Source organism: Promicromonospora sp. Marseille-Q5078 (assembly GCF_050315395.1).
In the GTDB taxonomy this organism is placed as follows: Bacteria; Actinomycetota; Actinomycetes; order Actinomycetales; family Cellulomonadaceae; genus Isoptericola.
Genome location: NZ_JBNPQG010000001.1, coordinates 3,735,343 through 3,849,726, shown reverse-complemented (window position 1 = coordinate 3,849,726; position 114,384 = coordinate 3,735,343). Strand labels below are relative to the sequence as shown.

Genomic DNA, 114,384 nt, shown 5'->3' with positions numbered 1-114,384 from the left:
AGATCAAGCTCACCGTGGTGGGCTCGGCGACCGGCATCGACGCCGCGGCCTACCGCGCCGCCGCGGAGGCCGCGAAGGCCGGCTGCCCGGTCTCCAAGGCGCTCGCGGGCGTCGGGGAGATCTCGCTCGACGTCACCTTCGAGGGCTGACGCCCCCACCTGGTTGACGCCGAGGGCCGCCGTCCACCCGGACGGCGGCCCTCGGCGTGCGCCTGGCGAGTTCGCGCCATGGCGCGGATCCGCCGTCCCCGGTCGTTGACCGGGTCGACGCGGCACCGGGAGCGTTCGGAGCACCCCTTCACACGAGGAGCTCCGATGAAACCGTCGTACCGCCGCGTGCCGGCCTCCGGGACCGTGCGCGCGAGGCGCGCCGCCGTCGTCCTGGCGGCCGCGGCACTCGCCGTCTCCGGCCTCACCCCGTCCGCCGCCACCGCGGCGGGGGACGAGGACGCGCTCGTCTCCCCGCAGGAGGCCGCGCAGAGCGTCCTCGAGGACCACGCCCCCGACGACCCGTACGCGACGGGCGACCCCGACGAGGGCTTCGTGCCGGTCGTCGAGGGCGACGACGCCGCGGCGCTCGACGCCAAGCTGGGCGACGCCGACCAGCAGCTCCTCAGCGAGGCGCAGGCGTCCGACGACGCCACCGTGACGGTGCTCCTCGCGGTGGACCCGGACCGGGCACCCGCCGTCGAGGACGCGGTCGAGGGCGCCGGCGGCGTCGTGGGGCGGTCCGACCGCGACCTCGGCTACGTGCGCGCCACCGTGCCGACGGACGACGTGCCGACCCTCGCCGGCCGCGGCGACGTCCTCGCGGTGGACCTCGACCGCGAGCTCCGCGTCCCCGACCCCACGCCGCTCGAGTCGGGCGACGACGGCGCCACCGCAGCGTCGGCCGCGACCGACGCCGACACCCCCGACGCGCCGTCCGCGGACACCCCCGCCGACAACCCGTACCTGCCGGTCGCCGAGACCGGCGCGGTCCGCTTCACGAACGCGCACCGGACGTGGGACGGCCGCGGCACCGTGATCGGCGTGCTGGACACGGGCGTCGACCTGTCGCACCCCGCGCTCCGGACCACCACCGACGGCAAGCCCAAGATTCTCGACTGGTTCACCGCGACCGACCCGATCGTCGACGGTGACGGGACGTGGAAGCAGCTGACGACCAAGGTCACGGGCCCCTCGTTCCGGTACGGCGGCATCCAGTACACGGCCCCCGAGGGCGCGTACACGATCGCAGCGATCAACGAGACGGCGTCGGCGGCGTCCGACGCGCGGGGCGACCTCAACCGCGACGGCGACACGTCCGACCGGTTCGCCCTGCTGTACGACCCCGCGACGCACGAGATCCGGGTGGACTCCGACGCGGACGGCGACCTCGTCGAGGAGACGGCGATGCTGCCGTACGGCGTCGACCGGCAGGTGGGGCAGCTCGGCACCGACGACCCGTCCACGGACGTCGTCGAGAGCATGCCGTTCACCGTCGACTACCGGGAGGACGTCGACCTGACCCCGCTGGGCGGCGTCAACGTCGGGAAGGTGGGCGACTTCGTCAACCTCGGCGTCGTCGCCGGTGAGCACGGCACGCACGTGGCCGGCATCGCGGCCGGCAACGGCCTGCTGGGCGGCGACATGCGGGGCGCCGCGCCGGGCGCGCAGATCGTCTCGGCCCGCGCCTGCACGTGGTCCGGCGGGTGCACGTCCGTCGCGCTCACCGAGGGCATGATCGACCTCGTCGTGGAGCACGACGTGGACGTCGTCAACGTCTCGATCGGCGGTCTCGTGCCGCTCAACGACGGCTCGAGCGCCATCGCCCGCCTGTACGACGAGCTGGTCGACACGTACGACGTCGACATCGTCGCCGCGGCCGGCAACGACGGCCCGGGGCTGAACACCGTCTCGCCGCCCTCCACGGGCGACGGCGTCATCAGCGTCGCGGCGTCCGTCAGCGACGACACCTGGTTCGCGGACTACGGGTCCCGCGTGCCCACGGATCTGGGCCTGTTCCCCTTCTCGGCGCGCGGCCCGTCGGAGGACGGCTCCCTCAAGCCGACGGTGAGCGCGCCCGGCGCCGCCGTCTCCACCGTCCCGACGTGGCTCGCGGGGGAGTCGGTGCCCGAGACCGGCTACGACCTGCCCGCGGGGTACGGGATGCTGAACGGCACCTCGATGGCGTCGCCGCAGGTGGCGGGCGACGTGGCGCTGCTGCGCTCCGCCGCGAGGGCGACCCGCCTCGACGTCAGCTCCGCGGGGCTGCGCAGCGCTGTCGTGGACAGCGCCGACCTCATCGACGGCGTCCAGGTGGCCGCCCAGGGCGCGGGCGTCGTCGACGTGCCGGGTGCGTGGCGCCGCATCGTCGTCGACGGCGTGCTCAAGCCGCAGCACGCCGACTACGAGGTCGCGGCGCCGGTGTGCACCGCGCTCTCCGGGGCGCTGGCGACGCCGGGCGTCGGCGCGGGCGTCCACGACCGCTGCCTGGCCGACGACGGCGGCCTCGCCCCCGGCGAGCGCACGACCTACGACGTCGAGGTCACGCGCACCTCGGGCGCGTCGAGGGCGCGCCTGCACCGGCTGACGCTGGTCGGCGACGACGGCACGTTCGACGTCCCCGCCCTGGTGCGCCTCGCCCGCGGTGACGCGACGACGCTCCGGGTGCAGGCCCACCCCCGCACCGCCGGGCTGCACTCCGCGCTGCTGCGGGTCGACGACCCGCTGACGCCCGGCGTCGACCACGTGGTGCCGCTGACGGTGGTCGCGGCCGACGTCGCCGCCGCCCCGGCGCGCGCCGTGACGGCGAAGGGACGGGTGCCGCGCGGCGGCGCCGAGTCCGTCTTCGTGGCCGTGCCCGAGGGCGTGCAGAACCTGCAGGTCTCGCTCGCCGGGGCCGACGGCGCGCCCGCGTCCGGCGTCCGGGTGCGGGCGTTCGACCCGGTGGGGATGCCGGTCGACGCGCCCACCGCCTGCTACACGGCGACCGACGCGTGCGACCCGGCGAACCACTCCTACGAGCGGCCGCGGGCCGGCGTCTGGGAGCTGGTCGTGGAGGGCTCGCGCGTGGCGTCGTCGCCCCAGCCGGGCTACCGCGTGCGGGCCGTCCTCGAGGGCGTCACGTTCGAGCCGGCCGAGGTCACTCTCGACGCGCTCGACGTGCAGACGCCGCAGCAGGTGGACCTCACGGCGACCAACGCCTGGGGCACCGTCGAGGCGCGGCCGGCGGCCGGTGCCCTCGGACGGACGGTGACCCTGCGCGGCGCGGTCGCCGACGGCGGCACGGTGCAGAACCGCGTCGACGTCCCGCGCGACGCGACGCTGCTCGACCTCACCGTCACCCCGCTCGCGGACGGCGCCGACGTCGACGTGCTGCTCGGGCACATCGCCACGGGCCGCGTCGTCGCCCGCGCGCAGGAGATCGGCCCGGGGGTGGAGCGGATCACGGTGCGCGACCCCGAGCCCGGCTCGTACGCGGTCGTCGTCTCCGGGACCTCCGTGCCCGCCGCCGGGGTGGAGTTCGACTACGTGGAGAAGCTGTTCTCCCCGTCGCTCGGCAGCCTGACGGTCGCCGACGGCGGCACCCACGAGCTGGCCCCCGGGGACACGCTCGACCTGGATGTCGACGTGACCGCCGTGGCGCACCCCTTCGGCTCGCGGGCCCTCGTGGGCTCGGTGCCGCTGGTCGACGCCGCGGGCGGGTTCGTCGGCAGCGCCGAGGTGCGGGTCGCGACCGTGCGGACCCCGCAGGCCGAGGTGCTCGGCACGGACCGTCCGTTCGTCGGCGCGGACATGAACTCGCACGGCGTCGTGGCCGGTGACGCGCAGATCTCGGCGGTGACCACCCCGGTCCTGTGGACGGCGGACGGCGGTCGCACGACCCTCGACGTCGGCCCGGACGGTCGGATGGGCTCCGCCTACGGCATCAACGAGGCGGGCGACGCCGCCGGTCAGGTGCTGCTCAGGGCCGGGGGTGTGACGGCGGTCCTGTGGCGGGCGGACGGCGCGCGCGTCGGCCTCGGGGTGCCGGAGGCCCGCGACTACGGCCAGACCTACGCGTACGACCTCAACGACGCGACGGACGCCCACGGCGTCCAGGTCGTCGGCACGTCCCTGCAGGACGTCGTGGAGGACGGGGCGACCCGCCGCCACTCCGACCCGTGGGTCTGGACCGACGGCGAGGGGTTCCGGATGCTGCCGCACCTCGGCGACGACCCGAGCGCGACGAAGGCGCTCGCGATCAACGACGCCGGGTACGTCGTCGGCACCTCGTTGGGCGACGACGGCATCCCGCACGCCGTGCGCTGGACGCCCGACGGCGAGGTCCAGGACCTCGGCGTGCTGCCGCGGATGTGGGACGCCGTCGCGCAGGGCATCAACGCGGCGGGCGACGTCGTCGGCCGGTCGGGCCACGACGCGTTCGTGTGGACCGCCGACGGCGGGATGCGCCGGCTGCCCGACCTCGGGTTCGACGGCACCGCGTACAAGATCACCGACGAGGGGCTGGTGCTGGGCAGCGCCCAGCCGACGCCGGACGACGTGACGCCGGTGGTGTGGGACGCGGACGGGAAGCTGTTCGACGTCGGGCGGATGGTCGACCAGCAGGTGATCTATCCGACCGACCCGTTCGCGATCAACGGCTCGACGGTGCTCGTGTACGGGTACATGGGATCCGGCGGCGGCGTCGCGCTCCTGGACCTGCCCGCGCTCCCCTGACAGGAGCGGCCCACGACCGGGCGAGGTCGTCCTCCCTGGAGGGCGACCTCGCCGTGTCCTGAACTACCTCGCGAGGATTCGAACTACCTCGCGGGGATCCGAACTACCTCGCGGGAGGTCAGCGGGCGGCCAGCGCGCGGCCGGCGGCGACGGCGTCCTGCTCGGCCTGCTTGGCCATGACGGCGGCGACGTCGGTGAACTCGTCGAGGGCGGGGTTGACGCCGACCAGCGTGAACTCGCGCTCGACGACGGTGAGGTCCGCCCGCCACAGGTCCTCGAGGATGCGGCGCAGGTAGTCGGTGTTGTGGTCCCAGCCGGCGCGCGGGCTGCCCTCGCCGTAGGAGCCGCCGCGCGTGGTGACGAGCACGGTGGGCTTGCCCTCGAGCACGGGGACCCCGGCGCCCGCCCCGGTGGTGACGAGGTCGATCCAGGCCTTGGCGTGCTGCGAGACGCCGTAGTTGTACAGCGGCATGGCGAGGACGAGGGCGTCCGCGGCGCGGACCTCGTCGGCCAGGGCGGCGGCGAGGTCGAGGGCGGCGCGCTGCTCGGCGGTGCGCTCCTGCTCGGCGACGAAGCCGGCCGTGGTCGCCTGCGCCCAGGCGTCGGCGGGCAGCGGGTCCTGGCCCAGGTGCCGGGTGACGACGGCCGTGCCGGGTCGGGCGGCGGTGAGCTCGGCGACTACCGTGTCCGCGAGGGCGGAGCTGGCCGAGCGGTCGCCCTGGATGCTGGCGTCGAGGCGAAGAAGCGTCATGGGGTGGTCCCTCCGTTGCGCGGCCGCCGCGCGTCGGACGGCCTGTCTTGAATGTTCAAGTTGAACCTACGCCGAGATGCCTTGAATGTTCAAGTCGGCCTACGATGGGGTATGCCGTCCGCACAGACCGAGGCCCCTGCGTGGCTCACCGAGGACCAGCAGCAGAGCTGGATGGCCGTGGCCGGGATGCTCATGACCCTGCCGGCCGCGCTCGACGCCCAGCTCCGCGCCGACTCCCGGCTCAACCTGTTCGAGTACCACGTGCTCGTCGCCCTCGCCGACGCCCCCGGGCGCACGGTGGGCATGTCCGACCTGGCCGCCCTGGCGAACGGGTCGCTGTCCCGCCTGTCGCACGCCGTCGGCCGCCTCGAGCGGGACGGTCTCGTCGAGCGCAGCGCCTGCTCGGACGGGCGGCGGCGCATGGAGGCGCGCCTCACGGACGCCGGGCTGGCGAGGCTCGAGGCCGCGGCGCCCGGTCACGTCGCCGAGGTGCGCCGCCTGGTGATCGACGTGCTGGGGCCCGATCAGCTCGAGTCGTTCGGCGCGGTGGCGCGGTCCGTGATGGCCGCGATCGACCCGACGACGGCCTGCGCGGAGGCGGGGCGGGGCTCAGCCCAGCAGGGGCGGTGAGCCGGCGCCGGCGCCGGCGATGACGCCCTCGACCGTCTCGCGCAGCACGTCGCGCTGGTCGTGCGTGGGCGCCCAGTGCAGCAGCTCGCGGGCGTGCGACGCGTCGAGGACGACGTCGGCGCGCGCCATGTCGTACCAGCCCACGTCGATCGGGGCGAGGCGCAGGCGGGAGGCGATCGACAGGCCCGTCCGGGCCATGTCGGGGGAGACGGCCACCGAGCGGCCGCCCGCGAGAATCTCGGCGAGGTCGTCGGAGGTGAGCCAGCCGTCGGGGGCGAGGTTGAAGGCCCCCGGGTGCCGGCCGACGACGACGGCGCGGTAGGCCTCGGCGGCGTCGTCGGTGTGCATCACCTGCAGGCGCAGCCCCTCGAGCGCGGGCACGGCGGGCAGCAGCGCGCCCTCGGGCGCCCGCTTGGCGGCGAGGCGCAGGGCGCGGGTACCGAGCGGCCCGAGGAAGTAGCGCCCGAGCTCGGCGCCGGCCTCGCGCTGCAGCATGAGCGCCGGGCGCACGCGGGTCACGACGAGCCGCGGGTGCGCCTCGGCGAGGTCGTCGAGCATGCGCTCGACGGCGGCCTTCTGCACCGCGTACGAGGAGGTGGGCACGCCGCGCCGGGGCCAGCCCTCCCGCACGGGGGTGCCGTCCGCGGGGCCGGGGGAGTAGACGCCGGAGGTGGACCCGAGCACGAGGTGCGGCACGCCGCCGCGCACCACGGCGTCGGCGACGGCGCGTGAGCCGTCGAGGTTGAGGCGGCGGGCCTGCGCGGAGTTGCGCGCGGACGGCGGCGCCCACGCGAGGTGGATGACGGCGTCCGCGCCGAGGAACGCCTTGTCGAGCCCGCGGACGACGGCGTCGGCGGTGTCGGTGAGGTCGACGCGGACCCACTCGGCGGCGTCGTGGGGGAAGGACACGGTGCTGCTGCCGTCGGCGCGCGGCACGCGCCGGGCGACCCCGACGACCGAGGTGACGGCGGGCTCGCGCACCAACGCACGCAGCACGGCCGTCCCGACGTTCCCGCTGGCTCCCACGACGACGACGCGCACGGTCCGACCGTAGCCGGGCCGGCGCCGGGGCGCGCGTGCAGCACGAGCCGTGTATTGGGCACACGCTGTGTATAGCCAACACGATGTGTATGCCCTACGCTCGTGTATGGCATACACGACCGACCAGAGGGGAACGGCCATGAACGACCCGATGATCGCGGTGCGGGGGCTGCACAAGTCCTACGGGCGCACCGACGTCCTGCGCGGCGTCGACCTCGCCGTCCGGCGCGGGGAGATCTTCGCGCTGCTCGGCCCGAACGGCGCCGGCAAGACCACCACCGTCAACATCCTCACCACGCTCGTCCGCCCCGACGGCGGTACCGCGACGATCGCGGGTGCCGACGTCGTCAAGGACCCCGCCGCCGTGCGGCGCAGCATCGCGCTGACCGGCCAGTACGCGTCGGTCGACGAGTTCCAGACCGGCGAGGAGAACCTCGTCATGATGGCCGACCTCGCGCACCTGCCGCGGCGGACCGTGCGTCGCCGCGCCCAGGAGCTCCTGGAGCGCTTCGACCTCACCGACGCCGCCCGCCGGCGGGTCGGCACCTACTCCGGGGGCATGCGCCGCCGGCTCGACCTGGCCATCAGCCTGGTGTCCGACCCGGACGTGCTGGTGCTCGACGAGCCCACCACCGGCCTCGACCCGGCGTCCCGCTCCCAGCTGTGGGAGGTGGTGCGCGGGCTGGCGGCCGACGGCACCACGATCCTCCTCACCACCCAGTACCTCGAAGAGGCCGACCGGTTGGCCGACACGATCGCCGTCCTCGCCGAGGGCCGGATCGCCGCGCGGGGCACGGCCGAGGAGCTCAAGGCGCTCGTCGCGGGCGACCACGTGCGCGTCGCCTTCGACGACGCGTCCGCCCTCGCCGCGGCGCGGGGGCTCGGCGTGGCCGGACTCGAGGAGGCGGAGGAGGACGCGAAGGCGCTCGCCCTGACCTTCCCGAGCTCCGAGCCCGTCCGCGCGATCCGCGACGTGCTGGACCGGGCGGAGTCCCGCGGCCTCGCCGTCGCCGGCGTGAGCGTGGTCAAGCCGACGCTCGACGACGTCTTCCTCGCGCTGACCGGAGGCCGCCCCGCCGGCGCCACCACCGACACCACGACCGACGGCGCGGCCGCGAGCCCCGCCACCGAGGAGGCCCTGCGATGACCACCACCCTGGCCCCGGCCGCGCCGACCGCGCCCCCGTCCCGCACCCGGTCCGCCCACCGCGCGCCCCTGCGCGACGTCGCCACCATGACGCGCCGCGAGGCGCGCCGCACGCTGCGCTCCGTCGACGGGCTCATCACCGCGTTCGCGCTGCCGGTCCTGATCATGACGGTGTTCGTCGTCATCTTCGGCGGTGCGATCTCCGGTGGCACGGGCGGCGACTACATCGACTACGTGGTGCCGGGCGTGCTCATCATGTGCCTCGGCATGAACTCCGCCACGGCGGCCGTCGGCGTGGCCCAGGACATGACGACCGGCACGATCGACCGCTTCAAGACCCTGCCGATCTTCGGGCCCTCCGCGCTGTGGGGCCACGTCATCGCGAGCGTCGTGCGCAACCTCGCCTCCGCGGCGGTGGTGCTGCTCGTGGCCCTCGCGTACGGGTTCGGTCCCGGCGCCGCGCTCGGCGACTGGCTGGGCTTCGTCGCGTTCGCCGTGCTCGCCGTGCTGGCGTTCACCTGGCTCAGCGTCGCGTTCGGGCTGGTGCTCAGCGTCGAGGCGTCGATGTCGGTGAACATGATCTTCCTGTTCGTGCCGTACCTGAGCTCCGGCTTCGTCCCGGTCGAGACCATGCCCGACTGGCTGCACGGCTTCGCCGAGCACCAGCCGTTCACGCCGATCATCGAGTCCGTCCGCGGCCTGCTCATGGGCGCGCCCGACGGCGGCACGATCCTCACGGCGTGCCTCTGGCTGGTCGGCTTCCTCGCGGCGAGCATCGTCGCGGGCGGCGTCCTGTACCGCCGTCGGACGGCCCGCTGAGCGGTGGCGCACCGGTCGAGCCGGTCGAGCCTGTCGAGACCCGCGAGCGGTCCCGACAGGCTCGACCGGCGCGCGAGGTCGGGGATGATGAACCCATGACGGACACGCCGGAGACGGACCTGCCCGAGACGGACCCGCAAGGGGCGGACGTGCCCGAGCTCCCGCCGCGGCTCGCGCTCGCGTGGGGCGTGGCCGAGCGTCCGGAGCGGGTGGCGCGCCGCGAGCTGAGCATCGAGCGCATCGTCGAGGCCGCCGTCGAGATCGCGGACGCCGAGGGCCTGGCCGGGGTCTCCATGGCCCGCGTGGCCAAGAGCCTCGGCTTCACCACGATGTCGCTGTACCGGTACGTCACCAGCAAGGACGACCTGCTGCTGCTCATGCAGGAGGTCGCGCTCGACCTGGAGTTCCCGCCGGCGCACGACCCGGCCGACTGGCGCGCCGAGCTGCGCGAGTGGGCCCTGTTCACGTTCGAGCTCTTCCGCCGGCACCCGTGGGTGCTCGACGTCCCCGTCACGGGCGCGCCGATCACCCCCGCGAGCCTGCGCGCGCTCGACGCCGGGCTGCGCGCCCTGCGCTCCACGTCCCTCGACGACGGCGAGAAGATCGCGACCATCCTGCTGCTCAACGGCTACGTCCGGAACACGGCGGGGCTGGACCGCGACCTGCAGCGGGCCAACACCGCCGGCACGGACGCAGCCGCCGAGGTGGGGCCGGGGCTCGCCGACGCGCTGCGGGTGCTCGTCGACGAGGTCCGCTTCCCGCACCTGCGCCCGCTCGTGGAACGCGGCGCCTACGCCGCTGCCGGGACGAGCGGGTTCGACGACGAGGACGACGTCGGTTGGGGGCTCGAGCGCACCCTGGACGGCGTCGCGGCCTACGTCGTCGCGCGTGAGGCGGCGGGCGGGGCCGATGCCGGGACACGGCCCGGGAGCGCGCCCGAGGACGAGGGGGTCGCCGAGGCGCTCGCCCTCGCACAGCGCTACACGTCCGACGCGAAGGTCAAGAAGGCCGCCGCGAGGCGCAAGGACGTGGAGCGCCGGCTGCGCGAGGAGCAGAAGAAGGTCCGGGAGCAGGAGAAGGCGCTCCGCGAGGCGCGCAAGGCGGAGGCCGAGGCGGTGCGCGCCGCCCGGGAGCGGGCCGAGCGCGCCAGGTGAGGTCGTCGGGACCCGCTGGTTGAGCCTGTCGAAGCCGCTCGTTGGTTGAGCTTGTCGAAACCACCGGCAGGGTCTCGACAGGCTCGACCACCGGCAGGGTCTCGACAGGCTCGACCAGCGGGTGGGTCTCGACAGGCTCGAGCGGGCTCGGGTCGGGGCCGACGGCGTGGACGCGTCGGCGCCCGGCGGGCACCGATGGCAGAATCGGCGCGTGCCAGCCCAGACCCGGAACTCCCCGACCCCGGACGGCGGCGCGGACGTCGCGCCCACCCGCGACGAGGTGGAGAGCGCGGCCCGGCGGGCGGCCGACGAGGCCCGCGAGGCCGTCGTGTCCGCGCTGCGGACGGTCGTCGCCGGCGACGTCGACGCGAGCCTCCGCCGTCGCGCGGAGTACTCCACGGACGCGTCGAACTACCGCGTCGTGCCGGACGTCGTCGCCTTCCCGCGCAGCACGCGCGACGTGGTGCGTGGCCTCGAGGTGCTGCGCGAGCTGTCGGTCCCGGTGACCGCCCGCGGCGCCGGGACGTCGGTCGCGGGCAACGCGGTGGGCACGGGCGTGGTGCTCGACTTCTCCCGGCACCTGGACCACGTGGTCTCGGTGGACCCGGAGGCGGGCACGGCGGTCGTCGAGCCCGGCACGATCATGTCGTCGCTGCAGCGTGCGGGCGCGGCCCACGGCCTGCGGTTCGGCCCCGACCCGTCCACGCAGAACCGCGCGACCCTCGGCGGGATGATCGGCAACAACGCGTGCGGGCCGCACGCCGTCGCCTACGGCCGCACGGCCGACAACGTGCTGGAGCTCGACGTCGTCGACGGGCGCGGGCGGCGCTTCACCGCGGGGCGGGGCGACGCGACGTTCGCCCAGGTGCCGGGGCTGGCGGAGCTGGTGCGCGAGAACCTCGCGCTCATCCGCACGCAGTTCGGCCGGTTCGGCCGGCAGGTCTCGGGGTACTCCCTGGAGCACCTGCTGCCGGAGAACGGCTCCGATCTCGCCAAGGCGCTGGTCGGCACGGAGGGCACGCTGGTCACGGTGCTCGGCGCCACCCTGCGGATGGTGCCGGTGCCGACGGCGCCGACGCTGGTGGTGCTCGGGTACCCCGACATGCCGTCGGCCGCCGACGACGTGCCGCACCTGCTGGGCCATCACCCGCTGGCGGTCGAGGGCCTCGACGCGCGCCTGGTCGATGTCGTGCGCCGCGCCAAGGGCGAGTCGTCCGTGCCGGCCCTGCCCGAGGGCGCGGGCTGGCTCATGATCGAGGTCGGCGGCGCGAGCCAGGAGGAGGCGAGCGCGCGGGCCGCGGCCGTCGTCACGTCGTCGTCCGCCCTGTCGTCGCTGGTGCTGCCCGCCGGCCCGGACGCCACCAAGATGTGGCAGATCCGCGCCGACGGCGCCGGGCTCGCGGGCCGTACCCCCGCGGGGGAGCAGGCGTGGCCGGGCTGGGAGGACTCCGCCGTCCCGCCCGAGCGTTTGGGCGCGTACCTGCGGGACCTCGAGGACCTCATGAAGCGGTACGGCGTCGACGGCCTGCCGTACGGGCACTTCGGCGACGGGTGCGTGCACCTGCGCATCGACATCCCGCTGGAGACCTCCGGGTCCGTGCTGCGCACGTTCATGAACGACGCGGCGCGCCTGGTGGCGTACCACGGCGGCTCGCTCTCGGGCGAGCACGGCGACGGCCGCGCGCGCTCCGAGCTGCTGCCCCTGATGTACTCGCCGGAGGCGATCCGGCTCATGGAGCGGTTCAAGGCGCTCTTCGACCCGGACGACCTGCTCAACCCGGGCGTCGTGGTCCGCCCCGCGGCGGTCGACGCCGACCTCCGGCGGCCGGCGGCCCGCGCGGTCCCGACGGACACCGCGCCGGGGGAGCGCGGGTTCGCGGGTCTCGGCCCGCTGCGGGGGATCTCGAAGAAGACCGGCCACGCCGGCTTCTCCTTCTCCCACGACCACCACGACCTCACGACGGCGGTGCACCGCTGCGTCGGCGTGGGCAAGTGCCGGGCCGACAACCATGCCTCGGGCGGGTTCATGTGCCCCAGCTACCAGGCGACGAAGGACGAGAAGGACGTCACCCGCGGGCGGGCGCGCGTGCTGCAGGAGGCCGTCAACGGCACGCTGGTCGGGGGGCTCACCGCGCCGGAGGTGCGCGAGTCGCTCGACCTGTGCCTGAGCTGCAAGGCGTGCTCGTCCGACTGTCCGGCCGGCGTCGACATGGCGCAGTACAAGTCCGAGGTGCTGCACCGTACGTACAAGGGCAGGCTGCGCCCCGTCGACCACTACGCCCTCGGCTGGCTGCCGCGGTGGGCACGCCTCGCCGGCGGGATGCCGCGGTTCGTCAACGGGCTGCTGGGCGTGCCGTGGATCGCGAAGGCCGTGCTGTGGGCGGGCGGCATGGACACGCGCCGGAAGGTCCCCCAGTTCGCCGAGATCCCGTTCCGCACCTGGTGGAAGCGCGGCTGGGCGTCGCACGGCGTGCCCGGCCTGGGCGCCGGCCAGAAGCCCGGCGACCGGCCGGAGCCGGGGGCGCGGCCCAAGGTCGTGCTCTGGGCGGACTCGTTCAGCGACGCCCTCGCCCCCTCCGTGCCCCAGGCCGCCGTGAAGGTGCTCACCGACGCCGGGTACGACGTCGTCGTGCCCGATCAGCAGGCCTGCTGCGGCCTCACATGGATCTCGACCGGCCAGCTCGACGGCGCCCGGCGGCGGCTGTCGTCGCTGCTGTCCGTGCTCGGGCCGTACGCGGTGAACGGCATCCCGATCCTCGGGCTGGAGCCGTCGTGCACGGCGGTGCTGCGCTCCGACCTGCTCGACCTCTTCCCCGACGACCCGCGCGCGCAGGCGGTCGCGGACGCCACCCGCACGCTCGCGGAGCTGCTCACCTCGCCCGACACCGCGCCCGGAGCGGACTGGCAGGTGCCCGACCTGTCGGACGTCACCGCGGTCGTGCAGCCGCACTGCCACCAGCACTCCGTGATGGGCTTCTCCGCCGACGAGGCGCTGCTGCGCGCCGCGGGCGCCGAGATCACCGTGCTCGCCGGCTGCTGCGGGCTCGCCGGCAACTTCGGCATGCAGAAGGGGCACTACGACGTGTCCGTCGCGGTGGCCGAGAATGCGCTGCTGCCCGCCCTGCGCGATCGCGCCGAGGGCGCCGAGTTCATCGCCGACGGCTTCTCCTGCCGCACGCAGGCGGTGCAGCTCGAGGGCGTGGAGGGCAAGGCGCTCGTGGAGGTCATCGCCGAGCGCCTCTGACCCGTCGTCCGTCGGTCGAGCCTGTCGAGACCATGCCGAGGTGTCGACAGGCTCGCCTCTGACCCGTCGGTCGAGCCTGTCGAGACCACGCCGAGGTGTCGACAGGCTCGCCTCTGACCCGTCGGTCGAGCCTGTCGAGACCACGCCGAGGTGTCGACAGGCTCAATCAGCAGCGGTGGGGCGCCGCACGATGGCGAGGACGCCGGAGCGCGCGGGCTCGGGCAGCTCGGGGACCAGCACCACGAGCGACTCGACCAGCAGCCGCTCGAGCTCGGCGCGCGTGACGCCGCTGCCGCCGAGCCAGGCGGCGGCGACGTTCTCGACGAGGGCCACCCAGCCTTGCGCGAGCAGTTGCAGGCGCCCGCTGGGCCTGAAGCCGATGACGCCCGCGGTCGTCGTCATGCGCCCGACGAGCGCCGAGCGCACGCGCCGCAGCGCGTCCTCGGTGACCTCGTCGTCGGCGAGCGTGCCGCGCCAGATGTCCTCCCAGACGCGCCGGTGCGCGGTGACCGACCCCAGGAACAGGGACATCGCGTGCGCCGGCCGCTCGGCGAGGGGACGATCGTCGGGTGCCAGCAGGGTCTGCTCCAGGTCGGACACGGCCTCGAGCGCGACCGCACGCCGCAGCGCCGCGGTGGACCCGAAGTAGTGGAAGACCAGCGCCTTGGACGCCCCCGCGCGGGCGGCGGCCGACGCGGGGGTCAGCGCGTCCAGGCCGCCGTCCTCGGCCTCGGCGATCGCCGAGTCCAGCAGCTGGCGGCGCCGGTCGGAGGGCTCGTGCCGCGTCCGGGCACGCGGGGAGGCGGGGGTCATGGCCTCAGTTGTACGGCGTTATTGACCAGCAGTCAACACCGGTCGTACAGTTGTTGATCGCAGGTCAACAGTGAGTCCGGGGGGCGGGGAGCAGGGTGCAGATCACGCTGAGCGAGGTGCGGGTCGAGGGGCGTCGGGAGCCGATGCTGGAGGCCACCGACCTCGCCTGGTCGACGGGGGAGTGCCTGCTCGTCGCGGGCGAGCCCGGGCACGGGCACACCGCCCTCGCGCTCGTCGCGACCGGGCGGTTCGCCCCGTCGGACGGCACTGTGCGGCTCGACGGTGCCGCCGTCCCGCCCTCCGCGCTGCGCGCCCGCACCGCGGTCGTCGACGTGCCCGGCATCAGCGAGCCCGACGACGCGCTCACCCTGTCCGACGTCGTCGCCGAGGGGCTCGCGCTCGCCGGACGGCGGTCGCTGCCGCGCGACGTCACGCGCTGGCTCGAGGAGCACGCGCTCGCCGACGACCGCGGGCGGCGGGTGGACCAGCTGCCGGGCGTCGTGCGCACCGCCGTGCTCGCGGCGCTCGCCGCCGAGAACCCTGACGTGCGGTTCGTCGTGCTGACGCTGCCGGACCGGCACGGGGGCGAGCCGTCCGGCTGGTGGGAGACGGCGCGCACGCTCGCCGCGTCCGGGCTCGGCGTCATGGTGCAGTGCACGCGGTCGTCCGCGCGCGAGCTCGGCGCCGACCTGCCCCCCGCGCGCGGGCAGAGCATGCACGAGCCGCCGCAGGTCGTGCTGCGCGAGGTGCCGGTCCTCACGGAAGAGCCTGCCCCGGCGGTCGAGCCTGCCCCAGCGGTCGAGCCTGCCCCGGCGGTCGAGCCTGTCGAGACCCCGGACGAGGTTTCGACGGGCTCAACCAGCGAGGGCGAGGTGTCGACGGGCTCAACCAGCGAGGGCGAGGTGTCGACGGGCTCGACCAGCGGGGTCGAGGTGTCGACGGGCTCGACCAGCGAGGTCGAGGACGAGCTGGAGCCGTCCCCCGACCCGGACCCGCGCGCGGAGGAGGACGTCGACCCCGCCCCGCAGCCCACCGACACCCACGAGACGCAGGAGGAGGCCCGATGACCGCGGTGCGGCTCGCCCTGTCCGAGCTGCGCCGGCTCGCCGCCGGGCGGCTCCCGAAGCTCGCCGTCCTCGCGATGGCGCTGATCCCGACGCTGTACGCGGGCCTGTACCTGTTCGCCAACCACGACCCGTACGGGCAGCTCGAGCAGGTGCCGGCCGCCGTCGTCGTGCAGGACGAGGGCACCACGACGACCGACGCCGAGACGGGCGAGAAGACGGAGCGACAGTTCGGCCGGGACGTCGCGGACCAGCTGCTCGACGACGGCGGGTTCGGCTGGGTGGAGACCACGCAGGTCGACGCCGAGGCGGGCGTGCGGTCCGGCCGCTACGACGCCGCGCTCGTCATCGGGCCCACGTTCTCCGCCGACCTCGCGTCGGCGGGCGAGTTCGAGCCGGAGCAGGCGAGCCTCACGCTCATCACCAACGACGCGAACAACTACCTCGCGGGCACCATCTCGGACCAGATCGTGGGGAAGGTGCGCGACTCCGTCGCGGAGGAGGTCGGCACGGAGGCCGCGGACACGTTCCTGCGGGGCTTCGCGTCGATCCACACCAACCTCGCGGACGCGGTCGACGGCGCGAAGCAGCTCCTGGACGGCGCGACGACGCTCGACGACGGCCTCGCCGACGCGGACGACGGCGCGCACACCCTCGCCGACGGCGCGGCGCAGGCGGCCGACGGCGCCGCGACCCTGGACGGCAAGGTCGGGACGCTCGCGGACGCCGTGGGGCAGCTCGACGACGGCGCGGGGCAGCTCGCGACCGGCCTCGGGCAGCTGCAGGACAACACCGCGGACCTGCCCGCGCAGGCCAAGAAGCTGTCCGACGGCGCGGCCCAGGTGGCCGACGGCAACGCGCAGGTGGCGCAGTACGGCCAGGAGGCGGCTGACGCCGCCGGGCAGGTGCTGCCGACCCTCGACGCCGCGCGCTCCGACGCCGCGGACGCCCTCGACCAGGGGCGGACGGACCTCGACCAGCAGCTGTCCGACCTGTGTGCCGCGGTCCCGGACGACGGCTCCGAGGGCGCCGACCTCGCGGCGCAGTGCGCGCAGCTGCGGTCGGACGTCCTGGACCGCCTCGACACGACGCGTGAGGACGTCGACGGCGCCCTCGACGCGCAGCGTACGGACGTCAAGGACGCGGTGACGAAGGTCGAGGGCGCGTCCGGGAAGCTCGACGAGCTCGCCGACGGCTCCCGGCAGGTGGCCGACGGCGCCGCCACCCTGTCGGGCGCGACCCCGCAGCTCACCGCGGGGATCGCGTCCGCGGCGGACGGCGCGGACCGGCTCGCGGACGGCACCGGACAGCTCGCCGACGCCACCCCCGCGCTGGTCGACGGCGTGCACCGGCTGGCCGACGGCACCGGGCAGGTGTCCGACGGCGCCGCCGACCTCGCCGCCGGCACGACGAATCTCGCGGACGGCTCCGGGGAGCTGAAGGACGGCGTCGCCGACCTGCGCGACGGGCTCGCGCAGGGCCTCGGGCAGGTGCCCGACCTCGACGACCAGACGCGCGAGGACACGGCGTCGACCATCGGCAACCCGCTGGAGGTGCGCAACGACGCCCTGTCGTCGGCGGGCACGTACGGCGGCGGGCTCGCACCGTTCTTCCTGTCGCTGGCCACGTGGATCGGCGCGTACGTGCTGTTCCTGCTGGTGCGGCCGCTGTCCACCCGGGCGCTCGCCGCGGGCCGGTCGGCGCTCGCGACGGCGCTGGGCGGCTGGGCGACGCCCGCCGCGATCGGCGTGCTGCAGGTGGCGGCGATGTTCGCGGTGACCAAGTTCGCGCTGGACATCCAGCCGTCGTACGGGCTCTTCACCGCGCTGTTCCTGGTGCTGGTCTCCGCCACCTTCGTCGCGGTGCTGCAGGCGCTCAACGTGTGGCTGGGCGCGGCGGGGCAGTTCCTGGGGCTGGTGCTCATGCTGGTGCAGCTGGTCACCGCGGGCGGCACGTTCCCGTGGCAGACCATCCCGCAGCCGCTCAAGGCGATGCACCAGTTCATGCCGATGACGTACGCCGTCGAGGGGCTGCGCCAGCTCCTGTACGGCGGCAACCTCGCGACCGTCACGCGCGACGTCACCGTGCTGCTCGGCGTCCTCGTCGTCGCGCTGGGCCTGACGACGCTGGCCGCCCGCCGCCAGCGCGTGTGGACGGTGACCAAGCTGCAGCCCGAGCTCGTCCTCTGACCCTGCCCACCGAGGTAGTCCACGATTCGCCGAGGTAGTTCGAGGGGCAGGCCGCACGGGTTGCGGCCTGCCCCTCGAACTACCTCGGCGAATCGTGAACTACCTCGGCGGGGAGGTCAGCCCAGGCTGAGCGCGTGCTTGATCGTGTAGAAGACGTCCGTCTGGTCGGTCAGGCCGACGACGTTCGCCGCCTGCGGCCCGTAGCCCGCGATGCGGACCTGGGTGCCGGTGTGCTCCTGCGAGCCGCCCTCCTCGGCGGTGCCGTAGGCGACGGTCATCGGCTGGCCCTCGGTGGTGGTCAGCGTGCGGGTCAGGCCCGGGGTCGTGGAGCCGGCGGAGATGATCTGGCTGGAGTGCCCGTGGTCGGCGGAGACGAGGACGAGCGTGTGGCCGTCCTTCTTCGCGAAGTCGAGGGCGACCTTGACGGCGTCGTCGAACGCGACGGTCTCGCCGATCTGCGCGCAGGGGTTGGCGGCGTGGTCCTGCTTGTCGATGCTGGCGCCCTCGACCTGGAGGAAGAAGCCGTCCTTCTTCCGGCCGGAGCCGGCGTCGAGCAGGTCGATGGCCTTGGTGGTCATCGTGTCGAGCGACGGCACGTCGTCGGTGTGCTCCGGGTTCGTGCCGCAGGTGACGGGGTCCTCGGCGCCGCCCGTGTGGGTCGCGGCGGGGCCGGCCCACTCGGTGGGCAGGTTGCCCGGCGCGAACAGCCCGAGCAGCGGGGCGTCCTGGTCGGCGGACGTCACCTTGGCGAGCTTCGTGGCGTTCGTGACGACGTTGAACCCGCGGTCCTTCGCCTGCCGCAGGAGCGTCTTGCCCCGGTACCCGCCGGCGGTCGCCTTGTCCTGGAAGTACTGCGCGCCGCCGCCGAGGACGACGTCGGGGCGCGTGGCCAGCGCCTGCTCGGTGATCGAGCCGGCGCCACCGTTCTCGAGCGCGTTCTCGGGGCAGTCCGTCATGCGCGTGGGCGAGTAGCAGCCGCGCGCCGTGACGTGCGACATCTGCACGGCCGGGGTGGCGTCCTGGATCTCGGCCGTGGTGACGTTGCCGGTGCGCAGCCCGTCGGCCTTGGCGAGCTCGAGCAGGGACTGCTGCGGGGTGCCCTCGACGTCCACCGAGATCGCCCCGTTGTACGTCTTGGTGCCGGTGGCCCAACCCGATCCCGACGCCGCGGAGTCCGTCACGTAGTCGGGCCTGCCGTTGGCCTTGTCGAGCGCGTAGGTCGTGTACTGGCCGGTCAGGGGCAGGGCGTCGATGCCCGGGAGCTCCCCGGCGGCGCCGTACTGGTAGTTGCGGGCGACGGTGATCTCCGAGTCGCCCATGCCGTCGCCGATGAGCAGGATGACGTTCTGGGCCTTGCCGGACTTGATCTGCTTGCGGACCTGGGCGCTCTGGTCGCCGTCGAGGCGGCGCGCGTCGCCGTGCCCGGTGAGGTCGTGGGTGAGCGCGTAGCTGCTCGCGCCGCCGAGCAGGAGCGTGCCGACGAGCGCGGTGGCGAGGGTGGTGCGGCGTGCGGTCTTGCGCACGGGAGGCCTCCTTGGTGGACGTGCCGTCATGGCGGTGAACACCGCCGGGTGCAGGCAAGCGCGCCCAGGTGGCCGGACGGTGGCCTCCGGCTGTTGTCCAGGGAAACAGTGCGTACCGGCTCGACCGCCGGTGGAGGATGGGGTCCGTGGAGTTCCAGGACGTGGTGCGACGACGGCGGATGGTGCGGCGGTTCACGGACGAGCCCGTGGCGCCCGAGACGGTGGAGCGGCTGGTGCGGAACGCCGTGCGGGCCCCCAGCGCGGGCTTCTCGCAGGGCTGGTCGTTCCTCGTGCTCACGGAGCCGGAGGACCGCGACCGGTTCTGGGCCGCGGCGACCCCGGCGACGTCGGAGCGGGACATGTCCGCCTGGCTCACGGGCATGCGCACCGCGCCGGTGCTCGTCGTCGCGCTGTGCTCGAAGGACGCGTACCTCGGCCGCTACGCCGAGGCGGACAAGGGCTGGACGGACCGCGCCGAGGCGCGCTGGCCCGTGCCGTACTGGCACGTCGACGCGGGGATGGCGTCGCTGCTCATGCTGCAGACGGCGGTCGACGAGGGCCTCGGCGCGTGCTTCTTCGGCATCGGGGCAGGGGAGGTGCCCGTGTTCCGGGAGGCGTTCGGCGTCCCCGACGAGTGGGTTCAGACCGGCGTCGTCGCCGTCGGCCACCCGGCCGACCCTTCGGCAGGCTCAGGGGGGCCTGCGGAGGCGAAGGGCTCGCCGACGCGGCGCCGGCGCAAGCCGCTGGAGGACGTCGTGCACCGCGGGCGGTGGTGAGCGGGGTCCCCGCTCACGGCGTGACGGAGCGCAGTGCCGCCGCGAGCCCGTCCACGGCCTCGCCGACGCGCGCGTCGGCGAGGTTGCCGTACCCGACGACCAGCGCCTCCGCCGGGGCGCCCGCGCCCGGGGCGGCGGTGACGCGGTAGCGCCGCACGTCGGCCACCGCGACGTCGCGCGCGGCGGCCGCGCGCACCACCGCCGCGGCAGGGACGCCGTCGGGCAGGCCGACGACGACGTGCAGCCCGGCGGCGAGCCCGCTCACGGGCAGCCCGGGCAGGGCGGTGGCGAGCGCGTCGAGGAGCGCCGCCCGGCGGGTCCGGAACCGGCCGCGCGCCGCGCGCAGGTGGCGCTCGTAGGCGCCGTCCGTCAGGAACCGGCCGAGCGCGAGCTGGTCGATCGTCGACGGCGCTGGCCCGCCCGCGTGCCGGCCCAGCCGCTCGCGCCAGCGCGGGGGCAGCACCGCCCAGCCCAGCCCGAACGCGGGCGACACCGTCTTGCTGAGCGACCCGAGCAGCGCCACGCGGCCCGGGTCGTGGCCCTGGAGCGCGGCGACCGGGCGGCGGTCGTACCGGAACTCGGCGTCGTAGTCGTCCTCGATCACGAGGCCGTCCACCGCCCGCGCCCACGACACGAGCGCGTCCCGGCGCTCCGGCGCGAGGGCCGCGCCCGTCGGGAACTGGTGCGCGGGCGTCACCAGGGCGTCGCGGGCGCCCGTCCGCACGCCCGCCGCGACCAGCGCGTCGACGATGACGCCGCCCGCGTCCACCGGGACCGGGACGGGCACCAGCCCGGCGTCGCGCGCGACGTCGCGCAGCCGCCCCCAGCTCGGGTCCTCGACCAGCAGCGCGCGGTGGCCCGCGGACCGCAGCGCACGGGCGAGGCGCGCCATGCCGTCGGCGGCGCCGTGCGTCACGACGACGTCGTCGCTGCTCGCACAGGTCGAGCGCGCCCGCGCCAGGTAGTCGACGACGGCGGCGCGGGTCGCCGGGTGGCCGGCGGGGTCGGGGGCGGCGAGGTCGGAGTCCGGGGCGTCGGCGAGCGCGTCGCGCAGCGCCCGGAGCCAGGCCGAGCGCGGCACGTGCCGCAGGTCGGGCACCCCGGGGGCGAGGTCGAGGCGCGCGCGGCCGGCCGGCTCGGCGGTCGCCCCCGACGCCCCGGGCGCGGGACGCTTCGGGACGGCGTGGGCGGCCGCGCCCGCGGCGATGCGCGTCCCGGAGCCCACCCGCGCCTCGCAGAACCCCTCCGCGACGAGCTGCGCGTAGACCTCCGTCACGACCCACCGGGACACCCCGAGGGTGTCGGCCAGGGCCCGGCTCGGGGGCAGCGCCGCCCCCGCGGGGACGCGGCCGCCGTGCACGGCGTCGCGCACGGCGCGCTCGAGCCGCGCGACCAACGGTGCGTCGTCGTCGCCGAGGTCGAGGACCGTGTCCCACGCCAGGCGCGGATTGGTCTGGGGGATCGCCATGGAATTGGACGGTACACCCGGACCGATCGGCTCCTAGGTTCGGAGGTGCCCGCCGGCGGGACCACCGCCGGCACGCAGACGACAGGAGCACCCATGCGTTACCGCACGATCGGCGACGGCACCACGTCCTTCGAGGTCAGCAGCCTGTGCCTCGGCACCACGTGGTTCGGCACCCGGACCGACGAGGCGACGGCCCGCGCGGTCCTCGACCGCTTCGTCGAGGCCGGCGGCACGTTCCTCGACACCGCCAACAACTACAACGGCTGGGGCGGCGGGCACGGCCGCGACAGCGAGGACGTCATCGGACGCTGGCTCGCGGACCGCGGCAACCGCGACGAGCTGCGCATCGCCACCAAGGTGGGCGCGGCCAAGAAGGACCCGGACCTGCCGCTCCAGCAGGTGCCGCCGACGAACTACCAGGGCCTCGGCGCGGAGACCGTCGCCTGGGAGGCGCGCGAGAGCCTGCGCCACCTCGGCATCGACCACATCGACGCCTACTACGGGCACGTCGACGACTACGACACCCCCCTCGCCGAGACCGTCGGCGCGTTCGGCAAGCTCCAGGCGGAGGGGCTGGTCGGGATCGGCGGCATCTCGAACGTCGCGCTGCACCGCGTGGTCGAGGCGCGCGAGGAGGCCCGCCGGCAGGGCGTGGCGCCGTACGGCCTGGTGCAGCAGCAGCTCACCTACCCGTACCCGCGGCCCGACGTCGGCCGCCACAACTGGGCGTCGTACGAGCTGCTGGACTACGCGGGCGCGTCCGCGGCGACCCAGCATCCGCTCGCCGTCGTCGCCTACTCGCCGCTCATGCAGGGGGCGCTGGTGCGCGACGACAAGCCCCTGTGGGACGGGTTCGACCACCCGACGACGCACGAGCGCCTGCGCGTGCTGCGGGAGGTCGCGGCCGAGATCGGCGCCACCCCGAACCAGGTGGTGCTGGCTTGGCTGCTGGGCGGCGACGTGCCGGTCGTCCCCGTCATCGGGGCGAGCAGCGTCGCGCAGCTCGACGAGCTGCTCGGCGCGGCCGAGCTCGACCTCGACGAGGACGTCCGCGCCCGCCTCGACGCGGTGTGAGGGCTACTCCAGCCACTCCGTGACGAACCGGTCGTTCGCGTGCACGTGCAGCGCCTCGTACACCTCCGGCCCGATCACGGAGAACGTGTGGGGCGTGCCGGCGGGGGCGACGAGGATCTGGCCGCCCACGGCGACCACCTCGTCGTCGCCCACCCGGAACAGCGCGCGTCCCGACCACACGATGAAGGTCTCCGGGTAGGGGTGGCGGTGCAGGCGGGGGCCGGCGCCGTCCCGGTCGATCCGCTCGAACATCACCGACACGCCTGCGCCGTGCAGGTATCCCTCGAAGTCGGCGTCCGGGAGGGTGGACTGCTCGATCAGCTGGATGCTCATGGCCGGGTGGACCGGGCGCGGGCGCGGAACTCAGCGGTGCCCGCGCCCCGCCCGGGCCGGTCCCGGGGTCAGGGGAGGGGGAGGTCGACGCCGTCGCGCAGACGGTCGCGGACGTCGCGCGGCAGCTCGCCCCAGTCGTCCACGGTGTCGAGGTCGACGGCGGTCCCCGGGCGCCGCACGACGACGGGCCGCAGGCCCGCCCGCTCCGCCTCGGCGACGTGCGCGGCCCGCGAGCCCGGGCCGAAGCGGAAGCGGAACGGCGCGGCGGCGGGCAGCAGGAGCAGGTTGGTCCCCGCGTCGTGCCGGTCGGTCGCGACGACGACGGGCGCCCGGTCGTCCGCCGCCTGTTCGTCCGTCGCCGGGCCGTCCGTCGCGCCGGCACCCGTGACGAGCAGCGCCGCGACGTCGTCGGGCGCGAGCAGCGGCAGGTCCGCGTGGGCGACCAGCAGGCGGTCCGCCTCGCGCGCGACGGCGTGCTCCCGCCCGACGTCGAGCGCCGCGTTCAGCCCGGGCCGGTCCGGCGGCTGCGGGATCGTCTCGAGGCGCCCGCCGTGCTCGAGCCCCGCGAGGGTCTCGGTCGCGAACGGCACGTCGGCCGTGACCACCAGGACGCGGCCGACGCCGTCCGACGCGAGCAGGGTGGCCACCACGTGGCGCGCCAGGGCCGCGACGAGCCGCCGCCGCTCCGCGGGCTCGAGCGCGGACGCCAGCCGCGACTTGCCCGAGACGCCGTCGCGCAGCGGCACCAGCGCCACGGTGCCGCGCGCGGTGGGTGCGCTCATCCGAGGGCGAGCAGGTCGCGGGCCAGGCGCTCGCGGCCGGGGGCGCCGCCCATGATCGTGTCCGTGACGAGCACCTCGACGCCGAGGTCGCGGATCGGGCCCGCGAGGCCGGCGTCGGCGTCGTCGACCACCATGACGTCGACCAGGTCGGCGTAGAGGCGGGCGACGCCCAGCGCGGACACCTCGTGCCCCAGCGTCTCGAGGATCTGCGCGGCGGGCCCCTTGATCGCCTGGCCGCCGACGATCGGGCTCACCGCCACGCGTCGCGCGCCCGACGCGAGCACGGCGTCGCGCACCCCGGGCACCGCCAGCACGGGCTCCACCGAGAGGAACGGGTTGGAGGGCGCGACGACGAGCAGGTCGGCGCCCGCGACGGCGTCGAGCACGCCGGGCGCGGGCCGTGCGGCATCCGCGCCGTCGAGCTCGATGCCGAGCACCGCGTCCGCGTGCTGCCGGTGCACGAAGTACTCCTGGAACGCGACGCGGCCGGACGGGGTGTCGACGAGCGTGCGCAGCCGGTCGTCGGTCACCGGCAGGAGCCGGGCGCGCACGCCCAGCGACGCCGCGAGCCGCGCCGTCACGGAGCTGAGCGGCTGCCCGTCGCGCAGCGCAGCGGTCCGCACGACGTGCGTCGCGAGGTCCCGGTCGCCCAGCGTGAACCATGTGTCCTCGCCGAGGCGGGCGAGCTGGTCGAGGGTCGTGTACGTCTCGTCGGTCAGCCCCCACCCGCGGGTCTCGTCGTTCAGGCCGGCGAGCGTGTACATGACGGTGTCGAGGTCGGGGGAGACCAGCAGCCCGTGCCGCTCGGTGTCGTCGCCGACGTTGACGACGACGGTGAGGCCGCCGTCCGCGGTCGGGGTGCCGTCGTCGGGCAGGGCGAGGGCGAGGCCGTGCGCCAGGCGGGCGCCGCCGACCCCGCCGGCGAGAAGGGTGACGCGTGTGCTCACCCGACGAGCCTACGGCGGTCGAGCGGGTGGGAACCCGGGTTTCGACCAGCTCGGTCAGCGGAGAGGATGGGGGGCATGGCCGTCTTCGCTTTCTCCGTCGCCCCGCTCGGCGCGGGCGAGTCCGTGGCGGACTCCGTCGCCGCCGCCATCCGCATCGTCCGCGAGTCGGGGCTCCCGACGCGCACCACCGCGATGTTCACCGAGATCGAGGGGGACTGGGACGAGGTGATGCCGGTGATCCAGCGCGCCACGGAGGCCGTGGGCGCGGGCGGTCACCGCGTCTCCCTCGTGCTCAAGGCGGACATCCGCCCCGGCTACACCGGGCAGCTCGACGCCAAGGTCGCGCGGGTCGAGGAGCGGCTCGCCGACGACGGTGGCGCGGGACACGCGTAGCGCTCGCGGTATACCGGAACGCGGGGCGATAGCGTCCTCGCCTGGGAGGACACTGTGTTGCGGGCCACGTCTCGGGGGGTCGTAGGCTGTGCCCGGGATCCGGCCGCCCGGGCCGTGGTCCGAACCAGGAGTGGTGTGCATGCCCCTGTTCGAGGTCGACGCTCAGCGGCCCCTCCTCGTCCAGCCCGACCGGTCGCCCGCGGCAATCGCGCAGGGCGTCGGGACCACCGCCCACCAGGTGGTGGACAGTCACATCGACGGTCTGCTCGGTGAGCAGATCTTCCCGGTCAGTCCCGGCGCAGGCCCGGACGAGCCGCATCTGCTCGCCCTCGACGCCACCGGGTCGCCGGTCGTCGTGGAGCTCGTGGCCGACCTCGACCGTGCCGCCCTCACCCGCGCCCTGGACCACGCCGGTGCCGCCGGCCGGCTGACCCGCGGCGCGCTCGCCGACCGGTACCACGGCGGCCCGTCGGCCTTCCACCGCGACGTCGCCGCGTTCTACGACAGCGTGCCGATCACGCGCTCGCAGCCGGGGCGCAGCAGCGCGCGGCTCATCATCATCTGCCAGGAGGCGAGCGAGGAGATCCTCAACGCCGTCGACTTCCTGCGCCAGCCCACCATGCCCGTCGAGGTGCTCAAGATGGGCGTGGTGCACAGCGCGGACGGGCGCCGCTTCGTCGACGTGTCGCCCCTGGTGATCCACCCCGCGTCGGCGCCCACGGCCCCGAGCCTGTCGGCACCCGCGAGCGACACGGCGCCCGCCCTGGGCACCCCGGCGACGGACGACGTCGCGCCGCGCGCCGCCGAGCCGCCCGCCGCGGTCGACCCCGACACCTTCGCGGAGGGTGTCGCGGTCGGGCTCGCGCTCAACGGCAAGATGCCCGCGGCCGCGCAGCCGCCCCGCGAGCGCGCGGGGAGCGTCGCGCCGCCGACGCGCACCCGCCGCCGCGCCGCCCGTCCCCGGTCGGACGACGCGGGCCCGTCCGCCGACGGCCTCCCGAGCGAGTCCCTCCCGGTGCCCGTCCCCGCGCCGGTCCCCGCGCCGCCGGAGCGCCCCGGCCGCCTCGACCGTGAGGCCGACCTCGACACGACGCACGAGCGGCTGCCGCGCGCGCTCGCCGGCGGCCGGTCGGGGGCGGAGCCCGTCCCCGCGCCTCCCTCGCCCCCGCGCCGGCGTTCGCGCGCCGACCGCTTCTCCTCGCGCCCGGAGCTCGACGACGCGGGCGCGCCGCCCGCCACCGGCCGGAGGGACCTGGGCCAGGCCTTCGCCGAGGTAGCCGCCCCGGCGTTCGACCTGCCGGTGCCCGAGCCGCGGTGGTCCGGCGTCGAGGACGACCTGCCGCGTCTGCAGGTGCCGCCGCTCGAGCCGCCGCGGCTCAGCACGCCCCCCGCGGACCCGCTCGACGACCGCTGGTCGGCGCCGCCGCAGGCCCGGGGCTACGACCCCCTGACGTCACCGGTCCCGCCGGAGCCCTGGGCGGCACCGCCGGCCCCTGCGGCGCCGCAGCCCTGGGCGCCGTCCGAGCCGCCCGCGCAGTCCGCGCCGTGGGCGTCGCCGGTCGCCGGCGACGACGAGGTGGACCAGGACCTGGTCGCGCTGGCGAGCACGCTGGTCCACCCGACGTCGATCGTGTGGTCGCGCCCCCGGCGCCGCCAGTACTTCGAGGCGGTGCTGCACCAGGACGGCGCCATCGAGCTGGCCGACGGCTCCCGGTACTGGCACCCCGACCACGCGGCGTCCGCCGCCTCGGGGTCGCCCACGGCGGACGGGTGGAGCGTGTGGCGCCTCGGCGCCGGCGGCCCGACGCTGATGGACGCGTACCGGCACCGCTTCGCCTGAGCCGCTCCGTCGGCCGGGCCTGCGACGCGACCGGACGGGTCTCGACAGGCTCGACCGGCGGCGGGTTCGACCGGCGGCGGGTTCGACCGGCGGCGGGTTCGACCGGCGGCAGGCGCGACCGGCGAACGGTCAGGGCACGACGACGATCTTGCCGGTCTGCTCGCCCGCCGCGAGGCGCGCCAGGCCGTCGTGCACGGTCGCGAGCGGTACCTCGGAGTCGATCACCGGCCGCACGCCGGTGCGGGCGCAGAACCGCACGAGGGCCGCGAGGTCGTCGCGCGAGCCCATCGTCACGCCCTGCACCCGGATCTCGTTGAAGAACACCCGCGTCAGCTCGGCGGGCGGGGCGTCTCCCGACGTCGCCCCGCACACGACGATCGTGCCGCCCGGTCGCACGGACCGGACCGAGTGCGCCCAGGTGGCCTGGCCGACCGACTCGATCACCGCGTCCACGCGGCCCGGCACCCGCGCGCCCGTCTCGACGGCGTGCGTCGCGCCCAGCGCCAGGGCCCGCTCGCGGCGCTCGGCGGAGCGCGAGGTCGCCGTCACCTCCAGGCCGGCGGCCGCGCCCAGCACGATGGCGGCGGTGGCGACGCCGCCGCCCGCGCCCTGCACGAGCACGCGGTCGCCGGGGGCGAGGCCGCCCGCGCCGAACAGCATCCGGTAGGCGGTGAGCCAGGCCGTCGGGAGGCACGCCGCCTCCTCGAACGACAGGTCGTCCGGGAGCGGCACGAGGTTGTGGGTCGGCACCGCGACCCGCTCCGCGAGCGTGCCCGGGTACTGCTCCGACAGCAGCGTGCGCCGCTCCTCGGGCCCGACGCCGTGGCCGTCGGCGCCGATCACCCCGTGCAGGAGCACCCGCGTGCCGTCGGCGGCGACCCCGGCGGCGTCCGTGCCGAGGATCATCGGCAGCTGCTCGGCCCGCAGCCCCACCCCGCGCAGCGACCACAGGTCGTGGTGGTTGAGGGTGGCGGCGCGCACGTCGACCGTGGTCCAGTGCTCCCGCGCCTCGGGTTCCGGCCGGTCGCCCACCTCCAGGCCGTCGAGCGGGGAGTCGGGCGAGAAGCGGGCGACAGTGGCGGCGAGCATGTGCCCCAACCTACTGTCCGGCGGACGGTGGCTCCCACTAGGTTGTCCGTCATGTCGAACGGTGGGGTCGAGGAGGAGCTGGCGGCCGCGCGCGCCGCGGTCGTCGAGCACGCGCAGCAGTCCGCGCGCCGCGGGCGCGCCGCGCAGGAGCTGGCCGCGGCGGAGGAGACGCTGGCTGCCGCGCGGTCGTCGCTCGAGGACGAGACGGCGGACGTGGCCCGGCTGGAGTCGCTGAGCCTCGCCCGCGTCTGGGCGGGGCTGCGCGGCGACCGTGCGCAGCGCCTCGACGCCGAGCGGGCCGAGCAGCAGGCGGCCGAGTACGTCGCGGCGGCCGCGCAGGCGCGCCGGGACGCGGCTGCGCGCGAGCTGAGCGCCGTGGACGCGCAGCTGGCCGCGCTCGGGGACGTGCAGGCCCGGTGGGGCGCCGCCCTCGCGGCCAAGGAGGCGTGGGTCCACGGCGGCGGCGGCCCGGCCGCCGCGGAGCTGGCAGCCGTGGCCGAGCAGGTCGGGGCGTGGCGTGCCCGGCAGGTCGAGGTCGCCGAGGCGCAGACCGCAGCCGAGCACGCGGCGGGCGCCCTCGGGGCGGCGGCCGGCGAGCTGCGTGGCGCCGACGGCTGGTCCACCTACGACACGTTCTTCGACGGCGGCATGCTCGCGAGCATGGCCAAGCACGACCGGCTCGACAAGGCGGCCGCACGGCTCCGCGAGGCCGACGCCGCGTTGCGGCACCTCACCGTGGAGCTGGGCGACCTCGGGGAGCAGGGGGTCGGCGGCGTCGGCGTCGACGGCTTCACCCGGACCCTCGACGTCTGGTTCGACAACGTCTTCACCGACTGGTCCGTCCGCAACCGGATCGCCGAGGCGCGCGACCGCGTCGACGCCGCCGGTCGCGCCGTGGACGCGGTCCGGCGGCGCCTCGCGGAGCGGTCCGCGACCGTCGACGCCGAGCTCGCGGCGCTCGCCGCCCGCCGGGAGAGCCTGCTGGTCGGCTGACGGCCGGGTCGGCCGACCGGCGGGGCGGCCCGTCAGGGGGCGTCGACGTCGAACATCCAGGTGACGCCGTACCGGTCGGTGACCTGACCGTAGAAGTCGCCCCAGGGCGCCTTGTCGAAGGGCAGGGCGTCCGTGCCGCCCTCGGCGAGCTTCGCGTACGCGCCGGCGATGTAGTCGTAGTCCTGCGCGCCGCCGGTCAGCGCCACGGTGACGCCGCTCGTGGGGGCCACGTACGGCATCATCGAGCCGGAGTCGGCGGCCATCAGGGTGAGGCCGCTCGGCGTCTCGAGCTGGCCGTGCATGACCAGGTCCTTGTCGGCGTCGTCGATCGGCATGCCGGCGTCCGCGGGCATGCTGCCGAACGTGCTGATGTCGAGCTCGCCGCCGAGCACCGACCGGTAGAACTCGAGGGCCTCCGCGGCCTTGTCCTTGAAGCTGAGGTAGGGGTTGAGCCGCACCATGGGTCGCCTCCAGCAGCGCTGCGGGGAGTGAGCCGGCCGCGCGGTCCGGCGGCCGGTGACCACGCTAGGCGCGGCCGCCGACACCCGCACCGGTGTCGCGCCTCGCGGGCGCGGAATCACCCGGTCGGCACGCCCCCGGTGCGGCGGTGGCCGCCCGTGCTCACGACCCGGGCTCGCCGTCCTCGACGCTCGCCCCCGTGAGGAAGTCCGCGACGATGGGGCCGAGCTGGTCGAACTCGATGAGGAAGCCGTCGTGGCCGAAGTCGGACGTGACGATGCGCAGCGGCTCGGCGCCCGGCACCCACGCGGCGATGCGGCTCGCCTGCTCCGGGGGGAACAGCCGGTCGGAGTCCACCGCCACGACCAGCGCCCGGGCCGTGATCTGCGACAGCGCCGACTCGACGCCCCCGCGGTCGCGCCCGAGGTCGTGGCTCACCATCGACTCGGTGAGCACCAGGTAGGAGTTGGCGTCGAACCGTCGCGCGAGCTTGTCCCCGTGGTGGTCGAGGTACGACTGCACGGCGTACCGGCCGTCCGTCAGGGGGTCCTCGCCGCCCTGCGGCAGCCGCCCGAACCGCACGTCCAGCTCGGCCGCCGTGCGATAGGTGGTGTGCGCGATCTGGCGGGCGATCGCGAGCCCGGCGTCCGGGCCCTCGCCGTCCGCGGCGTCGTAGTAGTCGCCGCCCCGCCAGCGCGGGTCGGCGCGGATGGCGCCGAGCTGCGGGTGGGCCCAGGCGATCTGGTCGCCGGAGGTCTGCGCCGTCGTCGCGATGGCGGCGATGCGCTCGACCTCGATGCCGGCGTCGGGCCCGAGCAGCGCCCACTCCAGTACGCGCAGCCCGCCCATGGACGCCCCGACCACCAGCGACCAGCGGTCGATGCCGAGCTGGTGGGCCAGCTCGATCTCGGCGGTCACCTGGTCGCGCGTCGAGACGCGGGGGAAGCGCCCGCCCCACGGCCGCCCGTCGGGGGCGGCGGACGCGGGCCCCGTGGTGCCCTGACAGCCGCCCAGCACGTTGGGCGCGACGACGTAGTACCGGTCGGTGTCGATGGGCGCGCCCGGGCCGATCATGTCCGACCACCAGCCCGCGGTCGGCTGGCCGGGCGCCGCCGGGCCGGCGACGTGCGCGTCGCCGGTGAGGGCGTGCAGCACGAGCACGGCGTTGGAGCCGTCGGGGGCGAGCTCGCCCCAGGTCTCGTAGGCGACCCGGACGTCGGGCAGGACACCGCCGGCCTCGAGCTCGACGGCGCCCACGTCGACGAACCGGCGCGCGGCGGCGGGGTCGCCCTCGCGCCACGCGCCGGTGGCGGGCACGGGCGGCTTCTCCCGGGCGCGCGACACGGGGGTCGGGCGCACGGTCGGCCCGGCCGCGTGGCGGCCGCCCACCGACCGCACCGTGGGGGCGACGCGCACGCCGCCCCCGCGGCGCACCGGCAGGCGGCCGGGCGTGATGCCGTTCACGCGGCCGCCTCGCCGGTGGTGCCGGAGGTCGTGCCGGACAGCACGTCCGCCGCGGCGGCGAAGCCCAGCTCGAGGTCGGTGAGGATGTCCTGCACCCCCTCGAGCCCGACGGCGAGCCGCACCAGGGCCGGCGTCACGCCCGACTGCGCCTGCTGCTCCGGCGTGAGCTGCGAGTGGGTGGTCGACGCGGGGTGGATGACGAGCGAGCGGACGTCGCCGATGTTCGCCACGTGCGAGTGCAGCTGCAGGGCGGAGACGAAGGCGCGGCCGGCGGCCTGCGCCCGCTCCGGGTCCGCGACGTCGAGCTCGAACGCCACGACGGCGCCGGCGCCCTTCGGCGCGTACCGCTGCGCGTTCGCGTGCCACGGCGACGACGGCAGGCCGGCGTAGTGCACCGCGCGCACGTCGTCGCGCTCCTCGAGCCACTCGGCGACGCGCTGCGCGTTCGCCACGTGCCGCTCCACGCGCAGCGACAGCGTCTCGAGGCCCTGCGCCAGCAGGAAGGCGTTGAACGGCGCGACGGCGGGGCCGAGGTCGCGCAGCAGCTGCACGCGCGCCTTGAGCACGAAGGCGAGGTTGGCGCCGAGGGCCGAGCCGACGCCGAGGTCGCGGGCGTAGACGAGGCCGTGGTAGCTCGCGTCCGGCTCGTTGAACCCGGGGAAGCGCTCGGGGTCCGCCGCGTAGTCGAAGGTGCCGCCGTCCACGATGACGCCGCCGATGGCGGCGCCGTGCCCGCCGAGGTACTTCGTGGCGGAGTGCACCACGACGTCCGCGCCGTGCTCGATCGGGCGCACGAGGTAGGGCGTCGCGATCGTGCTGTCCACGATGAGGGGCACCCCGACCTCGTGCGCGACGGACGCGACGCCGGCGATGTCCAGCACGTCCGCGCGGGGGTTGGGGATGGTCTCGCCGAAGAACGCCTTCGTGTTCGGGCGGGCGGCCGCGCGCCAGGAGTCGAGGTCGTGCGGGTCGTCCACGAACGTGGTCTCGATGCCCAGCTTCGGCAGGGTGTGGTGCAGCAGGTTGTAGGTGCCGCCGTAGAGGCTGGGGCTGGCCACGAGGTGGTCGCCCGCCTGCGCGACGTTGAGGATCGCCAGCGTCTCGGCGGCCTGCCCGGACGCGACGAGCAGCGCGCCGACGCCGCCCTCGAGGTCGGCGATGCGCGCCTCGACGGCCTCCTGGGTGGGGTTGCCGATGCGCGTGTAGATGGGGCCGAGGTCGGCGAGCGCGAACCGGTCGGCGGCGACGTCGGCGCTGGGGAACTCGAACGACGTGGTCTGGTAGATCGGCAGGGCGCGCGCGCCGGTGGTCGGGTCCGGCGTCTGGCCGGCGTGGATCTGGCGGGTCTCGAAGGTCCAGCTCGGGGTGGTCATGACATGCTCCTGGGGCTCGATGCCCGCTCGGTGGCGGGCGCGTTCGGCGGTGATCGGGCCGCGGTGGCTCTCAGGGCGCCTGCGCGTCTGAGGCGGGCCGCGGCGGTCGGCTGCGCACGCGGAGCGGATGGCTGGGTCGACGAGCGGCCGCAGGCAGGCGAACGTGCGCGGTGGTCAGCGGCACATTCGACGGGTCATGCGCACGACGGTAGACCCGTCGCGGGCCCCGCGACAGCGCTGTCTCGTCATCTGGGACCAGAATATGGACGGCGTGTCGGCTTGCTCTGCGCGCCGGGGCCGCACTCTCGGGTGGCGCTGCCCGGCGGAAGGGGTGAGCCTGGGCGAGGTTGCCCGGAGAGAGCGTCTGCCCAGGGGAGGAGCAGATCATGGCTCGCACCCGTCGTGCCCCCAGGGGCGTGGCGCTGGCCGTCGTCGCGCTGCTGGCCGGCGCACCCGCGGTCGCCGGCGGCGTCGCGTGGGCGGACCCGCCGTCCGACGACGACCTCGCGGCCGCGCACGCCGCGGTCGACGCCGCCCGCCTCGACGTCGCCGGCGCGGAGCAGCGGCTGGACGCGATCCGCGCGGAGCTCGCACGCGCCGAGGCCGCCGTGCAGACCGCCGCCGAGGACTACGCCGAGGCGCGCGAGGCGCTCGCCACGGCGACGCAGGAGACCGCGGAGGCGCGCCGGCGCGCCGACCGTGCCCAGGCGGCCGAGAACCGCGCCCGGTCGTCGCTGGCCGAGGCGTACCGCACCACGGCCCGGGCGAGCGAGGGGGCGCTCGGGCCGCTCGACGTCGTGACCGGCGCGCGCGACGTCGGCGAGGTCGTGTCCTCCGACGCGGCGCAGCGCGCCGTCGACCGCAAGGTCGCCGGCGCCCTCGCCGCCCAGGCGGACCTGCGTGCCAGCGCGCGCAACGCCGACGCCCGCTGGGACGCCGCCCGCGCCGCGCAGCAGGAGGCCAGCGAGGCCGCGGAGGGCGCCTTCGCGACCGCGCGGCGCACCGCCGACGACCTGAGCGCCCGCACCGCCGCGGCGGAGCAGGAGCGCGACCGCCTGTTCTCGCGTCTCGCCGACCTGCGCAGCACGAGCGTCGAGCTCGAGCGGCAGCGCGACGCGGACCGCCAGCGGCAGGCCGCCGCGGCCCGCGAGGCCGCCGCGAAGGCGCGGGCCGAGGCGGCGTCGGCAGCCGTGCCCGCCGCCGACGCGACCGACGCCCCACCCGCCACCGCGCCGCGTGCGGACCCCGCTGCCGCCGAGGAGACGGCCGACGACAAGGCGTCGGACGCCGGACCCGCCGCCACGAGCGACGCGGCGCCGGACCCGCAGCCGACCCGCACGCACGACCCGGCTCCGGACCCCGCGCCGCGGCCGGACCCGAAGCCCGACCCGAAGCCGAAGCCGCCTCCGGTCAGCGGCGTCGGGCAGGGCGGCGCGGCCCAGGGACGCGAGGCGCTGGCGTGGGCGCGCTCGAAGATCGGGATCGCGTACCAGTGGGGCGGTACGGGCAACCCGGGCTACGACTGCTCGGGGCTCACCGCGGGCGCCTGGGACGCCGCGGGCGTGTGGATCACGCGCACGTCCCGGTCGCAGTACCTCACGGTCGGCAAGGTCTCCTACGACCGGATGCGGCCGGGCGACCTCATCTTCTACGCCAACGACACGTCCGACCCGTCGACCATCCGGCACGTCGCGATCTACGCCGGCGGCGGGATGATGGTCGAGGCCCCGCGGCCGGGGCTGTCCGTCCGCGAGACGCCGGTCCGCTGGGACGAGGTCATGCCGTACGCCGGCCGCCCCTGACCCGGACGCTGCGGGTACGAAAAAGGCTGGAACTCCTCCGGGAGTTCCAGCCTTTTTCGTACCCACAACAGCTCAGGGGCGCAGGAGCACCTTCGTCGCCCGGCGCTCGTCCATCGCGGCGTACGCCTCGGCGGTGTCGGCCAGCGGCAGCTCGAGGTCGAAGACCTTGCCCGGCACGATGGCGCCGGACAGGACGTCGGGCAGCAGCGTCTCCATGTAGCGGCGGGCGGACGCCATGCCGCCGCCGATGGTGATGTTGCGGTCGAACAGGCGCCGCACGCTCAGGTCGGGTCCGTGCGGCACCCCGACGAACCCGACGCGCCCGCCGCCGCGCACCACGCTCAGGGCGGTGTCCATCGACTGCTCGGTGCCGACGCACTCCAGCGCGGCGTCGGCGAGGTTCCCGCCGAGCAGGTCGCGCACGGCCGCGAGTCCCTCCTCGCCGCGCTCGGCGACGACGTCCGTGGCGCCGAACTCGCGCGCCAGGGCCGCGCGGTCGTCGTGCCGGCTCATCGCGATCACGCGCTCGGCGCCGAGCAGGCGGGCGCCGATCACGCCGGACAGCCCGACGGCGCCGTCGCCGACCACGGCGACGGTGTCGCCCGCGGACACGCCGGCGGCGAACGCCGCGTGATACCCCGTGGACATCACGTCGGCGAGGGTGAGCAGGTGCGGGACGAGTCCGGCGGCCTCGATCTCGGCCTCCGTGCGGCCCACCGGGAACAGCGAGTGCTGCGCGAGCGGGATGCGCACGCGCTCGCCCTGCGCGCCGTCGACGGGATGGCCGTCGCGGTCGGTGGAGCCGAAGCCGGTCACGAGGTCGCAGGCGGCCGGGTAGCCCGCGCGGCAGGACTGGCAGACGCCGCAGCTCATGGTGAACGGGAGGACGACGAAGTCGCCCACCCGGGCGGACGTGACTTCGGAGCCCAGCTCCTCGACCACGCCCACCAGCTCGTGCCCGATCGGGCGCGGCTTCTTCACCGCGGAGACGCCGCGGTAGGGCCAGAGGTCGGAGCCGCACACGCAGGCGGCGACGACGCGGACCACCGCGTCGCCGGGGGTGAGGATCCGGGGGTCCGGACGCTCCTCGACGCGGACGTCGCGGGGTCCGTGGATGACGGCTGCACGCATGCGCCCACCGTAGACCGGGTCGTGACCCGACCTGATCGTGAGAGGCGGAGGCTCAGTGGCCGTCGTAGTAGCCGGTGTCCTTGGCGCGCTGGAAGGAGCGCTCGATCTCGGCCTGGGCGTCCTCGCGGCCGACCCAGTGGGCGCCCTCGACGGACTTGCCGGGCTCCAGGTCCTTGTAGACCTCGAAGAAGTGCTGGATCTCCAGGCGGTGGAAGTCGGAGACGTCGTCGATGTCCTGGCGCCACGCGGCCCGCTGGTCGCCGGTGGGGACGCACAGCACCTTGTCGTCGCCGCCGGCCTCGTCGCGCATGCGGAACATGCCGAGGGCGCGGCAGCGGATCAGGCAGCCGGGGAACGTCGGCTCCTCGAGCAGCACGAGTGCGTCCAGGGGGTCGCCGTCCTCGCCGAGGGTGCCCTCGATGAAACCGTAGTCGTCCGGGTAGCGGGTCGAGGTGAAGAGCATGCGGTCCAGGCGGATGCGACCGGTCTCGTGGTCGACCTCGTACTTGTTGCGCTGGCCCTTCGGGATCTCGATCGTGACGTCGAACTCCACTGTTCCTCCATGCTCGGTGCGGGCATGCTCGGTGCGGACGCCCTGTCAAAGTGTGCCATGCACGGGCGCGCCCGCCCGGTGCGCGGTGGCGCCGCAGACCAGCGTACGGACGTGGGAAGATACGCACGGAGCGCGCCACCGGAACCGGGCTGTGACGATGCTCACGGACTCAGGAGGGCGACATGGGGTGGCGGTCCAGCGTCGGCGCCACCGTCACGACCGTGGTCGTGCTCTTCGGCGGGTATCTCGTGGCGGACGCCTACGACGTCGTCCCCGGCATGCTCACCACCGCCCCGCCGCCGTCGGCAAGCTCGTGAACGGGCTGGCGAAGGACGACCGCCTCGGCAAGCGGGTCGGCGTGTTCGTCGCCGACGCCGCCACGGGGGAGGTGCTCGCCTCGAACGCCCCCGACCGGGCGATGGTGCCGGCCTCCACGCAGAAGCTGCTCACGGCCGTCGCGGCGCTCGCGGGGCCGGGCGGTGACACGACGCTCCCCACCACCGTCGTGCTCGACGGCGACGCCCACCTCGTGCTGGTGGGCGGCGGCGACATGATGCTGGCCGCCGGCGCCGGCGACCCCGACGAGGTGAACGGGCGCGCGGGCCTGGGCGACCTCGCGGACCAGGTGGCCGGGCAGGTGAAGGTCACGGGCCGGGACACCGTGACGCTCAGCGTGGACGACACGCTCTTCTCGGGGCCGGCCGTGCCGGCCAAGATCCCCGCGGAGGACGTGGCCGGCGGCTACACCGCCCCGGTCGCCCCGCTCGCCGTCGACGTCGCGCGGACCACCGACGAGGAGTACGCGCCCCGCGAGAAGGACCCGGCGATGGCGGCCGCCGAGACCTTCGCGCGGGCCCTCGAGAAGCGCGGCGTCACCGTGCAGGGCGACGTGTCCCGCGCCGCGGCGCCGTCGTCCGCGCGCGAGATCGCCCGCGTCGAGTCGGCGCCGCTGCGCGACGTCGTCGGCGACCTGCTGCGCCGGTCCGACAACACGATCACGGAGGTCGTGGGCCGGATCGTGGCGATCGACGCCGGCCTGCCGGGTACGGGGGAGGACGCGATCCGGGCCGTGACCGCGAGCGTCGAGGACCTCGGCGTCGACCTGGAGGGCGCCCGGCTCATGGACCTCTCCGGGCTCGCCCGCGGGTCGCGCGTGACGCCCCGGCAGCTCGCCGACACGCTGGTGCTCGCCGCCGACCCCGACCACCCGGAGCTGCGCGACGTCGCCGACGGCCTCGCCGTGGCCGGGCTGAGCGGCACCCTGCACGACCGCTACCCGCAGGGGAACCCCGGCCGCGGCTACGTCTCCGGCAAGACGGGCAGCCTGCCGAAGGTCACCGGCCTGGCGGGCACCGTCGTGACCACGGACGACCGGATGCTCGTGTTCGTCACCCTGGCGGACAAGGTGCCCGACGGCGGCTCGTACGGCGCGCGGGTGATCTTCGACAACTTCGCGGGCGACCTCGCGGACTGCGGGTGCCGCCCCGCTGGTTGAGCCTGTCGAAACCCAGTGCGCGGCCCCGACAGGCTCGACCGACGACGGTCTCGCGGACTGCGGGTGCCGCCCCGCTGGTTGAGCCTGTCGAAACCCAGTGCGCGGCCCCGACAGGCTCGTCCGACGACGGTCGTGGTTACCGTGGTCCCGTGACCACGCCAGCGCCTGCCACCGAGTCCCTGCTGGACTGGCCCGCGGCGGCACAGTTCGCGGCGCGACTCGCCCGTCCGGGCGCGACGGCGCCCCGCGACGAGCTCGAGGCGCTCGTGGCCGGGCTGCGGGCGGCTGCGGGGGACTCCGTCGGGCACGTCCTGGAGGTCACCCGCATGCTGCCGGCCGGCCCGCGCGACGCGGACGGCGGCCTGGGCGACGTGCACGTCGTGGACCGGGCGGGCTGGACACGGGCCAACGCGCAGTCGATGCGCGCGATGACGGACCCGGTGATGGCCGCGCTGGCCGCCGACGTGCCGTCCACCTCGCAGGCGGCCCGGCTGGCGGGCGCCGCCGAGGTCGGGGGCCTGCTGGCGTTGCTGTCGGGGCGGGTGCTCGGCCAGTTCGACCCGTACGGCGCGGGGCGCGGGCGGCTGCTGCTCGTGGCGCCCAACGTGCTGCAGGTGGAGCGCGCGCTCGGGTTGCGTCCCCGCGACTTCCGGCTGTGGGTCTGCCTGCACGAGCAGACCCACGCCCTGCAGTTCGCCACCGCGCCGTGGCTCGCCGACCACCTCGTGGGCCGCGTCGGCGACCTGCTGCGCGGCGTCACCGAGAGCACGACGGCGATGGCGCGCGCCCCGCTGCGGCAGAAGCTCGCGGTGGTGGGGCGCACCGCGATGCGCGCGGTGCGCGGCGAGCTGGTCACGCCGCTCGACGGCGTCCTCGGCCCGGAGCAGCGGCGCGAGCTGGAGGAGATCACCGCGGTGATGGCCCTGCTCGAGGGGCACGCCGACGTGATGATGGACGCCGTCGGGCCGCGCGTCGTGCGGTCCGTGCGCACCATCCGCGCGCGGTTCGAGAAGCGGCGCGACGGCGAGGGCGCGCCCGCCCTGGACGTCGTGCTGCGGCGGGTGCTCGGCATGGACGCCAAGCTCGCCCAGTACCGCGACGGCGCCGCCTTCGTGCGCGAGGTCGAGGAGCGTGTCGGGCGCGACGGGCTCAACGCCGTCTGGTCCGAGCCCGCGCACCTGCCGTCCGCCCGCGAGATCGCCGACCCGCGCGCCTGGGTGCGCCGCGTGCACGGCTGAGGTCCGCACGGTGGCCCGCGTCGACCAGGCGCTCGCGGCGGCCCGCGGCGCCGTCCGCGCGGAGCTCGCCGACCTCGCGCAGGTCGGCGCGTCGGTACAGGTCCGGTCGGGGGGCGGTGCGCTCGGCCCGGGCGGGCTCGTGCTCGTCGCCTGCTCCGGCGGTGCCGACAGCCTGGCGCTGGCGGCGGTGACCGCCACCGAGGCGAGGCGCGTCGGCCGGTCGGTGCGCTCGCCGGGGTACGCCGTGCGGGCGGGGGCGGTCGTCGTGGACCACGGGATGCAGGCGGGCTCCGACGCGGTGGCGGAGACGGCGGCCGCGCGGTGCCGCGCGCTCGGCCTCGACCCGGTGCTGGTGCGGCGCGTGACCGTGGACGCCGGCGCGGGCGGGCCGGAGGGCGCGGCCCGCGACGCCCGGTACGCGGCGCTCGACGCCGCAGCCCGCGAGACGGGCGCCGCCGCCGTCCTGCTCGGCCACACCCTCGACGACCAGGCGGAGTCGGTGCTCCTCGGGCTCGCCCGGGGGAGCGGGGCGCGGTCGCTGGCGGGCATGCCGCGGCGCCGCGGGCTCTACCGGCGGCCCTTCCTCGACCTGCGTCGGGCGCAGACCGAGGCCGTGTGCGCCGCCGTCGGCGTGGAGCACTGGACCGACCCGACCAACCTGCTGCCCGACGACGATGACAGAGCCGCCGCGCCGGCGCGGACGCGCGTGCGCGCCACCGTCGTCCCGGCGCTCGAGGACGCGCTCGGCCCGGGCGTCGTGGAGTCGCTCGGGCGCTCGGCCGGCCAGCTGCGCGACGACGCCGACGCGCTCGACGTGCTGGCGGCCGACCTGCTCGCCGCCGCGACCGTGCCCGTCCCGTCGGTCGAGCCTGTCGAGACCACGGACCGGGTGTCGACGGGCTCGACCAGCGGCGGGGTGTCGACGACGATCGCGCTCGACGCGGAGGCCCTGGCGGCGGCCCCGGCGGCCCTGCGCCGCCGCGCGCTGCGGGCGGCGGCGCTCGCCGTGGGCTGCGCCCCGGGCGCGACGTCGGCGCGGCACGTGGACGCCCTCGACGCCCTCGTCGTCTCGTGGCGTGGGCAGGGATCCGTCCATCTGCCGGGCGACGCTCGCGCGCTCCGCGCGTGTGGCAGGCTCTACCTGCGCGCCGCCGGTCCGGGCCTCTCCCGGTCGGAGCGTTCCCCAGCCCCAACCCCGTCCCTCGAGGAGTGACCGTGGACCAGTCGGACGTCTCAGGCGACCTCGCCAACATCCTGCTCACCGAAGAGCAGATCGGCACCAAGCTCGACGAGATCGCCGCGCAGATCGACGCCGACTACGCGGGCAAGGACCTGCTGCTGGTCGGGGTGCTCAAGGGCGCCGTCATGGTGATGGCGGACCTCGCCCGCCGGCTGCACCACCCCGTGCACATGGACTGGATGGCGGTGTCGTCCTACGGGTCGGGCACCAAGTCGTCCGGCGTGGTGCGCATCCTCAAGGACCTCGACGCCGACCTCACCGGCCGCAACGTGCTGATCGTGGAGGACGTCATCGACTCCGGCCTCACGCTGTCGTGGCTGGTGGCCAACCTCCGCTCCCGCGGCCCGGAGTCCGTGGAGATCGCGACGATGCTGCGCAAGCCCGACGCCGCGAAGGTCGACGTCGACGTGCGCTACGTCGGGTTCGACATCCCCAACGAGTTCGTCGTGGGCTACGGCCTCGACTACGCCGAGAAGTACCGCAACCTGCCGTTCGTCGGCACGCTCGCGCCGCACGTCTACAGCTGACCGGCCGGCGTCGCGCCCTGGGCGAACACCCACGGTTCGTCCACACTCGGCGTGTAGCGTCGTGAACCACACGTTGCCCGACGGAAGGGAAGCGGGGCACCGTCCCCGTCGCCGATGAACATCAAGAAGATCCTGAGCGGCCCGATCATCTGGATCGTGGTCGGCCTGCTGCTCGTGTCGCTGGCCTTCAGCGCGTTCAACACCCAACGGGTGTCGCGGATCGAGACCTCGCAGGGCCTCGAGCTGCTGTCCGGCGACACGGTGGACCACGCCCTGATCGTGGACGGCGAGCAGCGCGTCGAGCTCGAGCTGAGCGAGAAGTACGTCACGGGCGAGGGCACGGACGACGAGCAGGACCACGGCACGAAGGTCGAGTTCTTCTACGTCGAGCCGCAGGGCGACGCGGTCGCGACCGCCGTCGACGGCGCCGACCTGTCCGGCGGGTTCGACTCCGAGGTGCCGCAGCCGAGCTTCTGGAGCTCGATGCTGGGCTTCCTCATCCCGTTCCTCATCATCGGCGTGGTCTTCTGGTTCATCCTGTCCCGGATGCAGGGCGGCGGGAAGAACGGCGTGATGGGCTTCGGCAAGTCCAAGGCCAAGCTCATCAGCAAGGACATGCCGCAGGTCACGTTCGTCGACGTCGCGGGCGTGGACGAGGCGGTCGAGGAGCTCCAGGAGATCAAGGAGTTCCTCGCGGACCCGGCCAAGTTCCAGGCCGTGGGCGCCAAGATCCCGAAGGGCGTGCTGCTCTACGGCCCGCCCGGCACCGGCAAGACGCTGCTCGCGCGCGCCGTGGCCGGCGAGGCCGGGGTGCCGTTCTACTCGATCTCCGGCTCGGACTTCGTCGAGATGTTCGTCGGCGTCGGCGCCTCCCGCGTGCGCGACCTGTTCGAACAGGCCAAGAACAACTCGCCCGCCATCATCTTCGTCGACGAGATCGACGCCGTCGGCCGCCACCGCGGGGCCGGCATGGGCGGCGGGCACGACGAGCGCGAGCAGACCCTGAACCAGATGCTCGTCGAGATGGACGGCTTCGACGTCAAGACGAACGTCATCCTCATCGCGGCCACCAACCGGCCCGACATCCTGGACCCGGCGCTGCTGCGCCCGGGCCGTTTCGACCGCCAGGTCGCCGTCGAGGCGCCGGACCTCAAGGGCCGCGAGCACATCCTCAAGGTGCACGCGCAGGGCAAGCCGATGGTCGAGAGCATCGACCTCGCCGTCGTCGCACGCCGCACCCCCGGCTTCACGGGCGCCGACCTGGCGAACGTGCTCAACGAGGCCGCGCTGCTCACCGCGCGCAGCGGGGCCCAGCTCATCGACGACCGCGCGCTGGACGAGGCGATCGACCGCGTCATCGCCGGCCCGCAGAAGCGCACCCGTGTGATGCAGGTCAAGGAGCAGAAGATCACCGCGTACCACGAGGGCGGTCACGCCCTGGTGGCGGCGGCGATGCGCTACACGGACCCCGTCACCAAGGTGACGATCCTGCCGCGCGGCCGGGCCCTCGGCTACACGATGGTGATGCCGATGGAGGACAAGTACTCCACCACCCGCAACGAGCTGCTCGACCAGCTCGCGTACGCGATGGGCGGCCGCGTGGCCGAGGAGATCGTCTTCCACGACCCGACCACCGGCGCGAGCAACGACATCGAGAAGGCCTCGTCGATCGCCCGCAAGATGGTGACCGAGTACGGCATGAGCGAGAAGGTCGGCGCGATCAAGCTCGGCACCGGCTCGGGCGAGCCGTTCATGGGCCGCGACATGGGCCACCAGCGTGACTACTCCGAGGCCGTGGCGGGCACCGTGGACCACGAGGTCCGCAAGCTCGTCGAGGCGGCGCACGACGAGGCGTGGCAGGTGCTCACCCAGTACCGCGACGTGCTCGACGACCTCGTGCTGCGCCTGCTGGAGAAGGAGACGCTCAACCAGCACGAGCTGGCCGAGGTCTTCGGGCCCGTCGTCAAGCGCGAACCGCGCGACGTGTGGCTCTCCAGCGAGCAGCGCACGGTGCACACCCGCGGCCCGATCATGACCGACGCCGAGCGCGCCGCGTCGAACGGCAACGGGCACTCCGTCGTCCCGCAGGACGAGGCCGCCATCGTCGGCAACGAGAGGGACGTGCAGGAGGCAGGGCCGGGCGTCGGAACCGACTCCGAGCCGCCGGCGGCGGGAGACGGTCGGTGACCGATCCGGTGACGGACCTCGGCATGCGCGCGGCCCGGGACGTGCCGGCGTACGACGCGGCCCGGGCGGAGGCCGCCGTCCGCGAGCTGCTGCTCGCGGTCGGCGAGGACCCGGACCGCGAGGGCCTCAAGGAGACGCCGGCCCGCGTGGCCCGGGCGTACCAGGAGATCTTCGCCGGGCTCCGCCAGGAGCCCGAGGACGTGCTCACCACCACCTTCGACATCGGGCACGAGGAGATGGTGCTGGTGCGCGACATCGAGGTCTACTCGACGTGCGAGCACCACCTCGTGCCGTTCCACGGGGTGGCGCACGTGGGCTACATCCCCAGCGAGTCCGGCCGGATCACGGGCCTCTCCAAGATCGCGCGGCTCGTCGAGGTGTACGCGCGGCGCCCGCAGGTCCAGGAGCGGCTGACGACGCAGGTCGCGGACGCCATGGTGCGCATCCTCGAGCCCCGCGGCGTCCTCGTCGTGGTGGAGTGCGAGCACCTGTGCATGTCGATGCGCGGGGTCCGCAAGCCCGGCTCGCGGACGGTCACGTCGGCCGTGCGGGGCATCATGCAGAGCTCGACCACGCGCGCGGAGGCCATGAGCCTCGTCATGGGGCGCTGAGCGTGCACCCTCGCGACGCGGTGGTCGCCGGGCTGCCGGAGCTGTCGGGCGTCGGCCGCTGCCTGGTGATGGGCGTCGTGAACATCACGCCCGACTCGTTCTCCGACGGTGGCCGGTGGTTCGACGCCGACGCCGGGGTGCAGCACGGGCTCGACCTGCTGGCCGAGGGCGCGGAGATCCTGGACGTCGGGGGCGAGTCGACCCGGCCGGGGGCGGCGCGCGTCGACGAGGCCGAGGAGCTGCGCCGCGTGGTCCCGGTGATCGAGCGGCTCGCGGCGCACGGTGCCGTGGTGTCCGTCGACACGACGCGCGCGTCGGTCGCGGAGGCCGCCGTGGCCGCCGGCGCGCGGATCGTCAACGACGTCTCGGGCAGCTACGCCGACCCCCGCATGGGCCACGTCGTGGCGGACACGGGCGTCGCGTACGTCGCGATGCACTGGCGCGGCCACGCGGACGTCATGGACAGCCTCGAGGTGTACGACGACGTCGTGGCCGAGGTGCGCGACGAGCTCTCGGCCCGCATGGACGCGCTCGTGGCCGTCGGCGTGGGGCCGGAGCAGATCGTCCTCGACCCGGGCCTGGGCTTCTCGAAGGCCGGCGTGCTGAACTGGCCGATCCTGGCCCACCTGGACGCCCTGCACGCCCTCGGCCGCCCGGTCCTCGTGGGGGCGTCGCGCAAGCGCTTCCTCGGGCACCTGCTGGAGGGCACGCGCGGCCTGTCCGCGGACGAGCCCGCGCCGCCGCTCGAGCGGGACGACGCCACCGCCGCGATCTCCGCGCTGTCCGCCGCCGCGGGCGCCTGGGCGGTGCGGGTGCACGCCGTCCGCGCGAGCGCCGACGCCGTCCGTGTCGCGGACGCCTGGACGGAGGCGGCCCGCGACGTGGAGGATGCCGGGATGAACGCACCGGCGCACCGCACCGAAGCCGTGGGTGGAGCAGCAACCGCCGCCGATGAGGAGAGCCTCTCGTGACCTTCGCCGCAGCCGTACCGGGACCGGACGGACAGCCGCTCGACCAGATCCGCCTCGCCGGCGTCACGGCGACCGGCCACCACGGGGTCCTCCCGCACGAGCGCGAGGAGGGCCAGGTCTTCCGCGCGGACGTCGTGCTGCACCTGGACACCCGCGCGGCCGCGTCGTCGGACGACCTCGAACGGACCGTGAGCTACGCCGACGTCGCGCAGGACGTGCACGACGTCCTTGCCGGCTCGCCGGCGGACCTGGTGGAGACCGTCGCCGAGCGCGTCGCGGCCGTCGTGCTGGCCCGCCCGGCGGTCCAGGCCGTCGACGTGCGCGTGCACAAGCCGCAGGCGCCCATCGCCGTGCCGTTCGACGACGTCGAGGTCGTCGTGCGCCGCGACCGGGAGCACCCGCCGGTCGTCCCGGACCCGTCGGTCGAGCCGATCGGGACCACCCCGCCGGTCGAGCCCGTCTCGTCGGTCGAGCCCGTCTCGTCGGTCGCGCCCGTGTCGGCGGTCGCGCCTGTCGAGACCACCGTGTCGTCGGTCGAGCCTGTCGAGACCACGCAGCCCCTCGACGCCACGCCGGCCGAGCCGGTCGAGGCCGTGCTCGCCCTCGGGGCGAACCTCGGCGACGCGCAGGTCACCCTGCGGCAGGCGGTCACCGACGTCGACCGCCTCCCCGGCGTGCAGGTCATGGACGTCTCGCCGCTGGCCCGCACCGCAGCCGTCGGCGGGCCCGAGCAGCCGGACTACCTCAACGCCGTGCTCGTCGTGCGGACCACCCTCTCCCCGCGGGACCTGCTGCGCAGCACCCAGCAGGTCGAGGCGCAGCACGGCCGCGTCCGGGAGGAGCGCTGGGGGCCGCGCACCCTGGACGTCGACATCGTGACGTACGGAGCGCTCGTCGCGAGCGCGCCCGACCTCGAGCTGCCGCACCCGCGCGCCCAGGAGCGTGCGTTCGTGCTGGTGCCGTGGGCCGAGGTGGCGCCCGACGCCGTGCTCGGCGGCCCCGGCGGCGGCCCCGTGGGTCAGCTCGCGGTGACCGCGCCCGACCGGGCGGGCATCCGCTGGCTCGCGCTCGACTGGCTGACCGGGCCGACGCAGAGCACCGGCCAGATCGCCGCCGGCGCGGAGGACGCGATGCCGTCGGTGGCGTCCGCCCCCGTGCCACACCAGGCGCCGCCGGCCCCCGCCGAGCCCTCCGCGTCGCTGCCGCCCACCGCCGGGCCGACCGGTGCCACGCCGTTCGCGCCCGTCGCGCCGCCGGCCGTGGAGCCGCCCGCCGCGCCGGAGCCCCCTCGCGCCGAGCCGCCCCGTCCTGAGCAGCAGCGCCCCGAGCAGTACCGCCCCGAGCCGCCCGCCGCGCCGCAGGCCGGCGCGCCCGGCCTGTTCGGGCAGCAGGAGCCGGACCAGCCCGCGACGCCGCGCCCGTTCGCGGCCGTCCCGTCGGAGCCGACCAGGGCCGCCCCGGTGCCGCCGGCGCCGGAGCCGCCGGTCACGTCGGTGCCGTCCTCGTTCGCGCCGGGTGACACGCCCGACGCCTACGTCCCCGAGCCGTACGCGCCCGTGCAGCACCCGACGCAGCACCCGACGGAGGCGGCCGCGCCGGACGCCTCCGCGCCCGAGCAGTTCGCGCCGGACCAGCAGTACGCGCCCGAGCAGTTCGCGCCGGACCAGCAGTACGCGCCCGAGCAGTACGCCCCCAAGCAGTACACGCCCGAGCCGCTCACGCCGGGACCGGTGCGGCACGAGCCCGTGCCGCCGGCGCCGGACGCGGGCGCCCCCGCCGACGGCCCCGCCCTGCCGGACCCGTTCGCGCCGCACCCGGGCCAGCACCCGTTCCCGGGCCGCCCCGGCCCGCAGGAGCGGTACGAGGAGGACGACCGCTGAGATGCGCCGCACCTCGGTCCGCCTGCTCGCGGTCGTCGCCGCCGCGGTCGCGGTCGGCGGCGCCGGGCTGCTCCGGCTGCTCGAGTCGCGCGGCGTCTACCTGCCGAAGGTCGCGTGGGTGGAGGACGTGGCGATCCTCGCGCTCGCCGGCGCGATCTTCTGGGCGGGCTGGGCGGTGCGCGCCTACCAGAAGGGCGACCGGCCCGACCTGGACCCGCTGCGCGCCGCCCGCACGTTCGTCCTGGCCAAGGCCGGGGCGCTGACCGGAGCGCTGCTCGCCGGCCGGTACGTGGCGAGCGTGCTGGTGGTGCTCGGACAGCTGCAGATCGAGGCGCGCCGCGACCAGGCGGTCGCGGCGGGCATCGCCGCGCTGTGCGCGGTCGTGCTCTGCGTGGTGGGGTTGGTCGTCGAGAAGTTCTGCCAGCTGCCGCCGCCCGACGACGCGGACGGCGGCGACGCGGAGGAGCACGCGGACCCGCTGCCCTCGTGACCGCCTCCCGGCACGCGGTCGGGCGACGTCATCCTTCCGGTCGACCCGCGGCGTCGCGGCCGAGCCGGACGCACGATGTGTCCGGGTTCGGCCCGGATGGAAGGATGGGCCCATGACCAGCATCCCCGCGGGCGCCGACCCGTCGACCACGCGGCAGACCGGTCCCTTCGACCCGCCGGACGTCGCGTGGCAGCGCGTGTCGCCCCGCCTCGTGCCGGCCCGGCTGATCTCGACCACCCTGACCCTCGTCGTGCCGATCGTCGCGGGCGCGGTGCTCGCCGTCCTCGTCTCGCCGTGGTTCTGGCTGCTCGCCGGCGTCCCCGCCGCGCTGCTGCTGTGGGCGGTGCTCCTGGTGCCGCGCCAGGTGCGCGCCATCGGGTACGCGGAGCGGGACGACGACCTGCTCATCCGCAAGGGCATCATGTTCCGCTCGCTCGTCGTCGTCCCCTACGGCCGCATGCAGTACGTGGACGTCGAGGCCGGCCCGCTCGACCGCAAGCTGGGCATCGCCAAGGTGCAGCTCCACACGGCGTCGGCCGGCACGGACGCGGACATCCCGGGCCTGGTGCCCGACGAGGCCGAGCGGCTGCGCGACCGGCTCACCGCGCGGGGCGAGGCGAGGCTGGCGGGCCTGTGAGCGCCTCGATCCCGGACCCGGCGCCGGGCACGGCTCCCGACATCGTCCCGGGCACCCCCGCGGCCACGCCGCCGCCCGGCGCGCGGCGCGACCTGGCGTGGCGGCGCGTGCACCCGGTCACGCCGTTCGTGCGGGGCTGGGCCGCCGTCGTCGCGATCCTCGTCATCGCGGGCCAGCAGGTGCTCGACGACGTGTCGAACGCGATCCGGGCCGCGGGGGAGATCCGCGGCCTGTGGTGGATGGTGCTGCTCGGGGTGGTGGTGCTGGTCGGCATCATCTTCGGGTACGCGGCGCTCGCCTGGCGCATGACGGCGTACGCGGTGGACGACGACGTGGTGCACCTGCGCAAGGGCATCCTGTTCCGGCAGCAGCGGCACGCGCGGCTGGACCGGCTGCAGGCGATCGACGTGCGACAGCCGCTGCTGGCGCGGCTGTTCGGGCTCGCGGAGCTGCGGCTGGAGGTGGCGGGCGGCTCCGACTCGGGCGTCGCCATCGGCTTCCTCAAGGAGGCGGACGCGCAGCACCTGCGCGCGGACCTGCTCGCGCGGGCCGCGGGCGTCAAGTCCGGGCGCAGCGCCCCGTCGGGCGCCGCCGGTTCGTCGGTCGAGCCTGGTTCGTCTGTCGAGCCTGGTTCGTCGGTCGTGCCTGGTTCGTCGGTCGTGCCTGGTTCGTCGGTCGTGCCTGGTTCGTCGGTCGAGCCTGTCGAGACCACCGAGGCAGTCTCGACACGCTCGACCGACGGACCGGCCGACGACGTGGCCCCCGAGGCGCCCGAGCGGACCGTCTACGAGGTGCCGCCCACGCGGCTGCTGCTGTCACTGCTCCGGATGCCGGGCGTCTGGATCGGCGTGCTCGTGCTGGTCGGCATCGGCGTGGCGGTGTTCCTGACCCGCGAGGTCAGCATCCTGTTCTCCGCGCTGCCCGCGATCCTCGGTGTCGGGGGCTACATCTTCCAGCGCTTCGCGGGCGAGTTCGGCTTCCGCGCCGCGCTGTCCCCGGACGGGATCCGGCTGCGCCACGGCCTGCTGGAGACGCGCGCGCAGACCATCCCGCCGGGTCGCGTGCAGGCCGTGTCGCTCACGCAGGGCCCGCTGTGGCGGGGACCCGACTGGTGGCGGGTCAGGGTCAACGTGGCCGGGTACGGCGGCGGCGAGGGACAGTCGGGGGAGCAGCAGCACGTGCTGCTGCCCGTCGGCCCGCGCGAGGAGGCGCTCACCGCCCTGTGGCTGGTGCTGCCCGACCTCCAGGTCGACGACCCGGACGACACGCTCGCGCTGCTCGACGAGGCCCTCACGGGCGACGCCCGCACCGACCGCTGGTTCGTCACGAGCCCGCGCCGGGCGCGGCTGCTCGACCCGTGGAGCTGGCGCCGCAACGGGTACGCGGTGACGGGCCGCGCGCTGCTGGCCCGCGGCGGGCGGTTCGTGCGTCGCCTCGAGGTGGTGCCGCACGAGCGGACGCAGTCCCTCGGGCTCGTGCAAGGGCCCTGGCAGCGCCGGCGCGGGCTGGTGTCGTTCGCGCTGCACTCCACGCCCGGCCCGATCAGCCCGGTCGTCTACCACCTGGCCGAGGACGAGGCGGCGCGCCTGCTCGGCGAGCAGTCCACCCGCGCCCGGGCGGCCCGCGCCCACGCCGGGCCGGAGCGCTGGATGGAGGGCCGGCAGTGAACGCGCCCGACGGCGACCGCCCGCCCTCCGCGCGGCCGGGACGCCTCGGCGTCGGCATCGTCGGCGCCGGCCGCGTGGGCGCCGTCCTCGGCAGCGCGCTGCGCGCGGCGGGGCACACGGTCGTGGGCGCGAGCGGCCTGAGCGAGGAGTCGCGGGAGCGCATCGCGACCCTGCTGCCCGGGGTGCCGCACCTCGAGGTGCAGGAGGTCGTGGAGCGGGCCGAGATGGTGCTGGTCGCGGTGCCCGACGACGCGCTGGCGGACGTCGTGAGCGGGCTCGCGGCCCTCGGGGCGTGGCAGCCCGGACAGCTCGTCGTGCACACCTCGGGCCGGTACGGCGTGGGCGTGCTCGACCCGGCCCGGCGCGCGGGCGCGATCCCGGTGGCGCTGCACCCGGCGATGACGTTCACCGGGACCTCCCTGGACCTGCACCGGCTGGAGGGGTGCACGTTCGCGGTCACCGCCCCCGCGGCGGTCCAGCCGATCGGCCAGGCCCTCGTCGTCGAGGTGGGCGGCGAGCCCGTGGTCGTCGCCGAGGAGGCCCGGGGGCTGTACCACGCGGCCCTCGCGCACGGCGCGAACCACCTGGTGGTGCTCGTGGCGCAGGCCGCGCAGGCGCTCGAGGCCGCCGGCGTCGACCGGCCCGGCCGGGCGCTGGCCCCGCTGCTCACCGCCGCGCTCGACGGCGCGACCCGGTCCGCGGACGTGCGGGACGGCGAGGGCCCGGGGGCGATCACCGCCCTCACCGGGCCCGTGTCGCGCGGCGACGTCGGCACGGTGCGCGCGCACCTCGACGCGCTGCGGGCCCTCGCCGCGGAGACCGGCGCCACCGACGTCCCCGCCGCGTACACCGAGCTGGCCCGCGGTGCCACGAGCCGCGCGCTCGCCGCGCACCGCATCGACGACCGCGCGGCCCGCGCCCTGCTCGACACGCTGAACCCGCCGCCGCCCGGCAGGCCGGTCGAGCCCGGTCCGCCGGTCGAGCCTGGTCCGCCGGTCGAGCCTGTCGAGCCTGTCGAGACCCAGGACCCCCCCGACGACCCCCACGAGGAGCACCCGTGACCGACGACCGCCCGACCCCGGAGGGCACGGCGACGACGCCCGCCGTCGTGCGCACCCGGGTCGACCTGCACGACGCCATGGGCGCGTGGACGCTGTCCGGGCCGGAGCCCACCGACCGGCGGGCCGTCGTCATGACGATGGGCGCCCTGCACGACGGACACCTGCAGCTGGTGCGCAGCGCTCGCGACGCCGCCGGGCCCACCGGCCAGGTGGTGGTGACGATCTTCGTCAACCCGCTGCAGTTCGGGGCGGGGGAGGACCTCGACAGGTACCCGCGCGACCTCGACGGGGACGTCGCGAAGCTGGCGAGCGTGGGCGCGGACCTGGTCTTCGCGCCCACGCCCGACGTCGTCTACCCCGACGGGGACCCGATCGTGCGGGTGTCGGCGGGCCGGATCGGCGAGGTGCTCGAGGGCGAGTCGCGGCCGGGCCACCTGGACGGCGTGCTCACCGTGGTGCTCAAGCTCATGCATCTCACCCGTCCCGACGTCGCCCTCTTCGGCGAGAAGGACGCGCAGCAGCTGCTCGCCGTGCGCCGCATGGTGCGGGACCTGGACCTCGACCTGGAGGTCCTCGGCGTGCCGATCGTGCGGGAGCCGGACGGCCTCGCGATGTCGTCGCGCAACGCATACCTGACGGACGACCAGCGGGCGGCGGCGGTCGCGCTCTCCCGGGCGATGCGGGCCGGGGCGGAGGCGGCCGACGGCGGGGCGCCCGCGGTGCTGGAGGCCGCGTCGGGAATCCTCGACGGGGCCTCCGGCGTTGAGGTGGATTACCTCGCTCTCGTCGACCCGACTACCGTGGAGCCGGTGCCCGCGGACTTCCGCGGCTCCGCCCTGCTGCTCGTGGCGGCGGGCGTGGGCACCACCCGACTCATCGACAACCAGGCCGTGGACCTCGCCGACAGCGAGGATCCACAGGAGAGACGCCCGTGACCGAGAACGTGACCGAGAACGCCGAGCGCCCGGAGCGCTCGGTGCGCCGCCGTCCCGCCTCCCTGCAGCGGCCGATGATGATCGGCAAGATCCACCGCGCCACCGTCACGCAGGCGGACCTGCACTACGTGGGGTCGATCACCATCGACGCCGACCTGCTCGACGGCGCGGACCTGTACCCCGGGCAGCAGGTCGACGTGGTGGACGTCACCAACGGCGCCCGCCTCACGACCTACGTCATCCCCGGCGAGCGGGGCGGCCGCCAGGTGAGCATCAACGGCGCCGCCGCGCACCTCGTGCACCCGGGCGACACCGTCATCGTCATCGCCTACGGCATGCTGTCCGACGCCGACGCGCGCACGTACTCCCCGGCCGTCGTCTTCGTCGACCCGGACAACCGGGTGGTCGAGCTCGACGACGACCCGGGCCAGGTGCCGGACGGCTTCGGGCTGGAGTCCAGCGGGCTGCCCTTCGCGGCCGTCCGGTGACACCGGCCGCCCTGGACGCCGTCGGGCCCCGGCGGTGACGCCGCCGCGGCTCGCCCGCGCCCTCGCCGCCCCCGCACCCGGTTGGACGACCACCGCCGACGCGATCGTCGTGGGCACCGGCATCGCCGGGCTGACCGCCGCCCTGGAGCTGCGCTCGCGCGTGCCGCGCGTGCTGCTGGTCACGAAGGGGGCGCTGTCGTCGGGCTCCACGGTGTGGGCGCAGGGCGGCATCGCGGCGGCACTGCACCCGGACGACACCCCCGACGCGCACCTCACGGACACGCTCGCCGCCGGGGGCGGCCTGAGCGATCCGGAGGCCGTGCGGGTGCTCGTCACGGAGGGCCCGGACCGGGTGCGCGAGCTCGTGGCGCGCGGCACGGCGTTCGACGTCGGGCCGGACGGCGGCATCGCGCTGACCCGCGAGGGCGGCCACCGCGCCGACCGGATCGCGCACGCCGGCGGCGACGCGACCGGCGCGGAGATCTCCCGCGCGCTCGTGGCGCAGATCGAGGCCGTGCGCGACGACCCGGGCATCGAGGTGCTGGAGAACGCGCTCGTGCTCGACGTCCTCACCGGCGCGCCGGGGCCGGACGGGCGCCGACCGGCCGCGGGCGTGACCCTGCACGTGCGCGGCGCGGGCAGCCGCGACGGCGTGGGGGCGGCGCTGGCGCCGGTCGTGGTGCTGGCCACGGGCGGCATCGGCCAGGTCTTCCGCGCGTCGACCAACCCGCCCGGTGCCACGGGCGACGGCATCGCGGCGGCGCTGCGCGCGGGCGCCGCCGTGGGCGACCTCGAGTTCGTGCAGTTCCACCCGACCGTGCTCTGGCGCGGGCTGGGCGCCAAGGGGCAGCAGCCGCTCATCAGCGAGGCGGTCCGGGGCGAGGGCGCGCTGCTGCTCGACGTCGACGGGTACCGCTTCATGCCGCGCGAGCACGAGCTGGCCGAGCTGGCCCCGCGCGACGTCGTCGCGCACGCCATCGTGCGGCGCATGGCCGCCACGAACGCCGACCACGTGCTGCTGGACGCCCGGCACCTGGGCGCGGGCTTCCTGCGCCGCCGCTTCCCGAGCATCACCGCGCGCCTCGTGGCGCAGGGCATCGACTGGACCGAGGAGCCGGTGCCGGTGGCTCCGGCCCAGCACTACCACTCGGGCGGCGTCGTGACGGACGCCCGCGGCCGCACCTCGGTGCCCGGCCTGTACGCCGTCGGGGAGGTCGCGTGCACGGGCGTGCACGGTGCCAACCGCCTGGCGTCGAACTCGCTGCTGGAGGGGCTGGTCTTCGCGCACCGTGCGGCCCGCGACGTCGCCCGGCGGGTGGACGACGGCGAGCTGCGGCGCGCCCCCGACCCGCAGGAGCGGCCCGGCCCGGCGGCGCTGGTCGCGTCCGCGGCCCGCTCCCGCGTCCAGCGCGCGACGTCGGAGGGCGCCGGCCCGGTGCGGTCGGCCCAGTCCCTGGAGCGTGCCGCGGCGGTGCTGGCGGGCGTGCGGTCGGACGCCCACCGCGCCCACGACGTCGTCGCCGACCCGCAGGTCGCCGAGTGGGAGACCACCACCGTGCACCAGGTCGCGAGCGCGCTCGTGCACGCGGCGTGGCTGCGCGAGGAGTCCCGGGGCGGCCACTTCCGCACCGACTTCCCCGCGCCCGGCCCCGCCTGGCAGCAGCGCGTCGTCCTCGCCCTCGACGACGACGGCGCCCTCACCCCCGTGAGAGAGAGAAGGGCCTCGCCGAGATAGAGAGGGGACGGGCCGGAGCCTGCTCCGGTCCGTCCCCTCTCTATCTCGGCGAGGCCCTTCTCTCTCTCACGCATGGGCGACCGCGCGGGCGGTAGCGTTGCGCCCCGTGAGCGCGACCGACCTGCACCGTGACCTGCCGACCCACGACCGCCCGTCCGCCGTCGAGCCCGGGCTGGACGACGCGTGGGTCGCCCGCACGGTCGAGGTCGCCCTCGACGAGGACCTCGGGCCCGCGCCGGGCCGGGACGTCACCACGCAGGCCACGGTCCCGGCGTCCGCGACCGGGACGGCCGACGTCGTGGCGCGCGCGGCGGGCACGGTCGCGGGGCTCGTCGTGGTGGAGGAGACCCTGCGGCAGGTCGCGGTCCGCCTCGGCCTCCCGGCACCCGCCGTGACGTTCCACGCCCAGGACGGCGACGCCGTCGTGCGCGGGCAGGTGCTGGCCGCCCTCGCGGGCCCGGTGCAGGTGCTGCTCGTCGCGGAGCGCACGCTCCTCAACCTTGCCTCGCGCGCGTCCGGCGTCGCGACGGCGACGGCGGCGTGGTCGCGCGAGCTGGCGGGCACGGGCGCGCAGGTGCTCGACACCCGCAAGACGACGCCGGGCCTGCGGGCCCTGGAGAAGTACGCCGTGCGCGCGGGCGGCGGCACCAACAAGCGCATGGGCCTGCACGACGTCGCGATGGTCAAGGACAACCACGTCGTCGCCGCCGGCTCCGTGCGCAGCGCGATCGACTCCGTCCGGCGCGCGTTCCCCGACGTGCTGGTGCAGGTCGAGGCCGACACCGCCGCGCAGGCGATGGAGGCCCTCGACGCCGGCGCCGACTTCCTCCTGCTCGACAACATGCCCACGCCGGCGCTCGCCGCCGCCGTGGCCGCCGTCCGCGAGCGGCAGGGGCGCGACGGCGTGCCCGCGCACGTGGAGCTCGAGGCCACCGGCAACCTCACCCTCGACCGCGCGCGCGAGGTGGCCGGCACGGGCGTCGACTTCCTGTCCGTGGGGGCGCTCACGCACTCCGCCCCGATCCTCGACCTGGCGCTCGACCTGCGCCCCGGGCTCTAGCGCCGTCTCGCGGGGGGTGGTGTCCACCCGCGGGCGAGTGTGAGGTGCGTCGCCCGTAGAATCGTGGGGTGACCTCCCCGCAGAACCCCGCCTCCGCCGTGCCTCCCGTCAACCCCTCGACGGACACGGACGACCTCCCGGAGCAGATGCGCGTGCGCCGGGAGAAGCGCGACCGGCTGCTCGAGCAGGGCGTGGAGCCCTACCCGGTCAGCCTGCCGGTCACCCACTCGATCGCCGCGGTCCGGGAGGGGTACGAGCACCTCGAGGCGGGGCAGGAGACCGACGACGTCGTCGGCGTCGCCGGCCGCGTCGTGTTCCTCCGCAACACCGGCAAGCTGTGCTTCGTCACCCTCCAGGACGGCGAGGGGCACCGCCTGCAGGCGATGCTCAGCCTGAAGGAGGTCGGCGAGGAGTCGTTGGCCGCGTTCAAGACGGACGTCGACCTGGGCGACCACCTGTTCGTGCACGGTCGCGTGGGCGCGTCGCGCCGCGGCGAGCTGAGCGTGTTCGCCGACTCGTGGCAGCTGGCGTCCAAGGCGCTGCGCCCGCTGCCGGTGCTGCACAAGGACCTGTCGGAGGAGGCCCGCGTCCGCCAGCGGTACGTCGACCTCATCGCGCGCCCCGCGGCCCGCGAGATGGTCCGGACCCGCGCCGGCGTCACGCGCTCGCTGCGCGACAACTTCCACGGTCGTGGATTCCTCGAGATCGAGACGCCGATGCTGCAGACGGTGGCGTCGGGGGCGTCCGCGCGGCCCTTCCGCACGCACATGAATGCCTACGACATCGAGCTCTTCATGCGTATCGCCCCGGAGCTCTTCCTCAAGCGTGCGGTCGTGGGCGGTGTCGAGAAGGTTTTCGAGATCAATCGTAATTTCCGGAACGAGGGCGCCGACTCCACGCACTCCCCGGAGTTCGCGATGCTCGAGGCCTATGAGGCGTACGGCGACTACAACACGATCGGCGCCCTCACCCAGGATCTCGTGCAGACCGCGGCCCTCGACGTTCTCGGCACCACGGTCGTGACCCTTCCCGACGGCGAGGAGTACGACCTCGGCGGCGAATGGACGCAGCTCACCATGTACGGCTCGCTCTCCGAGGCGATCGGCGAGGAGATCACGCCCGAGACCACCGTGGAGCACCTCGTCGTGCTGGCCGAGAAGGCCGAGATCTCGGTGGACCTGAAGAAGACCAACCACGGCAAGCTCGTCGAGGAGCTCTGGGAGCACCACGTGGGCGACGGGCTGTACGCGCCGACGTTCGTGCGCGACTTCCCCGTGGAAACGTCGCCGCTGGTGCGCGCGCACCGCACGGTGCCCGGCCAGGTGGAGAAGTGGGACCTGTACGTGCGCGGCTTCGAGCTCGCCACGGGGTACTCCGAGCTGGTGGACCCGGTGGTGCAGCGGCAGCGCTTCGAGGCGCAGGCCGTGCTCGCCGCGGCCGGCGACGACGAGGCGATGGCCCTCGACGAGGACTTCCTCACCGCGATGGAGCACGCGATGCCGCCGTCGGGCGGGATGGGCATGGGCCTCGACCGGCTCCTCATGGCGCTCACGGGTCTGGGAATCCGCGAGACCATCCTTTTCCCGCTCGTCAAGCCGACGGCCTGAACGAAAGACAGCACATGAATACTTTTCTCGCGATCCTGGCGGGCCTCGTCCCGTCCGTCGGCGTCGGCCTGCTGTTCTGGCTCGCGATGCGCAAGATCATGCACGCCGACCGGAACGAGCGGCTCGCGCTCGAGAAGTTGGACGCCGAGCAGGCGGCGGCCGAGGCGAAAACGCGCTGATTGTTTGTGGTCCATTCGAGCTTACAGCGATTCGTATTGACATTCCGGTGAGAACGAAGCATTCTCGGCGATGACCGAGTTTTCGTGACCGGAAGGCATTCACGTGGTTCAGAAGCAGCAGATCGTCCTGATCGACGATATCGACGGGAGCGACGCGGACGAGACCGTCACGTTCGCGCTCGACGGCGTCTCCTACGAGATCGACCTCACGTCGAAGCACGCGGCCGAGCTCCGGGACGCGTTCGCCACCTGGATCGCGCACGGTCGGAAGACCAGCGCGCGGCTCGGCGGCACCCGCAGCACCGCGCGCCGCACCGGCACGGACCGCGCGCAGCTCGCCAAGGTCCGCGAGTGGGCCCGCGACAACGGGCACAAGGTGAGCGACCGCGGCCGCATCCCGGGCTCGGTCCTCGCCGCCTACGAGGCCGCGCACTGACACATCCGTCGGTCGAGCCTGTCGAAACCACGGCATCGCTGGTTGAGCTTGTCGAAACCCTGTGACGGGTTTCGACAAGCTCAACCAACGATGGGGTGGTATCGGCGGGCTCCTCCGCTGCTCGGCGCGGTCATAGGCTGGTGCCATGACAGCACGGGACGCACGGACGCAGCTCTGGGTCGGCACCTACCCGAAGCCGGGCACGGCGGCCGGCAGCGGGGAGAGCGTCTGGCGCGTCGCGCTCGACCCGGCCGACGGGTCCGTCGCCTCGGCCGTCCCGGCGGCGGCGACGCCGGCCCCCACCTTCCTCGCGGTGCACCCGTCGGGGCGCACGCTCTACGCCGTGGGGGAGATGCCCGGGGGGACGCTCACGGCGTTCCGGGTCGAGGACGGGGACGACGGCGTCGCAACGCTCGCGCCGTCGGGCGCGCTGGCGTCCGGGGGCGACGATCCGTGCCACGTGCTGGCCCGCGACGGCGTCGTGTGGGTGGCGAACTACGGCGACGGGGTCGCGGCGTCCGTGGCGGTCGACGAGGCCACGGGCGACCTCGCCGCCGACGGCGTCGTCACCCACCCGGGGGTGGGGACCGGGCCCGTCGTCGAGCGCCAGGCCGGGCCGCACGCGCACTTCGTGGCCGCCGCCGGCGCCGACGTGCTGGTGTGCGACCTCGGCGCGGACGTCGTCCGGCGCTACCCCGCCGTCGGGACGGATGCCGCGGCCGCGGGCGACGTCGCCGCCGTCCTGCCGCCCGGCACCGGCCCGCGGCACCTCGTCACGCTGGCCGACGGGTCGCTGGTCGTGGTGGGCGAGCTCGACGCCCGCGCGCACCTGCTGGTGCGCGACGGCGACGGGTGGACGGCCGCGGCCGCGGTGCCGATCTCACCGGCCGCGGAGGCGGGCAAGGACTTCCCGTCCCACGTGACCCTGAGCGCCGACGGCGCCCGGCTCCACGTCGGGGTGCGCGGGGTGGACGTGCTGGCGGTGCTCCGGGTGAGCCTGCCCGACGGCGGGCACCCCGTCCTCGAGCACCTCGCGGACGTGCCGCTCGGCGAGGGCACCTGGCCGCGCCACCACGCCGTCCTCGCGTCCACGGACGGCGGAGCGGAGACCGTGGTCGTGGCGCTCCAGGACTCGAGCGAGCTGGGGACGGTGCGCCTCGACCCCGCGACCGGCCGCGGCGAGGTCGTCGCCCGGTACCCCCTGCCCACCCCACCCGCCTGCGTGCTGGAGTCCTGATGACCAGCCCCGAGGACGCCGGACGGCCGGGCCCGCGCGTGGCGATGCTGTCGGTGCACACGTCGCCCCTGGACCAGCCCGGCACCGGGGACGCGGGCGGCATGAACGTCTACGTGCTGGAGCTCGCCCGCGCCCTGGCCCGCCGCGGGGCCGAGATCGAGATCTTCACGCGCGCCACGACGTCCGCCCAGCCGCGGTGCGTCGACGTGGAGCCCGGCATCCGGGTGGTGCACGTGGCCGCCGGCCCGTACGAGGGGCTCGACAAGAACGACCTGCCGGGCCAGCTGTGCGCGTTCACCGCGGGCGTGCTGCGGGCCGAGGCGCACCGCCCGCCGCACTGGTACGACGTCGTGCACAGCCACTACTGGCTGTCCGGGCAGGTCGGGTGGCTGGCCGCCGAGCGCTGGGACGTGCCCCTCGTGCACACCATGCACACGATGGCGCGCGTGAAGAACGCCGCGCTGGCGCCGGGCGACGCGCTGGAGCCGATCGGCCGGGTCGTGGGGGAGGAGCAGGTGGTCGAGGCAGCCGACGGGCTCGTCGCCTCCACCCGCGAGGAGGCCCACGACCTGGAGCAGGAGTACCGCGCCGACCCGGACCGCGTGCACGTCGTCGCGCCGGGCGTCGACCTCGAGGTCTTCCGGCCCCTCGAGCCCGCCCCCGGGCCGGACGCCGACGACGCGCGGCGCGCGCTGCGCGAGCGGCTCGGCCTGCCCGTCGACCGGAAGATCGTGCTGTTCGCGGGCCGCGTCCAGCTCCTCAAGGGCCCCGACGTGCTGGTCCGCGCGCTCGGCGTGCTGGCCGACCATGCCAGCACCGGCGACGCCACCGAGCCCGAGGCGTGGTGCGACGGCGGCGGGTCGCGCGTCCCGACGCTGGTCGTGCTGGGCGGGGCGAGCGGCCGCGCGACGGCGGTCCGCGAGCTCGAGGCCCTGGCCCACCAGGCAGGAGTCACCGACCACCTCGTCGTGCGGCCGCCGGTGCCCCGGGAGGAGCTGGTCGACTACCTGCGCGCGGCGGACGTCGTCGCGGTGCCGTCGCACAACGAGTCGTTCGGGCTCGTCGCGGCCGAGGCGCAGGCGGCCGGCACCCCCGTGGTCGCGGCGGCCGTGGGCGGGCTGCAGACGGTCGTGGTGGACGGCGTGTCCGGCGTCCTCGTGCCCGACCACAGCCCGTGGACGTGGGCGCGCGAGCTGGGCGACCTCCTGGCCGACGACGAGCGGCGCGCCCGCCTCGCCGCGGGCGCGCGCCGGGCGAGCGAGCGCTTCAGCTGGGACCGCGCCGCCGCGGGCATGCTCGACGTCTACGCGCAGGCCGCGAAGGTGCACCGCGCCCGCTCGCCGAGGTAGTTCGGATCGCGCCGAGGTCGTTCCGGGAATGGATCGCCCGGGCATGTGATTGCACCGTGCATGCCGATCACCGGAGAGTACGCACCCAGCCCGTCCGCCCGAGCCGCCGACCAGGTGGAGCTGTACGAGTCGTCGGGCGGCACGAAGGGCACGACGATGCGCGGCATGCCGGTCGTCGTCCTCACGACCGTCGGGGCGAGGTCGGGCAAGCTCCGCAAGACCCCGCTCATGCGCGTCGAGCACGAGGGCACGTACGCCGTCGTCGCCTCGCTGGGCGGCGCCCCGAAGCACCCGGTCTGGTACTACAACGTCGTCGCGAACCCGAAGGTCGAACTGCAGGACGGCCCGGAGACGCACGAGTACGTCGCCCGCGAGGTCACGGGCGACGAGAAGGCCCTGTGGTGGGAGCGGTCCGTGGCCGCGTACCCCGACTACGCCGACTACCAGGCGAAGACCGACCGCCAGATCCCGGTCTTCGTGCTGGAGCGCGTGGACGCCTGACCCGACGCGGGACGGTGGGCGCCCGAGCCGGACGCCCACCGTCCGGGATCCGACCGACGGTGCGGGCGGCGCGGGGGAGAAGGCAGGATGGTCCCCATGACCTACACCCTCGTGCTGCTCCGCCACGGCGAGAGCGAGTGGAACGCGAAGAACCTCTTCACCGGCTGGGTGGACGTGCCGCTGTCGGAGAAGGGCACCGCGGAGGCGAAGCGCGGTGGCGACCTGCTGAAGGAGGCCGACGTCTCGCCCGACGTCGTGCACACCTCGCTCCTGCGCCGCGCCATCAACACGGCGAACCTGGCGCTCGACGCCGCGGACCTGCACTGGATCCCCGTGAAGCGGAACTGGCGCCTCAACGAGCGCCACTACGGCGACCTGCAGGGCAAGGACAAGAAGCAGGTGCGCGACCAGTACGGCGAGGAGCAGTTCATGCTCTGGCGCCGTTCCTACGACGTGCCGCCGCCGGACATCGAGCTCGGCTCGGAGTTCTCGCAGGACGCCGACGTGCGCTACGCCGGTGAGCCCATCCCGCGCGCCGAGGCCCTCAAGCAGGTGCTCGACCGGGCCCTGCCGTACTGGGAGGGCGAGATCGTGCCCGACCTCCGGGCCGGCAAGACCGTCCTCGTCGCGGCGCACGGCAACTCGCTGCGCGCGATCGTCAAGCACCTCGACGGCGTCGACGACCAGACCATCGCCGGGCTGAACATCCCCACCGGCATCCCGCTGGTCTACGAGCTGGACGAGGAGACGCTGAAGCCCACCAACCCGGGCGGCACGTACCTCGACCCGGAGGCCGCGAAGGACGCCATCGCGGCCGTCGCGAACCAGGGCAAGTAGAGCTGCCGAGACAGCGAAGCCGGGACGAGGCCGCCATCAGGTGCGGCCCCGTCCCGGCTTTTCTGTGCCGTCATGCTGGCAGCATGGCCGCGTGACCACCGGCATCGGGCTCGCACGGGCCTACGACGACGACGTCGTCCACCCTCTGCTCGAGGCGTGGCGCCCGGGCCTGCCCCACGCGGCGGCCCGGCTGGGCAGCGGCTCGGACGTGCTGGGGCTCGACGACGAGACGTCGCGCGACCACGACTGGGGGCTGCGGCTCACGCTGCTCGTCGACGAGGCGGACGTCGCCGCGGTCGACGGGTACCTGGAGGGCGCGCTGCCGACCGAGCACGCCGGCCTGCCGACCCGCTTCGCCACCACCTGGGACCCGGTGGTGCGGCACCGCGTGGAGGTCGCCACGCCGCGCGGGTTCGCGAGGTCGAGGCTGGGGCTGGACCCGACGACCGACCTCGACGCCGCGGGCTGGCTGTCGCTCACGGGGCAGTCCGTGCTGGAGATGACCGCCGGGGCCGTCTTCCACGACGGTCCGGGAGAGCTCACGCGGATCCGGGAGCGCCTGCGCTGGTACCCGGACGACGTCTGGCTGCACGTGCTCGCCGCCGAGTGGGCGCGGGTCGGGCAGGAGCTGCCCTTCGTCGGGCGCACCGGCTATCGCGGCGACGACGTCGGCTCCCGCGTCCTCGCCGCACGCCTGGCGGCCTCGCTGCTGCGGCTGGGCCTGCTGCTGGAGCAGCGCTGGCCGCCCTACCCCAAGTGGCTGGGCACGGCGTTCGCCGGCACGCCGTCGGCGGCGACGGCGGGGCCGCACCTCGACCGGGCGCTCGCGGCGTCGTCCTGGCAGGACCGCGACGCCGCGCTCGGCGACGCCTGCGACGCCCTGCACGAGCGGCAGCGCGCCCTCGGGCTGCCGGCACTCGCCGGCCGCGCGACCGAGCCGTTCTACGACCGGCCCTTCCGCGGCCTGCGCGGCCTGCCGGAGCTGCTGCGCGACGCCGCCGGCGAGGCGGTGCGCGGCCTGCCGTCCGCCGTCGAGCAGCGGATCGACGCGGTCGACGTCCTGATGGACCCGGAGCGACGGGTCGCCGCCACCCGCGCCGCCACCCCGCCTGCCGCAGGGACGAGCGAGGCGGGGTAGGCCGAGATCTCTTGTCGCGAGGCTGGCGGGCCCGGCGGGAGGTCGCGAGGAACGAGCGACCGGATGGTGCGCCTCGCGACAAGAGATCTCGGCCTACCCCGCCGTCCTGCCCGGGAGCGGGGTTGTGCCTCAGACGTCGGCGCGCGCGTGCTCGTCGTCGAAGTTGCCGGTGACGAGGAAGGTGATGCGGCGGGCGACGGAGACCCCGTGGTCGCCGAACCGCTCGTAGTAGCGGCCGAGCAGGGTCACGTCGATCGTCTCCTGCACGGTGCCGGGCCACTCGGGGTCCAGCATCGCCGCGAAGGTGTCCTGGTGCAGGGCGTCGAGCAGGTCGTCGTCCTGCTCGACCTCGGCGGCCAGGGCGACGTCGCGCGTCGCGAGCAGCGCCGTCGTGCGCTGGGCGACGTGCACGGCGGCCCCGTGCATCTTGACGAACGTCTCCCGCGCCGGCCCGGGCACGGCCTGGGCCGGGTAGCGGCCGCGCGCGATCTGGGCGACGTGCCGGGCGAGGTCGCCCATCCGCTCGAGCGTGGCGCTGATGCGCAGCGCGGAGATGATGACGCGCAGGTCGGTGGCGACCGGCGCCTGCTGCGCGAGCAGGTACACGCAGCGCTCGTCGAGCTCGCTCTCGAGCCGGTCGATGGCGTGGTCGGAGGCGATGACCTCCTGCGCCAGCAGGTGGTCGGCCTCGAGCAGGGCGTCGCCCGCGCGCCGGATGGCCGACTCGACGAGCCGGCTCATCTCGATGAGGTCGTCGCCGACCTGGCGCAGCTCGGCCTCGAAGATCTCTCGCATCGCGTTCCTCTCGGGTGAAGTGTTCTGCCTCCAGCGTGCCACGCCCCGTGGACGTGGCGGGGGCGCCCAGGTGAACTCGAGGAGGGTCGAAGGTGAACAGTGGGCGACGGCTCGCTGAGCAGTTCCGCTCCGCGACGGATTCCTACCACCGTGCGACCTAGGCTGCTGCCGTGGACGGAATCATCCAGGGCGTGGCCGCGATGGTCGCGGGCATCTTCGGAGTGGCGGTAGGCGTGGTCGCAACCCTCGCCTTCCGCTTCTCCGAGCGCGCCCAGCGCCGCTCGCCCGAGGCGCCGAGCGCCGAGCTCGACGAGGGGCTCGTCCGCGTGCTCGCGGTGCTGCGGTCGGCCGCGGTCGTCCTGGACGAGGACGACGACGTGGTGCGCGCCTCGCCGCCGGCGTACGCGCTGGGGGTGGTGCGCAACGACGCGCTGCAGCACCCGGCGATCATCGACCTGGTGCGCGAGGTGCGCCGCGACGGCGTGATCCGCGAGCAGGAGCTCGAGCTGGCGCGCGGGCCGATCGGCTCCGGCACGGTCCTCCTGCAGGTCCGGGTGGCGCCGGTGGGGCCGGACAAGCTGCTCGTGCTTGCGGAGGACCGCACGGAGGCGCGGCGCGTCGAGGCCATCCGGCGCGACTTCGTCGTCAACGTCTCCCACGAGCTGAAGACGCCGGTCGGCGCGCTCGCGCTGCTGGCCGAGACCGTGCAGGACGCCGCGGACGACCCCGTCGCGGTGCGCCGCTTCACCCAGCGGATGCAGGCGGAGGCCACGCGGCTGTCGGCGCTGGTGCAGGAGATCATCGAGCTGTCGCGCCTGCAGGTGGCGGGCGCGCTGCAGGAGGTCAGCACGATCCCGGTGCGCGACGTCGTCGACGAGGCCGTGGACCGCGCGCGGACCACGGCGCAGGCCAAGAACATCGCCATCACCGTGGGCGGCACGGCGGACGTGCTCGTCTTCGGCGACCACAACCTGCTCGTCACGGCGGTGCGCAACCTGCTCGACAACGCCGTGGCGTACTCCGCCGAGAACACCCGCGTCGGCGTGGGCGTGCGCGAGCGCAACGGCCTGGTGGAGATCGACGTCGTCGACCAGGGCGTCGGCATCGCCGCGGACGAGCAGGACCGCGTCTTCGAACGGTTCTACCGCGTGGACCCGGCGCGCTCGCGCGACACGGGCGGCACCGGACTGGGCCTGAGCATCGTCAAGCACGTCGCGGCCGACCACGGCGGCGACGTGCAGATGTGGTCCGAGCCCGGCAAGGGCTCCACGTTCACCCTGCGTATCCCCGCGGCAGACCTGCCGCACGAGCTTCCGCACGAACAGCAGCCCGCCGAGGGCACGGACGAGGAGGTAGGTGCGTGACGCGCATCCTGGTGGTCGAGGACGAGGAGTCCTACCGGGACCCCCTGACATATCAGCTGACCCGGGAGGGCTTCGAGGTCGTGGAGGCCTCGAACGGGGTGGACGCGCTGGCCGCCTACGACGACGGCGGCGCGGACCTGGTGCTGCTCGACCTCATGCTGCCCGGCCTGTCCGGCACGGAGGTGTGCCGTGAGCTGCGGCAGCGCGGTGACGTGCCCGTCATCATGCTGACGGCCAAGGACTCCGAGATCGACAAGGTCGTGGGCCTCGAGCTGGGCGCGGACGACTACGTCACGAAGCCGTACTCCTTCCGGGAGCTGCTGGCGCGCATGCGCGCGGTGATGCGCCGCCGTGGGCCGGCGTCCCCGGAGGCGGGCTCGAACGGGCACGACGACGACGGCGAGCCCGTGCTCGAGGTCGGGTCCGTGCGCATGGACGTGGAGCGCCACACGGTGACGGTGGAGGGCGGCACGGTGTCGCTGCCGCTCAAGGAGTTCGACCTGCTCGAGCTGCTGCTGCGCAACGCCGGGCGGGTGCTCACCCGCGGGCAGCTCATCGACCGGGTGTGGGGTGCCGACTACGTGGGCGACACGAAGACGCTCGACGTTCACGTGAAGCGGATCCGCTCGAAGATCGAGCCCGACCCGGGGGCGCCGAAGCTGCTCCTCACGGTCCGCGGGCTGGGCTACAAGCTCGCCGACGACGACGCCTGACCTAGCCGAACCGTCCGACGATCGCCGGGGTCGTTCGCCCGGGCAGCCTGCACCTTCTGCAGGTGGCCCCGACGAACGACCTCGGCGATCGTCGTCCTGCCCCGGCGAGCTGCCGGGCGGGCTGAGACCCTCAGGTGACGGGTGTCCCCGCACTGTTCACCCGTCGTTCATCTGCTCCTGGGTCCCGGGCCACCTTGCGTGCCTAGCGTTCCTCACGAACGCCGGCGCTTCGCCGGTGCCACTCCGTGTGAACAGGATGGAACGAGACGTGAAGCTCAGCCGATTCTCCCGTGCTGGATCCGCTGTCGCGGTCGGCGCGCTGGCCCTGACCCTCGCCGCCTGCGGCTCGGACCCGGCCGCCCCCGGCGCGGAGTCGACCGGCGGCGCGGACGGCGCCGCCTCCACCCTCTCGGGTGAGCTCAGCGGTGGCGGTGCCTCGTCGCAGGAGTCCGCCCAGGAGGCGTGGCGCGCCGGCTTCCAGACGGCCAACCCCGACGTCACCGTCAACTACGACCCGGTGGGCTCCGGCGGTGGCCGCACCGGCTTCACCGACGGCTCGTACGGCTTCGCCGGCTCCGACGCCGCCCTGGACGACGACGAGATGACGGCGGCCGAGGCCCAGTGCGGCGACGGCGGCGTCATCGAGTTCCCGGGCTACGTGAGCCCGATCGCCGTGGCCTTCAACCTCGAGGGCGTCGACACGCTGAACCTCAAGCCGGACGTGATCGCGCAGATCTTCTCGGGCGACATCACGACCTGGAACGACAAGGCGATCGCCGCCGACAACCCCGACGCCGAGCTCCCGGACACCGCCATCACCGTGGTGCACCGCTCGGACGACTCGGGCACCACCGAGAACTTCCAGGCCTACCTGCACGAGGCCGCTCCGGACGCCTGGGACCACGAGCCCGAGGGCGTGTGGCCGATCGAGGGTCAGGAGTCGGCGCAGGGCACCTCCGGCGTGGTCTCGGCCGCGCAGTCCGGCGAGGGCACGATCACCTACGCCGACGCCTCCCAGATCTCCGACCTGGGCACCGTGGCGGTCGGCGTGGGCGACGAGTTCGTGCCGTACAGCGCCGAGGCGGCCGCCGAGGTCGTCGCGCAGTCGCCGCGTGCCGAGGGCACCACGGACGGCGTGTACTCGATCGAGCTCAAGCGTGACGTCGCCGGCACCTACCCGGTGGTCCTGGTCTCGTACCTGCTGGCCTGCGGCACCTACGCCGACCAGGCCCAGGCCGACCTGGTCAAGGGCTACCTGTCCTACATCGTGAGCGAGGAGGGCCAGCAGGTGTCCGCCGACGCCGCGGGCTCCGCCCCGCTGTCGTCCGACATCCGCGACGCGGTGCAGCCGTCGATCGAGGCGATCACGGCCGGCTGACCGGACACGTACCGCATGGAGCGCCCGTCGTCGGTCGAGCCCGTCGGGACCAGAGGACCTGGTCTCGACAGGCTCGACCGGCGGTGTCACCACAGCACGATGGACGAGGAGTACGAGTGACCACCACCGTCAGCCCGCCCCCCGAGCGGGCGCCGGGTCGACCACGTCGGCGCCGCCGCACCACCGACCGCGGCTTCAACCGCGGCTTCCGTTGGATCGCCGTCGGCTCGGGCGTCCTGATCCTGGCGGTGCTGGCCGCCGTCGCGGTGTTCCTGCTGCAGCAGGCATGGCCCGCGCTGACCGCCGGCTCGGACGAGCTGGCCGCGTCGGTGCCGCGATACCCCGACGACACGTCGCTGCTCGAGTACGTGGGCCCGCTCGTGTTCGGCACGCTGCTCGCGGCCGCCCTCGCCCTCGCGCTCGCCACCCCCGTCGCGATGGGGATCGCGCTGTTCATCTCGCACTACGCGCCGCGACGGCTGGCCCAGCTCCTCGGGTACCTGGTGGACCTGCTGGCGGCCGTCCCGTCCGTCATCTACGGCCTGTGGGGCATCTTCGTGCTCGGCCCGGCCGCCCTCCCGCTGTGGGAGTGGCTCAACTCGGTGCTCGGCTGGTTCCCGCTCTTCGCCGGGCCGGTGTCGCCCACCTCCCGCGTGCTGGCGACCGTCTCGGTGGTGCTCGCGGTGATGATCCTGCCGATCATCACCGCCGTCGCCCGCGAGGTCTTCCTGCAGACGCCGAAGCTCCACGAGGAGGCCGCGCTCGCGCTCGGAGCCACCCGCTGGGAGATGGTCCGCACCGCGGTGCTGCCGTTCGGCCGGTCCGGCGTCGTCTCGGCCGCCATGCTCGGCCTGGGCCGCGCGCTCGGCGAGACGATGGCCGTCCTGATGATCCTGTCGCCCGGGTTCCTGTACTCCTTCCGGATCCTCGACAGCGCACAGCAGCAGACCATCGCCGCGTACATCGCGCTGGACTTCCCGGAGGCGAGCGGCCTCGCGGTGAACACGCTGATCGCCACCGGCCTCGTGCTGTTCGTCATCACGCTGGCCGTCAACATGGGCGCACGCGCGATCGTGGCGCGGCGCAAGGAATTCTCGGGGGCCAACTGATGAGCACGACCACCGTGGACCCCACCGACGCCACCGCCCGCACGCGGGCCGCGCTGACCGGCGCCGACGGCGCCCGCCGCCGCAAGGACCGCACGATGACGGTCCTCATCTGGGGTGCGTTCGTCGTGGCGATGGCCCCGCTCGTGTCCCTGATCTGGACGGTGCTCAGCAACGGCGCCGCCCGCATCAGCATGGACTTCCTGACCCTGTCGATGCGCAACATCTTCGGCGGCGACCCGAGCGGCGGCATCTACCACGCCATCGTCGGCACGCTGATCATCACGGCCCTGGCCACGGTGATCTCGGTGCCGATCGGCCTGCTCGCCGCCGTCTACCTCGTCGAGTACGGCAAGGGCGCCCTCGCCCGCTCGGTGACCTTCTTCGTCGACGTCATGACGGGCATCCCGTCGATCGTCGCCGGCCTGTTCGCGGTCTCCTTGTTCACGCTGATCCTCGGACCGGGCGTGCGGATGGGCGTCATCGGCGCCGTCGCACTGTCCGTGCTGATGATCCCGGTGGTCGTGCGGTCCTGCGAGGAGATGCTCAAGCTCGTCCCGAACGAGCTGCGGGAGGCGGCCTACGCCCTCGGCGTGCCGAAGTGGCTGACCATCGTCAAGGTCGTGCTCCGCACGTCCGTGGCCGGGCTCACGACCGGCATCCTGCTCGCGGTGGCCCGCGTCATCGGCGAGACGGCGCCCCTGCTCGTGACGGTCGGCGTCACCGACTCGATCAACTTCGACCCCTTCGAGGGCCGCATGATGACGCTGCCGGTCTTCGCCTACCGTCAGTACAGCCAGGGCCTGGCCACCTGCCCGGGCGGCGAGTCCGCGACCTGCGTGGCCGACATCGCGATCCAGAACGCGTGGGGCGCGGCGCTCGTGCTGATCGTCCTGGTGCTCGCCCTCAACCTCATCGGCCGGCTGGTGAACCGCTGGTTCTCCCCGAAGCTGCGCTGACCCGCAGCCGCCGCCCGCCGCAGCCCACCAGAAAGAGACAGACGATGGCACAGCGCATCGACGTGAAGGACCTCAACATCTACTACGGCGACTTCCTCGCCGTGCAGGACGTGTCGATGACGATCGACCCGAAGTCGGTGACGGCGTTCATCGGCCCGTCGGGCTGCGGCAAGTCGACGTACCTGCGCACGCTCAACCGGATGCACGAGGTGATCCCGGGCGCTCGCGTGGAGGGCACCGTCGAGATGGAGGGCGTCGACCTGTACGGGGACGACATCGACCCCGTGGCGGTGCGCCGCAACGTGGGGATGGTCTTCCAGCGGCCGAACCCGTTCCCCACCATGTCCATCCGGGACAACGTGCTGGCGGGCGTGAAGCTCAACAACCGGCGCATCAGCCGTTCGGACGCCGAGGAGCTGGTGGAGACCTCGCTGCGCGGCGCCAACCTGTGGAACGAGGTCAAGGACCGCCTCGAGCGCCCGGGGTCCGGCCTGTCGGGCGGCCAGCAGCAGCGCCTCTGCATCGCCCGCGCCATCGCGGTGAAGCCGCAGGTGCTGCTCATGGACGAGCCGTGCTCCGCGCTCGACCCGATCTCGACCCTCGCGATCGAGGACCTCATCGGCGAGCTGAAGCAGGACTACACGATCGTCATCGTGACCCACAACATGCAGCAGGCGGCGCGCGTCAGCGACCGCACGGCGTTCTTCAACATCGCGGGCACGGGCAAGCCCGGCCGCCTCATCGAGATGAACGACACGTCGACCATCTTCTCGACGCCGGCCGAGCAGGCCACGGAGGACTACGTCTCCGGCCGCTTCGGATGACCCTGCCGAGATAGAGAGGCCTTTCGCCGAGATAGAGAAGAGGCACGGACCGTAGCCGCTACGGTCCGTGCCTCTTCTCTATCTCGGCGAAAGGCCTCTCTATCTCGGCGAGGGCGTCTGGCCCCGCGAGATCAGAGGCTCGAGGCGTCCGGCACGTAGGCCGCGTACTCGGGCAGGCCGCCGTCCATGACGGGCAGGGAGAAGTCCTCGTCGACGCCGGCGCCGGAGAGGGTCGAGTCGAGGTCGCCGCCGGGGTGCGTGGCGACGCTGTCGATCACGGCGTCGACGACCTGGTCGCCCGCGGGCTGCGCGCTCAGGTAGACCGTCTGGCCGGCGGGCACGTCGAGGGTCATCGGCTCGGTGCCCTCGGCCGTGAGCTCGAAGGTCACGTCCTCGGCCGAGTCGTTGGCCAGCGCGCCGAGCAGCGCGCCGGGCTCGCCCTCTCCGTTCGTCACGACCATGAGGTTGATGCCGCGCACATGGTCGGTGAGGTTGACGCGCACGCCGTCCGACGGGGCGTAGGGCTTGGTGGTGATCGTGGGGGAGCAGGCGGCCAGCAGCAGGGCACCCGCCAGGACGCTGGCGGCGGCGACGGTGCGTGCGGGGCGGGCGGAGCGGGACACGTGCTCTCCTTCGAAGGCGGCGCTCGCAGGCGCCGGGGCGGCGCGGGCGCTGGACGTCAGGGTTCCCGCCCGCTCGACGCGGTGGGACGGGCCTGCAGGGGGCCCGCGAACATCCTAACGATGCCGGGTGGGTGCTGCGTCCCAGGCGGCACCTTCAGGCCTCTGACCTGCGAAGATGCGTACGGCGAGGTGTGGCTGGGAGAGCGCGGGGCACCGGAGTGTCGGCACCCGCGTGATAAACTCGTCGATTGGGAAAGGGGACATCTGCAGATGACGTTCACAGTAGGCGAGACGGTTGTCTACCCGCATCACGGCGCCGCGCTGATCGAAGAGATCAAGACGCGGAAGATCCGTGGCGAGGAGAAGATGTACCTCAAGCTCAAGGTTGCCCAGGGCGACCTGACCATCGAGGTCCCGGCGGAGAACGTCGACCTCGTCGGTGTGCGCGACGTGGTCGACCAGCAGGGGCTGGACCGCGTCTTCGAGGTGCTGCGCGCGCCGTACACGGAGGAACCGACCAACTGGTCGCGCCGGTACAAGGCGAACCTCGAGAAGCTCGCGTCCGGCGACGTGATCAAGGTCGGCGAGGTCGTGCGTGACCTGTCGCGCCGCGACGCCGACCGTGGCCTCTCGGCGGGCGAGAAGCGCATGCTCGCCAAGGCTCGCCAGATCCTCGAGTCCGAGGTCGCGCTCGCCGAGGGCGTCGACGAGGAGAAGGCCGGCGCCATCATCGACGAGGTCCTCGCCTCCTGAGGCCCCGCGTCACCAGCGCTGCACGACGGCGACCCCCGGCACCTGCCGAGGGTCGCCGTCGTCGTTCCGGTACCGTGACGCCGTGACGACGCTCGCGATCCTGACCGCCGCGGGGTCCGGGACCCGTCTCGGCCGCGACCTGCCGAAGGCGCTGGTCGACCTGGCCGGCTTCCCCCTGGTGGTGCACGCGGCCCGCCGCCTCGCGTCGTCGGGCGTCGTCGACACGTTGGTCGTGACGTGCCCGGCCGGCCTCGACGCGGCGGTGCGCGACGTGCTCGCCCAGGATCCCCACGTCGACGTGCCGGTCCGCGTGGTCGAGGGCGGCGCCACCCGGCAGGCCTCCGTCGCCGCGGGGCTCGCGCTCGCCGGGCCCGACGACGACGTCGTGCTGGTGCACGACGCGGCCCGTCCGCTCGCCCCGCCCGCGCTGGTGCGTCGCGTCGCCGCCGCCGTGCGGGCCGGCCACCGCGCCGTCGTGCCGGGCCTGCCCGTCACGGACACCGTCAAGAGGGTCGCCGCACGCCTGGCGGAGGCCGCGGCCGGGACGACGGGCCCCGCCGTCGAGCGCGTGGTGGAGACCCCGGACCGCGCGCTGCTGCGCGCGGTCCAGACCCCGCAGGGCTTCGACCGGGCCCTCCTGGGACGCGCGCACGCCGAGGGCTCCGCCCGCGCGGCGACCGAGGGCCGGGCCGCGACGGACGACGCCGGCCTCGTCGAGGCGCTCGGCGAGACCGTGCACGTCGTCGAGGGCGACGAGGCGGCCCTCAAGATCACCACCGAGCGGGACCTGACGGTGGCCGGACTGCTGCTCGAGGAGACGTCGTGACCCTGCCCCGCACCGGCCTCGGCGTCGACGTGCACGCGTACGCCCCGGAGGGCTCCGACCGCGAGCTCTGGCTGGGCGGCCTGCGCTGGCCGGGGGAGCGGCCCCTGGCAGGTCACTCGGACGCCGACGTCGCCGCACATGCGGCCGCCGACGCGCTGTTCTCCGCCGCGGGCATCGGCGACCTCGGCACGCACTTCGGCACCAGCGAGCCCGAGTGGGCCGGCGCCGCGGGCGCCACCCTGCTGGCCGAGGCGGCGCGCCGCGTCCGCGCGGCCGGATTCGAGATCGGGAACGTCGCCGTGCAGGTGATCGGCAACCGGCCCAAGGTCGGGCCCCGCCGGGCCGAGGCCGAGGCCGCCCTGTCCGCCGCCGCCGGGGCGCCGGTGTCCCTCAGCGCCACCACCACCGACGGGCTGGGCCTCACCGGCCGCGGCGAGGGGGTCGCCGCGATCGCCACCGCGCTGGTGGCACCGCGCTCGGCGGCGTAGGCACGCCGCGGCGACCGGCTCACTGCTGCATCCGCGGGTCCTCGGACGGGTCGGCGTACATGTCCGGGCAGCCGTCGTCGACGGCGGCGGGGCGCAGCTCGTAGTGCCAGGGCTCGTTGCGGTAGACCTGGCACAGCCGGTACGCGGCGCCGCGGCCGGACAGCCACTCCGTGGCGCCGGTCTGCGCCAGGTCGACGGCGTCCCCGGACACGTGCGGCGACGTGCTCGCGGTGGCGACCCAGCGGGCGGCCTCCGCGGCGGAGCCGTACTGGGCGACCGCCTCGCGCAGCAGCCGGTCCTGGTAGTCCGCCGAGCGCCAGCCGCTGGTGACGTCGAACGTGATGCCGTCGTCGGCGGCGTCCCTCGCCGCGTCCTGCAGGGCGTCCCGCAGCGCGGGGTCGAGGTTCGCCACGGCCGGCAGCGCGTCGTCGAAGACGGTCGTGCCGTCGGGGACGGTGCCGTCGGCACCGTCGGGGCTCTCGGAGCGCGCCGCGTCGCCGCGGCCGTCCGGTCGGCCGGGGGCCGCCGCCGGCGCGACGGAGGTCGGCGGCGGGGTCGGCGTCGCCTGGCAGGCGGCGACGGCGGACGCCGCGAGGACGGCGGTCAGGGCGGCGAGGACGGCCGGCCGGGTCCGGCGGGCCGTCGCGGGAGCGAGTTCTCGGGGGGACATGCGCCCAGTCGAGCGGCCACGCCGTTGCCGCCACGTATGCAGGTTTCGATACGCCGACGACAGGTGCCGGTCCGTAGCATCGAAGGATGCGCGTGCTGATCGTCGAGGACGAGCCGTACCTGGCGGAGGCCGTCCGCGACGGGCTGCGGCTCGAGGCCATCGCGGCCGACGTCGCCGGGGACGGCGACACCGCGCTGGAGCTGCTGAGCGTCAACGCCTACGACATCGCCGTGCTCGACCGGGACGTCCCGGGCCCGTCCGGCGACGAGATCGCCGCGAGCATCGTCGCGTCCGGCAGCGGGATGCCGATCCTCATGCTCACGGCGGCGGACCGTCTCGACGACAAGGCCACCGGGTTCGAGCTGGGGGCCGACGACTACCTCACCAAGCCCTTCGCCCTCCGGGAGCTGGTGCTGCGGCTCCGGGCGCTCGACCGGCGGCGCGCGCACAGCCGGCCGCCGGTGCGGGAGACCGCCGGCCTGCGGGTGGACCCGTTCCGCCGCGAGGTCTACCGGGACGGCCGGTACGTGGCTCTCACGCGCAAGCAGTTCGCGGTGCTGGACGTGCTCGTCGCGGCCGAGGGCGGCGTCGTCAGTGCCGAGGAGCTGCTGGAGCGGGCCTGGGACGAGAACGCCGACCCGTTCACCAACGCCGTCCGGATCACCGTCTCGGCGCTGCGCAAGCGGCTCGGCGAGCCCTGGGTGATCGTCACCGTGCCCGGCGTCGGCTACCGCATCGACACCGGGCCGGCCGACGGCGGCGGGCGTGGCTAGGAGGAGGCCCGGGCCCAGCGTCCGGCTCAGGCTCACGCTCAGCTACGCGGCCTTCCTCGTGGTGGCCGGAGCCCTGCTGCTGGCGGTGGTGTGGGTGTTCCTGCTGCGGTACGTGCCCGAGTCCGTGGTCGTCACCGCCGTCCGGCCGGGGCCCGGGCAGTTCGTGCCCAACCGGTCCGACCTCGAGCGCGCCTTCGCCCCGCGGGTGGCCTGGGCGCTGGTCTTCCTCCTGGTGCTCGGCCTGGTGGGCGGCTGGCTGCTCGCCGGCCGCATGCTCGCCCCGCTGAACCGCATCACCGCCGCCACGCGGCTGGCCGCCGAGGGCTCCCTCACGCACCGCATCCACCTGCCGGGCCGCGACGACGAGTTCCGCGAGCTCGCCGACGCCTTCGACGCCATGCTCGCGCGGCTGGAGGCCCAGGTCGCCGAGCAGCAGCGGTTCGCGGCCAACGCCTCCCACGAGCTGCGCACCCCGCTGGCGATCACGCAGACCGTCCTCGAGGTGGCCCGCCAGGACCCGCGGCGCGACACCGCCGAGCTCCTCGACCGGCTCCAGGCCGTCAACACCCGGGCGATCGACCTCACCGAGGCCCTGCTCCTGCTCAGCCGCGCCGAGCAGCGGTCCTTCGCCCGCGAGCGGGTCGACCTGTCCCTCGTCGCGGAGGAGGCCACCGAGACGCTGCTGCCGCTGGCCGACAAGCACGGCGTCGCCGTCCGCACGTCGGGCGTCGTCGCCCTCACGACGGGCTCGCCCGCGCTCCTGCTGCAGCTGGCGACGAACCTCGTGCACAACGCGATCGTCCACAACCTGCCGGAGGCCGGCACCGTGCAGGTGCGCACCGCCGCCCGGCCGGGCGCCGTCGATCTCACCGTCGAGAACACCGGAGAGCGGGTGCCGCCGGAGCTCGTCGGCACCCTCACCGAGCCCTTCCAGCGCGGCAGCGGGCGCACGCGGGGCGACCACGCGGGCGTCGGCCTCGGGCTCGCGATCGTCCGGAGCATCGCCGAGGCGCACGACGGCGCGCTCGCCGTCGCCGCCCTGCCCGACGGCGGGCTGCGCGTCGCGGTGCACCTCCCGGCCGCGCTGTCCGCCCCGTGGGCGCCGCGGCCGCGCGACTGACGCCCTAGCGCTGGAGGCCGAGGACGGTGTCCGTGTAGTCGTTGCGGAAGACGCCGTCGGGGTCGACGGCGGCGCGCACGCGGGCGACGTCGTCCAGCGGGTAGTGGGCGGCCAGCTCCTCCGCGGTGCGGGTGTGCAGCTTGCCCCAGTGCGGGCGGCCGCCTGCGGCGGCGAAGATCTGCTCGGCGGCGCTGAAGTACCGCTGGTGCGGCATCGGGGCGTACTGGTGCACCGCCACGTACGCGGTCTCGCGGCCGTGGGCGGTGGACAGCCAGACGTCGTCGGCGGCGGCGAACCGCACCTCGACGGGGAACGGGACGGGCTCGCCGGACGCGCGCAGCCAGGCGTCGAGCTCGTCGAGCACGCCCCGCAGGGCGGCACGGGGGAGGGCGTACTCCATCTCGACGAACCGCACGCGGCGCCGGGTGACGAACACGTCGGCCGACGGCGCCACGTACGTCTTCGCGCCCAGCGCCCGCGCGCTGACCGCGTTGAGCCGGGGCACGAGGCCGGGCGCGGCGAACGCGAGCCGGTTCACCACCTCGAAGGCGCCGTTGGACAGCACCTCCTCGTCGAGCAGCGCGCGGGCGCGGGCGCCGGCCGTGCGCACCGCGCCCGGGGTGCCGGCGCGCGCGGCGGCCCAGGCGTCGACCTCGTCGGTCGTCGCGCGGTTGTTGCGTTTCGTCAGCGCCCGGCGGGTGCCGGGGAACCAGTAGAACTCCGCGTGGTCGTTGTCGTCGACGTACTCGTCGAGCTGCTCCAGCACCCGGTCCAGCGGCCAGGGCTCCTCCTGCGCGCGCAGCCAGAACGCGGGCACGACCTCGAGGGTCACGGCCGACAGCACGCCCGCCGTCCCGAGCCCCAGCCGCGCCACCTCGAACAGCTCGCGCTCCGGGCTGCCGGGCGCCGCGGCGTCGGACGCCGCCCGGACCGCGCCGTCGGCGCCGACCACGCGGACGCCGCGGACCTGCGTCGCGAGGCCGCCGAGGCGCGCGCCGGTGCCGTGCGTGCCCGTGGAGATCGCGCCCGCCACCGACTGGCGGTCGATGTCGCCGAGGTTGCGCATCGCGAGGCCGAGCATGGCGAGCAGCCGGTTGAGGTCGTGCAGCCGGGTGCCCGCGCGCACCGTGACCAGCGACGTGCCGTCGGTCTGCGGCGCGACCGCCTCGACCCCGCTCAGGTGGTCGAGGCCGAGGTGGACGCCGTCGGTGATGGCCGCCGCCGTGAACGAGTGGCCCGCGCCCATCGCGCGCACCCGGAGACCCTCGGCCGCGGCACCGGCGACGACGGCGCCGAGCTCGCCCTCGTCGTGCGGCGCGACCCGGCGGGCGGGGCGCCAGGAGTGCGTGCCGCCCCACGTGCGCAGCGGGACGTCGGAGGCGGCGGAGGCAGGCGTGCGGGCGACGGTGCTCGAAGTCACGCGCACACTCTGCCACGGGCGCCCGCCGCCACGGATCCCCCTCCGGGTGGACCTCCGGGTGGACTCCAGGGTGAGGTGTCGCGGGCGGTGCCCGGGGCGGTGCCGGGGCCGGCGACGTCCGGTGTAGCGTGCCGCCATGACCCTGACGGAGCGGCTGGCCCGCGCGACCGCGCACCTGCCGGGGCCCCTGGCCGTGGTCGACCTGGACGCCTTCGACGCCAACGCGGCGGACCTGCGACGGCGCGCACGCGGGGTGCCCGTGCGGGTGGCGAGCAAGTCGGTGCGGGTGCGCTCGCTCGTGGGCCGGGCGCTCGACGCGGGTTTCGAGGGCGTCATGGCGTTCTCCCTCGCCGAGGCGCTGTGGCTGGTCCAGGAGGGGGTGCGCGACGTCCTCGTCGGCTACCCCACGGTCGACCGGGACGCCCTGGCGCGGCTGGCCGCCGACGTCGGCGCGCGCCGCGAGGTCACCCTCATGACGGACGACGTCGCCCAGCTCGAGCTGCTGGGCGCGGCGCTGCGCTCCGCGGCGCTCCCGCCCGGCACCGCCGCGGAAGCCCTGCCCGACGTGTCGGTCTGCCTGGACGTGGACGCGTCGCTGCGCGTCGGGGTCGGCCCGGCGCAGGTGCACCTGGGCACGCGCCGGTCGCCGCTGCGCAGCCCGGAGGACGTCGCGACGCTCGCCCGCCGCGTCGAGGAGCTGCCCGGCGCCCGGCTGCGCGGCCTCATGTTCTACGAGGCGCAGGTGGCCGGCCTGCCGGACACCAACCCCGCCGTCCGGCTGGTCAAGCGGCTGTCCGTGACCGACCTGGACCGGCGTCGCGCCGAGGTGCGGGACGCGGTGCGCGCCGCCGTCGGGCACGCCGTCCCGCTGGTGAACTCCGGCGGCACGGGCTCGCTCGAGACGTCGTCGGCCGGCCCCGCCGTCACCGAGGTCACCGCGGGCTCCGGCCTGTTCGTGCCCGGCCTGTTCGACGGGTACCGGTCGTTCGACCCGCGGCCCGCCGCCTACTTCGGGCTCGACGTCGTGCGCGTGCCGGCCCCTGGCTGGGCGACGGCGTTCGGCGGCGGGTACGTGGCGTCCGGCCCGGCCGGGCGGTCGCGCCTGCCGCGCGTCGCGACGGCCGGCTGGTCCCTCACCGGCAGGGAGGGCGCGGGCGAGGTCATGACCCCGCTGCGGCGCCGCCGCGGCGCCCCGCCGCTGGGCGTCGGCGACCGGGTGTGGCTGCGGCACGCGAAGGCCGGCGAGCTCATGGAGCGGTTCGACGCGGTGCACCTGGTGCGGGGCGACGAGATCGTCGAGACCGTGCCGACCTACCGGGGCGAGGGGCGCACCTTCGGCTGAGCCGGGGCGCGCGGGCCGCGGGCCGGGACACCCGCCCGGGAGCAGGGAGGACGGCGAGGCTGGCCGGTACGCTGGACCGGTGAGCCTGCACCTGTACGACACCGCGACGCGAGACGTGCGCGCCTTCGTCCCCCTGAACCCGGGCGAGGTCGGTATCTACCTGTGTGGCGCCACCGTGCAGGCCCCGCCCCACATCGGCCACCTGCGGCCCGTGATCGCGTTCGACATCCTGCGGCGCTGGCTGGAGCGCTCGGGCCTGCGGGTCACGCTGATCCGCAACGTCACCGACATCGACGACAAGATCCTCGCGAAGGCCGCGGCGGCCGGCGTCGAGTGGTGGGCGCACGCGGCCGCGCACGAACGGATGTTCACGCGCGCCTACGACGCGCTCGGCGTGCTGCCCCCCACCTACGAGCCGCGCGCCACGGGCCACGTGCCCGACATGGCGGAGCTGATGCAGCGCCTCGTCGACGGCGGCCACGCGTATACGAGCGGCCCCGGCGACGTGTGGTTCGACGTGCGGTCGTGGCCCGCCTACGGCGAGCTGACGCGCCAGCGGCTCGAGGACCTCAACCCCGAGCCCACCGGAGACGACGCCGCCGCCTCCGCCAAGCACGACCCGCACGACTTCGCGCTGTGGAAGGCCCCCAAGCCGGGCGAGCCCGCGACGGCGTCGTGGGAGACCCCGTTCGGCCGGGGGCGCCCCGGCTGGCACCTCGAGTGCTCCGCGATGGCCCGCCGCTACCTGGGCGACGCGTTCGACATCCACGGCGGCGGCCTCGACCTGCGGTTCCCGCACCACGAGAACGAGCAGGCGCAGTCGCGCGCCGCCGGCTACGGCTTCGCGCAGCGCTGGATGCACTGCGCGTGGGTCACGCAGCAGGGCGTCAAGATGAGCAAGTCGCTCGGCAACGGGCTCCTCGTGACCGAGCTGCTCGCGCAGGCCCCCGCGCCCGTGATCCGGTACGCGCTCGCCGCGGTGCAGTACCGGTCCATGCTCGAGTGGTCGCCCGACACCCTGGACGAGGCGCGCGCCACCTGGGAGCGCCTCTCCGGCTTCGTGGAGCGCGCCACCGAGCGCGTCGGCGCCGTCCCCGCGGACGAGGTCGCGAAGGCGGAGCTCCCGGCGGCGTTCGTCGAGGCCATGGACGACGACCTCAACGTGCCGGCGGCGCTCGCCGCCGTGCACGAGCACCTGCGCGCCGGCAACGGCGCGCTGGCCTCGCGCGACGACGCCGCGGCGCGGGCGGAGCTCGTCGCCCTGCGCGGCATGCTCGACGTCCTCGGGCTCGACCCCGCCGACCCGCAGTGGGCCGCGGGCTCCGACGACACCACGGCACGCTCGGCCCTGGACTCGCTCGTCGCGGCCGAGCTCGACGCGCGGACCGCGGCGAGGTCGGCGAAGGACTGGGCCACCAGCGACGCGATCCGCGACCGCCTCGCGGCCGCCGGCGTCGTCGTGCAGGACTCCGCCGACGGCGCGCGCTGGACGCTGACCGACTGACCCCCGCTGGTCGAGCCTGTCCACACCCGATGTACTGGTCGGATCTCGACAGGCTCGACCACCGCTAGAGAAGAGACACCATGGCAGGCAACACCCGGCGCCCCGGCGCCGTCCGCAAGGCCGGCAGCAAGAAGGGCGCGCAGGTCGGCACCGGCGGCCACGGCCGCAAGTCGCTCGAGGGCAAGGGGCCGACGCCGAAGGCGGAGGACCGCACCTACCACCCCGCGCACAAGCGCAAGGCGGCCGCCGAGAAGCGCGAGGTCGCGCAGGACCGGAAGGGCGCGAGCAAGGGCGTCGTCCGCGGCACCCGCCGGCCCACGGGCGGCGCCGAGGTGGTCGCGGGCCGCAACGCGGTGCTCGAGGCGCTGCGCACCGACGTGCCCGTCACCGCGGTGCACGTCGCCGCGCGCATCGACCACGACGACCGCACCCGCGAGATCCTCGAGCTCGCCTCCGCCCGGTCGGTCCAGCTGCTCGAGGTGAGCCGCACCGAGCTCGACCACCTCACCGAGGGGTCCGTGCACCAGGGCGTCGCCGCGCAGGTGCCGCCGTACGACTACGCCGACGTCGAGGACCTGCTCGACGCCGCGGCCGCGGCCGGGCAGGCGCCCCTGTTCGTCGCGCTCGACGGCGTCACCGACCCGCGCAACCTCGGCGCCGTGCTCCGCTCCGCCGGGGCCTTCGGCGCGCACGGCGTCATCGTGCCGTCGCGCCGCTCCGCCGGCGTCACCGCGTCGGCGTGGAAGGTGTCCGCGGGCGCGGCCGCGCGGGTGCCCGTCGCCAAGGTGACGAACCTGTCCCGCACGCTGGCCGACCTGAAGAAGTCGGGCGCCTTCGTCGTCGGCCTCGACGCCGGCGGCGACACCGAGGTGCGCGGCCTTGCGTTCGCCACCGACCCGCTGGTCCTCGTCGTCGGGTCCGAGGGCCACGGGCTCTCCCGCCTCGTCCGCGAGACCTGCGACGCCGTGGCGTCGATCCCCATCTCCTCCGACGTCGAGTCGCTCAACGCCGGCGTCGCCGCGGGGATCACGCTGTACGAGGTGGCCCAGGCCCGCCAGGCCGCCGCGGAGTAATAGCCGCCGCCTCGCCGAGGTAGTGCAGAAGTCGCCGAGGTAGTTCGACAATCGCCGAGGTAGTGGTCCAGACCACTACCTCGGCGATTGTCGAACTACCTCGCGGAGCCTGGGACTATCTCGGCGATTGGTGGACTACCCCGTCAGGTGGAGAGGTGGAAGTGGTCGTCCTCGGGGGCGGCCTCCGGGCCGGCGTCGAGGTCCGCCTCGGGATCCTGCTCGCCGGGCGGGAGGCCCAGGATGGCCTTCTCGTCGGGGCGGTGACGCAGCACGTGCTCCACGTAGGACGCCGTGGCCTCGGGCATGGGGACGTCGCGGCCGGCCTGCTCGGAGATGAACCAGCGGTGGTCGAGGATCTCGTGGAACAGCTGCGCCGGCTCGAGCTTGCGGCGCAGCTCGCGGGGGACGGCGCGGATGGTCGGCTGGAAGACGTTCTGCGACCAGTCGTGCGCCACCATCTGCGGGTCGTCCTCCTGCCGGTCCGTGGCGGCCACGTAGGAGTCGAGGTCGTTGAGCAGGCGGCGGGCCTGGTTGTCCTGCACGTCCAGGCCGGTGAGCCGGAAGAGGCGCCGTGAGTGGTGGCCGGCGTCGACCACCTGGGGCTGGATGCGCACGGTGGTGCCGTCGATGTCGGTGGTGATGGACAGCTCGCCGACGTCGAAGCCCAGGTCGTTGAGCCGGTCGATGCGGGCCGCGACCCGCCAGCGCTCGTCGGCGCCGAACGACTCGACCCCCGTGAGGGCCTCCCACAGCTCCGTGTACCGGGAGACCAGGGCGTCGCCGATGGCGAGCTCGTCCACCTCCTCGTCGAGCAGCTCACCGGCCGCGAGGTCCATGAGCTCGCCGATGATGTTGGTGCGGGCCAGGTCGACGTCGTACTCGCGCTGGCCGCGGGAGAGCTCGCGGTGCAGGTCGCCCGTCTCGGCGTCCACGAGGTACGCGGCGAACTGGTGGGCGTCGCGCCGGAACAGCGTGTTCGACAGCGAGACGTCGCCCCAGTAGAAGCCGACCAGGTGCACGCGCACCAGCAGCACGGCGAGCGCGTCGATGAGCCGGGCCGCCGTGTCGGGGCGCAGGGCCTGGCTGAACACGGCGCGGTACGGCAGGGAGAACGCCAGGTGCTCCGTGACGAGCGCCGCCTCGAGCGGCTCCCCGGCGTCGTCGCGCCGGCCCGTCACGACGCCCACGGGCCGCACCGACGGGATCTCGAGCTTGCGCAGCTGGCGCAGCAGCTCGTACTCGCGGAACGCCACCTTCTCGCTGATCTCCTTGATCGCGAGCACCCGGCCGTCGAGGCGCACGAACCGCACGACGTGCCGGGAGATGCCGCGGGGGAGCGCGGCGAGGACGTCGGCGGGCCACTCCGCCAGCGGCGTGCGCCACGGCAGGTCGAGCAGCGCGGAGTCCGGCGTCGCCGAGGTGATCTGCAGCTGTTCCACGACTCCTCCTAGCGGTGATGAGCATGGCAGTGGCCCACTTCTGACCCGGGAAGTAGGCCGTCTCCCTGCGCACAGCGATCCGGATGGTCAGGGTACGCGACGAGGGGCGGGCCCGGCAGCAGCCGGACCCGCCCCTCGCGGTGGTGCGATCAGCTGAGGCGGTTGCCCGTCGCAGCCGAGAACAGGTGCGCCTGGCCCGGCTTGATCGTCACGTTGATCGTGTCGCCCTTCATGGGGACGTTCCGCGGGTCGATGCGCACGATGACCTGGTCCGAGGAGCCGGAGTGCAGGTCAGCGGTGCTGCTCTGCAGGTCGCCGTACACGAACGCGTCGGAGCCGAGCTCCTCGACGAGGTTGACCTTGACCTGGAACGCGCCCTGCGAGCCCTCGCTGACGACGTCCAGCGCCTCGGGACGGAACCCGACGGTGATCTTGCCGCCGTCGGCGTCCGTGAGCTGGTCGATGATCGAGCGCTCGAGCGGGACGCTCGCGGCGCCGAGGACGGCGGAGCCGTCCTTGATCTCGAAGGTGCCGAGGTTCATGGCCGGCGAGCCGATGAAGCCCGCGACGAAGACGTTCTGCGGGGTGTCGTACATCTCGCGCGGCGTGCCGACCTGCTGCAGCAGACCACCCGAGAGCACCGCGATGCGGTCGCCCATGGTGAGGGCCTCGGTCTGGTCGTGCGTCACGTAGACGGTCGTGACGCCGAGGCGGCGCTGCAGCGACGCGATCTGCGTACGGGTCTGGACGCGGAGCTTGGCGTCGAGGTTCGACAGCGGCTCGTCCATGAGGAACACCTGCGGCTGGCGCACGATGGCGCGGCCCATGGCGACACGCTGGCGCTGACCACCGGAGAGCGCCTTCGGCTTGCGGTCCAGGTACTCGGTGAGGTCGAGGATCTTGGCGGCCTCCTCGACCCGCTGGCGGATCTCGGCCTTGGGGGTGCCGGCGATCTTCAGCGCGAAGCCCATGTTGTCCGCGACGGACATGTGCGGGTACAGCGCGTAGTTCTGGAACACCATCGCGATGTCGCGGTCCTTCGGCTGGACGTCCGTGACGTCGCGGTCGCCGATGAGGATGCTGCCACCGTTGACGTCCTCCAGGCCGGCGAGCATGCGCAGCGAGGTGGACTTTCCGCAGCCCGACGGGCCGACGAGGACGAGGAACTCGCCGTCCTCGATGTGCAGGTTGAGCTGGTCGACGGCCGGGCGCTCAGTGCCCGGGTAGACGCGCGTCGCGTGGTCGAAAGTGACCGTTGCCATGGTTGCAATCCCTCCACCGGCAGGTACGTGCCGGACGATCCGTTGTGGGTGGGTGCCGTTGCTTTCACGCTGACGTGTCGGCGGTGACACATTCTGTTGTCGCGCGCACCGTGAGCCTGGCCGGACGGCCTGTCTCGGTGTGCCGGGATGATCGTACATGCCCGCGACGTGAGTTCTGACACAGCCCAGGTCAGGACCCCGCCGGGGCCGGTCCTCAGCGTTCGAGGGCGTCCGCGAGGTCCTGCAGCAGGGCCGCCAACGCGTCCGAGTCCGCCACGCGCTGTCCCGCGAGCGTCGGCCCCGGGCCCACCTTGACGCCGAGGTCGGTGGGGCGGAGCACGGCGAACGCGGCCTCGTCGGTGGTGTCGTCGCCCGCGTAAAGCACCCGCGCCCGCAGGTCGTCGGCGTCCTCCAGCTCCTCGCGCAGACGCTCGACGGCGATGCCCTTGGACGTGTCCACGACGGCGATCTCGACGACGTCCTTGCCGTGCATGGCGTGCAGCCCGAGGCGCGCCGCGAGGGCGTCGGCGTCCGCCGCGGCGTCGCCGGCGTCGCCCGGCCCGCAGCGGCGGGTGTGCAGCACGGCGGCGCTCGGCTTGTCCTGCACCCACGCGCCCCGGCGCCCGTCCACGGCGTCCTGCAGGCCCTCGCGCAGGCGCTCGAGGGTCGCCGCCTGCTCGTCCGTGAGCCGCAGCGGGACGGCGTCGACGCCGTGGGCCGTGACCTTGCCCGTCTCCGCGCCGTGGCTCCCGACCAGGTAGGTGCCGGCGGGCACGCCGGAACGCTCGGCCAGGTCGGTGAGGTTGCGCCCGGACACGAGCGCGAGCCGCAGCACGTCGCCGCCGGGCGGCGCGGGCCGGGCGGCCAGCGCCGCGAGCCGGTCCACCGCCGCGCGCGCGGCGGGCGTCATCGTCGAGGCCGACGGGTCGTCGACCAACGGGGCGAGCGTCCCGTCGAAGTCGAGCGCGACCAGACGCGCGCACCGCGCGGTCGACAGGTCGGCCCGGCCGGCGAAGCCGACCACCGCGGCACGGTCGTCCGCGCTCACAGCCGGGTCGTCACTCACCCGTGGCTCGACCGTGACGGCATGGCGGTGAGCACCCCGAGGAACGTCTCCGACCACTTGGCGACGTCGTCGGCCATCACCTTGCGGCGCAGCCGGCGCATGCGGCGCCGCTGCTCCCGCGGCGGCATGTGGGCCGCCGCGACGATGGTGTCCTTCATCCCGTCGATGTCGTGCGGGTTGACCAGCAGCGGCCCGGGGGCCAGCTCGTCGGCGGCGCCCGTGAACTCGCTGAGCACCAGCACGCCCTGTTCGTCCGAGCGTGCCGCGATGTACTCCTTGGCCACCAGGTTCATGCCGTCGCGCAACGACGTCACGAGCATGACGTCGGCCGCGAGGTACAGGGCGGCCATCTCGTCGGGCGGGTAGGAGTGGTGCAGGTAGTGGATCGCCGAGTGCCCGAGCTCGCCGAACTCGCCGTTGATGCGGCCCACGAGCCCCTCGACGTGCTCGCGCAGGTCCTGGTACGCGCCCACGTTCTCGCGGCTGGGGCTGGCCACCTGCACGAGCGTGGCGTGCTCGACGTCGAGGCGGCCGTCCTGCAGCAGCTCGCCGTACGACTTGATGCGGTGCCGGATGCCCTTGGTGTAGTCCAGGCGGTCGACGCCCAGCATCATGATCTCCGGGTCGCCCAGGTCGGCGCGGATCTCCTTGGCGCGGGCCTGCACCGCGGGCTCGCGCGCGAGCGCGTCGAAGTGGTGGGAGTCGATCGAGATGGGGAACGCCGCCGCGCGCACGTGCCGCGCGGGCCGGCCGTCCTCGTCCGCGACCGTGATGATCGGGCCGCGGGTGGTGTGCTTGGTGAGCCGCCGCACCGACCGGACGAAGTTCGACGCGTCGCCGCCGCGCTGGAAGCCGACGAGGTCGGCGCCGAGCAGGCCCTCGACGATCTGGGTGCGCCACGGCAGCTGCTGGAACAGCTCGACCGCGGGGAACGGGATGTGGTCGAAGAAGCCGATGCGCAGGTCGGGGCGCAGCTCGCGGAGCATCTTCGGCACCAGCTGGAGCTGGTAGTCGTGCACCCACACGACGGCGTTCTTCGCCGCCTGCGCGGCCGCCGCCTCGGCGAACCGGCGGTTGACGCGGCGGTACGCGTCCCACCACTGCCGGTGGTAGGTGGGCGGCGAGATGACGTCGTGGTAGAGCGGCCAGAGCGTGTCGTTGGAGAAGCCCTCGTAGTACCGCTCGATCTCGGGCGCGCTGAGGGCGACGGGCACCAGCAGCATGCCGTCCGCCTCAAAGGGCTCGTGCTCGAGGTCGGGGGCGCCGGACCAGCCGACCCAGGCGCCGTCCGCCTCGCGCATCACGGGCTCGAGGGCGGTGACCAGGCCGCCGGGCGACCGTTGCCAGTCCACCCCGCCCTCGTCGTCGACCGTGAAGTCGACCGGGAGCCGGTTGGCGACCACGACCAGGTCGTAGCCGTCCTTGCGGTGATGGCTGCTTGACGAACCTTTGGCTGTCAACGGACCTCTCTCCTGGATTTCGTGAGACGTCGTCATTCGTGGGACACCGTCTGCTCCGCACAGGGTACCGACGCCCCCAGCGCCTCGCTCCGGCTGACAGGGACCTCACCCGCTCGGAACCCGCCCGGAACCAGGCCGGTACGTCGCGCCTCGAGGTGCCCGGACGGCTACGGTGTGCCCCATGGGCGAGGTCGACGCGATGCAGGTCCCGGGGCGGGCCCCGGTGCCGGGCCCGTCGTCGGACGCGCACGACGACGGCGCCGGCCGGGACGAGAACACCGCGCGCGTGGTGCGGACGGGGCGGGACGGTGTCCTCGCCGAGGGCTCCGAGGTCGGCGGGTACACCGTCGTCCGGCCGCTCGGCAGCGGCGCGATGGGCGCCGTCTACGAGGCGGTCGACGGGGGTGGCCACGCCGTGGCCCTCAAGGTGCTGCACGCGCACGTCGACGCCGACCCCGCCGGCCGCGAGCGGCTGCGGCGCGAGGCGGCCGCCCTGCAGCGGCTGCGCCACCCCGCCGTCGCGCAGGTGCTGGACGCCGAGCTGGAGGGCCCGTACGCGTTCGTCGTGACGGAGCTGGTGGACGGCGTCACGCTGGAGGAGGAGGTCGACGAGCGCGGCCCGCTCGACGCCGCGGACGTCTTCTCCCTGGCCGACCAGCTCGCCGACGCGCTCGAGGCGGTGCACGACGCGGGCGTGGTGCACCGCGACCTCAAGCCGTCCAACGTCATGATCACCGCGCAGGGCCCCGTGCTCATCGACTTCGGCATCGCGCAGAGCCCCGGGGACGCCCGGACCACGTCGGCCGGGTTCGTCATGGGGACGCCCGGCTACATCGCCCCCGAGCTGCTCGACGGCGGCGCGCCCGAGGCCGAGACGGACTGGTGGAGCTGGGCCGCCCTGCTGTCGTTCGCCGCCACCGGGCGCTCGCCCTTCGGCGTCCGGCCCACCGAGCTGGTGCTGCGCCGCTCCCGCGAGGGGCGGCCGGACCTGGTCGGGGTGCCGGCCCGGACCGCGCGGGCGCTCGCCGGCGCGCTGCAGGCCGATCCGGCGCTCCGCTGGGGCCCCACCGAGGTGGCGCGCGCCCTGCGGCGCGACCTCGACGACGCGCTGGGCGGCGCCCCGGACCCGTGGACGGAGCCGGACGCCACGCAGCGGATCGCGCAGTCGGCGGAGACCCAGCGGGTCGGGCTGCCCACGCAGGTCGTGGCACCCGCGGCCGCCGCGGCACCCCCGCCCGCCTCGTTCGCGCCGGCGTCGACCGGTGCGGTCCCGACCGCCCCGCCGCCCCCACCGCCGTCGACCCCGCCGTCGGCGACGGGCCCGGTGTCCGTCGACCCGTCGTCCGTCGACGCCGGCGATCCCACGCAGACGATGACCGCCCTCGAGCGCGACCGGCTGCAGGCGCAGGACGGCGGCACCCGGGCGATCCCGGTCGGCGACGTCCGCTACAAGGGCTACGACCAGCTGGTCGAGGAGCTGCCCCTCGCGCCGGAGCCGCCCGCGCCGTACGTCCGGCCCGTGCACCGCCGCCGCACCGGCACCGCCTTCGCCGTCGCCCTGCCCCTCGTCGCGCTGGCCGCCACCCGGCCGCTCCTCGGGTTCGGCGCCCTCGTGGCGCTCGTGCTGGTGTGCCGCACGGTCGCGACGTCGGCCGACGGGCTGCACCGGCGCCGCGAGCACAAGGGCGTCCGCCGCTCCGACGGCGTGCTCGGCACCTTGACGTTCCCCTGGCACGCGCTCATGGGCGTGCTCGGGTCGATCCCCGCGGTGCTGGTCGGCGCGTGCGCCGGCCTGCTGACGCTGCTGGCCGGGTGGTGGCTCTTCGGCGCGGGCCACCTGATCGTGCTGCCGAGGGACGACCTGGAGGCGCGGTCCCAGGGCGGGATGAACGAGGACATCGTGTTCAACGGGATCCTGGCCGGCGTGATGATCGTCGCGCTGCTGGCCACCTGGTTCGGCCCGGCCGGCGGCACCGCGCGCGAGGGCGGCCGCATCCTCCTGACGCGCCTCGCGCCCGGGCGGATCGGGGCCGCCGTCGTGATCGTCCTCTGCCTGGCCCTGACCGTGATCCTCGTCGCACCCGTGCTGTCCGACCCGACGATCGACTGGTGGCCCATGAGCGGGCCGCCCTCCGTCCTCTGAGCGTGCGTCGCCGGTCGGGCCGGTCGAGACCCGTCACCGCCCCGCCCGCCCTCGGCCGACGTCCAGGTGGCGCGGGTAGGCTCTGCCCCGTCCGGCGCTGACGCGCCGTCCCGCCCTCCCGAAGACCTCGAGGACACGATGCCGACGAACAACCCGAACATGTCCAAGGCTCAGCGTCGCGACGCGGCACGTGCCGAGGCGCTCGCCCTGCGCGAGAAGGAGCAGGCGCGCGACAAGCGCAACCGGATCATCACCCTCTCGGTGCTGGCCGTCGCTCTGGTCGCCCTCGGCGTCGTCGTGTGGATGATCCTGCAGCAGGGCGCGAAGAAGAACGTCGACGACATCCCCCTCTCGCAGGCCACGCTGCCCTCGACGGCGCAGGACGACGGCGGCATCCCCGTCGGCGCGGACGCCGCGGCCGGCACGGACAACGGGGACGCCCCCGTGATCGACGTCTACCTCGACTACATGTGCCCCGTGTGCGGCCAGTTCGAGCAGGTGAACGCCGACAGCATCGACGAGATGACCGCCTCCGGCGACGCGACCGTCGTCTACCACCCGATCGCGATCCTCGACTCGCAGTCGCAGGGCACCGAGTACTCGACGCGCGCCGCGTCGGCGTCGGCGTACGTCGCGGACAAGGCGCCCGAGGCGTACCCGGCGTTCCACGCCGCGCTCTTCACGAACCAGCCGGAGGAGGGGACCGAGGGCCTCACCGACGAGCAGCTCGCCTCGTACGCGGAGCAGGCCGACGCGCCCGCCGACGTGGCGAGCGCCATCGAGGACGGGACCGCGCGGGAGACGTTCGGGCAGTACGTCTTCTCGGCGACCAGCACGATCCAGCAGGACGAGGGCTTCACCGGTACGCCGTACGTCCTCGTGGACGGCAAGGTCGTGCAGAACTGGAACGACCCGGCCGGGCTGCAGGACGCCGTCACCGCCGCCGCCGGCAGCTGACGCCGCACCACCCGCACCAGCGGGCGCGGCACGGCCTCCGGTGGTCCCGGTAGGCTGTGCCGCGCTCCCGCCGCCTTAGCTCAGCTGGTAGAGCTCCCGTCTTGTAAACGGAAGGTCGTCGGTTCGAATCCGACAGGCGGCTCCATCACCTCCGAGGCTGTCCCGCTACCTCGCGGACGCCGGCGGCCAGTCCGCGGGCTCGCCCCACTTGGGCGCGCGGCCGTCGCCGCTCGACGTGTGCCTGATGCGGCGCTGCACCCACGGCACGACGTGCGTGCGGGCCCACTGGGCGTTGGCGCGGGCCCGCTCCACGAACGCCTGCGGCGGCAGCGGGTCGAGCGCGACGGCGTAGTCGGCGTCGTCGGGCTCCAGGCCGAGGCCGACGAGCGCCGCGTCCGCGACGCGGCGGTGGCCCTCGGGGGTCAGGTGGATGCGGTCGTCGGACCACATGCGCAGGTCGAACAGGGGGTCGAGGCCCCACAGGTCCAGCACGTGGGCGCCGTGCCGCCGGGCGACGGACCAGATGTTCGCGTTGTACTGGCCGACCCGCCCGCGGGTCCAGCTCAGGCCCGCGCCGGCCTTGAACCCGGTGCCGAGCAGCACGTCGATGCCCGCGGCCCGGAGCTTCGCCACGCCCTGCTCGAGCCGCGCGGAGAGCACGTCGATGTCGGCCTGCGGGCGCAGAATGTCGTTGCCGCCGCCGACGAACGAGACCAGGTCGGGCTGCATCGCGAGGGCGACGTCCACCTGCTCGTCGAGGATGTGGTGCAGCAGCCGGCCCCGGATCGCGAGGTTGGCGTACCCCAGCGGGGGCGCGCCGGCGGCCGCGCGGCGCGCGGAGAGCGCGTCGGCGAGGCGGTCCGCCCAGCCGCGCTGCTTCGCCGCGGACTCGGTGCCGGCCGGGGCGGGGGAGCCGTCCGCGAAGGGGTAGGGGTCCCACAACCCCTCGGTGAAGGAGTCGCCGATCGCGACGTAACGCGCCCAGGTGGGGGTGGTCGCGTCGGGAGTCGTGCCGTCGGGGGCGGGGTGGGGGCGTGCGTGGTCACGTCAGCCATTGTGCTCCTCGACGCGCGGGACGGTTGTCCGGGGCGACGTCGCCGGCCCGTCCGGGCCGGGTCGGCTCAGGTCAGGTGCCAGTCCACCGGGTCGCCGCCCTGCGCCTCGAGCAGGGCGTTGACGCGGGAGAACGGGCGCGACCCGAAGAAGCCGCGGTACGCGGACAGGGGGCTGGGGTGGGCGCTCTCGACGGACGGGACGTCGCCCAGCCAGGGTTTGAGCGACGCGGCGTCGCGGCCCCAGAGGATGGCCACCAGCGGGCCGCCGCGGGCGACGAGCGCCTTGATCGCCGCCTCCGTGACCTGCTCCCAGCCCTTGCCGCGGTGCGACGCCGGGGTGCCGGGCCGCACGGTCAGCACGCGGTTGAGCAGCATGACGCCCTGGTCGGCCCACGGGCGCAGGTCGCCGTTCGACGGCGTCGGGACGCCGACGTCCTCGGCGAGCTCGGTGTAGATGTTCGCCAGCGACCGGGGCACCGGCCGCACCTGCGGCTGCACGGAGAACGACAGCCCCATCGGATGCCCCGGCGTGGGGTAGGGGTCCTGCCCGACGACGAGCACGCGGACCTCGGCGAGCGGCCGGGAGAACGCGGCGAAGACGTGCGAGCCGTCCGGCAGGTAGGTGCGGCCGGCGGCGACCTCGGCGCGCAGGAAGTCGCCCATCGCGTGGATCTGCGGCTCGACGTCCGCCAGCGCGGCCGCCCAGTCGGGCGCCATGACCTGGTCGAGGGGCGGGCGGGTGCTCGTCGTCTCCACGCGACGACGCTAGCGCACCCGTGACCGGGACCTGTCAGAGCCACGTCAGGGTGGAGGCGCGCGTGGCTCTGACAGTCCTGCGGGATCGCGGCGCGCGGGGCGACGTCGCCGGAAGAGGGGCGCGGAGGCGCCATACTGGGACGCCATGAGCGAGATCCTGGTCCAGGAGGTCCAACCGGACCCGGAGGCGTCGGGCACGACGGCGACCGAGCAGGTCGCGGCGTCGGCCGACGGCGACCTCTCCGACCGTGACCGCGAGATCCTCGCCTTCGAGCGGCAGTGGTGGAAGTACGCCGGGGCGAAGGAGCAGGCGGTCCGCGAGCTGTTCGGCCTGTCGGCGACGCGGTACTACCAGGTGCTGAACGCCCTGATCGACTCCCCGGCCGCCCTCGCGCAGGACCCGATGCTCGTCAAGCGGCTGCGGCGCATGCGCTCCACGCGGCAGCGCGCCCGCTCGGCGCGCCGCCTCTCCGACGGCCAGGCCTGACGACGCGCCGTCGACCGGCGCGGACCAGCAGGCCAGTCGGTTCCTGAGAGGGCGCTGGGCGGGCGGGCACCCGGAACGGCTACCCTGTCCGCCGTGAGCAAGAGCCATTACTCCTACCCGCCCGACGAGTTCGACGTCCGCGGGCCCGAGGGCACGCCGGTAGGCGTCCATCGTGAGCCGCGCAGCGGGTGGAGCTCCGTGTGGCCGTTCCTGCTGGTCGCCGTCGTGTTCGCGGGCATCGCCGTCGGCGTCGTGTCCTTCCTGTCCGACGACGGCACCGCGACGCCGCCCGCCGCGGAGCAGTCCGCGGGCGCGGGCACCCAGGAGCCGGAGGCGTCCGCCTCCGCCGACGCCGGCGAGGAGTCCCCGGCCGAGGGCGAGGAGAGCGAGGAGCCCTCCGACGGTTCCAGCGACGACGCGGCTGACGAGGCCACGGAGCTGCCGGGCGACCCGGGTGCCGCGAACCTCGAGGCGTCCGTCCTCGTGTTCAACGACGTCTCGGGCAGCGAAGCCGCCGGGCAGGCGGCCGCGGGGCAGGGCGCGCTCACGGACGCGGGCTTCACCGACGTCGCCGCGGCGAACGTCCCGGATGCGCTGGCGGGAGCGTACGAGGACAGCACCGTCCTGTACGGGGCCGACCGTGCCGACACGGCCAGCGCCGTGGCCGAGGCGCTCGGTGTCGACGCGGCGAACGTGCAGGAGTCGGACGACGTCTCCGCCAGCCCCGAGGCCGTGTGGGTGGTGCTCACGACGCCCGTCGGCTGACGTCGGCGCTGGTCCGGGGGCATCTCGCATGCCGACATACCGGACATCGGTGCTTCCCTTGCCGCGACCGCCGCTACTAGGCTCCCGTTCACCGTGGGGTGCCTGCCCTGCGGCCGAGGAGCACAAGGAGAGGTACATGGCCCAGGGCACCGTCAAGTGGTTCAACGCGGAGAAGGGGTACGGGTTCATCACCCCGACCGCGGGCGGGCAGGACCTGTTCGTCCACTACAGCGCCATCCAGTCCGACGGGTACCGCACCCTGGACGAGGGGCAGGGCGTCGAGTTCGAGGTCGGGCAGGGGCAGAAGGGGCCGCAGGCCGAGCAGGTCCGCCCCCACTGACCTCGGAGGCAGGCTGACGCACCACGAGGACGCACCACCGGAAGGCCGGTGCCACCGGACGCAGAGACGCGGACGGGGGTGCCGGCCTTCGTCGTCCCCGGGCGGCCACGCCCTCGGCGAACGTCTTGCACTCGCCACCCGAGAGTGCCAATAATGGGTTAGCACTCTCGGTCGTCGAGTGACAGCCGCCCCCTCGGGCGGTCTTCTCGTGGGCCGCGGGTGAAGCATTCGGGTCGTTCGGTGAGGCCCTCCGCGCGTGCGTGACCTGAACGCCGCGGGGTGGGTCGTCCGTCGCGGGCACCGGTCGGCCATCTCAGCCACCAGCGGAGGATCAGTCCCCATGGCCAAGATCATCGCGTTCGACGAGGAAGCTCGTCGGAGCATGGAGCGCGGGCTCAACCAGCTCGCCGACACCGTGAAGGTCACGCTCGGCCCCAAGGGCCGCAACGTCGTCCTGGACAAGAAGTGGGGCGCCCCCACGATCACCAACGACGGTGTCTCCATCGCCAAGGAGATCGACCTCGACGACCCGTACGAGAAGATCGGCGCGGAGCTCGTCAAGGAGGTCGCCAAGAAGACGGACGACGTCGCGGGTGACGGCACCACCACCGCCACCGTGCTCGCCCAGGCGCTCGTCAAGGAGGGCCTGCGGGTCGTCGCCGCCGGCGCCAACCCGATCGCCGTCAAGCGCGGCATCGAGAAGGCCGTCGAGGCCGTCACCGAGCAGCTGCTCAATGCCGCCGTGGACATCGAGACCAAGGAGCAGATCGCCGCCACCGCCGCGATCTCCGCCGGTGACCCCGCGATCGGCGAGCTCATCGCCGAGGCCCTCGACAAGGTGGGCAAGGAAGGCGTCATCACCGTCGAGGAGTCGAACACCTTCGGCCTCGAGCTCGAGCTCACCGAGGGCATGCGCTTCGACAAGGGCTTCCTCGCCCGCTACTTCGAGACGGACCCGGAGCGCCAGGAGGCCGTCCTCGAGGACCCGTACGTCCTGATCGTCGAGTCGAAGATCTCGAACGTCAAGGACATGCTCCCGGTGCTCGACCAGGTCATGAAGTCGGGCCGTTCGCTGCTGATCATCGCCGAGGACGTCGAGGGCGAGGCCCTGGCCACCCTGGTGCTCAACAAGATCCGCGGCACCTTCAAGTCCGTCGCCGTCAAGGCCCCGGGCTTCGGCGACCGCCGCAAGGCCATGCTGCAGGACATCGCGATCCTCACCGGCGGCCAGGTCATCACCGAGACGGTGGGCCTCAAGCTCGAGAACGCGACCCTCGACCTGCTGGGCCAGGCCCGCAAGGTCGTCGTGACCAAGGACGAGACCACGATCGTCGAGGGCTCCGGCGACGCCGAGCTCATCTCGGGCCGCGTCAACCAGATCCGCAGCGAGATCGAGAAGTCGGACTCCGACTACGACCGCGAGAAGCTGCAGGAGCGCCTCGCCAAGCTGGCCGGCGGCGTGGCCGTCATCAAGGCCGGTGCGGCCACCGAGGTGGAGCTCAAGGAGCGCAAGCACCGCATCGAGGACGCCGTCCGCAACGCCAAGGCCGCGGTCGAGGAGGGCATCGTCGCCGGTGGTGGCGTCGCGCTGATCCAGGCCGGTGCCGCCGCGTTCCCGAAGCTGGAGCTCGAGGGCGACGAGGCGATCGGCGCGCAGATCGTCGCCGCGTCGGTCTCCGCACCGCTCAAGCAGATCGCGATCAACGCCGGCCTCGAGGGCGGCGTCGTGGCGGAGAAGGTCAAGAACCTCCCCGCCGGCGAGGGCCTCAACGCCGCGACCGGCGTGTACGAGGACCTGCTGGCCGCGGGCGTCAACGACCCGGTCAAGGTCACGCGCTCCGCGCTGCAGAACGCCGCGTCGATCGCCGCGCTGTTCCTCACCACCGAGGCCGTCGTGGCCGACAAGCCGGAGCCGGCCTCGGCCGCCCCGGCCGGTGACGGCGGCATGGGCGGCATGGACTTCTGATCGGTTCGCCGAGATAGAGAGGCCCTGAGCCCGAGAAAGAGAAGGGGCGGTCCACACCACGTGTGGGCCGCCCCTTCTCTATCTCGGGCTCAGGGCCTCTCTATCTCGGCGGCTGTCAGCGGGCGGCGAAGAGCCGCGTCGCCTGCGCCTCGGCGTCCGCGTAGGTGCGCGAGGCCGACGACAGGGCCGCCGTCACCGCGTCGAGCGCCGCCTCGACCTGGGTCTGCGTGCCCTGCCACTGGCCCATGACGCCGGCGAACTGCGTCGCCGCGCCGCCGTGCCAGCTCGCCTGCAGGTCCTGCAGGTGCCGCATCATCGCCCCCACCTCGGAGCGGATGGCCGCCACGGACCCGTTCACCGCCGCGCTCGCCTGCGCGACCCGCTCGCTGTCGACCTCGTACCGCACGTGTCCTCCTTCGTCGCCGTGCCCCGGGTGGCCGGGGATGCCGGGGACGACGCTACGGAGCGTGCGGGCACCGCGACCGCCGTCGTCCACAGCCTGTGGACGACGCGGCCTGCGCGGGTCAGGAGGCGGAGGGCTCCACCTGCTCCGGGAGCAGGCGCCGCTCCTTGAGGAGGCGGTGCAGCTCGCCGTCGAGGTTCTGCCGCGCGGGCTCCTCCCACGCGGCGCCCATCGGGCTGCGGTAAAGCGAGGAACGCTGCAGCAGCTTCTGCAGCACGCGGATGCGGGCGTCGAGGTAGTCGGTCAGCGGGATGTGCGCGTACTCCGCCCGCACGTTGGCCATGTACTCCCGGTACCGCTGGGGCTCCGACGCCAGCATCGCCAGGTCGGCGTCGTTCAGCACGGCCGAGTCGACGTCGTCGGGCAGCGGCTTGTGGCGGTCGATCGAGTCCACCAGGCGCGCGGTGCGGGCCACCGCGACGGCGGGCACGCCGAGCTCCGTCAGCTGGGTGCGCGCCAGGTTCGCGCTCACCGTGGTCTGCTCACCACCCTGCGTCGCGGCGGCGACCTTGCGCGTCGCGTCGAAGACGGCGCCGTGGTACCAGGCGGCGAGCCGCACCAGGTCGGGCTCGTGCGTCTCCTGGGACAGCTCGTCCACACGGTGCAGCACGTCGGCCAGGTGGCGCAGGTTGTGGAAGTGCCGGTCGGGGGCCGACCACCGGTCGAGGAGGTCCTCCCCGACCGCACGGATCTCCGCCTCGTCGGCGGTGGCGCCGGCACCGTGACAGGTGCGGACGAACGCGGAGAGGAACCACTGGGGCGCGTCGGCGCTCATGACGCCCATCGCAATCAGACCTTCGGTCGCCGGACTCGGACTGTCGTCCTCCGTCAGACTACGACCGCGCACCGACGTCGCACCGCGTCCGGCCGGCGCGCGTCAGGACGGGCGCGTCGGGCGGGGTGCGGTGGCCGAGGTGCGCCGGTCAGGCGGACGAGGACGACGCGTCATCGTAGCGGTCCGCCGCCGGGAGCAGAACTCGCACCGTCATGCCGCCGCCGGGGGTCTCGGCCACCGACACGTGCCCGCGGTGCGCGCCGACGATCGCCGCGACGATCGCCATCCCCAGGCCCGACCCGCCGGACTCCCGGTTGCGCGACGAGTCCGCGCGGTAGAACCGCTCGAACACGCGCTCCGCCTGCTCCGGCGTGATGCCCGCGCCGTGGTCGCGCACCTCCACGACGGCGCCGCCGTCGGCCGCCCGGCCCACCGCCACCTCGGCCGGCGAGCCGGCCGGCGTGTGCCGCGCCACGTTGCCCACGAGGTTGGTGAGCACCTGGCGCAGGCGGTCGGCGTCGCCGGTCACCGCCAGGTCGGAGGGTGCGGCGGAGCCGGCCGTCAGCCCGGTCACGACGACGTCGCGGGTCGGGTCGAGGGCGTGCAGGTCCTGGGCCGCGTCCCGCGCCATCGCCGCCAGGTTCACCGGCTCCTGGCGCATCGGCCGCCCCTCGTCGAGGCGGGCGAGCACCAGCAGGTCGTTGACCAGCGTGCTCATGCGTCGCGCCGAGTCCTCGATCCGGCCCATGGTGTCGTCGACCTTGTCGGGGGTGTCGAGGGCGCCCATCCGGTACAGCTCGCCGTAGCCCTTGACCGTGGCGAGCGGCGTACGCAGCTCGTGGCTCGCGTCGGAGACGAACCGGCGCATGCGGCGCTCCGACTCCTCCTGCGCCGAGAACGCGCGCTCGATCTGCGCCAGCATCGAGTTCAGCGACGCCGACAGCGAGCCCACCTCCGTCGACGGGGGACGCTCCGGCACGCGCTGGGAGAGGTCGCCCGCGGCGATCTCCGCCGCCGTGGCCTCGATGCGCCGCAGCGGACGCAGCGAGCGGTGCACGAGGACGAACGAGATCGCGCCGCCCACGATCACGATGCCGAGCGCCGAGAACAGCAGGGAGCGCGTGAGGTAGGCGACGGTCTGCTGGACGCTGGCGAGCGGGTACGCGACGTACGCGACGACCTGGTTCGTCGGGTCGGCGAGAGGCGCGACCCGCCACTGGGTGGGTGTCGTGCCCCCCGAACCCTCGACCGTGAAGGGGTCGCCGTGCCTGGCCTTGACCTCGGTGTAGGTCTCGACGGGGATGTCCGGTGTGCCGTACCGCTCGATGTTCGGCTGCCAGCCGATCGGGTCGCTGCTGAGCTCGCCGGTCGCGTCCCGGAAGATCACGACGTAGTCGGTGGGCGGCCCGGAGGTGGGGGAGTCCGACTGCCGCAGGGTGAGCTGCGCCAGTCCCTGCGCGGACTGGCGCAGCTGCTGGTCCACCTGGTCGATCAGGTAGCCGGAGACGACGGTGCGCGTCACGACCGCCGCCAGGATCAACCCGGCCGCGAGCACGAGCACCGTGATCGTGACGAGCCGCGTGCGCAGCGGCAGTCGCTCCATCCACGTCCAGCGCCGGGACGGCGTGCCCTGTCCGCCGTCGCCGTCGGTCGCGGGCACCGCCGCCGACCGCGGGTCGGCGGGCAGGGCGCGGCCGTCCGGCGTCGTCCCCACCGGCGCGGTGCCGGGGGGCGGCGTCGGGCCCGCCGTCGTCCCCGGGGCGCCGGGCGTGGGGGTGCTCATCGCGCCTGGGGGGCCCGGAGCAGGTAGCCGACGCCGCGCTTGGTGTGGATGAGCGGGGGCAGCGTGACGTCGTCGCCGTCGGGTCCGGTGACGGTGAGGTTGTCGATCTTGCGGCGCAGGTACGAGATGTACGACTCGACGATGTTGGCGTCGCCGCCCCAGTCGTACTGCCACACGTGGTCGAGGATCTGGGCCTTGGAGAGCACGCGCCCTGCGTTCAGCATGAGATAGCGCAGCAGCTTGAACTCGGTGGGGGAGAGGTCCACCTCGACGCCGGCGCGGCGCACCTCGTGCGAGTCCTCGTCGAGCTCGAGGTCGCCGACGCGCACGACGGCGTCGTCCTCGGGCTCGCCCGCGTGGGTGCGGCGCAGCACCGCGCGGATGCGGGCCACGACCTCCTCGAGGCTGAACGGCTTGGTGACGTAGTCGTCGCCGCCGACCGTGAGCCCCTGCACCTTGTCCTGCGTGTCGTCGCGGGCGGTGAGGAACAGCACGGGGGTGTGCCGGCCGGTGGAGCGCATACGGCGGGTCACGGTGAAGCCGTCCATGTCGGGCAGCATCACGTCGAGCACGACCAGGTCGGGCTCGACGTCGCGGACGAGCTGCAGCGCCCCGTTCCCGTCAGCGGCCGCGTGCACCTCGAACCCGGCGAAACGCAGGGAGGTGGACAGCAGCTCGCGGATGTTGGGCTCGTCGTCCACGACGACGAGACGTGCCTCTGGTGCGCTCATGTTTCTCAGTGTGCGTCTGAGCCCTGGGCGTTGCCTGGGAACAGCCTCGGACGGTCCTGGCGTCTCCCGTGTGGGTGCCGGGCAGCATGATGGGCGGGTGCGGATCACGGGGGAGCAGCGCCGACGGCGCCTGGTCGTACGGCAGCTCGCGCTCGGCGTCGACCGGCCCGGCGCGCCCGCGGCGACGACCCCGGAGGAGGTCACCCGACGGCTCGTCGCGCTGCACGCGACCGAGGCGCCCAGCGTGCACCTCGCGGTCCTCGCCCGGGTGCCGGGCCTCACGTTGGACGACGTGCGGGACGCGCTGTTCGCGCGCCGCAGCCTCGTCAAGGTGCTGGCGATGCGGCGCACGATGTTCGTCGTGCCGCGGGACGTCGTGCCGGTGGTGCACGCGGCGGCGTCGGCCGCGGTGGCGCGCCGGCTGCGGACGCGGCTGCTCAAGGAGCTCGCGACGCTGCCGACCGACCCGCCCGTCGCGGACCCCGAGGGCCTGCTCGCCGCCGCCGAGGCGCAGGTGCGCGCCGCCCTCGTGGAGCAGGGGCCGCTCGACGGCGCGCAGCTCTCGCGGGCCGTGCCCCTGCTGCGCACGGCCTTCCTGCCCACCACCGACAAGGCGTGGGACGTGCGCCGCACCATGACGTCCCCGCTGCTGTCCCTGCTGTCGGCCGAGGGCGCCGTGGTCCGGGGCGAGCCGCGCGGCGCGTGGACGTCCCCGCGGCACGTGTGGTCGCCGATGACGGACTGGTTCCCGGACGGGATCCCGGAGCTTGACGAGGACGCGGCGCGCATCGAGCTCGCGCGCGTGTGGCTGGACGCGTTCGGGCCGGCCACGATCGTGGACCTCCGGTGGTGGACCGGGTGGAACCTCGGTCAGGCGCGCCGCGCCGTCGCCGCGCTCGACGTGCGCGAGGTGGAGGTCGAGGTCGGGGCGCCCGGCGGGGACGCCGCCGTCGCCGACGGCGTCGTCCTGCGCTCCACCGACCTCGACGAGGCCCTCGACCCCGCCCTGGACGACCTCGTCGCCGGGCACGCCGCGCTGCTGCCGACCCTCGACCCCACGACGATGGGCTGGACCGCCCGCGACTGGTACCTGGGCCCGCACCGGCCGCAGCTCTTCGACAGCGCGGGCAACGCGGGCGCGACCGTCTGGTGGCAGGGCCGGGTCGTCGGCGCGTGGGCCGTGCGGCCCGGCGGCGACGTCGTGTGGCGGCTGCTCGAGGACGTCGGCACCGACGGCGAGGCTGCCGTCGCCGCCGAGGCCGCGCGGATCACCCGCGTCCTCGGCGGCAGCAGCTTCACGCCCGGCTACGTGACCCCGCTGTACCGCGAGCTGCTCGCCGCCGGTGGTTGAGCCCGTCGTCGCCGGTGGTTGAGCCTGTCGAAACCCGACCTCGACCCTTCGACAGGCTCAGGGCCTCAGAGGTAGCGCAGCGGGTCGAACTCGTCGAGCGGGATGATCCGCACGCGCGGCAGCGGGGTGGTGAACGCGTCGGCGTCGCCCTCGAGGTCGAACATCTCCAGCCCGCGCTCCGTGAGCTGCGAGAACTGGCCGTTGACGAACTCGCGGAACGCCAGCAGGCCCACGCGGCGCTCGTCGCCGAGCAGCGCCTCGATCTGCGGCAGGAAGTCGCCGTCGTGGCTCGCGAGCAGGACGTCGCCGTCCCGGTCGGCCAGCGCCTCCAGCGTGCGCTGGATACCGACGTCGACCACCTTCTCGGTGCCCGACGACGCCAGCGGGATCGGCTTGTACCCCATCGCCAGCAGCGCCTGCACGAACGCCATCGGCATCTGCCCGCTGCTCGCGTTGAGGAAGAACAGCGGGACGACGTCCTGGTCCCAGAGCTTCCGCGCGAACGTCGAGATGCGGTCCCAGCGCGGCCGCTCCTCCGGGTTGGGCCGCCGGTTGAGCACGTTCATGCCCAGCGTGGCGTCGATGTTCTCGCCGTCCACCAGGAGGTAGGTGCGGCGCGCCGCCACCTCCGTGGGGGCGCGCCGCACCTACCTCCTGGTGGACCGGGGCGGTGAAGGCGGGGGACATGCTGCCCAGCGTATCCGTCCCACACACGCGAGATAGAGAACCCGTCCCCGCGAGATAGAGAGCGGGCAGACCGCCGACGACGGTCCGCCCGCTCTCTATCTCGCGGGGACGGGTTCTCTATCTCGCGGAAGCGGGGTCAGGGCTGGTCCGTCGTCGGGGAGATCTGCGGCGCCGGCGCTGCCGGCCTTGAGGGCGGCGAGGCGGGCCTCGAGCTCGATGTCCGCGTCGGAGGACTCCAGCTCCGCGAACTGCGCGTCCAGGGAGGACGCGGCGATCTCGGCCTGGCCCATCGCCATCGCCTCCTCGCGGCGCACGGTGTCCTCGAAGCGGGAGATCTCGCTGGTCGGGTCGAGCACGTTGATGGAGCTGATCGCGCCCTGCACGGTCTGCTGCGCCTGCGCGGCCTTCTGCCGGGCCACGAGCTGGTCGCGCTTCGACTTCAGCTCGCCCAGCTTGTCCTTCATCGCGGCGAGGCCGGACTTGAGCTTCTCGACCGTGACGCGCTGCTGCTCGATCATCGGCTGGGCCGTCTTGACCTCCGACTCGGCGTCGAGCTGCTTGCGCAGGGCCACCTTGGCGAGGCGGTCGAACTTGTCGGCGTCGACCGCGTTGCCGGACGTCCGGTACTCGTCGGCCTTCCGCGACGCGGCGAGGGCCTTGGTGCCCCACTCGCTCGCGGCGGCGACGTCCTCGTTGTAGTCCTGCTCGGCCAGGCGCAGGTTGCCGATGGTCTGCGCGATCGCCTGCTCCGCCTCCGCGATGTTGTTCGTGTAGTCGCGCACCAGCTGGTCGAGCATCTTCTGCGGGTCCTCGGCCCGGTCCAGCAGCGAGTTGATGTTCGCCTTCGCGAGCTGGCTGATGCGCCCGAGGATGCTCTGCTTCTGCGTCATGGTCGTGCTTCCTTCCGTCGCCCTGCTGCGTGGTGTGTCGTCGTCTCGTCCCTGCCAGAACGCGTGCCGCCGAGGTCGAGTTCCGCTCAGAACCGGCCGCCGCGCGACCTCCCGCCCCGGCCGCCGCCGCTGCGGCCTCCGCCCCCGAACCCGCCGCCGCCGCGGCCCCCGCCGAAGCCGCCACCGAAGCCGCCGCGACGACGCCCGCCGTAGCCGCCCATGCCGCCCCCGATGCCGCCGCCGATGCCGCCCCCGGATCCGCGCAGCACGGAGTCGAGCAGGATGCCGCCCAGCACCATCCCGCCGACGTTCGGGCCGCCCGACCGGCCGCCCTGGGACATGCCCCACGACGACGTGTCCTGCTCCGCGGCCTGGGCCGCCTGCTGGGCGTACCGCTCGGCCTGCTGGGCGAGCCCGAGGGCCGCCGTCGGGTCCTGGGCCTGCAGCGACCGGGCCTCGGCGACCAGGCGCGCGGCCTCGGCCAGGCGGGTCCGCGCCTCGGTGCCGACGGCGCCGCGGCGCGTCGCCACGTAGTCCTGGGTGGCGCGCACCTGCGAGTCGGCCCGGCCGAGCGTGTCGCGCAGGAGGGCACGGGCGCGGGCGTCCGACTCGGCCTTCTCCCGGGCGGGCGCGAGCGCGGTGTCGAGAGCGGCCTCGGCGGCGGTGAGGCGGTGCAGCGCCGCGAGCGGGTCGCCGCCGGAGCGCGCGTCGCGCGCCTGCGCCATCGCGGCCTCGGCCTCGGTGAGCGCCGCGGCGACGGCGGCGCGGTCGGGCGCGGGCCCGTCGCCGGCGGGCACCCCGGGCGGCGCGAGCCGGGCCGCGTCGGCCACGTCCTGCCCGATCGACGCCAGCCCCTTGTCCAGGTCCGCCCCGGCCGACGCGAGCTGCGAGCCCGCCTGGTCGACGGCGTCCAGCAGGGTGGCCGCCTGGCCGAGGGCGTTCTGGGCCGCCCGCAGGTGCGCGACGGCGGCCGGCGCGGTGCGGCCCGTGAGCGCGGCGCGGCCGGTGGCGACGGCGTCGCGCGCGTGCGCCGCCAGCGCCGTCGCCTGGTCCGTGTTGCCGGCGACCGACGCCAGCGCCGACGCCGGGTACGTGGACGCGAGCCCGGCGAGCGTCTCGCGCGCCACCCCCACGCGCGCCTCGATCTCGCCGGCGCGCTGCTCGGCCTCGTCGAGCAGCTGCGGCGCCCGCTGCTGCAGGGAGCGCAGCTCGTCGAAGGCGTCCGTCTGCTCGTCCAACGACGCGCCCGCGCGCTCGCACAGCTCGAGGACGCCGACCAGCAGCTGCCGGCGGTGGGGCTCGTCCTCGGGCACGTCGTCGTCCAGCTCCTGGCGCAGGTGGAAGGCCTGCGCCACGTCGGCCTTCGCGGCCTCGAGCGCGGCGGAGAAGTCCTGCGTGGCCTCGAGGCCGAACTCCGCCTGCGCGAAGCCCAGCTCCTGCTCCGACGTGCGCACGGCGTCGTCGATCCCGACGAGGGCGGTGCCGACGCGGCGCTCGAGCTCCTCCGTCGGGAGGGCGGCGAGGCCGTCCGGCCCCGCCCCGGCGGCTCCGTCCCGGGCCCGGCGGCGCGAGCGGTACCAGAGCCAGCCGCCCACCCCGACCGCGGCCACCACGACCACGCCGGCGACGGCGCCCCAGGGCACGCCGCCGCCCGACGACGACCCGCCCCCGGTGCGCACGGTGTCCGCCGCAGCGATCGCGGCGCCCGCCCAGTCGTCGTCGCGCAGGTGGTCCTCGACCGTCGCCTCGACGGCGTCGAGCTCGGCGTCGGAGATCGCGGCGTTGGTGTCCACGGAGAGCCCGTACACCTGGTCCTGGGTCGCGACGGCGAGCAGCAGGTCGTTCACCCCGAGCGAGGCGTCGGTCGCGGTGCGGTTCGCCCAGTCGCGGCCGTCCGTGCCGTCGAACGAGTCCACGTACACGACGAACAGCTGGTACGGCGTCTCGTCCGCGAGGCTGTCGAGCGCCGTCTGCACCTCGGCCTCGTCGCCGTCGAGCACTCCCGACTGGTCGGTGATCTCGGAGTCGAGCTGGGTCAGGGGCGGGACGGCGGAGGCGCTGAGCGCGAGCAGGGCCGTGCCGGCGAGCGCCAGCAGGAGGGCCAGCACGCACGCGCCGACGGCCGCTGCGCCGCGGCGCGGTGCGGCGGGAACAGGGGGATTCACGACCCGATCGTGTCGCGCACGGGGAGGCGACGCAATCGCGGCGCCGTGCCGTCCCACCTGCGGTGCCTCTCCGGCCGGCGATGCCGCCCGCACGCCGTCCGCACATCGCCCCGTCGGCGGACCGTACGATCGAGGGCGTGACCGACGACCCCCTCCGCGCGCCCGGCAACGGGCCCTCGCCGCTGCGCCTGTCCCTGCCCTCCGCACGCCGGGTCGGGCCGCGCAGCGCGGAGGCCGAGGCGCGCGTGACGGCGGGACTCGTGGGGTTGCCCGGCGGCACGTTCGACATGGGCAGCGAGGACCCGGACGTCAACCCGGGTGACGGCGAGGGTCCGGTGCGCCCGGTGCCCGTGGAGCCGTTCCGGGTGGCGCCCACGACGGTGACCAACGCCGACTTCGCGCGGTTCGTGGCCGACACCGGCTACCGCACGCAGGCGGAGGAGTTCGGGTGGAGCTTCGTGTTCCACCTGTTCGTCCCCGAGGACGTCGAGGTGCGCGGGTCGGCCGCGGGCACGCCCTGGTGGCTCGCCGTCGACGGCGCGACCTGGAGCCGCCCCGAGGGGCCCGCCTCCACCGTCGACGACCGCGCCGACCACCCCGTGGTGCACGTGTCCCGCGAGGACGCGCTGGCGTACTGCGCCTGGTCGGGCACGCGCCTGCCCACCGAGGTGGAGTGGGAGTACGCGGCCCGCGGTGGCCTGCGCGGCAGGCGGTACGCGTGGGGCGACGAGCTCACGCCCGGCGGCGTGCACATGTGCAACATCTGGCAGGGCACGTTCCCGCGGGTGAACACCGCCGAGGACGGGCACGTGGGCACCGCGCCCGTCGGGTCCTTCCCGGCCAACGGGTACGGCCTGCACGACGTGGCGGGCAACGTGTGGGAGTGGACCGCCACCCCGTGGGACCCCCGGGCCCACGACGTGTGGGTGGTGCGCGGCGGCTCGTACCTGTGCCACGACTCGTACTGCAACCGCTACCGGGTGGCCGCGCGCACGCGGAACACCGGTGACTCGTCGTCCGGCAACACCGGGTTCCGCGTCGTCGCCGACGCCTGCTGACCCCGGCGGTCAGGCGCCGTCGTCGGCCGGAGCGGCGGCTCGGAGCCTCTCGAGCAGCGGGCCGGCGGCCTCGCCGAGGAACGTGTCCTGGCCCTCGCCCCCGATCTGCACCAGGGCCAGGTCGGTGAACCCCGCCTCCCAGTAGGAGGAGGCCGCCTCGACGATCGCGTCGAGGTCGGGCCCGCAGGGGATCGACTCCGCGACGTCCTCGGGACGGACGAACGACGTGGCGCGCCCGAACGCCTCCGTCGTCGGCAGGTTGGCGTTCACGGGCCAGCCGAGGCCGAACCAGCGGAACTGCTCGTGGGCACGGCCGACCGCGACGTCCCGGTCGGGGTCCCAGGAGATCGGCATCTGGCCGATCTTCCGCGACGGCGGCAGGGTCGCGTCGGCGCGGACCTCGTCCCAGCGCTCCAGGAGGCCGGCCTTCGGCTCGGTGGCGACCAGGTGGTCCGCGAGCGCGGCGAGGTGCTCGACCGACTGCCGCCCGGACACGGCGACGCCGATCTCGACGGGGTCCTCGGGCAGGTCCCAGAGCCGCGCCGAGTCGACCTGGAAGTGGTCGCCCCGGTAGCTGATCAGGTCGCCGGTGAACAGGGCGGAGACGATCTCGATCGCCTCGGAGAGCAGCTCGTGGCGCTCGTCGACGGCCGGCCAGCCCGCCCCGACGACGTGCTCGTTGAGGTTCTCGCCCGAGCCGAGGCCGAGGGTGAACCGGCCGTCGGAGAGCACCCCGAGGGTGGCCGCCTTCTGGGCCACCACCGCCGGGTGGTACCGCAGGGTCGGGCACGTCACGTACGTCATGAGGCCGACACGCTCCGTGGCGTGGGCCACCGCCCCCAGCACGCTCCACGCGTACGGGGAGTGCCCCTGCGCGTCGAGCCACGGGAAGTAGTGGTCGCTCATGACCTCGAAGTCGAAGCCGACCCGCTCGCCGTGCACCGCGTGCTCGACGAGATCCTTCGGGCCGGCCTGCTCGGTCATCAGGGTGTAGCCGAATCGGGTCATGCCGCCACCGTGCGACCCGGTCCGGATGCCCGCACCTCGGGCGGCGGCGCGACGTCAGGCGACGGCGTCCAGGTCCTCCGCGTCGACGATGCGGTACGCGTACCCCTGCTCGGCGAGGAACCGCTGCCGGTGGGCGGCGAAGTCCTGGTCCACCGTGTCGCGCGCGACGACGGCGTAGAAGTGCGCCGTCCGACCGTCCGCCTTGGGCCGCATGACACGCCCCAGCCGCTGCGCCTCCTCCTGGCGGGAGCCGAACGACCCGGACACCTGGATCGCCACGGACGCCTCGGGCAGGTCGATGGAGAAGTTCGCGACCTTCGACACCACGAGCCGGTTGATCTCGCCCGACCGGAACGCCTCGAACAGCCGCTGGCGCTCGCGGACGGTGGTCGCGCCGGTGATGAGCGGCGCGTCGAGGTGCGCGCTGAGCTCCTCGAGCTGGTCGATGTACTGCCCGATGACGAGCACCTGGTCGTCCGGGTGCTGCGCGACGATCTGCTCGACGACGCGGTTCTTGCCCGGCGCGCACGCGGCGAGCCGGTACTTGTCCTCCGGCTCGGCCGTCGCGTAGACCATGCGTTCGTGCTCGGGGAGCGTGAGGCGCACCTCGACGCAGTCGGCGGGCGCGATGTACCCCTGCGCCTCGATGTCCTTCCACGGGGCGTCGTACCGCTTGGGCCCGATGAGGCTGAACACCTCGTCCTCGCGGCCGTCCTCGCGCACGAGCGTGGCGGTGAGGCCGAGGCGGCGGCGCGCCTGCAGGTCCGCCGTCATGCGGAAGATCGGCGCGGGCAGCAGGTGCACCTCGTCGTAGAGGACGAGGCCCCAGTCGCGGGCGTCGAGCAGCTCGAGGTGGCTGTACACGCCCTTCCGCTTGGTGGTCAGCACCTGGTAGGTCGCGATGGTGACGGGCTTGATCTCCTTGCGGGCGCCGGAGTACTCGCCGATCTCGTCCTCGGTGAGGCTGGTGCGCCGCACCAGCTCGTCGCGCCACTGCCGGGCGCTGACGGTGTTGGTCACGAGGATGAGCGTCGTGGTGCCGGACTTCGCCATCGCGCCCGCGCCGACGATCGTCTTGCCGGCGCCGCAGGGCAGCACGACGACGCCGGAGCCGCCGTGCCAGAAGCCGTCCACCGCCTGCGCCTGGTACGGGCGCATCTCCCACTCCTTCGGCTCCTCGGTGGGGGTGCGCGGGTGGGTGGGGGAGGCGAGGGCGATCTCGTGCTTCTCGCCGTCGACGTACCCGGCGAGGTCCTCGGCCGGCCAGCCGAGCTTCACCAGGACCTGCTTCAGGTGGCCGCGCTCGGACGGGTGCACGACGACGGTCGTCTCGTCGACGCGCTCGCCCACCAGGCCGGCGGTGCGCTTCGACTTGAGCACCTCGGCGAGCACGGCGCGGTCCGTGGCCTCCAGCACCAACCCGTGCGTGGGGTGCGTGGCCAGGGTGAGCCGCCCGTAGCGGCCCATGGTCTCGGCGACGTCGATGAGCAGCGCGTGCGGCACCGGGTAGCGCGAGTACTCGATGAGCGTGTTCACGACCTGCTCCGCGTCGTGCCCCGCGGCGCGCGCGTTCCACAGCCCCAGGCTCGTGAGCCGGTAGGTGTGCACGTGCTCCGGCGCGCGCTCCAGCTCCGCGAACGGCGCGATGGCGCGGCGGGCGTCGTCGCCGCGGGGGTGGTCCACCTCCAGCAGGATGGACTTGTCGCTCTGCACGATGAGCGGGCCGTCGGTCATGCGGCTCCTTCCGAGGGGTGGTGATCCAGGGTCTCAACGCCGGAGGCGGGCGCCGTTGTTCCGGGGCTGCTGCTCGCGCCCGCTCCGTGCCGTCCCGTCGCCGGTCAGCCGTCCGCCGGCTCGACGGCGGCGATGCGGTGCACGGCGACGGTGAGCTCCGCCTCCCGCGCGGGGTCGAGGGCGCGCAGCCGACCGCCGTCCAGCCGCAGCGGCTTGAGCGCGCGCCGCTCCAGGGTGCCCGAGGCGCCCACCATCTCGATCCACACCAGGCGGCCGTCGCGCAGCGCGTCGTGCAGGGTGGCCAGCGCGTCGCCGGGCTCGGGCGTGCGCGTCCGGCCGCCGGCCCTCGCACCGTTCGCCCCCGCACCGTTCGCCCCCGCACCGTTCGCGCCGGAGCCGCGGCCGTTCGTGCCGGGGCGGCCCCCGCCCGCGGCGGGAGCGGGAGGCCGTGCCCCGGCCAGGCGGTCGACGGCCGTCTCGTCGCCGGAGTCGGCCGCGCGCAGCCGGGCGACGAGGGCCGCACGCCCGTCGTCGGACGTCGGCTCGGGCTCGGCGGACGGGCCGCGGCGGGCGTCGCGGCTGCCCCGGTCGAGGCGCGGCGGGCGGCGCAGGCGGGCGCTGAGCACGCGGCCGTCGGGGCCCTCGACGGCGGACAGCAGGCCGCGGGCGCGCAGCGCGTCGTGCAGCTCGACGGCGGGCACGGACGCGGCGAGCACCGTCGGGGCGAGGCGCACCAGGCCGAGGTGCGCGAGGCGCGGGTCCGCCGCGAGCCCGGCCAGCACCGCCGGGTCGGCGGCGCGCACGTACGACCCGGCCGAGCCGACGCGCAGCGACTCGTGCCGCCGCGCCGTGTCCCGCACCAGGTACTCCAGCGGCTGGGGCACGGGCACGCGGGAGCGACGGGCGAGGGCGTCGAGCAGCTCGTCCGCGGTCGTGCCGTGGTCCAGGGCGCGGGTGACCGACGCCGGCGAGAAGCGCACGGTCGTCGCCGCGCCGCGCGACTCCACGTCGGCCGACCGGCCCAGCAGCACCGCCAGCGCCTGCGACGGACGGCCCGGCACGATGCCGGTGAGGTCGCCCTGCAGCAGCACCTCGTCGACCTCGGGCGGCAGCGCGTCGCGCATCGCGGCCTCGAGGGCGGGCCGGCCCGCACCGTCGCGCACGGCGGCGCCCGGCCCGGACAGCGCCCCCGCGCCGGTCGCGCCGAGCAGCGCGGCCTCGGCCAGCAGGCCCGCCACCGCCTGCTCGGGCGGCACGGTGCGCGGCGCGTGCCAGCGCAGCACCGTCATCACGGCGTCGAGGTCGAGGGCGGTGCCCGGCTGCGCGGCGAGGACGTCGAGCACCTGGCGGCGCAGGCGCGGCACCCATCCGCGGTGCAGGTCGCCGGAGAGCGGGGCCCGCAGCGCGCCCTTCTCGTCGCGCGACCCGACCAGCCACGGCGTGCGGCGCGAGGCGGCCCACGCGGAGGCGAGCAGGGCCCAGCGCTCGGCGTCGTCCATGCCCTCCCAGGCGTCGGCGACCGTCGTGGGCCGGTACGACGGCGGAGCCTCGCCGTCGTCGGCCACGACGCCCGCCGCGGCGGCCAGCTCGACGACGAACGCCGTGCGGGCCTCGTCCGCACCGAGCGCCTGGGCGGTGCGGCGAAGGTCGCGCACGCCGAGCCCGCCGCTGCGCAGGACGGGGGGTGCGGCCTCGTCCCACGCGGCGACGAGCAGGTCCACCCGGCGCACGAGGTCGAGCGCGGCGCTCGCGGCCTCGCCGTCGGCCACGACCTGGGGGATCGAGCGGCCGCCCGGCCGCGGCGGGACGAGCTCGGGGGCGCGGTGCGTGCGACCGCCGCGCAGCGCGAGGCCGACGTCGCGGGGCAGCGTCACGTGCCGGGCGTCCGTGCGCAGCAGCAGCCGCGCGTCGACGAGGGCGTCCACCGCCTCCCGCGCGGGCGTCCCCGGCGCGGGGACCAGGCCGATCGGCGGGCCCCACGCGAGCGCGTCGAGCACCTCGCGCCCGCCGGGGGGCAGGTCCTCGGGCCGAGCGTCGTACTCCGTCGCCTTCCGGCCCTCCGAGGGCGACGAGGTACGACGCTCGGCCGGGCGGACCGGGCCGAGCCCTGCGGGGTGCGGGCCGAGCACGTCGTCCAGGCCGGGCGCGGGCCGCAGGTCCGGGTGGCCGGGGTCGCCGGCGTCCCACAGCAGGGCCGCGGCCAGCGCGTCGGCGAGGACGCGCTCGACGACGGACCCGGGGTCCGGCGCGTCCGTCGGGTCGGCCGGCTCCGTCGCGTCCGTGGGGCCCGCCTCGTCCGCGCCGACCGCGTGCCGCACGTCGTCGGGCGTGACGGGCGCGTCGCCGGAGAGCGCGACCACGGCCTCGAGGGCCTGCAGGGTCCGCGCGTCCGCGTGCGCGATCGCGCGCTCGAGCGCGGTGCGGCTGGACGCGCGCGCGGCGAGCGAGCGCAGCGTGGACGGCGACGGCGTGGCCAGGTCGGGGCGGGCGCGCAGCAGGGCGAGCAGCGCGTCGTCGTCGCGCGTGCGGATCGCCTCGGTGAAGGTGCGGGGCGCGGCCGTGGCGCCGGCGCCGCCCGCGACGTCGGCCTCCGCCGTGCCCCGGGGCGACGTGCTGGCCATCTGATCGATGCTACGCGCCGCTCGACCACTGCCGAGCAGGCGGTGGGCACCGTGACGGGCGGCCTCCGAGCGCGACAGCGGTGTCGACCGCCTGTTCGGCGACCGCGGAGCGGCGGTCAGCCCTGCGCCGTGCGGCGGCACACCTCCTCCCAGGGGGTCGGCTCGATGACCCATCGGGCTCGGGCCGCGGAGTCGTCGAGCACGTACGGCCGCTCCCACTGGTAGATGAGCTCGCGCAGCTCCCGCAGCAGGGGGGAGAAGGCCGCGGCCGCCGCCAGCGCGGGCCCGCGCAGCGAGCCGACGCGCACGGGCGGGTGCCCGGCGGCGGCCAGCACGTCGGCCAGGGCACGGGCCTGGGTCCGCGGCGCGTCGCTCGGCACGTGCCAGGTGCGGCCGTGCGAGCCCGGGTCCTCGGCCGCGGCGACGAGCGTGCGCGCGACGTCGCCCACGTCGGTGAACGTGTGGGGCAGGTCGGTGCGCCCCATCATCGTCACGCGCCGGCCGCGCAGGGCCGTCGGGAGGACGCGCGAGACGTGGCCGTTGCCGCCCACGCCCGGGCCCAGGTAGTCGGAGGCGCGCACCTCGACCGCGCCGCGCAGCCGCCCGTCGTCGAACGCCTGCCGGGCGTCGGCCCACAGCCGCGCGCGCAGCCGGCCCTTGTGGTCGGTGGCCGCGTCGGGCAGGTCCTCGGTCATCGGGCCGTCCACCGGCCCGTAGGGATAGAGGTTGCCGGTGATCGCGTAGACCGCGCCCGTGCGCTCGGCCGCGGAGAGGAACGCGGCCGCGAGCGGCGGCCAGGCGCGCTCCCACTGCGTGTAGTCGCCGGGGTTGGCGCAGTTGTAGAGGACGTCGGCGCCGTCGGCCGCGCGGGCGAGCGCATCGGCGTCGGAGGCGTCGACGGCCGCGTGCGCGACGCCGGCGACCCCGGTGTCGCGTCCCGAGCGCGTGACGACGGTGACGTCGGAGCCGCGCGCGGCGAGCAGCGCGGCGACGTGCCGGCCGACGGGGCCGGCGCCGACGACGAGGTGGCGATCGGTCATGACGGGTGCTCCAATCCGAGAGCAGTGCTCTCTGTCGAGACGATCGTGGCACCTCCGTCCCGGTCTGGCAAGAGCACCGCTCTCATTTGTGGTCACTGCTCTCTCGTGCCAGGGTGGGGCGCATGCCCGACGCCCCTCGCACCGCCCGCGCCCTCGCCCGCGAGACGCTCACCCGCGAGATCCGGGCCGCCGCCCGCGTGCGCCTCGCGACCGACGGCCCGGCCGCGCTGTCCCTGCGTGCCGTCGCCCGCGACGTCGGGATGGTCTCCTCGGCCGTCTACCGGTACTTCCCGAGCCGCGACGCGCTGCTCACCGCGCTGATCGTCGAGTGCTACGACGAGCTGGGGGACGCGGTCGAGGCGGCCGACGCCGCGGTCGTCGACCGTGACGACGTCGCCGCCCGGTGGCTCGCCGCCTGCCACGCGCTGCGGTCGTGGGCCGTGGCGCACCCCGGCGAGCTCGGCCTGCTCTACGGCACCCCCGTGCCCGGGTACGCCGCGCCGCGCGACACCGTCGACCCGGCCACCCGGGTGGTGCGCGCGCTGCTGGCGGTCGTGGCGCGCGCCCACGAGGCGGGGGCGACCCCGCGCCCGGCTCCCGCCGGCGCCCCCGACGCCACCGCCGCCGTCGGCCCGGCCCGCGAGTTCGCCGCCGAGCGCGGGATCGTCACCGACGCCCCCACGGAGCTGGTGGCCCGCACGCTCATGGCCTGGACCACGCTGTTCGGCACGGTGTCGTTCGAGCTGTTCGGCCACCTCGTCGGCTCCGTGGCCGACCCCGAGGCCTGGTACGACGCCGTCGCGCGCCGCCTCGCCGCCGACCTCGGCATCGGCTGACGGGTCCTGCGCAGGAGGCGGCCGGGCGGCGAACCGGACCGTGCGCGGACCGATGCGGCACCCTGCCGCACCGGCCGGTAGCCTGAGCGTCTGGCCGCGTGCCGGGCGATCGCCCGGACTGCGGCCGGATCCGGCTCCGCGCACCGGCGCGGCGTCGCAGTCGACGACGAGCACGAAGAGGTTGAGGTGCCCACCGGCAAGGTCAAGTGGTACGACGCGGAGCGCGGGTTCGGCTTCATCGCCAACGAGGACGGCGGGGAGATCTTCCTGCACGCCTCCGCGCTGCCGACGGACGTGACGGGCGTCAAGCCCGGCGCGCGGGTCGAGTTCGGCGTGGCCGACGGACGCCGCGGACCGTCGGCGCTCGCGGTGAAGCTGCTCGACCCGGCCCCCTCCGTGGCCAAGGCCAAGCGCAAGGCGCCGTCGGAGATGGCCGGCATCGTCGAGGACCTCATCAAGGTGCTCGACCACGTGGGCGACCAGCTGAAGCGGGGCAAGTACCCGGAGGCCACGGCGGGCAAGCGCGTCGCGACGCTGCTGCGCGCCGTCGCCGACGACCTCGACTCCTGATCGTCGCGCCCGCGCGACCGAGGGCCCGAGACGAGGACATGACGAGCACGAAGAGGACGACGACATGGTGACCGCTGCCGCTGACGCCCCCGCACGCACGACGCGGGTCAGCACCCGCGCGCGCAAGGACGCGGTGCTCCTGGGCGCCGTGGACCAGGCACGCGAGGCGGCGCAGGAGGGCGCGTCGTCGCCGTCGGACGTGGGCGAGCACCTGGGCGCGGTCGCCGAGGGCGAGCGCCTCATGTCGCACCGGTTCGCCGCGACGATGCCCGGCTACCGCGGCTGGCACTGGACCGTGACGGTGGCCCGCGTGCCGCGCGGGCGCACGGCCACGGTGTGCGAGGTCGAGCTGCTGCCCGGCGACGACGCCCTGCTGGCCCCGGCCTGGCTGCCGTGGTCGGAGCGCCTGCGCCCCGGCGACATCGGCCCCGGCGACACGCTGCCCTTCCGCGCGGACGACCCGCGCCTGGAGCCCGGCTGGAAGGCGACCGGCGACGAGGAGCTCGACTCCGTCGCGATCGACGAGCTCGCCCTCGAGCGCGAGCGCGTGCTGTCCCCGCAGGGTCGCGACGAGGCCGCCGAGCGCTGGTACCGCGGGTCGCGCGGGCCGACGGCCCCGGGCGCGGTCGCGTCGCCGGCGGAGTGCACCACCTGCGGCTTCCTGGTGCCGCTGCAGGGCCCGCTCGGGCAGCTCTTCGGCGTCTGCGCCAACGCGTGGTCGCCCGACGACGGCAAGGTCGTGTCCCTGGACCACGGCTGCGGCGCGCACTCCGAGACGGACGCGCCGCACCCGCCGAGCGACTGGCCCGCGGACGCGCCCCTCGTCGACGAGCACCGGGTGGAGGCCGTCACGGTCGCGCCGCGCGGTCGCCGGGCCGACACGGGGTCGGACCCCGGCACGACCGACGCCGCGGAGGCGACGGCAGAGGCGACGGAGGCGGAACCCGCTCCCGAGCGCCCCGACGCCGAGTGACGGGCGACGTCTTCGGGACCGGCGCGCTGCGGCTCGCGGTCACGGAGGCGTGGCTCGGGTCGGGCACGCGCTTCCGGGAGGACGCGAACGCGGAGGAGGACCACGCCCGCGGCTACTACCGGGACCGCGTGGTGGTCGAGCTCGCGCAGAACGCCGCGGACGCGGCCGCCCGCGCGGGGGAGCCGGGGCGCCTGCTGCTGCGCCTGGACGAGGACGCGGCCGCGGGCACCGCACGGCTCGTCGCCGCCAACACCGGCGACCCGCTGACGGCCGACGGCGTGGCCTCGCTCGCGTCGTTGCGGGCGTCGGCGAAGGGCTCGTCGGGCCCGGAGGTGGGCCGGTTCGGCGTCGGGTTCGCCGCCGTGCGCGCGGTGTCGGACGAGGTCGCCGTGCGCTCGCGGTCCGGCGGCGTGCGGTTCTCCCTCGCCGCGACCCGCGACCTGCTCGACGACGTCGCGCCGGAGGGCTCACCGCTGCGCGAGGCCTCCGACGGGCGCGGCGACGACCTGCCCCTGCTGCGGCTGCCGTTCCCGGCGCCGGCGCTGGGCGACGCCGAGGGGGACGCGGACGGGGCCGGATACGGCACCGTCGTGGAGGTGGTGCTGCGCGACGCCGACGCGGTGGAGTCGGTGCGCGCGCAGCTCGACGCCGTCGACGACGCCCTGCTGCTCGCCCTGCCCGCGCTCGCGAGCGTCGAGGTCGCGGCCGGCGGGCCCGCCCGCGTGCTGTCCGACCTCGACACCCGGTGGGCCGTGCTGCGGCGCACCGGCGAGGTCGGCGACGCCGTCGTGGCGGACCTGCCGCGCGAGCAGCGCCGCACCCGCTGGTCGGTCGCCTGGGCCGTGCCGCGCGACCAGAAGGTCGGCGAGGGGGCCGTGCTGCACGCGCCCACGCCGACCGACGTGCCCCTGTCGTTCCCGGCGCTGCTGGTGGCGTCGTTCCCGGTGGACCCGGGCCGCCGCCGCGTGCTGCCGGGGCCGCTGACCGACCTGCTCGCGGCCGAGGCCGGGCGCGCGTACGCGGGGCTCTTGGCCGACCTCGCGCCCGGGCGCGGCGCCGACGTGCTCGACCTCGTGCCCGGGGGCATGCCCGCCGGCGACCTCGACGCCGCCGTCCGCGACGCCGCGCTCGACGCCCTGCGGTCCGCGCCGCTCCTTCCCGCCCCGCACGGGCTCGGTGAGGGCGCCGCCGCCGAGGGCGAGCCCGTCGCGGTCGCCGTCGCCCCCGCCGACGCCACCGTGCTCGTCGGGGCCGCTGGCGACGACCCGCGCCTGGTCGCGGTGCTCGCCGGCGTCGTGCCCGGCCTGGTGGCGCTGACCACCGCGCAGCAGGGCGTCGCGCGCCGGCTGGGCGCGACGCCCACGACCCTCGCCGACGTCGTCGCCGACCTGCCCGGCGGGCTGCCCGCCGCCCGCTGGTTCGCGCTGTGCGAGGCCCTCGAGCCGTACGTCACCGACCCGGGAGTGGTCGAGGCGCTGGCCGGCGCGCGGGTCCCGCTCGCCGACGGGCGCACCGCGTCCGGCGTGCGGGGCACGGTCGTGCTGCCGGAGGACGACGACGACCCTGCGCTCGCCGCCGTCGCCCGCACCCTCGGGGTGCGGGTGGTGCACCCGGACGCAGCGCACCCCCTGCTGGTCCGGGCGGGCGCGTCGTCCACCAGCCCGCGCGCGCTGCTGGACGACGCCGGGGTCCGCGCCCTCGCGCTGGCGGCGGCGGAGGCGCTGCTCGACGGCGCGCCCGAGGTGCCGGAGGTGCCCGGCGCCCTCGGCGCGCCCACCCTGGTCGGCCCGGTGGACGTGAGCCCGCGCGAGGTGGTGCAGAACGTGCTCGCCCTGGCGCGGCTCGCGCACGCGGGCGGGGGCGAGGACTTCCCCTTCTGGCTGGGCGAGCTGCCCGTGCCCACGGAGGACGGGATGCGCCCCGCGCGCGAGGCCGTGCTGCCGGGGTCGTGGGCGGCGGACGCGCTGCCCGGCCTCGCGCCCGTCACGCGGGCGGCGCTCGCCTACTACCCCGCGCCGCTGCTCGTCTCCCTCGGCGTGCGGGCCGACCTCGGCGTCTACCGCGTCGCCGACGTGCTCACCCCCGACCCCGTGGATCCCGAGCCGGAGCGCGGCCCCGACGACCCCGCCGGCTGGCTCTCCGGCTGGGACGACTACCTGCGGTTCCTCACCGAGCGCGTGGGGCCCGGCGTCGACGTCGGGGACCTCGAGGCGGTGGCGGACCTCGACGCCGTGGTCGAGGGCGACGACGACGCCGACCACGACGCCGATCACGACGCGGATCACAGGGACGACGAGGCCGGAGACGCCGACGCGGTCGGCGGCGACGGCCCGTGGGCCGAGGCGCTCGCCCGCCTCGTCGCCGACCCTGCCGCACGCCGCGCGCTCGTGACGCCGGTGGCCGGCGCCCCGTCGTACACCGCCTGGTGGCTGCGCGACCGGCTCGGCGCGCCGTTCGCCGCGCACGACGGCGTCCCGCTGCTCCCGGCGGCGCCGCCCGCCGTCGCCGCCCTCGACCCCGAGGCACGGCGCGCGCTCGGGGTGGTGGACGGGCTCGGGCGCCTCGACCCGCTCGACTGGCCCGCCGCGCTCGACCGGCTTCCCGACGCCGGCACGTCGGTGCCGCTGCCCGTCGCGCTGGGCGTCTGGCGCGGGCTCGCGGGGCTGGCCGTGCGGCTCGCCCCCTCCGCCCGCCGGGACGCGTTGGACCCCCTGCCCGACCGGCTGCCCGCCCTCGACGCGAGCGACGTGGTCGTGCGCCGGGCCGACGACGTCGAGGTCGCGGGGACGGCGCGCTGGGCCGTGCTCGGCCCGGTGCTGCCCGTGCCCGAGGCTGAGGTCGCCGCTGTGGCGGACCTCCTCGACCTGCCCGTCGTGGGCGAGGACGGCCTGCCGTCCCCGGACGGTCCCGGGCGGGAGCAGGTGCTCGACGAGCGGGTGGCGGCCCTCGACCCGCGGCTGCCCGGCGTGTGGTTCGAGCACGGTCGCCTGTCCGTGGCCGGCAGCCCCGTGCCGTGGTGGGTGGACGCCGAGGGGCGCGCGCACGCCACCGACCGCGCGGGCCTCGCCGCCGCCCTCGCCGACGTGCTCGGCCGGCCGGACCGCGCCGCGCTGCTGGCCACCGTGCTCGCCGCGCCGGAGCGCGCCGCCGAGCTGTGGGTCGCCACCGCCTGGGGCTGACCCGCTCCCCTCAGTCCTCGCCGCGGTACTCGC

The 114,384-nt window shown here is 75.0% G+C and carries 102 protein-coding genes and 1 tRNA gene (2 of these 103 cut by a window edge); 67 read left to right on the top strand and 36 right to left on the bottom strand.

The annotated features are described in order from the left end of the window. Both ACQFYA_RS17685 and ACQFYA_RS17680 read left to right on the top strand, forming a co-directional pair. Window positions 1-149 carry the end of an OsmC family peroxiredoxin gene (locus ACQFYA_RS17685; protein ID WP_499126339.1) on the top strand. Its footprint begins 295 nt before the window's first position, so only the last 149 of its 444 coding nucleotides appear in the window; its start codon lies off the left edge, out of view; its stop codon occupies window positions 147-149. Between the two features lie 165 nt (window positions 150-314). Continuing rightward, entirely contained in the window at window positions 315-4,703 is a 4,389-nt protein-coding gene (locus ACQFYA_RS17680; RefSeq protein ID WP_499126338.1) for a S8 family serine peptidase, read from the top strand. A gap of 118 nt (window positions 4,704-4,821) precedes the next feature. Here the strand turns inward: ACQFYA_RS17680 and ACQFYA_RS17675 are convergent, their stop codons facing one another. Continuing rightward, entirely contained in the window at window positions 4,822-5,454 is a 633-nt protein-coding gene (locus ACQFYA_RS17675; protein ID WP_499126336.1) for an FMN-dependent NADH-azoreductase, read from the bottom strand. A gap of 111 nt (window positions 5,455-5,565) precedes the next feature. On the opposite strand from ACQFYA_RS17675, the gene ACQFYA_RS17670 reads away from it, so the two are divergent. Beyond that, complete coding sequence (locus ACQFYA_RS17670) at window positions 5,566-6,084, top strand: MarR family winged helix-turn-helix transcriptional regulator (protein WP_499126335.1); 519 nt, start codon at window positions 5,566-5,568, stop codon at window positions 6,082-6,084. Here the strand turns inward: ACQFYA_RS17670 and ACQFYA_RS17665 are convergent. Next, window positions 6,064-7,125, bottom strand: a complete 1,062-nt coding sequence (locus ACQFYA_RS17665; RefSeq protein WP_499126334.1) for an NAD-dependent epimerase/dehydratase family protein — start codon at window positions 7,123-7,125, stop codon at window positions 6,064-6,066. The two genes, ACQFYA_RS17670 and ACQFYA_RS17665, sit on opposite strands and share 21 nt — an antisense overlap. A 139-nt stretch (window positions 7,126-7,264) precedes the next feature. Between ACQFYA_RS17665 and ACQFYA_RS17660 the strand changes: the two genes are divergently transcribed. From ACQFYA_RS17660 to ACQFYA_RS17645, 4 genes are all read left to right on the top strand, one after another. Beyond that, entirely contained in the window at window positions 7,265-8,272 is a 1,008-nt protein-coding gene (locus ACQFYA_RS17660) for an ATP-binding cassette domain-containing protein (RefSeq protein WP_499126333.1), read from the top strand. Continuing rightward, entirely contained in the window at window positions 8,269-9,090 is an 822-nt protein-coding gene (locus ACQFYA_RS17655) for an ABC transporter permease (RefSeq protein ID WP_499126331.1), read from the top strand. The genes ACQFYA_RS17660 and ACQFYA_RS17655 overlap by 4 nt, the downstream gene beginning before the upstream one ends. A 95-nt stretch (window positions 9,091-9,185) precedes the next feature. Beyond that, window positions 9,186-10,244 (top strand): TetR/AcrR family transcriptional regulator, encoded by a 1,059-nt coding sequence (locus tag ACQFYA_RS17650; protein WP_499126330.1) that lies wholly within the window; start codon window positions 9,186-9,188, stop codon window positions 10,242-10,244. Window positions 10,245-10,524: 280 nt separating this feature from the next. After that, entirely contained in the window at window positions 10,525-13,488 is a 2,964-nt protein-coding gene (locus ACQFYA_RS17645; protein ID WP_499127597.1) for an FAD-binding and (Fe-S)-binding domain-containing protein, read from the top strand. Between the two features lie 162 nt (window positions 13,489-13,650). Here the strand turns inward: ACQFYA_RS17645 and ACQFYA_RS17640 are convergent, their stop codons facing one another. Further along, on the bottom strand, window positions 13,651-14,301 hold the full coding sequence (locus ACQFYA_RS17640) for a TetR family transcriptional regulator (protein WP_499126328.1): 651 nt from the start codon (window positions 14,299-14,301) through the stop codon (window positions 13,651-13,653). A 95-nt stretch (window positions 14,302-14,396) separates the two neighbouring features. Here ACQFYA_RS17640 and ACQFYA_RS17635 point away from each other — a divergent pair, with 95 nt between their 5' ends. Then, window positions 14,397-15,368 carry a hypothetical protein gene (locus ACQFYA_RS17635; RefSeq protein ID WP_499126326.1) on the top strand — a complete coding sequence of 324 codons (972 nt, stop codon included), beginning with the start codon at window positions 14,397-14,399 and terminating at the stop codon, window positions 15,366-15,368. Then, window positions 15,365-17,554, top strand: a complete 2,190-nt coding sequence (locus ACQFYA_RS17630) for a YhgE/Pip family protein (RefSeq protein WP_499126324.1) — start codon at window positions 15,365-15,367, stop codon at window positions 17,552-17,554. The genes ACQFYA_RS17635 and ACQFYA_RS17630 overlap by 4 nt, the downstream gene beginning before the upstream one ends. Window positions 17,555-17,670: 116 nt before the next feature. Here ACQFYA_RS17630 and phoA read toward each other — a convergent pair whose 3' ends face one another. Then, the gene (gene phoA, locus ACQFYA_RS17625) at window positions 17,671-19,077 is read right to left on the bottom strand and encodes an alkaline phosphatase (RefSeq protein WP_499126322.1); all 1,407 of its coding nucleotides are present in this window, start codon (window positions 19,075-19,077) and stop codon (window positions 17,671-17,673) included. Window positions 19,078-19,223: 146 nt separating this feature from the next. Between phoA and ACQFYA_RS17620 the strand changes: the two genes are divergently transcribed. Next, window positions 19,224-19,853: a nitroreductase family protein gene (locus tag ACQFYA_RS17620; protein ID WP_499126321.1), complete on the top strand. Its 630-nt coding sequence runs from the start codon at window positions 19,224-19,226 to the stop codon at window positions 19,851-19,853. A gap of 13 nt (window positions 19,854-19,866) precedes the next feature. Here the strand turns inward: ACQFYA_RS17620 and pdxR are convergent, their stop codons facing one another. Beyond that, a complete protein-coding gene (gene pdxR, locus ACQFYA_RS17615) occupies window positions 19,867-21,321 on the bottom strand; it encodes a MocR-like pyridoxine biosynthesis transcription factor PdxR (RefSeq protein ID WP_499126319.1) in 1,455 nt (484 codons plus the stop codon). Between the two features lie 93 nt (window positions 21,322-21,414). Here pdxR and ACQFYA_RS17610 point away from each other — a divergent pair, with 93 nt between their 5' ends. Next, window positions 21,415-22,395: an aldo/keto reductase gene (locus tag ACQFYA_RS17610; RefSeq protein ID WP_499126317.1), complete on the top strand. Its 981-nt coding sequence runs from the start codon at window positions 21,415-21,417 to the stop codon at window positions 22,393-22,395. A 3-nt stretch (window positions 22,396-22,398) separates the two neighbouring features. Here the strand turns inward: ACQFYA_RS17610 and ACQFYA_RS17605 are convergent, their stop codons facing one another. The 3 genes from ACQFYA_RS17605 to cofD form a co-directional block, all read right to left on the bottom strand. Further along, window positions 22,399-22,728, bottom strand: coding sequence for a cupin domain-containing protein (locus tag ACQFYA_RS17605; protein WP_499126315.1), 330 nt, complete (start codon window positions 22,726-22,728; stop codon window positions 22,399-22,401). 68 nt (window positions 22,729-22,796) lie between these two features. Beyond that, the gene (gene cofC / locus ACQFYA_RS17600) at window positions 22,797-23,510 is read right to left on the bottom strand and encodes a 2-phospho-L-lactate guanylyltransferase (protein ID WP_499126313.1); all 714 of its coding nucleotides are present in this window, start codon (window positions 23,508-23,510) and stop codon (window positions 22,797-22,799) included. Next, complete coding sequence (gene cofD, locus ACQFYA_RS17595) at window positions 23,507-24,457, bottom strand: 2-phospho-L-lactate transferase (RefSeq protein WP_499126311.1); 951 nt, start codon at window positions 24,455-24,457, stop codon at window positions 23,507-23,509. The genes cofC and cofD overlap by 4 nt, the downstream gene beginning before the upstream one ends. A gap of 75 nt (window positions 24,458-24,532) precedes the next feature. On the opposite strand from cofD, the gene ACQFYA_RS17590 reads away from it, so the two are divergent. Together ACQFYA_RS17590 and ACQFYA_RS17585 are read left to right on the top strand one after the other, a co-directional pair. Further along, the gene (locus ACQFYA_RS17590; protein WP_499126309.1) at window positions 24,533-24,850 is read left to right on the top strand and encodes an MTH1187 family thiamine-binding protein; all 318 of its coding nucleotides are present in this window, start codon (window positions 24,533-24,535) and stop codon (window positions 24,848-24,850) included. A 139-nt stretch (window positions 24,851-24,989) separates the two neighbouring features. Further along, on the top strand, window positions 24,990-26,690 hold the full coding sequence (locus tag ACQFYA_RS17585; protein WP_499126307.1) for a restriction system modified-DNA reader domain-containing protein: 1,701 nt from the start codon (window positions 24,990-24,992) through the stop codon (window positions 26,688-26,690). A gap of 129 nt (window positions 26,691-26,819) precedes the next feature. Here ACQFYA_RS17585 and ACQFYA_RS17580 read toward each other — a convergent pair whose 3' ends face one another. Continuing rightward, window positions 26,820-27,779, bottom strand: coding sequence for a zinc-binding dehydrogenase (locus tag ACQFYA_RS17580; protein WP_499126305.1), 960 nt, complete (start codon window positions 27,777-27,779; stop codon window positions 26,820-26,822). A 51-nt stretch (window positions 27,780-27,830) separates the two neighbouring features. On the opposite strand from ACQFYA_RS17580, the gene ACQFYA_RS17575 reads away from it, so the two are divergent. Continuing rightward, the gene (locus ACQFYA_RS17575; RefSeq protein WP_499126302.1) at window positions 27,831-28,772 is read left to right on the top strand and encodes a hypothetical protein; all 942 of its coding nucleotides are present in this window, start codon (window positions 27,831-27,833) and stop codon (window positions 28,770-28,772) included. A gap of 32 nt (window positions 28,773-28,804) precedes the next feature. Here the strand turns inward: ACQFYA_RS17575 and ACQFYA_RS17570 are convergent, their stop codons facing one another. The 3 genes from ACQFYA_RS17570 to ACQFYA_RS17560 form a co-directional block, all read right to left on the bottom strand. Then, window positions 28,805-29,233, bottom strand: coding sequence for a VOC family protein (locus tag ACQFYA_RS17570; RefSeq protein ID WP_499126300.1), 429 nt, complete (start codon window positions 29,231-29,233; stop codon window positions 28,805-28,807). A gap of 160 nt (window positions 29,234-29,393) precedes the next feature. Beyond that, on the bottom strand, window positions 29,394-30,620 hold the full coding sequence (gene metX / locus ACQFYA_RS17565) for a homoserine O-acetyltransferase MetX (protein ID WP_499127595.1): 1,227 nt from the start codon (window positions 30,618-30,620) through the stop codon (window positions 29,394-29,396). Between the two features lie 71 nt (window positions 30,621-30,691). Next, complete coding sequence (locus ACQFYA_RS17560; protein WP_499126298.1) at window positions 30,692-32,068, bottom strand: bifunctional o-acetylhomoserine/o-acetylserine sulfhydrylase; 1,377 nt, start codon at window positions 32,066-32,068, stop codon at window positions 30,692-30,694. Window positions 32,069-32,454: 386 nt separating this feature from the next. Between ACQFYA_RS17560 and ACQFYA_RS17555 the strand changes: the two genes are divergently transcribed. After that, complete coding sequence (locus tag ACQFYA_RS17555) at window positions 32,455-33,870, top strand: C40 family peptidase (RefSeq protein WP_499126296.1); 1,416 nt, start codon at window positions 32,455-32,457, stop codon at window positions 33,868-33,870. A gap of 72 nt (window positions 33,871-33,942) precedes the next feature. Here ACQFYA_RS17555 and ACQFYA_RS17550 read toward each other — a convergent pair whose 3' ends face one another. Together ACQFYA_RS17550 and ACQFYA_RS17545 are read right to left on the bottom strand one after the other, a co-directional pair. Then, window positions 33,943-35,001, bottom strand: a complete 1,059-nt coding sequence (locus ACQFYA_RS17550; protein WP_499126294.1) for a zinc-binding dehydrogenase — start codon at window positions 34,999-35,001, stop codon at window positions 33,943-33,945. Window positions 35,002-35,053: 52 nt separating this feature from the next. Further along, window positions 35,054-35,554: an inorganic diphosphatase gene (locus ACQFYA_RS17545; RefSeq protein WP_499126292.1), complete on the bottom strand. Its 501-nt coding sequence runs from the start codon at window positions 35,552-35,554 to the stop codon at window positions 35,054-35,056. Window positions 35,555-35,736: 182 nt separating this feature from the next. On the opposite strand from ACQFYA_RS17545, the gene ACQFYA_RS17540 reads away from it, so the two are divergent. The 25 genes from ACQFYA_RS17540 to ACQFYA_RS17420 all read left to right on the top strand — a co-directional run bounded on the left by ACQFYA_RS17540 (window position 35,737) and on the right by ACQFYA_RS17420 (window position 61,060). Beyond that, window positions 35,737-35,871, top strand: coding sequence for a hypothetical protein (locus ACQFYA_RS17540; protein WP_499126291.1), 135 nt, complete (start codon window positions 35,737-35,739; stop codon window positions 35,869-35,871). Continuing rightward, a complete protein-coding gene (dacB, locus tag ACQFYA_RS17535; protein ID WP_499126289.1) occupies window positions 35,868-37,049 on the top strand; it encodes a D-alanyl-D-alanine carboxypeptidase/D-alanyl-D-alanine endopeptidase in 1,182 nt (393 codons plus the stop codon). Before ACQFYA_RS17540 ends, dacB begins: the two co-directional genes overlap by 4 nt. Before the next feature lie 149 nt (window positions 37,050-37,198). Then, a complete protein-coding gene (locus ACQFYA_RS17530) occupies window positions 37,199-38,287 on the top strand; it encodes a zinc-dependent metalloprotease (RefSeq protein ID WP_499126288.1) in 1,089 nt (362 codons plus the stop codon). A 10-nt stretch (window positions 38,288-38,297) separates the two neighbouring features. Continuing rightward, window positions 38,298-39,500: a tRNA lysidine(34) synthetase TilS gene (gene tilS, locus ACQFYA_RS17525; protein WP_499126287.1), complete on the top strand. Its 1,203-nt coding sequence runs from the start codon at window positions 38,298-38,300 to the stop codon at window positions 39,498-39,500. Between the two features lie 2 nt (window positions 39,501-39,502). Then, window positions 39,503-40,054, top strand: coding sequence for a hypoxanthine phosphoribosyltransferase (hpt, locus tag ACQFYA_RS17520; protein ID WP_499126285.1), 552 nt, complete (start codon window positions 39,503-39,505; stop codon window positions 40,052-40,054). Between the two features lie 114 nt (window positions 40,055-40,168). Next, on the top strand, window positions 40,169-42,241 hold the full coding sequence (gene ftsH / locus ACQFYA_RS17515; RefSeq protein WP_499126283.1) for an ATP-dependent zinc metalloprotease FtsH: 2,073 nt from the start codon (window positions 40,169-40,171) through the stop codon (window positions 42,239-42,241). A 23-nt stretch (window positions 42,242-42,264) separates the two neighbouring features. Continuing rightward, complete coding sequence (gene folE / locus ACQFYA_RS17510; protein ID WP_499127593.1) at window positions 42,265-42,852, top strand: GTP cyclohydrolase I FolE; 588 nt, start codon at window positions 42,265-42,267, stop codon at window positions 42,850-42,852. 2 nt (window positions 42,853-42,854) lie between these two features. Continuing rightward, window positions 42,855-43,823, top strand: coding sequence for a dihydropteroate synthase (gene folP / locus ACQFYA_RS17505; protein ID WP_499126282.1), 969 nt, complete (start codon window positions 42,855-42,857; stop codon window positions 43,821-43,823). Continuing rightward, the gene (gene folK / locus ACQFYA_RS17500; protein ID WP_499126280.1) at window positions 43,820-45,703 is read left to right on the top strand and encodes a 2-amino-4-hydroxy-6-hydroxymethyldihydropteridine diphosphokinase; all 1,884 of its coding nucleotides are present in this window, start codon (window positions 43,820-43,822) and stop codon (window positions 45,701-45,703) included. The genes folP and folK overlap by 4 nt, the downstream gene beginning before the upstream one ends. A gap of 1 nt (window position 45,704) precedes the next feature. Next, window positions 45,705-46,193 carry a DUF3180 domain-containing protein gene (locus ACQFYA_RS17495; RefSeq protein WP_499126278.1) on the top strand — a complete coding sequence of 163 codons (489 nt, stop codon included), beginning with the start codon at window positions 45,705-45,707 and terminating at the stop codon, window positions 46,191-46,193. 112 nt (window positions 46,194-46,305) lie between these two features. After that, a complete protein-coding gene (locus ACQFYA_RS17490; RefSeq protein ID WP_499126276.1) occupies window positions 46,306-46,830 on the top strand; it encodes a PH domain-containing protein in 525 nt (174 codons plus the stop codon). Beyond that, window positions 46,827-48,497: a PH domain-containing protein gene (locus ACQFYA_RS17485; RefSeq protein WP_499126275.1), complete on the top strand. Its 1,671-nt coding sequence runs from the start codon at window positions 46,827-46,829 to the stop codon at window positions 48,495-48,497. Before ACQFYA_RS17490 ends, ACQFYA_RS17485 begins: the two co-directional genes overlap by 4 nt. Beyond that, a complete protein-coding gene (locus tag ACQFYA_RS17480) occupies window positions 48,494-49,558 on the top strand; it encodes a Rossmann-like and DUF2520 domain-containing protein (protein ID WP_499126273.1) in 1,065 nt (354 codons plus the stop codon). The genes ACQFYA_RS17485 and ACQFYA_RS17480 overlap by 4 nt, the downstream gene beginning before the upstream one ends. A gap of 77 nt (window positions 49,559-49,635) precedes the next feature. After that, entirely contained in the window at window positions 49,636-50,493 is an 858-nt protein-coding gene (gene panC / locus ACQFYA_RS17475; RefSeq protein WP_499127591.1) for a pantoate--beta-alanine ligase, read from the top strand. A gap of 74 nt (window positions 50,494-50,567) precedes the next feature. Next, complete coding sequence (panD, locus tag ACQFYA_RS17470) at window positions 50,568-50,981, top strand: aspartate 1-decarboxylase (RefSeq protein WP_499127589.1); 414 nt, start codon at window positions 50,568-50,570, stop codon at window positions 50,979-50,981. A gap of 34 nt (window positions 50,982-51,015) precedes the next feature. After that, complete coding sequence (locus ACQFYA_RS17465; protein WP_499126271.1) at window positions 51,016-52,716, top strand: L-aspartate oxidase; 1,701 nt, start codon at window positions 51,016-51,018, stop codon at window positions 52,714-52,716. 106 nt (window positions 52,717-52,822) lie between these two features. Continuing rightward, window positions 52,823-53,776, top strand: coding sequence for a carboxylating nicotinate-nucleotide diphosphorylase (nadC, locus tag ACQFYA_RS17460; protein ID WP_499126269.1), 954 nt, complete (start codon window positions 52,823-52,825; stop codon window positions 53,774-53,776). Between the two features lie 68 nt (window positions 53,777-53,844). Further along, a complete protein-coding gene (gene lysS, locus ACQFYA_RS17455; RefSeq protein WP_499126267.1) occupies window positions 53,845-55,383 on the top strand; it encodes a lysine--tRNA ligase in 1,539 nt (512 codons plus the stop codon). A 14-nt stretch (window positions 55,384-55,397) separates the two neighbouring features. Then, a complete protein-coding gene (locus ACQFYA_RS17450) occupies window positions 55,398-55,562 on the top strand; it encodes a hypothetical protein (protein ID WP_499126265.1) in 165 nt (54 codons plus the stop codon). 103 nt (window positions 55,563-55,665) lie between these two features. Next, window positions 55,666-55,998: a histone-like nucleoid-structuring protein Lsr2 gene (locus ACQFYA_RS17445; protein ID WP_499126263.1), complete on the top strand. Its 333-nt coding sequence runs from the start codon at window positions 55,666-55,668 to the stop codon at window positions 55,996-55,998. A 145-nt stretch (window positions 55,999-56,143) separates the two neighbouring features. Beyond that, on the top strand, window positions 56,144-57,235 hold the full coding sequence (locus tag ACQFYA_RS17440) for a lactonase family protein (RefSeq protein WP_499126262.1): 1,092 nt from the start codon (window positions 56,144-56,146) through the stop codon (window positions 57,233-57,235). Next, complete coding sequence (gene mshA / locus ACQFYA_RS17435; protein WP_499126260.1) at window positions 57,235-58,584, top strand: D-inositol-3-phosphate glycosyltransferase; 1,350 nt, start codon at window positions 57,235-57,237, stop codon at window positions 58,582-58,584. Before ACQFYA_RS17440 ends, mshA begins: the two co-directional genes overlap by 1 nt. Before the next feature lie 60 nt (window positions 58,585-58,644). Beyond that, entirely contained in the window at window positions 58,645-59,085 is a 441-nt protein-coding gene (locus ACQFYA_RS17430; RefSeq protein WP_499126258.1) for a nitroreductase family deazaflavin-dependent oxidoreductase, read from the top strand. 96 nt (window positions 59,086-59,181) lie between these two features. Continuing rightward, window positions 59,182-59,922 (top strand): phosphoglyceromutase, encoded by a 741-nt coding sequence (locus ACQFYA_RS17425; RefSeq protein ID WP_499126257.1) that lies wholly within the window; start codon window positions 59,182-59,184, stop codon window positions 59,920-59,922. Between the two features lie 91 nt (window positions 59,923-60,013). After that, the gene (locus ACQFYA_RS17420; protein ID WP_499126255.1) at window positions 60,014-61,060 is read left to right on the top strand and encodes a DUF4037 domain-containing protein; all 1,047 of its coding nucleotides are present in this window, start codon (window positions 60,014-60,016) and stop codon (window positions 61,058-61,060) included. Window positions 61,061-61,189: 129 nt separating this feature from the next. On the opposite strand, the gene phoU is transcribed toward ACQFYA_RS17420, so the two are convergent. Continuing rightward, window positions 61,190-61,855, bottom strand: a complete 666-nt coding sequence (gene phoU / locus ACQFYA_RS17415; RefSeq protein ID WP_499126254.1) for a phosphate signaling complex protein PhoU — start codon at window positions 61,853-61,855, stop codon at window positions 61,190-61,192. 170 nt (window positions 61,856-62,025) lie between these two features. On the opposite strand from phoU, the gene ACQFYA_RS17410 reads away from it, so the two are divergent. The 6 genes from ACQFYA_RS17410 to pstB all read left to right on the top strand — a co-directional run bounded on the left by ACQFYA_RS17410 (window position 62,026) and on the right by pstB (window position 68,199). Continuing rightward, the gene (locus tag ACQFYA_RS17410) at window positions 62,026-63,219 is read left to right on the top strand and encodes a sensor histidine kinase (protein WP_499126251.1); all 1,194 of its coding nucleotides are present in this window, start codon (window positions 62,026-62,028) and stop codon (window positions 63,217-63,219) included. After that, window positions 63,216-63,932, top strand: coding sequence for a response regulator transcription factor (locus ACQFYA_RS17405; protein WP_499126249.1), 717 nt, complete (start codon window positions 63,216-63,218; stop codon window positions 63,930-63,932). The genes ACQFYA_RS17410 and ACQFYA_RS17405 overlap by 4 nt, the downstream gene beginning before the upstream one ends. A 268-nt stretch (window positions 63,933-64,200) precedes the next feature. Beyond that, a complete protein-coding gene (locus ACQFYA_RS17400) occupies window positions 64,201-65,310 on the top strand; it encodes a phosphate ABC transporter substrate-binding protein PstS (protein ID WP_499126248.1) in 1,110 nt (369 codons plus the stop codon). A gap of 116 nt (window positions 65,311-65,426) precedes the next feature. Next, window positions 65,427-66,419, top strand: a complete 993-nt coding sequence (pstC, locus tag ACQFYA_RS17395; RefSeq protein WP_499126246.1) for a phosphate ABC transporter permease subunit PstC — start codon at window positions 65,427-65,429, stop codon at window positions 66,417-66,419. After that, entirely contained in the window at window positions 66,419-67,375 is a 957-nt protein-coding gene (gene pstA / locus ACQFYA_RS17390; RefSeq protein WP_499126244.1) for a phosphate ABC transporter permease PstA, read from the top strand. Before pstC ends, pstA begins: the two co-directional genes overlap by 1 nt. A 44-nt stretch (window positions 67,376-67,419) precedes the next feature. Beyond that, window positions 67,420-68,199, top strand: coding sequence for a phosphate ABC transporter ATP-binding protein PstB (gene pstB, locus ACQFYA_RS17385; RefSeq protein WP_499126242.1), 780 nt, complete (start codon window positions 67,420-67,422; stop codon window positions 68,197-68,199). A gap of 131 nt (window positions 68,200-68,330) precedes the next feature. Here the strand turns inward: pstB and ACQFYA_RS17380 are convergent, their stop codons facing one another. Continuing rightward, window positions 68,331-68,822, bottom strand: a complete 492-nt coding sequence (locus tag ACQFYA_RS17380; protein ID WP_499126240.1) for a hypothetical protein — start codon at window positions 68,820-68,822, stop codon at window positions 68,331-68,333. Between the two features lie 270 nt (window positions 68,823-69,092). Between ACQFYA_RS17380 and ACQFYA_RS17375 the strand changes: the two genes are divergently transcribed. The 3 genes from ACQFYA_RS17375 to ispF all read left to right on the top strand — a co-directional run bounded on the left by ACQFYA_RS17375 (window position 69,093) and on the right by ispF (window position 70,889). Next, window positions 69,093-69,575 carry a CarD family transcriptional regulator gene (locus ACQFYA_RS17375; RefSeq protein ID WP_079570762.1) on the top strand — a complete coding sequence of 161 codons (483 nt, stop codon included), beginning with the start codon at window positions 69,093-69,095 and terminating at the stop codon, window positions 69,573-69,575. 82 nt (window positions 69,576-69,657) lie between these two features. Then, the gene (ispD, locus tag ACQFYA_RS17370) at window positions 69,658-70,401 is read left to right on the top strand and encodes a 2-C-methyl-D-erythritol 4-phosphate cytidylyltransferase (protein WP_499126238.1); all 744 of its coding nucleotides are present in this window, start codon (window positions 69,658-69,660) and stop codon (window positions 70,399-70,401) included. Continuing rightward, on the top strand, window positions 70,398-70,889 hold the full coding sequence (ispF, locus tag ACQFYA_RS17365; protein WP_499126235.1) for a 2-C-methyl-D-erythritol 2,4-cyclodiphosphate synthase: 492 nt from the start codon (window positions 70,398-70,400) through the stop codon (window positions 70,887-70,889). The genes ispD and ispF overlap by 4 nt, the downstream gene beginning before the upstream one ends. 19 nt (window positions 70,890-70,908) lie before the next feature. Here ispF and ACQFYA_RS17360 read toward each other — a convergent pair whose 3' ends face one another. Continuing rightward, window positions 70,909-71,559 carry a D-alanyl-D-alanine carboxypeptidase family protein gene (locus tag ACQFYA_RS17360; protein WP_499126233.1) on the bottom strand — a complete coding sequence of 217 codons (651 nt, stop codon included), beginning with the start codon at window positions 71,557-71,559 and terminating at the stop codon, window positions 70,909-70,911. Between the two features lie 86 nt (window positions 71,560-71,645). On the opposite strand from ACQFYA_RS17360, the gene ACQFYA_RS17355 reads away from it, so the two are divergent. Both ACQFYA_RS17355 and ACQFYA_RS17350 read left to right on the top strand, forming a co-directional pair. Then, complete coding sequence (locus ACQFYA_RS17355; RefSeq protein ID WP_499126232.1) at window positions 71,646-72,332, top strand: response regulator transcription factor; 687 nt, start codon at window positions 71,646-71,648, stop codon at window positions 72,330-72,332. Further along, complete coding sequence (locus ACQFYA_RS17350; protein WP_499126230.1) at window positions 72,325-73,452, top strand: sensor histidine kinase; 1,128 nt, start codon at window positions 72,325-72,327, stop codon at window positions 73,450-73,452. The genes ACQFYA_RS17355 and ACQFYA_RS17350 overlap by 8 nt, the downstream gene beginning before the upstream one ends. Before the next feature lie 4 nt (window positions 73,453-73,456). On the opposite strand, the gene ACQFYA_RS17345 is transcribed toward ACQFYA_RS17350, so the two are convergent. Next, the gene (locus ACQFYA_RS17345; RefSeq protein ID WP_499127587.1) at window positions 73,457-74,818 is read right to left on the bottom strand and encodes a D-arabinono-1,4-lactone oxidase; all 1,362 of its coding nucleotides are present in this window, start codon (window positions 74,816-74,818) and stop codon (window positions 73,457-73,459) included. Window positions 74,819-75,008: 190 nt separating this feature from the next. Between ACQFYA_RS17345 and ACQFYA_RS17340 the strand changes: the two genes are divergently transcribed. From ACQFYA_RS17340 to rlmB, 3 genes are all read left to right on the top strand, one after another. Then, entirely contained in the window at window positions 75,009-76,214 is a 1,206-nt protein-coding gene (locus ACQFYA_RS17340) for an alanine racemase (RefSeq protein WP_499126228.1), read from the top strand. Window positions 76,215-76,293: 79 nt separating this feature from the next. Further along, window positions 76,294-77,718, top strand: a complete 1,425-nt coding sequence (gene cysS, locus ACQFYA_RS17335; protein WP_499126226.1) for a cysteine--tRNA ligase — start codon at window positions 76,294-76,296, stop codon at window positions 77,716-77,718. An 80-nt stretch (window positions 77,719-77,798) separates the two neighbouring features. Next, window positions 77,799-78,791, top strand: a complete 993-nt coding sequence (gene rlmB, locus ACQFYA_RS17330) for a 23S rRNA (guanosine(2251)-2'-O)-methyltransferase RlmB (protein WP_499126225.1) — start codon at window positions 77,799-77,801, stop codon at window positions 78,789-78,791. Window positions 78,792-78,934: 143 nt separating this feature from the next. On the opposite strand, the gene ACQFYA_RS17325 is transcribed toward rlmB, so the two are convergent. The 4 genes from ACQFYA_RS17325 to ACQFYA_RS17310 form a co-directional block, all read right to left on the bottom strand. Beyond that, window positions 78,935-80,230 (bottom strand): DUF4032 domain-containing protein, encoded by a 1,296-nt coding sequence (locus ACQFYA_RS17325; protein ID WP_499126223.1) that lies wholly within the window; start codon window positions 80,228-80,230, stop codon window positions 78,935-78,937. Between the two features lie 149 nt (window positions 80,231-80,379). Continuing rightward, the gene (locus ACQFYA_RS17320; RefSeq protein WP_499126222.1) at window positions 80,380-81,492 is read right to left on the bottom strand and encodes an ABC transporter ATP-binding protein; all 1,113 of its coding nucleotides are present in this window, start codon (window positions 81,490-81,492) and stop codon (window positions 80,380-80,382) included. Between the two features lie 214 nt (window positions 81,493-81,706). Next, window positions 81,707-82,540: a trehalose-phosphatase gene (gene otsB, locus ACQFYA_RS17315; protein ID WP_499126221.1), complete on the bottom strand. Its 834-nt coding sequence runs from the start codon at window positions 82,538-82,540 to the stop codon at window positions 81,707-81,709. Between the two features lie 14 nt (window positions 82,541-82,554). Continuing rightward, window positions 82,555-84,054, bottom strand: a complete 1,500-nt coding sequence (locus tag ACQFYA_RS17310) for an alpha,alpha-trehalose-phosphate synthase (UDP-forming) (protein ID WP_499126219.1) — start codon at window positions 84,052-84,054, stop codon at window positions 82,555-82,557. 145 nt (window positions 84,055-84,199) lie between these two features. Between ACQFYA_RS17310 and ACQFYA_RS17305 the strand changes: the two genes are divergently transcribed. The 3 genes from ACQFYA_RS17305 to ACQFYA_RS17295 all read left to right on the top strand — a co-directional run bounded on the left by ACQFYA_RS17305 (window position 84,200) and on the right by ACQFYA_RS17295 (window position 87,263). Continuing rightward, complete coding sequence (locus tag ACQFYA_RS17305; RefSeq protein ID WP_499126217.1) at window positions 84,200-86,161, top strand: serine/threonine-protein kinase; 1,962 nt, start codon at window positions 84,200-84,202, stop codon at window positions 86,159-86,161. A 159-nt stretch (window positions 86,162-86,320) separates the two neighbouring features. Continuing rightward, entirely contained in the window at window positions 86,321-87,118 is a 798-nt protein-coding gene (locus ACQFYA_RS17300) for a DsbA family protein (protein WP_499126215.1), read from the top strand. Window positions 87,119-87,187: 69 nt separating this feature from the next. After that, window positions 87,188-87,263 (top strand) — tRNA-Thr (locus ACQFYA_RS17295). Window positions 87,264-87,283: 20 nt separating this feature from the next. Here the strand turns inward: ACQFYA_RS17295 and ACQFYA_RS17290 are convergent. Continuing rightward, window positions 87,284-88,084 carry an SGNH/GDSL hydrolase family protein gene (locus ACQFYA_RS17290; RefSeq protein ID WP_499127585.1) on the bottom strand — a complete coding sequence of 267 codons (801 nt, stop codon included), beginning with the start codon at window positions 88,082-88,084 and terminating at the stop codon, window positions 87,284-87,286. 155 nt (window positions 88,085-88,239) lie between these two features. After that, the gene (locus ACQFYA_RS17285) at window positions 88,240-88,890 is read right to left on the bottom strand and encodes a uracil-DNA glycosylase (RefSeq protein ID WP_499127583.1); all 651 of its coding nucleotides are present in this window, start codon (window positions 88,888-88,890) and stop codon (window positions 88,240-88,242) included. A gap of 184 nt (window positions 88,891-89,074) precedes the next feature. Between ACQFYA_RS17285 and ACQFYA_RS17280 the strand changes: the two genes are divergently transcribed. The 4 genes from ACQFYA_RS17280 (at window position 89,075) to groL (ending at window position 92,487) form a co-directional block, all read left to right on the top strand. After that, complete coding sequence (locus tag ACQFYA_RS17280) at window positions 89,075-89,416, top strand: DUF3263 domain-containing protein (protein ID WP_499126214.1); 342 nt, start codon at window positions 89,075-89,077, stop codon at window positions 89,414-89,416. 93 nt (window positions 89,417-89,509) lie between these two features. Beyond that, entirely contained in the window at window positions 89,510-90,181 is a 672-nt protein-coding gene (locus tag ACQFYA_RS17275; protein ID WP_499126212.1) for a LytR C-terminal domain-containing protein, read from the top strand. A gap of 136 nt (window positions 90,182-90,317) precedes the next feature. After that, window positions 90,318-90,521, top strand: coding sequence for a cold-shock protein (locus ACQFYA_RS17270; protein ID WP_499126210.1), 204 nt, complete (start codon window positions 90,318-90,320; stop codon window positions 90,519-90,521). 340 nt (window positions 90,522-90,861) lie between these two features. Continuing rightward, a complete protein-coding gene (gene groL, locus ACQFYA_RS17265; protein ID WP_499126208.1) occupies window positions 90,862-92,487 on the top strand; it encodes a chaperonin GroEL in 1,626 nt (541 codons plus the stop codon). 115 nt (window positions 92,488-92,602) lie between these two features. Here groL and ACQFYA_RS17260 read toward each other — a convergent pair whose 3' ends face one another. The 4 genes from ACQFYA_RS17260 to ACQFYA_RS17245 all read right to left on the bottom strand — a co-directional run bounded on the left by ACQFYA_RS17260 (window position 92,603) and on the right by ACQFYA_RS17245 (window position 96,239). After that, complete coding sequence (locus ACQFYA_RS17260) at window positions 92,603-92,893, bottom strand: WXG100 family type VII secretion target (protein WP_499126206.1); 291 nt, start codon at window positions 92,891-92,893, stop codon at window positions 92,603-92,605. Window positions 92,894-93,011: 118 nt separating this feature from the next. Beyond that, window positions 93,012-93,734 carry an HD domain-containing protein gene (locus tag ACQFYA_RS17255; protein WP_499126204.1) on the bottom strand — a complete coding sequence of 241 codons (723 nt, stop codon included), beginning with the start codon at window positions 93,732-93,734 and terminating at the stop codon, window positions 93,012-93,014. A gap of 139 nt (window positions 93,735-93,873) precedes the next feature. Beyond that, window positions 93,874-95,508, bottom strand: a complete 1,635-nt coding sequence (locus tag ACQFYA_RS17250) for a sensor histidine kinase (protein WP_499126202.1) — start codon at window positions 95,506-95,508, stop codon at window positions 93,874-93,876. Further along, window positions 95,505-96,239, bottom strand: coding sequence for a response regulator transcription factor (locus ACQFYA_RS17245; RefSeq protein WP_499126200.1), 735 nt, complete (start codon window positions 96,237-96,239; stop codon window positions 95,505-95,507). The genes ACQFYA_RS17250 and ACQFYA_RS17245 overlap by 4 nt, the downstream gene beginning before the upstream one ends. A gap of 97 nt (window positions 96,240-96,336) precedes the next feature. Here ACQFYA_RS17245 and ACQFYA_RS17240 point away from each other — a divergent pair, with 97 nt between their 5' ends. Beyond that, on the top strand, window positions 96,337-97,590 hold the full coding sequence (locus tag ACQFYA_RS17240) for a winged helix DNA-binding domain-containing protein (RefSeq protein ID WP_499126198.1): 1,254 nt from the start codon (window positions 96,337-96,339) through the stop codon (window positions 97,588-97,590). 65 nt (window positions 97,591-97,655) lie between these two features. Here ACQFYA_RS17240 and ACQFYA_RS17235 read toward each other — a convergent pair whose 3' ends face one another. From ACQFYA_RS17235 to ACQFYA_RS17225, 3 genes are all read right to left on the bottom strand, one after another. Beyond that, window positions 97,656-98,237, bottom strand: a complete 582-nt coding sequence (locus ACQFYA_RS17235; protein ID WP_499126196.1) for an NYN domain-containing protein — start codon at window positions 98,235-98,237, stop codon at window positions 97,656-97,658. Between the two features lie 135 nt (window positions 98,238-98,372). Continuing rightward, window positions 98,373-99,167: a PspA/IM30 family protein gene (locus ACQFYA_RS17230; RefSeq protein ID WP_499126195.1), complete on the bottom strand. Its 795-nt coding sequence runs from the start codon at window positions 99,165-99,167 to the stop codon at window positions 98,373-98,375. 86 nt (window positions 99,168-99,253) lie between these two features. Beyond that, window positions 99,254-101,332, bottom strand: a complete 2,079-nt coding sequence (locus ACQFYA_RS17225) for a TPM domain-containing protein (RefSeq protein WP_499126193.1) — start codon at window positions 101,330-101,332, stop codon at window positions 99,254-99,256. 137 nt (window positions 101,333-101,469) lie between these two features. Here ACQFYA_RS17225 and ACQFYA_RS17220 point away from each other — a divergent pair, with 137 nt between their 5' ends. Then, on the top strand, window positions 101,470-102,390 hold the full coding sequence (locus ACQFYA_RS17220; RefSeq protein WP_499126192.1) for a formylglycine-generating enzyme family protein: 921 nt from the start codon (window positions 101,470-101,472) through the stop codon (window positions 102,388-102,390). A 9-nt stretch (window positions 102,391-102,399) separates the two neighbouring features. On the opposite strand, the gene ACQFYA_RS17215 is transcribed toward ACQFYA_RS17220, so the two are convergent. From ACQFYA_RS17215 to ACQFYA_RS17200, 4 genes are all read right to left on the bottom strand, one after another. Next, complete coding sequence (locus tag ACQFYA_RS17215) at window positions 102,400-103,398, bottom strand: TIGR03557 family F420-dependent LLM class oxidoreductase (protein WP_499126190.1); 999 nt, start codon at window positions 103,396-103,398, stop codon at window positions 102,400-102,402. A gap of 54 nt (window positions 103,399-103,452) precedes the next feature. Further along, a complete protein-coding gene (locus tag ACQFYA_RS17210) occupies window positions 103,453-105,132 on the bottom strand; it encodes a DNA repair helicase XPB (protein WP_499126189.1) in 1,680 nt (559 codons plus the stop codon). A 104-nt stretch (window positions 105,133-105,236) separates the two neighbouring features. Next, the gene (locus ACQFYA_RS17205) at window positions 105,237-107,753 is read right to left on the bottom strand and encodes a helicase-associated domain-containing protein (RefSeq protein WP_499126188.1); all 2,517 of its coding nucleotides are present in this window, start codon (window positions 107,751-107,753) and stop codon (window positions 105,237-105,239) included. A gap of 116 nt (window positions 107,754-107,869) precedes the next feature. Beyond that, window positions 107,870-108,793: an NAD-dependent epimerase/dehydratase family protein gene (locus ACQFYA_RS17200; RefSeq protein ID WP_499126186.1), complete on the bottom strand. Its 924-nt coding sequence runs from the start codon at window positions 108,791-108,793 to the stop codon at window positions 107,870-107,872. Window positions 108,794-108,915: 122 nt separating this feature from the next. Between ACQFYA_RS17200 and ACQFYA_RS17195 the strand changes: the two genes are divergently transcribed. The 4 genes from ACQFYA_RS17195 (at window position 108,916) to ACQFYA_RS17180 (ending at window position 114,351) form a co-directional block, all read left to right on the top strand. Beyond that, window positions 108,916-109,629: a TetR/AcrR family transcriptional regulator gene (locus tag ACQFYA_RS17195; protein ID WP_499126184.1), complete on the top strand. Its 714-nt coding sequence runs from the start codon at window positions 108,916-108,918 to the stop codon at window positions 109,627-109,629. Between the two features lie 186 nt (window positions 109,630-109,815). After that, window positions 109,816-110,199: a cold-shock protein gene (locus ACQFYA_RS17190; protein ID WP_499126182.1), complete on the top strand. Its 384-nt coding sequence runs from the start codon at window positions 109,816-109,818 to the stop codon at window positions 110,197-110,199. A gap of 64 nt (window positions 110,200-110,263) precedes the next feature. Then, complete coding sequence (locus ACQFYA_RS17185) at window positions 110,264-111,172, top strand: DUF3027 domain-containing protein (RefSeq protein ID WP_499126180.1); 909 nt, start codon at window positions 110,264-110,266, stop codon at window positions 111,170-111,172. After that, window positions 111,169-114,351, top strand: coding sequence for a sacsin N-terminal ATP-binding-like domain-containing protein (locus ACQFYA_RS17180; protein WP_499126179.1), 3,183 nt, complete (start codon window positions 111,169-111,171; stop codon window positions 114,349-114,351). Before ACQFYA_RS17185 ends, ACQFYA_RS17180 begins: the two co-directional genes overlap by 4 nt. Window positions 114,352-114,361: 10 nt before the next feature. Here the strand turns inward: ACQFYA_RS17180 and ACQFYA_RS17175 are convergent, their stop codons facing one another. Next, on the bottom strand, window positions 114,362-114,384 hold the 3' portion of the coding sequence (locus ACQFYA_RS17175) for a DUF2530 domain-containing protein (protein ID WP_499126178.1). The gene runs 235 nt beyond the window's last position; only the last 23 of its 258 coding nucleotides appear in the window; the start codon falls outside the window, past its right edge; the stop codon is at window positions 114,362-114,364.

Coding starts and splice junctions, on each gene's coding strand:
- ACQFYA_RS17680 (WP_499126338.1), top strand. CDS start 315: ATGAAACCGTCGTACCGCCGCGTGCCGGCCTCCGGGACCGTGCGCGCG.
- ACQFYA_RS17675 (WP_499126336.1), bottom strand. CDS start 5,454: ATGACGCTTCTTCGCCTCGACGCCAGCATCCAGGGCGACCGCTCGGCC.
- ACQFYA_RS17670 (WP_499126335.1), top strand. CDS start 5,566: ATGCCGTCCGCACAGACCGAGGCCCCTGCGTGGCTCACCGAGGACCAG.
- ACQFYA_RS17660 (WP_499126333.1), top strand. CDS start 7,265: ATGAACGACCCGATGATCGCGGTGCGGGGGCTGCACAAGTCCTACGGG.
- ACQFYA_RS17655 (WP_499126331.1), top strand. CDS start 8,269: ATGACCACCACCCTGGCCCCGGCCGCGCCGACCGCGCCCCCGTCCCGC.
- ACQFYA_RS17650 (WP_499126330.1), top strand. CDS start 9,186: ATGACGGACACGCCGGAGACGGACCTGCCCGAGACGGACCCGCAAGGG.
- ACQFYA_RS17640 (WP_499126328.1), bottom strand. CDS start 14,301: ATGACCCCCGCCTCCCCGCGTGCCCGGACGCGGCACGAGCCCTCCGAC.
- ACQFYA_RS17630 (WP_499126324.1), top strand. CDS start 15,365: ATGACCGCGGTGCGGCTCGCCCTGTCCGAGCTGCGCCGGCTCGCCGCC.
- pdxR (WP_499126319.1), bottom strand. CDS start 21,321: ATGGCGATCCCCCAGACCAATCCGCGCCTGGCGTGGGACACGGTCCTC.
- ACQFYA_RS17610 (WP_499126317.1), top strand. CDS start 21,415: ATGCGTTACCGCACGATCGGCGACGGCACCACGTCCTTCGAGGTCAGC.
- ACQFYA_RS17605 (WP_499126315.1), bottom strand. CDS start 22,728: ATGAGCATCCAGCTGATCGAGCAGTCCACCCTCCCGGACGCCGACTTC.
- cofC (WP_499126313.1), bottom strand. CDS start 23,510: ATGAGCGCACCCACCGCGCGCGGCACCGTGGCGCTGGTGCCGCTGCGC.
- ACQFYA_RS17590 (WP_499126309.1), top strand. CDS start 24,533: ATGGCCGTCTTCGCTTTCTCCGTCGCCCCGCTCGGCGCGGGCGAGTCC.
- ACQFYA_RS17585 (WP_499126307.1), top strand. CDS start 24,990: ATGCCCCTGTTCGAGGTCGACGCTCAGCGGCCCCTCCTCGTCCAGCCC.
- ACQFYA_RS17580 (WP_499126305.1), bottom strand. CDS start 27,779: ATGCTCGCCGCCACTGTCGCCCGCTTCTCGCCCGACTCCCCGCTCGAC.
- ACQFYA_RS17575 (WP_499126302.1), top strand. CDS start 27,831: ATGTCGAACGGTGGGGTCGAGGAGGAGCTGGCGGCCGCGCGCGCCGCG.
- ACQFYA_RS17570 (WP_499126300.1), bottom strand. CDS start 29,233: ATGGTGCGGCTCAACCCCTACCTCAGCTTCAAGGACAAGGCCGCGGAG.
- ACQFYA_RS17560 (WP_499126298.1), bottom strand. CDS start 32,068: ATGACCACCCCGAGCTGGACCTTCGAGACCCGCCAGATCCACGCCGGC.
- ACQFYA_RS17555 (WP_499126296.1), top strand. CDS start 32,455: ATGGCTCGCACCCGTCGTGCCCCCAGGGGCGTGGCGCTGGCCGTCGTC.
- ACQFYA_RS17550 (WP_499126294.1), bottom strand. CDS start 35,001: ATGCGTGCAGCCGTCATCCACGGACCCCGCGACGTCCGCGTCGAGGAG.
- ACQFYA_RS17540 (WP_499126291.1), top strand. CDS start 35,737: ATGGGGTGGCGGTCCAGCGTCGGCGCCACCGTCACGACCGTGGTCGTG.
- ftsH (WP_499126283.1), top strand. CDS start 40,169: ATGAACATCAAGAAGATCCTGAGCGGCCCGATCATCTGGATCGTGGTC.
- folE (WP_499127593.1), top strand. CDS start 42,265: ATGCGCGCGGCCCGGGACGTGCCGGCGTACGACGCGGCCCGGGCGGAG.
- ACQFYA_RS17495 (WP_499126278.1), top strand. CDS start 45,705: ATGCGCCGCACCTCGGTCCGCCTGCTCGCGGTCGTCGCCGCCGCGGTC.
- ACQFYA_RS17490 (WP_499126276.1), top strand. CDS start 46,306: ATGACCAGCATCCCCGCGGGCGCCGACCCGTCGACCACGCGGCAGACC.
- panC (WP_499127591.1), top strand. CDS start 49,636: ATGGGCGCGTGGACGCTGTCCGGGCCGGAGCCCACCGACCGGCGGGCC.
- panD (WP_499127589.1), top strand. CDS start 50,568: ATGATGATCGGCAAGATCCACCGCGCCACCGTCACGCAGGCGGACCTG.
- ACQFYA_RS17450 (WP_499126265.1), top strand. CDS start 55,398: ATGAATACTTTTCTCGCGATCCTGGCGGGCCTCGTCCCGTCCGTCGGC.
- ACQFYA_RS17440 (WP_499126262.1), top strand. CDS start 56,144: ATGACAGCACGGGACGCACGGACGCAGCTCTGGGTCGGCACCTACCCG.
- mshA (WP_499126260.1), top strand. CDS start 57,235: ATGACCAGCCCCGAGGACGCCGGACGGCCGGGCCCGCGCGTGGCGATG.
- ACQFYA_RS17430 (WP_499126258.1), top strand. CDS start 58,645: ATGCCGATCACCGGAGAGTACGCACCCAGCCCGTCCGCCCGAGCCGCC.
- ACQFYA_RS17425 (WP_499126257.1), top strand. CDS start 59,182: ATGACCTACACCCTCGTGCTGCTCCGCCACGGCGAGAGCGAGTGGAAC.
- phoU (WP_499126254.1), bottom strand. CDS start 61,855: ATGCGAGAGATCTTCGAGGCCGAGCTGCGCCAGGTCGGCGACGACCTC.
- pstA (WP_499126244.1), top strand. CDS start 66,419: ATGAGCACGACCACCGTGGACCCCACCGACGCCACCGCCCGCACGCGG.
- pstB (WP_499126242.1), top strand. CDS start 67,420: ATGGCACAGCGCATCGACGTGAAGGACCTCAACATCTACTACGGCGAC.
- ACQFYA_RS17375 (WP_079570762.1), top strand. CDS start 69,093: ATGACGTTCACAGTAGGCGAGACGGTTGTCTACCCGCATCACGGCGCC.
- ACQFYA_RS17360 (WP_499126233.1), bottom strand. CDS start 71,559: ATGTCCCCCCGAGAACTCGCTCCCGCGACGGCCCGCCGGACCCGGCCG.
- ACQFYA_RS17355 (WP_499126232.1), top strand. CDS start 71,646: ATGCGCGTGCTGATCGTCGAGGACGAGCCGTACCTGGCGGAGGCCGTC.
- ACQFYA_RS17340 (WP_499126228.1), top strand. CDS start 75,009: ATGACCCTGACGGAGCGGCTGGCCCGCGCGACCGCGCACCTGCCGGGG.
- rlmB (WP_499126225.1), top strand. CDS start 77,799: ATGGCAGGCAACACCCGGCGCCCCGGCGCCGTCCGCAAGGCCGGCAGC.
- ACQFYA_RS17320 (WP_499126222.1), bottom strand. CDS start 81,492: ATGGCAACGGTCACTTTCGACCACGCGACGCGCGTCTACCCGGGCACT.
- ACQFYA_RS17310 (WP_499126219.1), bottom strand. CDS start 84,054: ATGACGACGTCTCACGAAATCCAGGAGAGAGGTCCGTTGACAGCCAAA.
- ACQFYA_RS17305 (WP_499126217.1), top strand. CDS start 84,200: ATGGGCGAGGTCGACGCGATGCAGGTCCCGGGGCGGGCCCCGGTGCCG.
- ACQFYA_RS17300 (WP_499126215.1), top strand. CDS start 86,321: ATGTCCAAGGCTCAGCGTCGCGACGCGGCACGTGCCGAGGCGCTCGCC.
- ACQFYA_RS17285 (WP_499127583.1), bottom strand. CDS start 88,890: ATGGCGCCCGACTGGGCGGCCGCGCTGGCGGACGTCGAGCCGCAGATC.
- ACQFYA_RS17280 (WP_499126214.1), top strand. CDS start 89,075: ATGAGCGAGATCCTGGTCCAGGAGGTCCAACCGGACCCGGAGGCGTCG.
- ACQFYA_RS17270 (WP_499126210.1), top strand. CDS start 90,318: ATGGCCCAGGGCACCGTCAAGTGGTTCAACGCGGAGAAGGGGTACGGG.
- groL (WP_499126208.1), top strand. CDS start 90,862: ATGGCCAAGATCATCGCGTTCGACGAGGAAGCTCGTCGGAGCATGGAG.
- ACQFYA_RS17255 (WP_499126204.1), bottom strand. CDS start 93,734: ATGGGCGTCATGAGCGCCGACGCGCCCCAGTGGTTCCTCTCCGCGTTC.
- ACQFYA_RS17250 (WP_499126202.1), bottom strand. CDS start 95,508: ATGAGCACCCCCACGCCCGGCGCCCCGGGGACGACGGCGGGCCCGACG.
- ACQFYA_RS17245 (WP_499126200.1), bottom strand. CDS start 96,239: ATGAGCGCACCAGAGGCACGTCTCGTCGTCGTGGACGACGAGCCCAAC.
- ACQFYA_RS17230 (WP_499126195.1), bottom strand. CDS start 99,167: ATGACGCAGAAGCAGAGCATCCTCGGGCGCATCAGCCAGCTCGCGAAG.
- ACQFYA_RS17215 (WP_499126190.1), bottom strand. CDS start 103,398: ATGACCCGATTCGGCTACACCCTGATGACCGAGCAGGCCGGCCCGAAG.
- ACQFYA_RS17210 (WP_499126189.1), bottom strand. CDS start 105,132: ATGACCGACGGCCCGCTCATCGTGCAGAGCGACAAGTCCATCCTGCTG.
- ACQFYA_RS17205 (WP_499126188.1), bottom strand. CDS start 107,753: ATGGCCAGCACGTCGCCCCGGGGCACGGCGGAGGCCGACGTCGCGGGC.
- ACQFYA_RS17200 (WP_499126186.1), bottom strand. CDS start 108,793: ATGACCGATCGCCACCTCGTCGTCGGCGCCGGCCCCGTCGGCCGGCAC.
- ACQFYA_RS17195 (WP_499126184.1), top strand. CDS start 108,916: ATGCCCGACGCCCCTCGCACCGCCCGCGCCCTCGCCCGCGAGACGCTC.
- ACQFYA_RS17185 (WP_499126180.1), top strand. CDS start 110,264: ATGGTGACCGCTGCCGCTGACGCCCCCGCACGCACGACGCGGGTCAGC.